This is a genomic window from Microbacterium canaveralium (assembly GCF_047238045.1).
Lineage (GTDB): Bacteria > Actinomycetota > Actinomycetes > Actinomycetales > Microbacteriaceae > Microbacterium.
Genome location: NZ_JBDFMA010000003.1, coordinates 1,247,765 through 1,361,038 on the forward strand (window position 1 = coordinate 1,247,765; position 113,274 = coordinate 1,361,038).

Below are 113,274 nucleotides of genomic sequence, written 5' to 3' on the forward strand. Positions count from 1 at the left end.
CCATCACCATGCCGCCGCCGTGCAGCCACAGCACGGCCGGTGCCGGTGCTCCCGCGTCCCGCGGCGAGATGACGGTCACGGGGAGGGGTTGGGCATCCGGACCGGGAATGACCTCCTCGCGCCGGATGACGTCGCGTTCCGCGAGCAGCGGCTCGACCGGTGCGGTCGCATACGGCCGCATGAGGGGGAGCGTCTCGGCGTCGAGCGGGGGGAGTTCGGGCAGGTCCGCCAGCAGGCCGGCGAGCTCGGGGTCGAGGGGCGGGCGGTTCATGCGAGGAGCGCCTTTCCGCCGACGGGGATGAAGTCGCCGTACACGGAGTCGCCGGCGAGCAGGGTTGAGAAGTGCGCGACGAGGGCTTGCGCCGGCTCCGTCGCGAACAGTCGATGATGGTCTTCTTCTGTCGTCCATCCCTCGGTGAGGTGGATGACATCGGGGTCGGCCGCGGAGCGGCTCACGAGGTACACCAGGCAGAACTTGCTGGAGGCGGGATTGCCCTCGTCGAGACCGGAGAGGGCGAGCTGCACGAGCTCGTCCCCCCGCCCGGGAAGCGCGGTCAGGGTGGCGGAGAATCCGTACTGAGGAAGGGTGTTCGTCATGCCTTCCATCCAGCCACCCGGGGGCGTCGACCCCCTAGAGGATTGCCACTCTCCTCTTGCCTGATCCTCCCGGCCTGGTCGACATCCGGCGTCGTCAGATGACGAACGAGCCGTGGCGGGAGGGTCCTACGGACCGCCGGAGTTGGGCGATGTCGCGGCTGGGCGGAGCACCGAACTGGCGACGGTACTCGCGGCTGAACTGCGAGGGGCTCTCGTAGCCGACCGCGTAGGCGGTCCCGGCGATGTCGGCGGGATTGGCGAGCAGGCGGAGTCGCGCCTCCTGCAGCCGGACGTTCTTCTGGTACTGGATCGGGCTCATCGCGGTGACCGCGTGGAACGCGCGATGGAACGCCGACGGACTCATACGCGCTCGGTGGGCGAGGTCGTCCACGCGCATCGGTTCGGCGTACCTCTCGCGCATCCACCCGACGACGTGGCGCACGCGGCTGAGGCTGCTGTCGGCGAGGCCGAGCTGCCGGACGGTCGCGCCGTTCTCCCCGGACATGATGAGCCACAGGATCTCGCGCTCGATGAGCGGGGCGAGCGCCGGGATGTCCTGCGGTGTGTCGAGCAGGCGGAGCATGCGCACGGTCGCGTCGAGAAGCCGCTCATCGGCGGTGCCGACGGCGACCGCGGGCGGCGATGTCTCGCCGCGTGTCGGGCGGGAGAAGGCCGAGGCGGCGGGATTCAGCATGAGCTCCGCCACGACCTCGGGCCGGAGCTCGAGACCGAAGCCCAGGGCCGGATGCTCCGGCGCGGCATCCAAGAACTGTCCCGACACGGGCAGATCGACGGATGCCACGAGGTAGTTGCCCGGACCGTAGTCGTGGACGGCGCTGCCGACCGACAGACGCTTCGCCCCCTGCGCCACGACGGCGAGGATGGTTCCGCTCGTGGATTCCTCCTGCGGGCCGGCCGCGTCCACCCGCGCCACCACCACTCCGGGGATCCGTGTGGTGGTGACACCCTCGCCGGCATGACGCTCGATGAGAGCGCGGAGTTCGCGCATCGACATGGCTCGATCCAAGCACGCGAGGCGCCGGATCGTGGCGAGATGTGCAGGATCAGGCAACGATCCGGCGGAATCGCCCTCACGCCCGGGGTGGCCGGGACGGTTCAGTCGAAGCATGACAAGCGAGCAGAACAACAGTCCCTCCGTTGCCGTCGTGACAGGCGCCAGCGCAGGCATCGGCCGAAGCGCCGCCGTGGAGATCGCGCGCAGCGGATCCGGGGTCATCGTCACCTACCACTCCCGCCCCGAGGGCGCCGCGGAGACCGTGCAGCTCATCGAGGGCGAGGGCGGGAAAGCTCACGCGCTCCGCCTGGACGTGGGAGACACCGGGAGCTTCCCCGCGTTCCGCGACGAGGTACGGGCCGTCCTGCGGTCCGTATGGGAAACGGACCACATCGACGCGGTCGTCAACAACGGCGGATTCGGTGGAGGCCGCGCTTTCGAGGACATGAGCGAGGAGGCGTTCGACGAATACTTCCGCGTGCTGCTTCGCGGGCCCTACTTCCTCACCCAGGCACTTCTCCCGCTCCTTTCCGACGGCGGCGCGATCCTCAGCGTCTCCAGCAGCTCGGTGCGACCCGGCGAGACGGAGGTCGGCTACTCCGGATACGCGGGAATGAAGGCCGGGCTCGTCACGGCCTCGCGCTACCTCGCCCGCGAGCTCGGCGACCGCGGCGTCCGTGTGAACACCATCGCTCCCGGACCGACCCGGACGCGCATCGGCGGTGACGCCTTCGAGATGTACCCCGAGATCATCCCGGCCATCGCCGCGAAACGGCACTGGGTCGTCTTGGGGAGCCGGATGACATCGGCCGAGTGATCGCCTTCCTCGTGTCACCGCAGGCGGCGTGGATCACCGGACAGGACATCCAGGTCGCGGGTGGGTACGCATTGTGAACGCGGCCGACCGTCGGTTCGGCACCGCGGTCCTCACCGGTGCCACGAGCGGCATCGGTGAGGCCACGGCACGGCTCCTGGCGACCCGCGCGGACACCCTCGTGATCCACGGACCCGAGCCGACCGCCGAGGTCGCCCGGCTGCTCGCCGATCTTCGTGTCCTCGGCGAGGCGCGCGTCCACTACGTCGAGGCCGACTTCACTCGTCTGGATGCCGTCGCCCGGGCGGCGCGGGAGATCCACGACCTCGCGCCGAACGGCATCCACCTGCTCATCAACAATGCCGGGGTGCCGGGCGCCCCCGAGCGGATCGTCACCCCCGACGGCTTCGAACGCACGCTGCAGGTGAACGCCCTCGCGCCCGCGCTCCTCACTCGCCTGCTCGTGCCCGCGCTGGCCCCGGGCGCCCGCATCGTCAACGTCGGGTCGTCGGCGCACCGCGTCGAGCGGTTCCACTTCGATGACATCGACTTGCGCGCGGACTACTCGCCGGTGGCCGCGTACGCGAGGGCAAAGCTCGCGATGGTGACGTGGTCGTCGCTGCTGGCCGAGGAAGAGGCGGCGACCACGACGACCGCCGTGGCGCTCTGCCCGGGGCTCAATGACACACCCCTGAGCGCCGCCATGATGGGCCGCATCGGGGGATCGCCGGCGCACGGTGCCGCTCGTGTGCTCCACGCGGCCACCGCGGCGGTGCCGTCGGGCTCATACCTCGAGTCCGACCGGATCGTCGACCCCAGCCGCGAGGCGTCGAGCGGCCGTAACCGTCAGGCGCTCACGGAGCTCTATTGGAACCGGCTCAGCCTTTTCGCGGCACGGGCTCGGTCCTGAACGGCGGCGCCGGTATCGGCGGAGTCCGTGTCCAGGTCGGCGCCCCCGGCTGCGACTGGTCGTCTCCGGGGGAGTGGCCGAGTCGCTCGCGGATGATCGCGGTGATCTCGGCGAGCGCGTCGAGCTGCGCCGGGCTGAGCGCGTCGACGACGAGACGCCGCGCTGTCTCGATGTGCCCGGGGGTGGCGTGGATGAGCGCTCGACGGCCCTCACCGGTGAGCTGGACGTTGGTCGCGCGCCGGTCTTCCACGCCGGGCGAGCGGTCGACGAGGCCGCGCTTCTGCAACCGGGAGCAGACGTGCGAGAGACGGGGCAGGGTGGATGCCGTCGCCTCGGCGAGCGCGGTCATCCGAAGGGTGCTCTCGGGGGCGAACCGCAGCGCGGTCAGCACGGAGAACTCGAAGTGCGTCATTCGCGAGTCGCGTTGCAACTGCGCGTCGAGTGCGGCGGGGAGGAGCTGGCTCACCGTGACCACTCCGACCCACGCGGCCGACTCTTGCGCGTTCATGCGGGGTGCCTGGAATACCACCCGACCATCCTAGGTTGGTTGTAGCGACAACTAATGAATCGGTTGTCGCGTCGCACGAGACAGAAGGAGCTCATCGTGGATCACGTACCGGCAAGGGACGCGGCAGCGCTCGCATGGACGGCACCCGCCGTACCCACCGCGGGGGCCGCGCCGGACGGCACTCGCATGGACACCGTCGAGCTGCTCGTGAACGACCTCGACGCGATGACCGAGTTCTACCGACGCGCGGTGACTCTCGACGTCCTCGACCAGGCCGGCCCCACCGCGACGCTCGGGCGGGGAGGCGTCGCGTCGATCGTGCTCCGCCAGGAGAAGGACCTCCCCGGTCGCGACAGCCGCGGTGCCGGGCTCTACCACACCGCGATCGTGTTCCAGGATCAGGCCCGGCTCGCCGCCGCGCTGGCATCCATGGCCCAGCACGCCGGGCGGCTGTACGAAGGATCCGCCGACCATCTCGTCAGTGAGGCGTTCTACTTCCGCGACCCCGAGGGCAACGGCCTCGAGCTCTACCGCGACCGGCCCCGCGACCAGTGGACGATCCACCCCGACGGCACGGTACAGATGGGGTCAGAGGTCCTCGACCCGAACCAGTTCCTCCAGCGCTGGTACGACCCGGAGATCGTGGAAAACGGGACGGATGCCACGGCCGCCATCGGGCACGTCCACCTCCAGGTCGGCGACATCCCCACCGCTCGCCGCTTCTACCAGGGCATCCTCGGGTTCGACGTGACCGCGGACCTGGGCTCGGCCCTGTTCCTCTCCGCGGGCGGATACCACCACCACCTCGGCATGAACACGTGGCACAGCGCCGGCGCGGGCCCTCGGGCTGCGACCCTCGGGCTCGGCGACGTGCGCATCCTCGTGCCCGTGCGCGACGACGTGGAGGCGTTCGGGGAGCGTCTGCGCGACCACGGTATCGCCGCGGCCGACGACGGTCGCACCCTGCGTCTCGCTGACCCGTGGGTGACGCGGCTGGCGATCACGCCCGAGCGAGGCTGAGTCGAGGAAGCGAGTATCGCAGTCGTGGATTGATCGGGTGGTCCCGGTGTTACGCCGCGCTACGCCGCCCCGCGCCTGCTCTCGAGGCATCCCGTAGTTTCGTTTCACCGCAACCCCGAAGGCAGGTGAAGCCATGTCCCGCACGATCTCGTCGACAGTCCACCCGATCCAGCGCTGCATGGCGGCAGCCAACTCGTCCGCGTGGTGGGATGGCATCCTCGTGGAGGTCGACGGCGGCGAGGTCACCGTGGCGCTGTTCACCGGTGCGACGATGCGACTGCGCGTGGTCGGCCCGGTCGTGGACTTCACGCCCAACGAGCCGGTTGCCTACCACCCGGTCGCAGAACTCCTGAGCGCGTCGGCCGTCCTCACGACCGCGCGCGTCGCGTAAGCGCCGTCGCGGAGACGCCTCAGGCGGACATCGAGGCCATCATGGCCTCGCACTTCATGACCATGTCGTCGCACGCCATGGCGCAGTAGCGGCACATCTCGTCCATGTCGGCGTGCATGCGGCACTCCTCGGCGCACGCCTTTCCCATGGTCATGCAGGCCATCATCATGGCCTTCATCACGTCCATGTCCATGCCCGCGGGACGCATCATCATGTGCATCGTGGCCTGAGCCATCTCGACCATGTTCGAGCACATGGCGCAGCACTTCGCCGTCTCGGCGCCCTGCATCATGTCGCTGCCGGCGCACATCGCGGCCGCCATCGCGCAGGCGTTGAGGGACTGCAGGCATTCCTGCATGGCATCCATGTCCATGGTCATCTCGCCCATCGGCATGGACTTCATCATCATCGTGGTGTCCATCTGCATCTCCCGTGTCTCGCGGTGAAGGGATCGGTCGGCGCGGAGGAGCGCTCGTGTGACGAAATGTTACGCCTCCGCAGCGACGACCCACAGGACTTCAGCTCATCAGCCGCTCGCGGAGAAACTCGACGACCCGTTCGTTCGCGCGATGGGTCGGGTGACCCGGCGTCGTGGCCGAGGCATCCGTGAGGACGGAGTGCGCGTTCGCCGGTATGCCCTCGGGGTTGCCCGGAGACGAGTCGATCTCGAACGCCCGCCATCCCTCGCCGAGCAGCCGCTCGAACGCCGCGAAACGCTCCTCCGGCACGCTCCGGTCGTGCGTGAATCGCAAGCCGAGCGCGCACAGACCGTCACCGGCGCGGCGGAGGACCGCCGACTCTTCGGCGGGGCTGAGGCCGGTGGCGGAGCGCCCGGCCCCGATCGCCGGCGGCAGCGCGGGCTGGGAGACGACGGGCGCGAGCACGCTGTCATCGGCGGCCGTCGCCAACGCGAACCCGCCGGAGAAGCACATTCCGATGACGCCGACGCCGGGCCCGCCACGGTCAGCGTGCACGTCGCGGGCGAGGGCACGAAGGAATCCGGCGATCGGGCGGTCGGCGCGGCGGGCGAATGCCGCGAACTCGCGCGACACGCACATGCGCAGCGCCGAACCGGCGATGTATCCACCGCTCGCGGGTCGCCCCGGCGTTCCGATGATCGAGGGGAGAGCGACATGGAAGCCCGCGGCGACCAGTCGCTCGCCGAGTGCGATCACCTCGGGTGTCGCACCGGGGATCTCGGGAACGAGGATGACTCCGGGACCCTCTCCGGAACGGTACACGTCATGGGTGATGCCGTCGTACGAGAACGGCGAGACGCTCCAACCAGCCAAAAGCTCCGTGCTCACGGGCTCAGTGAATCACAGCCGCACACCGCGACGGCGGCCGGCGGACTACTCGATCCGGATGCTCCCGGTCGCGGGGTGCTCGTGCGGCATCCGGTCGCGGTCGTACGTGATGTCGGTGTACCCGTGGGGCTTCGGCTTGCCGTCCTCGTCGACGCTGACGAAGACGATCCGCTCGATCGTGAGGATCCGTTTGCGCGTGATCATGTTCCGCACGATCGCGCGCATTTCGAGCGAGGTCCGTCCGAAGCGCGTCGCGGTCAGCCCCATCTCGATCAGGTCTCCCTGAAGGGCGGATGCCTCGAAGTTGATCTCCGAGATGAGCTTGGTGACCACGCGATAGTTTCCGAGCTGGATGATCGCGTAGATCGCTGCTTCCTCGTCGATCCATCGCAGCAGACTGCCCCCGAAGAGGGTGCCGTTCGCGTTGAGGTCCTCGGGCTTGACCCACTTGCGGGTGTGGAAATTGATGCCGTCGTCCGAGGGATGCCACTGCGATGCCGTCACACCGGCAACGCTACTCCGGGGTGCTGTGCGCCGGTCCGGCGACGGCCGCCTTCTGCCAGGGCCAGCGGCCGGTGATCTCGAGCTCGAGCGACCAGCTGAGGAACGTCCGGATGAGGACGATCGCCGCCAGCACCCGACGTTCGCGAGCGTCGGGGTGACGGCGACGGTGCGGATGATGTCGGCGGCGACCAGCAGCTCCAGGCCGAGGAGGATGGAGCGCCCGAGGAACCGGCGGAAGCGGCTGTAGACATCGGGTTCGCGTCTGAGGGTCCGTTGCACAGCGAGCACGACCGCGGCGACGACCCCGATCACGATCGCGGCGACGCCCACGGCATCCAGGGACTTGCCGATGCCTTCGATGATCTCCGAGAACTCCATAAGGCAGTTCTAGCCGGGGTCCGTCGTCGCGGCGAGCGTGAACGACGCGATCACCGCTCGGACGATGTCGTCGGCCGGTGCCTATCGGAAAGTGCTCCGTCCGCGGGAGGAGAGTCGGAGCGCGCTGTCGCGCTGACTTCAGACGGCATCCGGCGCGTACAGCGTCTCGTCGAGCTCGATTGCTCGCCGACAGTTCTCGCGGACCGTCTCGAGAAAGGTCTCGGCGGCACGCGAGAGTCTGCGGGTGTTGGCCCAGGCGGCCGCCGCCGTCCACCGCATGTCGATCCAGGGCGTCGGCAGCGCGACGAGACCCGGGTGGTCGCGCGCGACCGCTTCGGTGACGAAACCGACACCCACGCCCGCGGCGACGTAGCCGCTGACGAGGTCGAGGTGCGGCACCTCCACGATCGTGCGGCGGGCGACACCACGCGCCATGAGCTCGCGGTCGGTCGACTCGCGCAGCGTGAATCCTCGGGGGAACTCCACCATGGCCGCTCCGGACAGATCTTCGGGCTCGACCGGCGAGGAGCGTCCGGCCCACGGGTGGGATGTTCCGCAGGCCAGGACGAACTTCCCGGTCAGCAGGGGCTCGACCGTCAGTTCGGGGGAGTACGCGAACGGCAGCACGACGAAGCACACGTCGAGCACGTTGGCGAGGATGTCGTTCTGCAGGGCTACGCTCCCGCCGAGGGCGGACTTCACCGAGATGCGCAGATCCGGATGCCGTTGGTGAAGCGTCGCGATGGCGGTGGCGATCGAGACGATGTCGGGGGTGGCGAGGACGCCGACGGCGACGTGGCCGCCGATCCCGCCGCCCGCGAGGGCCGCGGCGGAGTCCTTCGCCTCTTCGAGCGCCGCCACGGCAGCCCGCGCCGCGGGAAGGAACGACCGGCCCTCGGGGGTGAGCGTGACGGCGCGGGTGCCACGGTGGAGGAGCTGCAGGCCCGTCGAACTCTCGAGGGCCTTCACCGACGCCGACACCGATGACTGCACGAGGTGCAGGCGTTCCGCTGCCCGGGTGAATCCGCCCTCCTCGGCGACGGCGATGAAGGCCATCAGCATGCGAGGGTCCACGGTTCCTCCCATCGGAAACATCGATCGCTGCGAACGAAATTAGTCGTTGTACATCGATGGGTGGAACCCCGCATCCTTTCTGTCGACCCTGTCATCGACGGAAAGGAAGAAGAACGATGTCCCTCTCTGCTGCGGCCCCCTCGCGTGCTGCCGAAGCGGTTGCGGCTGTGCCGAGCGCGCCGACTCTGGGGCGCGCCGCGCGCGTCTCGAGCGTCGCCGCGTCACTCCTCACGATCGGCGCGATCGGCGTCGCGGTCGGCTCCGTAGCCGCCGCTCCCTCGGCGGGCCCCGCAGTCGCCGACGCGGTCGGCGCCGCGCTCGGGAGCGCCCTCGCCCTCGTCCAGGGCGCGAACGTCTCGGCCCGCCGGGGGCGCCGTCGGTTCGTGCTCGTCGGACTCGTCCTTCTCGGTGCGGCCACCCTCGCCCACGCCGCGGCAATTCCCTTCCTCGCCGGGCTCCTGCTCGGCATCGGGGCGGTCATCGCCGTCATGGCCGCGACCGGATGGATCGCAGACGCGGGACTCCCGACGTTCGCGGCTGCCGCGTCTGCGCTGGCGATCCTCGCGGCGGCCTCCGTCGTCGCCGTGCCCGTCCTGGTCGCCACCGTCGTCCTTCTCGCCGCCGCCGCGGTCGCCGCGATCAGCATCGACACCGTGTCGGGGCCGCGCACACCCGTGTTCCTGCTGCCGGCTCTGCCGCGCCTGTCGGAGCACCCCGTGGCCGCGCTCGTGCTGGCTGCCCTCGTCGCGAGCTTCGCGTGGCGCAGCGGGGGAGTGTTCGCTCTCGTCGTGGTGCTGGCGGTGCTGGCGGCATCCGCGGGAATCGGACGCGCCGCGGGCCGCCGCTCCCTCGCGTCGGCGCCGCTGACCTCGAGCGGGCGCGCCTACCACGCGGCATCCGCGGTGTTCGATGCGACGGTGGCCCTGCGTCCGGCGGCGGCCACCACCGTCCGCTCGGTCGAGGAGGTGCGCGAGGCGATCGACACTGCTCGCGCGCGCGGCCTCGGCGTGGCGATGCACAGCACGGGACACGCCGCCGCGGGTCTGGCCGACCTGAGCGGCAGCGCCCTGCTGAAGGTGGCGATCGACGAGCCCATCACGGTGGATGCCATTCGCCGCACCGTGCGCATTCCGGCAGGGCGCGCGTGGGGAGAGGTCGTCCCCCTCGTGGCGGCGCACGGACTCACGGTGCCCCACGGGTCTTCCGCCCTCGTCGGCGTCGTGGGCTACCTCTCTCGGGGCGGGCTGTCGGCCTACGGGCGGCACACCGGCGTGGCCGCGAACGCGATCGAGTCGATCGAGATCGTGACCGCCGACGGCGAGCACCGCCGTGTCGACCGCGAGAACGATCCTCAGCTCTTCTGGGCGCTGCGCGGCGGGGGCGGCGGCTTCGGGGTCATCACCGCGGTCACGGTGCGTGCCTTTGCGCCCGGCGAGATCGTGACCGGCACGACGGTCTGGGAACTCTCCGACGCCGAGGCGGTCGCCCACGAGTGGGCACACTGGTCGGCCGAAGCGCCGTCGGCGATCACGACCTCGCTTCGTGTGCTCAGTATTCCTCCGCTGCCCGGGATGCCGTTCCCCCTCTCGCGTCGGCCGGTGCTCGTCGTCGACGGCACCGCGGTGAACGGCGACGTCACCGCGCGCGATGCGGCGGGCACGCTGCTGGCTCGTCTCCGGTCGGCCGCGGCCCCGCGCCTGGACACCTGGCGCGTCGCCGACCCGGCCGAGGTCGCGCACACCCACATGGATGCCCCGTTCGCGCCGGCGCACTCCTCGGCCCACGCCCTCGTGGGGGCGGCGGAGTCGACCGACGCGGGTCAGGCGCACGGGGTCGTCGCCGACTTCCTGCGCGCGACCGCCGACTCCGCGGTGCTCATCTCGGAACTGCGTCAGCTGGGTGGCGCCCTCGGGGAGCGTCCCGAGGGGGCCGGCGTCGTGGGCCACTACCGCGGTGCGTTCGGGTGGCTGAATCTCGCTCTGCACGGCAAGCCCGGACGCGAGGTCGCCGAGGCGGCGATCGACGCGCAGTGGGAGCAGATCCGCCGCTGGGAGACCGGGTACACCGCGCCGACGCTGGCGGCGGAACGGCACCGTCCGGCCCGGTCGTTCCCCGAGGCCGACATCGCCGCCGTCGACGCGGTCCGCGTCCGCGTGGATGCCGAGGGCCTCTTCCGTGTCGATGTCGCCCCGGGAGCGCACTCGGGGCTGGTCTGACCGTTGACCGACACGGGAGGCGGGGGAGTGGCATCCCTCGCCTCCCGTCGCGCTCACGCGGCGACGAGCGTGGGCGTGCGGGCGACCGTGCGTCTGCGCCAGAGCAGCCACGCGTACAGCACCCCCTGCGTCATCACGATTCCGCTCACGGTGGAGGCGATGACGCCGGCGGACTGATCGGCCGCGGTGAGCAGGTCGACGCCGGCGTGCCAGATCAACACGGGAACGATGCTCCCCCCGGCGCCGACGGTCATCCACGCCAGCAGGAACGAACCGCAGACGAAGCGGTTCCGGGGTCCGCTGCACCTCCATGGCCCCGCGCGGTGCGGGGGTCAGGTGTCAGTGCGGAGCGCCCGGGCGACAGCCAGCGACGTGGGGATGTGACCCGCGGCCAGCACTCCCGCGGCGAGGACGAGCCAGATCACGCCGAGCCAGGCGCCCGCGGTCGCGAAGACCGCGACCGGCAGCACCGCCATCGGCACGGGCACCGGGCCCCATCGGCGGTAGAGCGTTCCCGGATCCCGCCGTCGCACGTAACGGCCCCACAGCCCCAGGTAAGCGGCGAGGAACACGGCCATCGGCACGGCCCACGCCCACGTCAGCGGCGCGGGCAGCACGATGACGGGGATCACGAGGCACGCCGCCTGTCCGCCGCGTTCGAGCACCGGCAGCACGGGCGAGACGCGCACGGAGGGCAGCGGAGGCCGCGGCGGGAGCACGAGGAGCAGAAGGCTCGGGGCCAAGACGGCCACGGCGATGGCGAGCCCCCACGGCGAGAATCCCACAGCCACAGGCTAGCGGGTGGCTCAGTCGTGGAAGCGCGCGCCCTTGGCGATGCGGTCCACGACGTTGCACGGACCGCGCAGGGCGATGCCCACCGGGTCGAGATCGACCTACGCTTCGCGAGTCCGGACCACCCCCGCGCTACCCGCCCGCGCCCAGCGACCGCGGGGCTTTCCGGCCGGGCCTCAGCGACGCGATGAACTCCAGCTTGTCCAGGACCGGGTCCGGGATGACGAAGGGGTACAGGTCGGCCTTGCCCATCGACCGGTTGATCATGTTGAGCGAGATCGTAAGAGGCATCCACACCCCCGTCGCGAGGTCGCGGAAGCGTGAGAAGGCGTCTACGCCGGCCACCGTGATGAGGCCGTAGGCGGTGGCTGTCTCGAGGGTGTCGGTGATGTGGAGGTAGTGCGCCCAGGTCTCGGCGAAGTCCTCGTACGGATGCATCGTCGCGTACGTCGAGATGTAGTGCCGGGACCAGTCGGCCGGCGGTCCCTCGGAGTAGTGGCGGTCGATCTCGGCCTGGTAGTCGGCGGTCTCGTCGCCGAAGAGCTCGCGCGCCTCGGTGATCCGGTCGGTGCCCTCGACGAGCAGCCACTCGATGTAATGCCCGACCTCGTGGCGGAAGTGTCCGAGCATCGTGCGGTATGGCTCGCCCAGTTGCTTCTGCACCCGGACGCGGTACGCGTCGTCGCTCTCGGCCAGGTCGATCGTGATGACGCCCTCGTCGTGGCCGATGACGACGTTCTCGGCCACGCTCGAGAGGAGGTCGAAACACAGGCCGCGCTCGGGATCCTGCGCCTTGCTCGCGATGACGAATCCCAGGCGGTCGAGCTCGAAGAGCAACCACCGCTTCGCGCGCTCGGCGACGGGGAACTGTCCGAGACCCTCGAGGTCGGAATCGTTGGGGCGCACGCGGGTCAGGTCGCACGCAGAGCACTGACCACCCTCGAAGGGGGCGAGCCACGTGCAGCCCGACAGGTTGAGGTTGCGGCAGACGTGCCAGACGAACCCGGCCGAGTCGATGTAGCGGCCGAGGCCATCGACCGGGACGATCTCGGCCTCGCCGCGCGAGAAGCCGAGGCTCGTTCCGCACGAGACGCACACCGAATTCTCGAAGTACAGGGCATTGCCGCACACGCGGCACCGAAACGACTTCACACCTACAGCCTGGCAGGGCCGCGGCGCCGGCGGGGCGGGGTTGCGCTCCGCCCGCCGTTCGCGACGGCGCTCCGTCCCGCTCGCCAGAGCTGTCTCCCGTCACCCTTCGAAGTACCGCTCGGCGGCACAGGGCGTCCCCCTAGCATCGAGGTCATGACCGCGCGAGAGAACGACGGGCCGCCGACACGGGTGCTGGTCGTCGACGACGACGAAGGCATCCGCGTCCTGCTCGCTTCGGTCCTCGCCGCCCCCGGGTGCACCGTCACCACCGCGGCGACGGGGGTCGACGCCCTGCGAATCGTGCGCGGGGAGGAGTTCGACGCGATCCTCCTCGATCGACTGCTACCGGATGTCGATGCCGTCCAGATCGTGACGGCTCTGCGCGCAGCAGCGCCATCCGCCGCCATCGTCATGCTCAGCGCGGTCGACGATGTCGACGCACGTGTCGCGGGACTTCGGCTCGGTGCCGACGACTTCCTGACGAAGCCATTCCACGTCTCCGAGGTCCTGGCCCGCATCGACGCCGTCCGGCGCCGAGGGATGCCCATCGACGACCCCGATGTCCTGCGTTACGCCGACCTCGAGTTCGACCTCGCCGGGCAGCGCGTCCGTCGCGGCGGAGAGGTCGTGCCGCTGACCCCCACCGAATTGAGGCTGCTGCGATTCCTCCTCGAGAACGCGGAGCGAGTGCTCTCCCGCGGCCAACTGCTGGACCATGTGTGGCGCTATGACTTCGGCGGTAACAGCGAGGTCGTGGAGAAGGCGGTTTCGACCCTCCGGCGCAAAGTCGATGCGGGGCGCCCTCCGCTCATCCAGACCGTCCGCGGTTTCGGCTACTGTCTCCGCGCGGACCCGTCATGACCGATGCCGCGCGGCCCTCGATGGTGCGGACCCTTCGTCGACGCATCCTCGTCGTCGTCGCCGCCGCGGGCATCCTCCTGGCGATCGCGAGCGTCTGGGGTGTCCGGCTGATCACTCTGCGCACGGCGGAGACGCATGTGCGTGTGACAGCGCAGACCGTGACGACCTGGCCGCAGCCCGGACAGGGAGGGCTGGTCATCGACGAGGAGCAGCTGCGCGCAGCGAACGTCGGATCGACCATGGTCGCGCTGCTGGATGCCGACGGGGACATCGTCGCCGCTTCGGCCGCCACCTCCACCCCGTTCGCCGACCTCGGGAGGGTGGCCGCCGCCATCGGCGGAGACGAGACGGCTCGCGCAGAGGTCGCGGGCCGCAGTCTCCTGTTCGCCCGCGTCGAGCTTCCCCCCGGCACGGTGTACGACGACGGCGCGAGAACGCCGGTCGCCACCGCCCTCGTCGGCGTCGGGATGGAGGCGGCCGATCGCCTGGTCACGGCGCTCGCCCTGGCCGCGCTCGCCGTCCTGGCAGCCGTGCTCGTGCTCGCCGGAGTGGTCGTTACCCTCGTCGTCTCGCGGACGACACGGTCGCTGACGGTCCTCGCCGATCGCGTCGAGCAGTCGAACCTGAGCGACCTGGCGGCCTCGCCGGCCGGCGAGTTCGGCGAGACGCAGAGCGTCGCCCGCGCGATCGAACGCCTCGACGGACGAAGGGATGCCACGGAGCGCCGGCTGCGCACTTTCGTCGCGGACGCGTCGCACGAGCTTCGGACGCCCCTCACCAAGATCCAGGGGTGGACGCAGCTGCACTTCCAGCGTCCGGACGATGCCGAGACGACCGAGCGCGCGTTCGGAAGCGTTTCGGAGGAGTCGGAACGGATGCGTGTCCTGGTCGAGCGCCTCGGCTTGCTCGCGCGCAGCGAGGCGACGTCTCCCGTGCGGGAGCGGATCGATCTGCGCGAGGTGTGCCGGGCCGCGGTCGAGGACGCGGAACTTCTCGCGCCCGACGCCGCCGTTTCCCTTGCCGTCGATGCCCCCGTGTTCGTCGACGGCGATCCCCACGCGATCGCTCAACTCGTCCGCAACCTCGTGGGGAACGCGCTGCGCCATGCCGGTCCGGATGCCTCGATCGCGATCGAGGTCCGCGACGCGGGGGAGACCGTCGTCCTCGTCGTCGCCGACGACGGCGTCGGGATGAGCCCCGACCTGCGCGACCGCGCGTTCGAGCGTTTCGTCAGCGGCGACCGAAGTGCCGGCAGCGGTCTGGGACTCGCGATCGTCGAGGCGATCGCGCTCGCTCACGGAGGCGATGTCGCGCTGGAATCGGAACCCGGTACGGGAACGCGCGTGACGGTGCGCCTGCCCAGCGCGCTCTCGACGGCATCCGGCTGATTCGTCAGCCGATCGTCAGAACGTCGTCCGCTTCTCGGGAGGTGTGCCCGCTGCGATAAGGGCGTGATATCGAAACGTACCCGGACCTGGATCGGCGCAGGTGTCGCGCTCGCTCTCGTCGCGACATCCGGTCTCGTCGCCGGTGAGGTCGTCGCGCGGGGGCAGCTGGACGCGCGGGCGGCCTCCTTCAGCGGGTCCCTTCCCGGGGTGTCGGCGGAGGTCGGTGGGGGTCCGGCCTTGTGGCAGCTCGCTTCGGGTGCGGTCGAGGTGCGCCTCACCGTGACCGACGCCGCTCTCGACGCTCTCGCGCGGTGCCGGACGAATCAGGAGGTCCGGGTCCACGCCGTGTCGAGTGGGCTGGTCGTCGAAACGGAGCGCACGCTGCGCGGCGTCCCGGTGACGGTCGATGTGCTGCTCGTCCCGCAGCGCGATGCAGCCGGGTGGCGTCTCGTCGCGGACTCGGTCAGCGCAGCCGGTATCTCGCTCCCGGCCGAGCGTGCCCTGAAAGTGCTCTCGGGCCGCGACGGCGACGGCGCCGGGTTCGCTCAGCGGCTGGCGGACGGTATCCCGCTCCTGCTGCCGGGTGCTCCCGTGCGTGGTGTCGAGTTCCGCGCCGGGGCGGCTGTGCTTTCGGTGGGTCTGCCGGTCGCACGTGACGGTGCGGCCGAGGGCGGAAGTGATCGGTGGGGGTCGCTCCGCGAGTGCCTCGACCCATCGGCATCAACCGATCCCGCTGACCCGGCCGAGCCCTCCGCCCCCGCCGACCCTTCCGCTCCGATCGGCCCTCCCGCGCCCGCTGCCCCTTCCATCCCCTCCGATCAGGACGGTTGAAATGAAACGCTTGGTCTCCTCTCTCGCCCGGGTGTGCGCCCGGCATCGCTGGCTCACGATCGCCGCCTGGGTCATCGCCGTGGGTGCGCTCTTCGGGAGCGCGTACCTCGTCGGTCCGGCTCTGCAAGACGATCTGGAGGTCACCGGCAGCGACAGCCAGGTCGCGGCGGACGTCCTCGAGGCACGCTCGGGGGAGGAGGAGCCGATCGTACCGACGAGCCGCATCGTCGTGGCCGGTGACCTTTCCGGGCATGCCGACGTCGTCCAAGAGGTCGTCCACGGACTCGAGGCCGCGACCGGCGAGACCGTCGAGAACCCTCTCGACGACCCCGCGGCGGCCACACGTACGGGAACTCTCGCGCAGGCGGGGGACGCGCTCGTCCTCACCGTCTCCGGCGACCCCAAGGAAGAGGGGCGGACGTGGCAGCGAGACGTCGATGCGGCGCTCGATCCCGCTCGCTCCGCGGGCCTGGAGGTGGGGATCGGCGCGCCGCTCGGCACGCAGATCGACCGTGCGGGCGGGGTCAACAGCGAACTCGTCGGCGTCGTCGCCGCCCTGATCGTCTTGTTCTTCGCCCTCGGGTCTGCGCTCGCGGCGCTCGCTCCCGTGGCCACCGGCATCATCGCCGTCGCGGGCGGGGTCGGGTCCGTCTGGCTGTTGAGTCACGGATTCACCATCTCGGAGAGCGCCGTGACCCTCGCGATCATGATCGGACTCGGCGTCGGCATCGACTACACGCTCTTCTTGCTGTCCCGCTTCCGCGCTGCGCTGAGGGAGGGGGCGGATCCGGTCGAGGCTGCGGTCACGTCCGGCCACACCGCGGGGGAGGCGGCGACCATGGCGGGCGTGACCGTGGCGATCTGCGCGACGGGCCTCGCGATCTCGGGGGTCGAGTTCGTCGCCTGGCTCGGCTACGCGACGGCGATCGTCGTCATCGTCGCGGTCGCGGCAACCCTGACGCTCACTCCGGCGGTGCTGGCCGCCATCGGATACCGGGCACTCGCGCGCGGCGTGCGCCGGGAAGCGCTCGCCGCGAGGTCGGGCGCGCCGGCGGCGGACGGGGGAGTCCAGGGGGATGCCATGACCCGAGCGTCGCACCGCGGCGCCTGGGACCGGCTCGCGCCGCGGCTCACGCGGCATCCCGTGATCGCGGGCGTCTCGGCGGCCACACTGCTCGTGGTGCTGTCGCTGCCGGCGTTCGCCCTGCAGCTCGGGCAGTCCAGCGCGGGTGACGCGCTCCCCGGCTCGAATCAACGCCAGTCGTTCGATCTCACGGCGGAGTATTGGGGCGCCGGGCAGAACGCGGCCCTCCTGCTCGTGGCCGAGGGTGGGGAGGAGTCGCTCGCGGACTGGCAGGCGCTCGCGGGTGATATCGCCGCCCGCGCGGACGTCGCGGCCGTCTCGCCTCCTCTGGCGCGCGACGGCGTCGTCACGATGCAGGTCACGCCCCTGACGGGGCCGAGCGACGACGCGACGGCGGCGCTGGTCGCGGAGCTGCGGGCCGACGTGATCCCCGGCTCGGGCGTCGATGCGCACGTGGGTGGCGCCGTGGCCACACGCCTGGACCTCAGCGACCGGATCGCCGAACGGCTGCCGTGGCTCATCGGCATCGTCATCGCCGCGTCGATGGTGCTCGTGGCGTTCACGTTCCGCTCGGTTCTGCTGCCGGTCAAGGCGGCGGTCTGCAACCTGCTGTCGATCGCCGCCGCGTTCGGTGTGCTCGTGTGGGTGTTCCAGGAGGGGCACGGGGTCGAGGTGCTCGGCCTCGACGGGCCGATGCCGCTCGATCCTTACGTGCCGATGATGCTCTTCGCCGTGCTCTTCGGTCTGTCCATGGACTACGAGGTGTTCCTGCTCACCTCGATGCGGCAGGCCTGGTTGCGCGACGGGGATGCACGTGTCGCCACGACGCGCGGTCTCGCCGAGACCGGTGGGGTCATCTCCGCGGCCGCGCTCATCATGATCGCCGTCTTCCTGAGCTTCACCTTCAGCACCAACCCGGTGATCAAGGTGTTCGGCGTGGGGCTGGCCGTGGCCGTGCTCGTGGATGCCACCGTCATCCGGCTGCTGCTCGTCCCAGCCGTGATGACGCTCCTCGGGCGCGCGGCCTGGTGGTGGCCCGGCCGTCGGCGGGCGCCGGGGCCGAGGCGTCAGTCGTCCGCGGAGACGAGCGAGGTCAGCACGTGATCGGCGTCGTGGATACGGACCCCCAGCGCCCCCCGCTCGTGCGGGCGGAAGCGCTCCGGCGACGACCCCGAGCACCGCGGCGGGAGCGCCTTGAACCATCTTTCGAAAGGGATCGGTCATGACACGAAGCACCCCACGGCATCCGGATCCGTCCTGGCTCGATCGCACGTCGTATCCGCTCTCCGATGCGTACGTCGACGTCGCCGGGCACGAGGTGCACTACGTGGACACGGGCGCGCCGCCGCTCGCGGCGGGAGCGCCCGGGGAGTCACCTGTACCGACGGTGCTCTTCCTCCACGGCAATCCGACGTGGTCGTTCGTGTATCGCGAGATCATTGCGCGCCTTGCTCTCGTGGCGCGCTGCATCGCGCCCGATCTCCCCGGATTCGGTTTGTCACAGGCGGCCGCGGGGTATCGGGGCACTTTCGTCGAGCACGCCGACGCCGTCGAGCGGTTCGTGTCGACGATGGGTCTGAACGACCTCGTGATCGTCGTGCAGGACTGGGGCGGCCCGATCGGACTGCGCCTGGTCGAGCGGCGCCCCGATCTCTTCCGCGGGGTCGTCATCTGCAATTCCTGGGCGTGGCCCGTCGACGCCGACCCGCACTTCGCCCGGTTCGCGGGGTTCATGGGCGGTCGTGTCGGCAGCGCCCTCATTCGTCGGTTCAACCTCTTCGTCAACGCGCTCGTTCCCCTCGGGCATCGACGTCGTCGACTCGGACGCCGCGAGATGGCCCAGTACCGCAAGCCGCTCGCCACGGGCGCCCGCAGGGAATTCAGCGCCGTGCTCCCGCGCGAGATCGTCGACACCACGCCGCAGCTCGCACAGGTGGCCGAGGGCCTCGGCATCCTGGACTCCCTTCCCGTGCTCATCGTGTGGGGGGATCGCGACATCGCGTTCCGCGAGGCGGAGCTCGCGCGATGGCGCGCGGAGGTTCCGGGTGCCGAGGTGCACGTCGTCTCGGGCGCGGGTCACTTCGTGCAGTCCGACTCGCCGGATGAGGTCGCCGGAGTCCTCCGTGCGTGGCTCGAGGCGGAGGGCCTTCTCGCCGCGGAGAACGCGACAGCGGAGGAGAGCGACACCGGTCGCCTGTGACGGGGCGCGGTCGGCTCCCGTGGTCCGGGGGTCTTTCGTCCTGCCGCCCTGGCGCACGCCCTCCTATCAATGGGGGTGATGACATCGCCCGTCACGATGTGCGGCCACCCATCGGCCGGGAAAGGATCCGCCATGACATCGCCATCGAACGCCCCCGCTCGCGGCGGCGGGATCGCCGTGTTCCTCACCGTCGCGTTCGCCGTGACGTGGGCGGTCTGGACGCCGATCCTCATCCAGGCGCAGACCGACGGGCTCGAGCGGATGCCGTGGACGTTCTTCCTCGCCTCGATCGGACCGCTCTGCGGGGCGGTCGCCGCCGCGGCGTGGGAGGGCGGACGGCGCGGGCTCGTCGAGTGGGCGCGCACGACGTTCTCGGTGCGCTTCCGGTGGGTGTGGTGGGCTGCCGGGATCGGGATGCCACTGGCGTACTTCGTGATCGCGTGGCTCGCCGTGTTCTTCGTGACGGGTGGCTGGCCCGACGCCGCGGGGTTCGGGCTGACCGAGAAGCTCCCGGGCCTCGCATGGCCCGTGGTCGCGGCGGTGTGGGTGCTCACCTTCGGGCTCGGCGAAGAGGCCGGCTGGCGCGGTTGGCTGCTGCCGGCGCTGACGCGACGCGTGTCGGCGTTCTGGGCGGCGCTGATCGTCGCCGCGGTGTGGATCGTGTGGCACGCGCCCGCGTTCTTCTTCAACCCGACGTATACGGCGATGGGCGCGGGCATCGTCGGCTGGATGCTGGCATTGGTGTGCGGGTCGTATCTGCTGGCCTGGATGACGCTCGGGGCGCGGGGGAGCATCGTCCCGGTGCTTCTGTGGCACGCGGGTTTCGACCTGCTCACGGCCGCGGATCAGTCCGCGGGGATCATCGCCTCCACGATCAGCGCGATCGTCATGGTTCAGGGGGTTCTCTGCGCGTGGCTGCTGTGGCGTCGGCGGCACACCGGGCGTCGCTTCGTCGCCACCGTCGCCGAGCGGGGCTCAAGCGTGGAACACCGCTCCCTTCGCGATGCGATCGACGACATTCCGCGGACCCCGTAGGGCGATGCCGACCAGGTCGAGATCCTCGGCCGGTACGGCGGCGACGGCGGCGCGATTGGCCTCGTCGTGCATCGTCGCGAAGAGGTCGCGCGTGTAGATCGCGAGGGCGACGTCCTCGCGCGCCGCGGCCTTCGCGCGGGCACGTGACAGCAGGTCGGCGTTCCCGGTCAGCACGATCACCGGCTGCCGCAGCATCGGCAGATACTCGATGCCGTCGGCGTCGCGGTAGGGCTCGCCGACCAGGTCGGGCGCGCTCGTCGTGATGCCGGCGATGAGGAACGCGGTGACGTTGAGTTCCTGCCAGGCGGCCAGGTCTTCGCGGAGGACGACGACGATCTTCGTGTCGAAGGACGGCGTGGGTGCGGGGGTCGGGTCGGTCATGGGTCCAGCCTCGGCCCGGGGACTCTCCGCCGTCTTGTACGTTTCTTGCATGATCGAACGGGTGCGGGCGTGGCATCCCGACGTCCCGTTCCTTCGCGAGGTGTACCACGCGAGTTTCGATCATGCGTATCCACTGCACACCCACGACGACTGGGCCGTGATGCTGGTGGACCGCGGCGCGGTCGCGTACGACCTCGATGGCGTCGCCCATCGGGCCGCGCCGGGGGCGTTGACGCTTCTTCCGCCGGGGATCGCCCACGACGGACGCTCGGCGGTCGCGGGGGCGGGATACCGCAAGCAGGTGCTCTACCTGCGCCGTGACTGGCTTCCCGACGGCACGGCCGACCGCGTCGCGCGGCGCCCCACCGTGACCCGCGGCACCGCAGAGTCGGCGGCGAGGCGCGTCCACGCTGCGCTGCGGTATCCGGGCGAGGAGATGGCCGCGGAGCACTGGTTGCTCGCGGTGCGCGATGCCGTGCTCGCGTACACCGGGACCGCCTCGGTTCCCGTCCGAGACGTCCCGCTGGCTCGGCGCCTGCGTGCGCTCGTCGATGATCGGTACACCGAGTCGTTCACCATCGCTGCGGCGGCCGACGAGCTCGGTGCCCATCCCAGCCACCTCGTGCGCGAGTTCTCGCGCGCTTACGGAATGGCACCCCACCGCTACCTCGTCGCGCGGAGGGTCGACGCCGCACGACGCCTCCTCGTCGATGGATGCCGCCCCGCGGAGGCCGCGGCGCGCACCGGCTTCCATGATCAGGCGCATCTGACACGGCATTTCCGCCGCGTGTGGGGGGTGACACCCGGGGCCCTCGCGCGTTCGAGCTCGTGAATGATGCTCCCGCTCGAATCGAGTGAGGCCATGTATACGTGGTATACAGGTGGGGGGTCAGAGGATGCCGTGGGGGACGTCATGGACGAGGGTGAAAGTCGAGCAGGGGCGGATGCCGCCGGGGCGCGTCCGGACGATGTGCGCTTCCAGGTCCATACGGCGATGCTGAGCGTGCTCCGTTACATGTCGGGCGATCTCTCGCTGACGGAGGCCGCGGCGCGCGCGGAGCTGCCCCGCAGCGTGATCACCGAATTGAGCAGCGAACTGGCGGGATTCATGATCCCGCGCACGGTGCGCTCGATGCGCTACGTCAAAGCGCTCGTCTCGGCAAGGGGCGTCGATAGTACGCGATAAGCAATCCCCGACATGCCACACTGGCGTGGCAATGTGTACATGGCTTCTTGGCATCCCGGTCCCGTGTTAGCGCCCGGCGCGCCTGATCCGTGGGCGGAGTATTCGCGGATCTTCGGTGCGAACCTTCAGCGTGCGCGTCTTCGGATCGGGCTCACCCAGGAGCGCGTCGCCCACGCCGCCGGATTGTCGACGTTCACCTATCAGAAGCTGGAAAAGGGCGAGTCGAACCCCGGGACGGCGGCGAACCCGCGCATGCAGACCCTCGTCTCCCTCTCGCTCGTCCTGGGGGTATCGGTGGCCGACCTGCTGCCGACGCCCACCGAGGACCTCCTGCCGGGGGCGGGCTGACCCGAGGCGGACCCTCGCGATCCGCACCGCTCACGGTGCCGCTTCGCCGAACACGCGCGTGAGCGTGCGAACGAGACGGTGCGCGCTCTCCTTGCTCAGCACCAGGCCTCGTCTCACGTCGTCTTCCGGCGTGATCCAGATCCACGTGTCGCCCCAGCGCACCTCGACACCCACGGCGAGATCTGTGGCGGCAACCCGGTCGAACGGGGCCGCGCCCGCTCCGGCGCGACGCTCGATGACGGCCACCGGCCACGGATCACTTCGGTGCGAAGCGGACTCGTGCTCGGGGCGATCATGAATGCCGTTGCACCACCTCGGGCACGCGCTATCGGTCGGCCGGGGGTCTGCATCCATGGGACACCAATCTCACGAGGCATCTCCGCCGGGCGGGATCGTGCCCTCTTCGGCGCGCGGCGCGCGATAAGCCCCCCGGCGCCCGGGGGGACATTACCACGCATACATGGTGTTCGTGAGGGCGGATTCCGCGAAGTGCCGTTATTCGTGCACCTCGAGGTGCCACCCGTCGGCGCTCATGAACCACCGCGCCGCGTGCCCGTCGACCGGCTCCATTCCGAGTGTCGCGGCCCACCGCCGCACGATGCGGGTCTTGCGCGGTGATCGCGGATGCGGCGTGCCCACCAGTGTCACCTGGCCGTCCCAGTGCTCGACCGACCAGTGCAGGGAGGGAAGCGAGCGCTTTCGCGCCCACCGGCGGAACGTGCGCTCGATAGCGGCGCGAAGTGCGGCGTCGATCTCGTGCGCGACGAGTTCCGAGGAAACTCCGGGCGCATTCATCACCATGTATGCATGGTAGAACACGCGCCGCGTCCCCGTCTCCGTTATCGAGATCCTGGGGGACCGGCGGCGGAGGCGCTCACATCCGCCTCGTACGATCGAAGCATTCACCCTGCACCCGGAGGTCGGCATGCCCGAATTGAGCAAAGACACGACGTTGTGCATATCGCTGGCCGGTCGGCCCTCGAATATCGGCACCCGATTTCATAATTTCCTCTATGCGGAACTCGGCCTCGATTTCGTCTACAAGGCCTTCACGACGACCGACATCGTCGGCGCGATCAGCGGAGTCCGAGCACTCGGCATCCGAGGGTGTTCGGTCTCGATGCCGTTCAAGGAGGCGGTGATCCCGCTCGTCGACCGCATCGAGCCGTCGGCCGCGGCAATCGGGTCGATCAACACGATCGTCAATGACGGGGGAGTGCTCACGGCCTCGAACACCGACTACGAGGCCATCGCGAGCCTCATCGCGAGCCACCGGCTCGACCCCGCGGCATCCGTCCTCGTGCGTGGATCGGGCGGGATGGCCAAGGCCGTGGTCGCCGCCTTCCGCGACGCGGGCTTCGCCGACGTGACGGTCGTCGCCCGCAACCCCGAGGCCGGCTCCGCGCTCGCCGAGAGCTACGGGTTCCGGTGGGTCGCCGAGGATCCCTCGCCTGGCGCCGACATCATCGTCAACGTCACCCCACTCGGCATGAACGGCGCGGATGCCGAGGCGCTGGCGTTCTCGCGAGAGCACATCGCCGCAGCACGCACCGTCTTCGACGTCGTCGCCTTCCCCGCGGAGACCCCGCTCATCCGTTCCGCGCGGGAGGCGGGGAAGGACGTGATCACCGGCGCCGAGGTGATCGCGCTGCAGGCCGCCGGCCAGTTCGCGCGGTACACCGGTGTCACTCCGACGTCCGATCAGGTCGCGCGCGCGTCGGCGCACTCGCGCGCCTGACGCGGCGAGGCCCCGTGGTCGCGCCCACGGGGCCCCGTACGGGAGGGGATCACTCGTAACGGAGGGATTCCACCGGGTCGGCGCGGGCCGCGCGAGCGGCGGGGAGGCTTCCGGCCAGGAACGCGATCCCCATGATCACCAGCGACGTCACGACGATCGAGACGGGGTCGAACGCGATCAGCTGCAGCCCCGGGAGGTCGCTGAAGAGCGTGCGGGTGAGCCCGGCGCTGACGGGAACGCCCACGGCGATGGCGACGACGGCGCCGAGGACGCTCCCGAGGAGCCCCAAGACGACCGCTTCCAGACTGAACAGCGTGAAGATGCGGCCGCTGCCCATCCCCATCGCCTTCATCAGCCCGATCTCTCGCGTCCGTTCCTGCACCGACATGAGCAGCGTGTTGACGATGCCGAAGCTCGCCGCGAGGAGGGCGATGACCGCGAAGGCGTTGAGGACGAGCACGATGCCGTTGATCACGGCCTGGAATGTCCCGAGCTGGTCGGCGACGGTGCGGCCGGTGTAGCCGGCATCCGACAGGGCTGCTTTGACAGTGTCGACCTGCGCCGGGGTCGCCGATGGTGCCAGCGACACGCTCGCGGTCGCGTACCGGTCGAGCTGGTCCTGCGGAACACCGGTGTTCTGCGCCGTGTACAGGGCGTCCTGGAGCGCGGTGTTGGTGGTCACGGCGGTCGTCGTGGTGAACGCCTCCTCGGTGACGCCCGTGACCGTGGCCTCGATCAGGTGCTGGGTCCGGAGCGGATCGGTCACGGCGATGGTGACGGTCTTCCCGACGGCGTCGGCGGCGTCGGAGAAGCCCAACGGCGACACCAGGGCGGTGGGGAGAGCCACCTGAAGCGCGTCCGCGGAGTTGTCCGGCGCGACGCCCTCCGACAGCTGCGGGGTCTGACCGCCGATGATGCCGCCCGCCGACGCGACGTAGCGGTCGCCGCCGTCGTACTGGACGAAGTCGACCGTCGCGGAGCGGACGGGGGTCACGCTCTCGACACCGTCGATGCCCTCGAGGGTGGTGATGTCGGCGTCGGTGAGCGCCGAGACCTCGCTCCGGGTACCGGGCTGTCCCGGGCTCGTCTGCGCCGAAGCGATGGCGTCCGGGTCGTACTTCTGGGGAGCCGTTCCCGTGCCCGCGTTCGTGGACGTCTTCGACACCGTCAGCACGTTCGACGCGCCGATCGAGGAGACCGTGCTCTCGATGAAGCCGTTGATCCCGGTGCCGAGACCGTTGGTCAGGGTGAGGGTGAAGGCTCCGACGAAGATCGCGAGCACGGTCAGGATCGTGCGCGTCTTGGATCGGAAGGTGTTCGAGAAGGCCGTCGAGATCAGGTCGAGGGTTTTCATGCTGCCTGTCCCTCCTCGGAGACGATGACGCCGTCGCGGATCTGGATGCGACGATCGCAGCGGGACGCCAGGTCTTCGTCGTGGGTCACGACGATGAGCGTGATCCCGTGCTCGCGGTTGAGGCGGAAGAGGATGTCCTCCACCACCGCCCCGGTCGCGGAGTCGAGGTTGCCCGTGGGCTCGTCGGCGAAGATCACCTGGGGGTCGTTCACGAGGGCGCGCGCGATCACGGCGCGCTGCTTCTGCCCGCCCGAGAGGGCCGTCGCCTTGTTCTTCGCCTTGTCCTGCATGTCGAGCTCGGCGAGAGCGGCGAGCCCGCGGCGCTTGCGTTCGGCGCGCCCGACCCCGGCGATCTTCAGCGGAAGGACGACGTTCTCGAGCACGGACACGTTGGGCGTGAGGAAGAACTGCTGGAAGACGAAGCCGAACGTCTTGTTGCGCGTGCTGTTCAGATGACGGCCGCGGAGGGTGCTGGCATCCGTCCCGTCCAGGGCGATGACGCCGCTCGTGGGGGCGTCCATCAGGGCGAGGAGGTGCATGAGCGTGGACTTGCCGGACCCGCTCTTGCCGACGATCGCGACGCTCTCACCGCGCCGGATGTCGAGAGTGACGCCGCGCAGGGCGTCGAAGCGGGCGGAGCCGCGGCCGTACGACTTGTGCAGGTCGACGACGGAGAGGAGCGGGGGAGGGGTATCGGGTGTCATGGTCCCACCCTCGCCGTCGGGGCCGCCCCGCGCGTCCCATGACGGGGGTGGATGCCTACCCCCGTGGGGGGATTCGTTTCTGCCCCCGCACGGTGATGGTCTCGTGCGGCGGGGCGCGTCAGACTAGGACGATGCGACCGTCCACGAGCCTCGACACCGCGCCGAGGCCGGTGCGCCCGGTCCCGCCGTGGGTTCGCGACATCGTTGTCGCGGTGCTGGTCGTCGCGCCGGCGTTCGCGCCCGTGCCGTTCCCGGAATTGCGCCCCGCGAGTCCCCTCGTCTTCCTGCTCGTCGTCCTCCCGGCGGCCGTCCTCCCGCTTCGACGTCGGTTGCCGCGCACGGTGCTGGCCGTCTGCATCGCTCTGTACGTCGCCGCGCTCGCCCTCGGCACCCTCTCACCCGGTGCGGCGCTCGCGGCGGTCATCGCGGCCTACTCGGTCGCGAACCGGTTGGGCCGTCGCGCGGCGGCGCCGGTGAGCATTGCCGCGGTCGTCGTGGTGATCGGGGCGAGCATCGTCGTCACCCTCACGACGGGAATGGACACGCGGTTCCTTCAGGTCGGTCTCGCCGTCGCGCTCGCCGGGGCATTGGGCGATGCCGCCCGGTCCCGACGCGCGTACGTTCAGGCGGTGATCGAGCGGGCCCGGCGTGCCGAGCAGACGCGCGAGGCGGAGGCCCGCCGCCGCGTGACGGAGGAGCGCCTCCGCATCGCACGCGACCTGCACGACGCCGTTGCGCATCAGATCTCCGTGATCAGCCTCAACGCGGGGGTGGCCTCCTCCGCCATGGAGTCGCGCCCGGAGCGTGCCCAAGAAGCGCTCGCGACCATCCGGACCGCCTCACGGGAGGTGCTCGCGGAGATCGGATCGATGCTCTCCGTGCTGCGGACCCCCGACGACGCGGGGCCACGCGATCAACCGGGTCTCGCGCGGCTGCCGGAGATCGTGGAATCGGTGCGCGTCGCGGGTTGGGAGGTCGTCGTCCGCGACGAGCTCGGCGACGAGCCGCTGCCCCTCGGCGTCGACATCGTCGCGTACCGCGTCGTGCAGGAGGGGCTGACCAACGCTCTCAAACACGGCGCCGCTCGCCGCGCGTTCGTTCTTCTGCGGCGCGACGGCGACGATCTGGAGGTGGTCGTGACCAACCCCGTGAGCCATGAGCCGCAGCCCGCCGATTCTCCGGTGTCCGGCTTCGGGCTCGTGGGCCTGCGCGAGCGCGTCGACTCGGTCGGCGGTGTCGTGGAGGCCGGGCCCGCGCCGGGCGGATATCGTCTGGCCGCTCGGCTCCCTCTCGTCGCCTCGAGTTCTGTGCGCCGGTCGACCCCCGGAGGCCTGTCGTGACCACCGTTGTCGTCGTCGACGATCAGGCCCTCATCCGCGCGGCGGTGCGTGACCTCCTCGACTCCGCGCCCGGCATCGACGTCGTCGGCGAAGCCGCGGACGGCGAGGCCGGGGTCGACGCGGTCCGCCACCTGCGACCCGACGTGGTCGTGTGCGACATCCGGATGCCGCGGATGGACGGCATCGAGGCGACCCGCCTCATCTGCCGCGACCCCGACCTGAGCGATACCCGCGTCCTCATCCTCACGACGTTCGAGGAGGACGACTACGTCGTCGCGGCTCTTCGAGCCGGAGCGAGCGGCTTCATCGGGAAGGGCGCCGAACCCGAGGACATCGTCCAGGCGGTCCGCGCCGTCCACGACGGCGGCGCACTGCTGTCGCCCGCGGCCACGCGCGCGATGATCGAGAAGTACGTGCGAGGCGCGGCATCCGAGGCTCCTCTGCCCTCGCCCGCCCTCGACGCCCTCACCGACCGAGAGCGGGAGATCCTCCGGCTGGTGGGACGCGGGCGCTCGAACGACGAGATCGCCGCGGAGCTCTACATCTCACCCCACACCGCCAAGACCCACGTGAAGAACACGATGATCAAGCTGGGCGCGCACGATCGCGCCCAGCTCGTCATCGCGGCCTACGAGAGCGGTCTGGTGCTGCCGGGGCACTGAGCCCTGCGGCCCGTCGTCAGACGATGCCGCCGACCATGGCATCCCGGCGCAGCTGCGCGTGCGTGGCGTGGAACTTCCCATCCGCCGTCCACCATGCCTCGTGGCCCGCGGCGTCGGGGTGCTGCTCGACGACGACGGGCCAGTGCGCCTTGATGTCCTTCAGGTAGTAGCGGATCTCGCCGCCGATCGTGCGCTTCTCGACCTTGTCGGACGCTTCCAACTGCTCTCGCGTGGGCTCGCTCATGGCGCCAGCCTAGGCGTCGCCTCGGTCACGGGGGAGGGCGGAGCCGGACGCCGCGTCAGTCGGCGGCGCGGTCCATGCCGCGGGCGCGGATCTCCTCGATGTCGAGGTCGGCGAGGATACGACGGGCGACGAGGTCGTCGATCGTGCCCTCACGCCGCAGCCGCAGCAGCACCTCGCGCTTGCGGTCGAGGATCGCCAGGCGAAGCCGCGTGGCCTCGCGATGCCGGATGAGCGGCGACCGTTGAGTGATGTCGATGTCGTCGCTCACCGCGATCATCTCCAACTGCCCCACGGGACGCCGGCCGTCGTCGTCGCCGTCGGCGGCGGGTGGGATCGGCCCCATGCGCGACGCCGCATCGTCGCCCCCGGCATCCATCGTGTCGTCGTCGTCGCGGTCGCGCTCCTCGGCGGCGCGCTGGCGCGCCACGGCGCGGGCGTTCGCCAGTTCGAGGCGCTCGTACCCCTCCTGCCGTGCGCGATCCTTCACGGCATCGCTGACGCCGTGCTCGGCGGCGAGGTCGTCGAGGGCCACGAGGGCCGCGCCGGTGATCGCCCGTTGGGCGAGCTCGAACTCCTCGACCGCGGCGTCGTCGGCGGGAAGCTTCGCCCAGCGGATCACGACGGGAAGGAGCGGACCCTGCACGAGCAGGGTCAAGACGATCACGCCGGCGGTGATGAACACGACGGCGTCGCGCCCGGCCACGGGAGTTCCGTCGGCCGTGGTGAGGGGAACCGAGAGCGCGATCGCGAGCGACACGGCGCCGCGGAACCCCGCGACCGTGCTCACCACGCGGGAGCGATGTCGCAGCGAACGGGAGGAGCCGGGACCGGGGCGCGAGAACGGCGAGAAGAGCCACTGGAACAGGTAGCGCACGATCGCGAGCACGATCCATGCCGCCACCGTGATGAGCAGCAGGATGCCGATCTCAGAGGGCGAAATCTCGTGCAGCACGAGCTGTATCTCCAGGCCGATGAGCACGAACAGCGCGCCGTTGAGGAGGTAGACGCCGAAGGGCCAGGTGGCATCCGCGGCTCTCCGCGACATGGCTGTCGTGATGCGCGGGGCGATCCACGCGACGATCAGCCCCGCGAACACGACGGCGAGCACGCCGGAGGCGTGTGCGATCTCGGCGAGGAGGAACGCCACGAACGGCACGAGCGCGAGCGTGAGGTTGATCGTCAGCGTCGACTCCATGCGGCGCAGCGCCAGGTACGCCAGCGCCGCGACAGCGACGCCCGCGGCCGCGCCGCCGAGGTACGACAGGAGCACCATGCCGGTGATCTGCCACGGGGTGACCTGGTCGCCGATGAGGAGCGATACGGCGATCGAGTACAGGACGAGGGCCGTTCCGTCGTTGGTGAGGCTCTCGGCCTTCAGCTTCATGAACGTGCGCTCGGGAAGAAGTCGTCCGAGCGCTGCGACGGCGGTGGCATCCGGGGGAGCGACCGCCGCACCGAGCACCAGTGCCGCCTCCCACGGCACGCCCATCCAGGTCGCCACGCCCGCGACGGCGAAGGCGGATGCCACGACGAGGAGAGTGCTCATCGGCACGATGTACCGCAGAGACCGGCGCACCGAGCGCAACGAGGTCGTCCACGCCTCGCGGAACAGGAGCACGGGGAGGAACAGCAGCAGGACCGTTTCGGGCGGGAGCTCGATCTGCCGCAGCTCCGGCACGAACCCCAGCGCGAGCCCGATCACGAGCAGGACGAGCGGCGTCGCGACGCGCAGCCGCGGGGCCAGCACCGTACCCACGAGCATCGCCAGCCCGAGCAGAACCGTGACCTCGAGTCCTTGCATCCCAACCGCCTTCCGCCGCGCCCTCACCTCACAGCGTAGAGAGCGCGCGGAGAATTCCCGACGTCGCGTTCGCTCAGGGCGTGCGCGGGTAGTCGTCGGTATCAGGGAATCACCGCCGCGCCCGAGGCCGGCACGATGAGGCGGATCCTCTCTGTCGCGCTGTGGGCGACGGAGTCTCGATCTCGCCGGGTCCACGTGGTGCCAAGTGGACCTTTTGCGATGTCGAGGCTGAGCGGCATTCTGGTCCAATGATCCCTGAAAACCGAGGAAGCGACCGGTTTGAAAGTCCAATCGCTCCGGAGTGGACTCTTCTTGATCTGTGCGAGTGGATCGGCGCCGATGACGGTCGATGCCACGACCCGCGCCTGAATGCGCTGCTCGCCGCCGTCGAGCGTGCGCTCGCGCCCGAGCGCACCGGGGCGGTCTCGACGGTCGTCCTCGTCCGATCGATCGCCGCCCGTCTCGTTGCAGAGCCGCACCTGGGTGGACTGCGCCTGGGAAGCGCCCTCGATGTGCCGGCCCCGTCCGCCCGGGAGGTGGACCGAACTCGCGTGCCGAGCGACCGCGCAACGATCGCGGCGTGAGACTGCGCGGATCCGGGTGCGCTGTCCGGCCCGCTACGGTCGGCTGTCCCTGGCGAGGGCGCGATGAGCGGCCGGCGAATGCTGCCACTGCCGACGGAACGCGCGCGTGAACGACGTGGGGTCCGTGAACCCGCAGGCGAGCGCGATTTCGACCACAGGCATCCTCGTCGTCTCCAACAGGCTGCGCGAAAGGTCGAGGCGCGCGCGGCGGATCTCGGCCGCGGGACTGCTGCCCACTTCCGCGAAGGCCGCGTGGATCGTGCGTTCCGACACCCCCGCGGCCTCCGCGAGCGTGCCGACGCGCAGCTCCGCGTCGGCGATGCGGCTCCGGATACGGTCGCGCGCCTCCGCCCGGACGGCCGCGTGCGACCGGGCCCGGGCGCGCACGGGCGCGCCGACCTGTCCCGTGAACACCTCCCGCAGGAGCTCGACGCTCACCCGTGCGGTCTCGGCGGGGGAGGGGAGCAGCCCTCGACCGGCGAGGGACGAACCGAGGATGCGCGCGAGCAAGCCCAACGTGCCGTCCCCGCGCAGTGGGGCGGCGACCGCGTCGCGGAGCCGACCCGCGGACAAGCCCAGTGCGGAGACGGGGGCTTTGACGACCAGGATGTCGCTGTCTCCGGGGAAATCGAGGCGGTACGGCGCGTCCGCGAGATACAGCACGCCGGAAGCGGGACGGGCCACCGTCGCCCGGCCCCGCTGGGTCACCCTGCCGATGCCGCGCAGCTGGAGCGAGAACAGCGCGATCCCGGAGTCCGCCGAATCGATCAGCTCCTCCGCGCGGACGACCTCGCCGCTGGTCGAACGCACCCGCGAGTACGCGACGTCCGAGACGCTCTCGTAGTCGACACGGATGCGCGGTTGCGAAGCGTCGCCGGACACGCGCAACGGCACGAAGATCTCCGAGGCCAGTCGTTGCCATTGCTCGGTCGACGTGGGCTGCGCCGTCACCATCCCTCCATTGTCGCGAGGAACGGTTTCCCGCGTGTTGTCGAACGGCGTCGGAACCACGGACGGGGACGACGCCGACGTAACGGTCGTGTTGCGTGGCCGGCATCCTGCGGAAAATGCCAGCTTTCCCGCGGGCTCGGCCTCCCGGCCGGCTCGGGCGCGGCCGTAGCGTTCCTGTCGCCGGCGGGGACCCGACCCCGGCGGTCCGGAAGGAGACCTCATGACCCGTGTTCGTGCCGCCGCCGTTCAGGCGGAGCCGATCTGGTTCGACCTCGACGCGACGACCACCAAGACCGTGGAGATCATCGCGCAGGCAGCCACCGAGGGTGTCGACCTCGTCGCGTTCCCGGAGACCTGGCTCCCCGGGTACCCCCTTTTCCTGTGGGGGATGCCGCCGGTCGAACAGATCCCCCTCGTGAACGCCTACCGCGCGAACTCGCCGCGGATCGACGGTCCGGAGATCGCGCGCATCCGCGACGCGGCACGGGCACACGGCACCACCGTCGTGCTCGGCCTCAGCGAACGCGACCACGGATCGCTGTACATGGCGCAGCTCATCGTCGGGCCCGACGGCGACGTGCTTCTGCACCGTCGCAAGCTGAAGCCGACGTTCGTCGAACGCACGCTCTTCGGCGAGGGGGACGGATCAGGCCTGCAGGTGATCGACACCCCACTCGGGCGGCTCGGGGCGCTGAACTGCTGGGAGCACCTGCAGCCCCTCCTGAAGTTCAGCATGTACGCCCAGCACGAGCAGATCCACGTGGGCGCATGGCCGCCGTTCGGCGATCAGCTCGCGCAGTTGTCGGCGGAGGCGTCGATCGCGATGAGCCGCACCTACGCGATGGAAGGCAGTGTGTTCGTCGTCATGGCCAACGGCGTCATGAACAACGTCCCCGGTTTCGCCGGCGGAGGTGCGGCGGGGATCTACGGCCCGGACGGGTCGCTCCTGAGCGACCCGCTCGACCCGGCGCACGAGGGTCTGGCCGTCGCCGACCTCGACCTGGATGCCATCGACATCGCGAAGGTGTTCGCCGACCCCGTCGGTCACTACGCGCGGCCGGACGTCTTCACGTTCGCCGTCGACCGGACCGCTCGTCCGGCGGCGACCGTGGGTGCCGTCATCGAGGCAGGATCCACGTCCGGAGGCGCGCCTGCCGCCGTCGAGACGGGCCCGGATGACGGGAGCGCCGAGGCGATCCCGTCGTGACCCGCCCGGGGGGCCTCAGACTTCCGCGGGCAGCGCCACCTTCGCCTTCGCCCACGAGCGGCCGCGGGTGTCCTTGAGGATGTCGTACTCGACGTCGACGTGCGGCTCGATGGCGCTGTACTTGTCGTTCGGCGCGCCGATGACGAGCTGGAACCCGAGGCCGCGCCACGCACCGATCGCGCGCTTGGTGAAGTGCGCGTCGGCCTTGATGAGCGCCTCGTCGAGGAACACCGGGGCATAGCGCGGGCGCTCGGCTCCGGCATCCCCCAGCTGGTAGCGCAGAGCCGCGCCGACGATGAACGCGATGAGCTCCTGCGACTCACCGCCGGACTTCTCGCCGATGTGGTCGTAGAGCGCGACGTGTTCGCCGGTCGCCGCGCGGAAGCGCTCGGCGCTCACGCGCACGTGATTGCGGACGTCGATGAGGTCGGCGAAGTCGGGTGCGGTCGGGCGGATGCGGCCGATGAGCCGTGCCATCCGGCCGTACACCGCCTCGCGTTCCTCGTCGCTTGCGGCCGCGTCGATCGCCGCGCGCACGTCGCGCAGCTCGCGGCGGAACCGGCGCCGCACCTCGGACTGGCTCTCGCGCGGGACGATCTGCAGGCGGTGCTCGTCGTCGTAGAACGGCAGGTCGCGCATGATGTCGTTGATCGGTGCGATGCGGTCGCGGATCTCTCGCAGGGCTCGGGTGAGTGAGGAGTCGAGGTTCGTGAGGTCGTTGCCGGAGAGCCGCAGCAGGCTGTCGCGCCACTCGGCCTCGAGCTCGTGCAGCCCGCTCGCCTCGAGGTCGGCGAGGATCCGCTCGAAATCGCCGAGCGACTCGTCGGGGTCGGCGAGCAGGTTCGGGCTCGGCCACCGGTCGAGGAACGCCGTGAGCGTGCGCCGCAGGCTCTCGCGCTGCTCGCTCCACGTCTCCTGCGCGCTGCGCTGGTCTTCCAGGAGCCGCTTGGACGCGGACTCCAGCGCCGCGTCGAATCGCGCGAGGCGTTGCGACGGGTTCTGGTCCTCGCCGGCGGGCGCCACGAACAGCGCGTCGAGGTAGGCGCTCTCGTCGTCGGTGAGCGTGAGACCCGCGTCCTCGGCATCCTCGAGGCGCACGTGCGCCGCGTCGACCTCGTCGGTGATCTCCGCCCAGCGGGCGGCGAGGCGCTGCTGCTCGGCCTTGGCGCTGCCGATCTCCTCGCGCAGCCGCGCGGCACGGGAACGCGTGCCGGAGATCTGCTCCTGGAGCTCGGCGATGCGGGGGTTGCCGGCCGTGATCTCGGTGAGCGTCTCGGTCCAGCGTTCGATCTCGCGGTCGACGGATGCCGTGTCCACCTGGTCCCAGGTCAGATCGGCGATCTTCTCGAGAGCGCTCCGGCGGTCGTCGAACGCGTCGAGGGCGGCGGCCGCCTCGTCGACGGCGGTCTTCGCCCGATCGAGCTCGCCACGAACGCCGCGGATCTCCTCGCCGAGCTCGGTCAGGCGGACGCGGCTGGAGAACCCGAGGATGCTCTGCCGTGCCGAGCCGCCGTGCGCTCCGCGCGCCCCCTGGCTGCTCTGCCCCGAGATGGTGAGGGCCATCCGGTGCTGCGACAGCTCGCGCGCGGCATCCACGCAGACGAACGCGAACTGCTGCTCCAGGCGGTCCTGCAGCCAGCCCGTGAAGGGCGAGATCCGGTAGTCGAGGCGGCCGGGGAGCGTCGCGGGGTCGAGGCCGGTGCGTTCGGGGAGACCCGTGGTCACGCCCTCGAATCGCAGGCGTTCCGACAGTCGGACGCCGTCGATGGCCGCGCGGAAGGATGCCAGGTGCGCGGCATCCACGAGGAGCGTCGTGGCGAAGCCTCCGAGCGCGAGCGTGAACGCCCCGCGCCACGGTTCGAACTCGGTGCGCACGTCGACGAGCTCGGCGACGAACGGCAGCTCCGCGGCCGTGAGGCCGGCCGCTTCGGCCAGGGCCTCGCGCGCCTCGTGGAGGCGGGGAGGGATGTTGTCGTCGCGCGTCTGCGTGCGACGGTGCTCCGCTTCGAGTGTCGCGAGCTGCTGGCGCAGCGCTGTGTGTCGGCTGCTGGCGGTGACGAAGGCGTCGCGGACGGCGCTCTTGGCATCCGCGTCGGAGAGCGTGCGGCGGGCATCGTCGACGAGCGCCGCGAACTGCTTCGCGTTCGTCGCCTCGGTGTCGAGGACGGCGAGCGCGGCATCGAACCGGTCGCGGTCGCGCTGCATGCCCGAGCGGCGACGTTCGAGTCCGCGCAGTTCGCGCTGCGCGGCCTCGAGCCGGTCGCCGCCGGCCGCGCGCAGCACGTCGCCCAGCCCCTCGCGCTCCGCCTCGGCCGCGTCGGCCAGCGCCTGGCGCTCGCGAACGAGCGCGTCGGTGGCGTGGGTGCGTTCGCGCAGCTCGTCCTCGACGGCGCCGAGCAGGTCGATGCGGCGTTGCGCGCGCCACAGCGACGCGCGCGAGGTCGGTTCGCCGAAGCGACCGAGCCCCTCGATGATCCGCATCCGTTCGGCCGCGTCGTCGATGCGGCTCGTGATGGTGCGGATCGGCTGCAGTGCCCGCACCTGCTGGCGTGCCTCGAGCATGCGTGTGCGGGTGCTCTCCAGCCCGTCGAAGTGCGTGACGACGGCCTCGGCGGTCGCGAGGGTCTCGGGCTCCTCGAGGACCATGCGCTTGTAGAGGTCGTCGACGGTCGTGATCTGCTGGCCGGCCTGGATGCGCGCGAGCAGGCTCATGGCCTTCGCTCCGGCGCCGGCAGCCCCGATGCCGAGCACCGCGTGCAGGCGTGCGGAGAACTCGCGGTCGGTGGCGAGGGTGTCGAGGCCGGTCGCGCGGACCGCGGAGTCGGACAGGTGCTGCGCCGCCGCCCGCTCGAGCGCGCGGAGGTCGAACCCGCCATGGATCGTGCCGCGCACCTTGACGGCATCGTCGAGCACGCGCGCGGCCGCGGGGAAGTACCACGCCCGCACCGCGGTGAACCGGGCGCCGTCGTGGTCGAGCCACGTCATCGCGATGGCCGTCCACGTATCGGTGCCGTCGCCGCGGAGCACCCGCACCTTCGTGCCCTCGTCGGTGCGCGATTCGTCGAGCTTGCCGCGTCCGTACGAGAGGATGTTGCGCTGCTCCTGGCCGCGCGGGCGGCCGACCACCGCGCCGTTGGAGGCGCCGTTGAACGGCGTCGTGTGGGGCATCATGAGCGCGACGTAGGCGTCCATGAGCGTCGACTTGCCCGAACCCGATCCACCGCACAGGAGCGTCGCGGTGGGCGCGAAGCGGACGCGGTGCTCCCCGTCGTATCCGCCCCAGTTGATCAGCTGCAGTTCCTCGGCCACCCACTGCTGCCCGCGTGACGCGGCGGGGATCAGGCCGAACAACGTCTCGAGCATCGTCATGCGTCCTGCTCCTCGTGGATGGTCCCGGATGCCACGGCCTCGACGACGTCGGACGGCGCGGTCGTGGCATCCGCCGTCTGCTCGTCCAGCCACCGCTGGAGATCGCGCAGCACCTCGGCGCTCAGGACGATCTCGATGAGCGGACCGATGCGGTAGCGGCCCTCGGAATCCTCCTCGATGATGCCCTCGCGGTCCAGGCGCGCGATCGCCGTACGCACGGCGCGCTGCTGGCTCGCGCGCGTGCCGTCGGTCTCGGCGAAGTAGGTCAGCACGGTCTGCTCGACCTCTTCCACGTCGACGCGAGCAGACGGCGCACCCGCGGTGGTCTCGCGCTGGAACACGGTCCGCAGGTACACCAGTACGAGCGTCTCGGCCCGCGAGTAGGCCTCGTCCTTCAGCAGGATCGGCACGTCGACCTCGTCGCTGCGGACCTGCTCCTTGTACGCGACGCCGCGATCGTGGTCGACGACGAGTCGCACGAAGAGGTCGTTGAGGCGCGACTCGATCATCTGCTGGTGCTCGAGCAGCAGCTTCCACTCGGCGGGGGAGCTCTCGGCCAGCAGGAACCGCCGCTGGAGGACCCGCACGAGCACCCGTCGCACGTCGGCGTCCAGGATGCCGCGGTCCCCGGCGAACAGGGCGTCGGGGTCGTTCTCCATCGCCACGGGCGCGATGAAGGCGGGGGTGTCGTCGCCCGGCGCGGGCACGGCGGGGGCGGACGTGTCGACGTCAGGCATCGGCATCCGTTTCTGTCGGGCGGACGGCGGTGACCGCCGTGAAGGCGAAGCGGCGGGTGGTCCCGTCGGGGCGGACGGCCTCGACCACCGAGACCTCGTCGCTCTCGGTGAGGCCGCCCCGATGGGCGATCTCGAGGAGTCCGACGAGGTCGACCGGGCGTCGGGTGTGTTCGTCGGCTCCGGCGAAGGCCGCCGCGAGGTCGAAACGCGCGCCGAGGGTCTCGACATAGCGTTCGAGCTCGGCGTAGTGCGGGCCGCCCCAGGCCCGCGTGTCGGCGTCGACGAACTCGACATCGGCGGCGTCGGTCGACAGCGGCTCGGGAGCGCCGGGCGGGCGCACATCGCTCAGCGACCGGCGCAGGTGGCCGATGTCGGCGAGGGGCAGCGTGCGCACCGGCTCGACCCGTCCGGGGGTCTTGGTCTGGCTCCAGCGATGGAGCCCCGCCATCACCGACCGCAGCAGGTCGTCGACCTGGCGGTCGCGGATCGGGTCGTGGGTCTTCACCTGCACGGTGATGACGTGCGACGCCCGCCGCTGAGCGGTGAGCACCTCGAGCACACCCGCCTCGACGCGGCGGGCGATGGCATCCAGCTCTCCGCGCTGCTCGGGGGTCATCAGGCGCGCGAAGGGCTGGGTGAGCACGGCGTGCAGCTGATCGGTGAGGTCGTCGATGTGCTCGGGGTCGCCGATCAGGCGCAGCGCGCCCTGGAAGGCCCGACCCTCGGGCGTGGACTGCATGACGTGGCGCCCGCGTTCGAGGTACTCGCGGAGCACGTCGCCGGTCGGGCGGGCATCACGGCGCAACTCGGCGACGACGTCGCGCTGCATCGACACGATCGACTCCGCGACCCGCGAGAAATCGGCCGGCAGCTCGCGGGCGAGATGGATGACGTTCTCCGCCTCCTCCAGCAGGTGCTCGTCATCGGGCGGCTCGACGACGCCGTCCTCGAGCGCCGCGATCTCGGCATCCAGGGCTGCTCGCTCCGCGAGCAGAGCCTCGCGTCGCCGGTCGGGATCGGTCTCGGCGTCGCGGGCCAGGCGCTCGACGGCATCGAGCAGCGTCCGCACGCGGGACCGTGAGACGCGGGCACGGCCTCCGCCGGCGCGTCCGGCGATCTCGAGCGCGCCCACCGCGTGCGCGGAGAGGCGGTACACCTCGACGTCGTCCTCGATCTGCAGGCTCAGCCACCCGACCCGCACCCAGCCGCGGCAGATGTCGCGCGCCGAGCCGGCGGGGATGCGCCGGTCGTCCTCGGTGTCGTACCCGGCGGCGCGCAGTTCGTCGATCGCCTCGGCGACCTCGACGTGGGCGTCGGCGACCGCGACCGCGGGGCGGTCGGGCGAGAACACGTTCGACAGCACGGCCACGACGAACGGTGCGAACCGCCCGTGCAGCAGGTCGAGCATCGGGTTCTTGAACGCCGTGACCGAGCGCAGGTAAGCGGCTTCGGCGCGGGTGGTGGTCACTGGCTCGAGTTTACCGACGAGCCGGGGCGGGCACCGATCCCGCGGTCGTCACCGCGAGCCCGCGGGCCGACCTCCCCGCGCCGGCCCGCGGGTGGGGCGAGCCGAACTCCGGAGAAAGTCGCTGCCGGTACCCGAAGGCCGCGGCGCGGGCGCCTGTCGGAGCAGGAACTCCGGAGTTCGACCCGGTGCGGGCGGCGGAACGGCGAAGCCGCGGCATCCCTCCCGTGGGGCGAGGGATGCCGCGGCCTCGATGGTGCGGGTCAGACCTCCGAGCGCGGGCCGGGGACGGTCTTGTTGACGCCCGTGACCGGCTGGTTCTCGTCGAACGACGCGATCGGGCGCCGGAAGCCGCGGGTGAGGATGACGAGGTACACCACGCCGAGGCCGGTCCAGATGAGACCGCCGACGAGCGCGTGCGTGTCGAGGTTCACCCACAGCAGGCCCGTGAGCAGCATGCCGATCGCGGGCATCACGATGTACCGGAAGATGTCGCCCGGCGTCTTGCGCAGACCCTTGCGGATCGCGAACCACGCGATCACCGAGATGTTCACGAACGTGAAGGCGATGAGCGCGCCGTAGTTGATGTACGCCGCGATCTGTTCGAGGGTGAAGGCGATCGCGAGCAGGCTCACCACGCCGACGATGATGATGGAGATCGTCGGGGTGTGCGTCTTCGGGTTGATGTAGCCGAAGATGCGGCGGGGGAGCACGCTGTTGCGCCCCATCACCATGAGCATGCGCGAGACCGAGGCGTGCGAGGCGAGCCACGACGCGAGGGTCGCCGCGAAGCCGGCGGCGGTGAGGACCGCCTGGAGCACCGGGCCGCCGACCTGGACGCCGATCTCGGGCAGCGTGCTGTTCTCGATCGCCTCGGGCGGGAAGGCCGCGGAATCGGGGAAGCGCAGCTGTGTGAAGTACGACGCGACGAGGAAGATCACGCCGCCGGCCACGAGCGTCAGCAGGATCGCGCGGGGCATGATCTTCGGCGTCTTGGCCTCCTCGGAGTACATCGACACCGCGTCGAAGCCGATGAAGGAGAAGCACACGATCGTGGCGCCGGCCAGGACCGCGCCGAACTGCACCTCGCTGTGGGCGAAGGGCGCGATCGACACGGCCGTGCCGGCCCCCGCGCCGCCGACGAGCTGCACCACGACCATCACGACGAACACCGCCATGACGAGGATCGAGAACACCAGCAGGACCATGTTGACATTCGAGGTGCCGCGCATCGTCAGGTAGATGACGCCGGTAACTCCGGCCGTGAAGACGACGACCCAGATCCAGCCCGGGACGTCGGGGAAGAGCGCCTCCATGTAGCTGCGGAGGATGAGGGCGTTGACCATCGGCAGGAGCATGTAGTCGATGAGGGCGGTCCACCCGACGACGAAACCGACGCCGGGGTGGATCGACTCGCGGGCGTACGTGTACGCCGACCCCGCGCTCGGGATGACGCGCACCATCTTGCCGTAGCTGATGGCGGTGAAGATCAGCACGACGAGCGCGACCGCGTAAGCGGCAGGCACGACGTTGTTGGTGCCGTCGGCGACGAGACCGAAGGTGTCGAACACGACGGTGGGGGTCATGTAGCCGAGACCCAGACCCACGATGGACCAGAGTCCCAGGGTGCGGGCGAGCTTCGCGCCCGAGGCAGAGGGTGCCGACACGGCGGCACCGATGTTCTCGTTCGTGGCTTCTCCTAGAGGGGCGGGTCGGGATCGGGCGGATCCGACCGGGGCGAGTGATGTCGGGTGGAGCTTCGGGTGCACCGCTCGGGGTGGGAGCGGGGGACGAAGAAGCGGATGCCGCCGGGGTGGGGTGGCATCCGCTTCCGCGTCAGAGGCGCGTCCAGGCTTCGGTGAGCGTCGAGCGCAGGATCTGCTCGATCTCGTCGAACTCGGACGGGCCGATCGTCAGTGGCGGGGCGAGCTGGATGACGGGGTCGCCCCGGTCGTCGGCGCGGCAGTAGAGGCCGGCGTCGAAGAGCGCCTTGGAGAGGAAACCGCGCAGCAGGCGCTCGGACTCGTCGTCGTCGAAGGTCTCCTTGGTGACCTTGTCCTTGACGAGTTCGATCCCGAAGAAGTACCCGTCGCCGCGCACGTCGCCGACGATCGGGAGGTCGAGCAGCTTCTCGAGCGTCGAGCGGAAGACGGGGGAGTTCGCGCGCACGTTCTCCAGCAGCCCCTCCTCCTCGAACACGTCGAGGTTCTCCATCGCCACGGCCGACGAGACCGGGTGGCCGCCGAAGGTGTAACCGTGGGGGAACGAGGCGTCGCCGTGCGCGAACGGCTCGTAGACGCGGTCGCTGACGATGGTGCCGCCGAGCGGCGAATACCCGCTGGTGACGGCCTTGGCGAACGTGATCATGTCGGGCTGGTAGTCGTAGGCCTCGGCGCCGAAGTAGTAGCCGAGGCGGCCGAAGGCGCAGATGACCTCGTCGCTGACGAGCAGCACGTCGTACTTGTCGCAGATCTCACGAACCCGCTGGAAGTAGCCGGCCGGGGCGGGGAAGCAGCCGCCGGCGTTCTGCACGGGCTCGAGGAAGACCGCCGCGACGGTCTCGGGACCCTCGAACTGGATCATCTGCTCGATCCGGTCGGCCGCCCACAGTCCGAACTCCTCGGGGCTTCCGCCGCCGAAGCCGGACTCCTCGGCGCGGTAGTAGTTCGTGTTCGGCACGCGGAAACCGCCCGGGGTGACCGGCTCGAACATGTGCTTCATCACCGGCAGGCCCGTGATGGCGAGCGCACCCTGCGTGGTGCCGTGGTAGGCGATCGCCCGCGAGATCACCTTGTGCTTGCTGGGCTTGCCCTGCGTCTTCCAGTACTGCTTGGCGAGCTTGAACGCCGTCTCGACCGCCTCGCCGCCGCCGGTGGAGAAGAACACGTGGTTGAGGTCGCCGGGGGCGAGGTGCGCGATGCGGTCGGCGAGCTCGATCGCCGCCGGGTGGGCGTAGGACCACAACGGGAAGAACGCCAGCTCCTCGGCCTGCTTCGCCGCGGCCTGCGCGATACGGCGACGTCCGTGGCCGGCGTTGACGACGAAGAGGCCCGAGAGACCGTCGATGTACCGCTTGCCCGCGGCATCCCAGATGTGGTGTCCCTCACCCTTGACGATGATGGGGACGCCCGGACCCTCGGTCATCACGGACTGGCGGGCGAAGTGCATCCAGAGGTGGTCGCGGGCCTTCGCCTGAAGATCGGACTGCAGGTCGATTTCGTGAAGCGTCATCGCGTTCCCCAGTTGTAGAGCTGTCGGTGGAGTTTCAAGTACACGAACGTCTCGGTGGCCACGACGTCGGGCAGCGACCGGATGCGATCGTTGAGCAGGTCGATGAGGTCGTCGTCGCTCTCGCAGACGACCTCGACGAGAAGATCGAACGATCCCGCCGTGGAGACGACGTAGGTCACGCCCGGGAGTTCCGCCATCTCGGCCGCGATCACACGGGTGTCACCCGATACGCGGACGCCGATCATCGCCTGGCGGGCGAAGCCGAGCTGGAGCGGGTCGGTGACCGCCACGATCTGCAGGACACCGGCGTCCTGCAGCTTCTGCACGCGTTGGCGCGTGGCGGTCTCGCTGAGGCCGACCGCCTTGCCGATCTCGGCGTAGGAGCGGCGGCCGTCCTCCTGGAGTTGCTCGACGATGGCTTTCGACACGCTGTCGAGAACCGGACGTCGTTCCGTGGAGATGCTCATGATGGGGCGACGGTATCAGTCGTTCACCAGCCGTTTCAATGGTGGATTTGACATTCACCGACCCGTAACAACGCGGAAACCGTCGTTCTCGCGCGCTTGCGCCCGCGACGGGCTCCAGCCGCCCGCAGCATGTCAAGCTGGGCGGGGCGACGAACGGAAGGGTCGGGCATGACGGACGGCGACATCACGGCGGGTCTGCGCGCGGCCCTGGAACGCACGGATGCCTCCGAGCGTCTGCGCGGGGCGATGGATGCCGGCACCCGCCCGAACGACCTCTTCATCGACGTGCTGGTGGACCGGTGCGCGGTCGAGCCCGATTTCTTCGTCCGCGACATGCTCACGTGGGCGCTGACGCGCCACGACGCCGGGCGCGTCGTCCCGGCTGTGGTGCGGGAGCTGGGATCGCCCTTCCCGCAGGCGCGGAGCCAGGGTCTGCACACGCTGTCGAAGATCGGCGACCCGGACACCTGGTCGGCGATCACCCCGGCGCTCCTCCACGACGAGGAGACCGCCGTCGCGCGCGCCGCCTGGCGGGCGGCGGCGGGACTCGTGCCGGATGCCGAGCGGGCCTCGCTCGCCGTCGCGCTCGCGCACCATCTCGGCCAGGGCGACATCGAGACGCGGCGCAGCCTCAGCCGCGCGCTCGTGATGGTGGGGGACGAGGCGCGTCCCGCCGTCGATGCGGCATCCGAGTCCGACGACGAGGACGTCCGCGTCCACGCGCTGGCGACGCGTGCCCTGATGGACGACCCGGATGCCGGGTTCGAGGGCGCCGTGGACCACGCGCGGCGCGTTGCGGCTCTTCGGGACGCACCGGCAGCCGGGCAGCAGCAGGCGCCGGACGCCCCCGACGAGGCGGGAACGCCCGGCGCCTGAGGAGCGTCAGGCCAGGCTCGACATCACGTGCTTGAGGCGCGTGTAGTCCTCGAAGCCGTAGACCGACAGGTCTTTGCCGTACCCGGAGTGCTTGAACCCGCCGTGCGGCATGTCCGACACGAACGGGATGTGCGCGTTGATCCACACGCACCCGAAGTCGAGGTCGCGGCTGAAGCGCATCGCGCGTCCGTGCTCGCGGGTCCAGACGGATGCCGCGAGGGCGTACGGCACGTCGTTGGCCATGTCCAGGGCCTCCGCGTCGTCGTCGAACGACTGCACCGCCAGGACGGGGCCGAAGACCTCCTGCTGCACGAGCTCGTCGTCCTGCCGCAGCCCGGTGACGATGGTCGGGGCGAAGAAGCAGCCGGTGTCGCCGACGCGCACGCCCCCGGTCGCGACCCGCGCGTGCGCGGGCAGTCGGTCGACGAACCCCTGCACGCGCGCCAGCTGGTCGAGGTTGTTGACCGGACCGAAGAACGCGCCCGGGTCGTCCGGTGCACCCACGCGCACGTGCTCGGCGACGTATGCCACGAGGCGCTCCACGAACTCGTCGTGCAGTGAGGAGTGCACGAGCACGCGGGTCGCGGCCGTGCAGTCCTGCCCGGCGTTGAAGAACGCCGCCTGCGCGATCCCGGACGCCGCGGCATCCAGGTCGGCGTCCGCGAAGACGATCGCCGGTGCCTTGCCGCCGAGTTCGAGGTGGACGCGCTTGACCTGCCGCGCCGCGGACTCTGCGACCTGCATGCCCGCGCGCACCGAGCCCGTGATCGCCACGAGCTGCGGCGTCGGGTGCTCGACGAGCGCGCGCCCGGTCTCGCGGTCGCCCAGGACGACGTTGAGCACTCCCGGCGGCAGGATCCCGGCGGCCAGCTCCGCCAGCCGCACCGTGGTCTGCGGCGTCGTCTCGCTGGGCTTGAGCACCACCGTGTTCCCCGCCGCGATCGCCGGGGCGATCTTCCAGATCGCCATGTTCAGCGGATAGTTCCACGGCGTGACCTGCGCGACGACGCCGATCGGCTCGCGGCGCACGTACGACGTGAATCCCTCGGCGTACTCCGCCGCGGCCCGGCCGTCGAGATCGCGCGCGGCCCCGGCGAAGAACCGCAGCTGGTCGACCGATTGATCGATCTCGTCGGCCACGAGCGACGCGCGCGGCTTGCCCGTGTCCTGCGATTCCAGGTCGGCGAACTCCTCGGCATGCTCGGCGAGGGCGTCGGCGAGCCGGAACAGCGCGAGCTGTCGCGCCGCCGGTGTCGTCAGCCGCCACGACGCAAAGGCCCGGGATGCCGCCTGGAAAGCGGCATCCACCTCCCCGGCGGTCGAGCAGGGCGCCTGGCCGTAGACCTCGCCCGTGACGGGGCTCACCAGATCGAGCATCCGCCCGGTGGACGGGGTCGCCACCCCGTCCACCACATTGCTCAACGTCTTCACGCCGTGGCCGCCTCGTCGGCGACGGTCAGTGCCTCGTCGATGATGTCGAGGCCGCGGACGAGCTCGTCCTCGGTGATGACGAGCGGCGGGGCGACGTGCACACGGTTGAAGTGCGTGAAGGGCCACAGGCCGGCCTTCTTGCACGCCGCGGCGAACGCGGCCATGGGGGCGGCGTCCGCCCCGGCGGCGTTGAACGGCACGAGGGGTTCGCGCGTCTCGCGGTCGCGCACGAGCTCGATCGCCCAGAACAGCCCGCGACCGCGCACCTCGCCGATCGACGGGTGCTTCTCGGTCATCTCCCGCAGACGCGGGCCGACGACGCGCTCGCCGAGGTCGCGCACCCGCTCGAGGATCCCGTCGCGGCGGAACACCTCGAACGTCGCGATCCCGGGGGCGCAGGCCAGCGGGTGGCCCGAGTACGTCAGGCCGCCGGGGAAGGTCACAGTGTCGAAGTGGCTGGCGATGGCATCCGAGATCACCACTCCGCCCAGCGGCACGTAGCCGGAGTTGATGCCCTTGGCGAAGGTGATGAGGTCGGGGACGACGTCGAACGCGTCGACCGCGAACCACTCTCCGATGCGGCCGAAGCCCACCATGACCTCGTCGGCGATGTAGACGATGCCGTACTTGTCGCACAGGGCGCGCACACCCGGCAGATAGCCGGGCGGGGGCACGAGCACGCCGTTGGTGCCGACGACGGTCTCGAGGATGATCGCTCCGATCGTCGAAGCCCCCTCGAGGATGATCGTCTGCTCGAGGTGCTCGAGAGCGCGGGCGGTCTCCTCCTCCTCGGAGGCGGAGTGGAACGCCGAGCGGTAGGCGTACGGGCCGAAGAAGTGCACGACCGAGGCGTCGGCCGGCTCGTTGGCCCAGCGGCGCGGGTCACCGGTGAGGGTGATCGCCGTCGAGGTGTTGCCGTGGTAGCTGCGGTACATCGCCAGTACCTTGCGCTTGCCGGTGACCAGGCGCGCCATACGGACGGCGTTCTCGTTGGCATCCGCCCCGCCGTTGGTGAAGAACACCTTCGACATGCCGGCGGGAGCGACCTCGGAGATGAGGCGGGCCAGTTCGCCCCGCGTGCCGTTGGCCATCGCGGGCTGGATCGTGGCGAGCTCGCCCGCCTGTCGCTGGATCGCCTCGACGAGGTCGGGGTGCTGGTGGCCGAGGTTCAGGTTCACCAGCTGCGATGCGAAGTCGAGGTAGCGGTTGCCGGAGTAGTCCCAGAAGGTCGCGCCCCCGCCGCCGGCGACGGGGAGCGGGTCGATGAGGGCCTGGGCGCTCCAGGAGTGGAAGACGTGCGCGCGATCGTCGGCGCGGACCTGCGCCTCGGCGGCGGGGTCGGTGATGGTCATGGTGTCTCCTTCGGATGCCGCGGACTCAGTGGTTGCTCGGGAAACCGAGGCTGATCTGGCTCTCGCTGGGGTCGGGCCACCGGGTGGTGACGACCTTGCTGCGCGTGTAGAAGTGGATCGACTCGGGGCCGTAGATGTGCGAGTCGCCGAAGAGCGAGTTGCGCCAGCCGCCGAAGGAGAATGCGCCGACGGGGACGGGGATCGGCACGTTCACGCCGACCATACCCACCTCGATGTCGAACTCGAACTGGCGTGCGGTGCCGCCGTCGCGCGTGAACACCGCGGTGCCGTTGGCGAAGGGGCTCGTGTTGATGAGGTCGACGGCCTCGTCGTAGCTCGCCACCCGGACGACCGAGAGGACGGGGCCGAAGATCTCGTCGTCGTACACCTTCATGCCCGGGGCGACGCGGTCCACGAGCGAGACCCCGATGAAGAATCCGTCGCCGTCGAACTGCTGCGTCGTCCCGTCGACGACGACCTCGGCACCCTCGGACGCTGCGCCGGTCACGTACGAGGCCACCTTGTCCCGGTGCGCGCGCGTGATGAGCGGACCCATCTCGCTCGCGGCATCCGTTCCGGGGCCGATCTTGAGGCCCTCGATGCGGGAGGCGACCTTCTCCACAAGCGCGTCGGCCACGTCATCGCCCACCGCGACGAGCACCGAGACGGCCATGCAGCGCTCGCCGGCCGAGCCGTACGCGGCCGAGACGGCGGCGTCGGCGGCCGAGTCGAGGTCGGCGTCGGGCATGACGACCATGTGGTTCTTCGCGCCGCCGAGGGCCTGCACGCGCTTACCGTTCTCGGCCGCACGCGAGTAGATCGACCTCGCGATCGGGGTGGAGCCGACGAAGCTCACCGCGCGGACGTCGGGGGAGTCCAGCAGCGCGTCCACGGCCACCTTGTCGCCGTGCACGACGTTGAGGACACCGGCGGGGAGGCCCGCCTCCTCGAACAGCTTCGCCAGGAAGATCGACGCCGAGGGGTCTTTCTCGCTGGGCTTGAGCACGACCGTGTTGCCACAGGCGATGGCCGAGGCGGTCATCCACAGCGGCACCATCACCGGGAAGTTGAACGGAGTGATCGCAGCGACGACGCCGACGGGCTGCTTGACCGAGTGCACGTCGACGCCGCGGCTGACCTGCTCGGCGTGCTCGCCCTTGAGCAGGTGCACGAGCCCGGCGGCGAACTCGACGTTCTCGATGCCGCGGCTGATCTCGCCCTTGGCATCCGAGAGCACCTTGCCGTGCTCCGCGGTGATGATGGCGGCGAGTTCGTCGGTGCGCTCGACGAGGAGGTGGCGGAGCCGGAAGAACACGTCGGCGCGCTTGATGAGGCTCGTCGCCCGCCACCCGGGCAGCGCCGCCTTCGCGGCGGCGATGGCCTCGTCGACCTCGGCGGTCGAGGCGAAGGCGACCTGGGCCTGCACGCGACCCGTGGAGGGGTCGAAGACATCGCCCGTGCGCTCCGCGGCGCCGTGGGCGGCACCGTTGATGTGGTGGTGGATGACGGTCATGCGGATCCTCCTCGAGATTCTCGGTCGTCCGGACAGATCGACCGGGGGCGCCGTAGGGTGTTCACTGCCGATTCTGCGGCACGGAAGGGGCGAGCGCGCATGGCTGATCGTCGCGAAGATGAGCGCTCCCGGACAGATCGTCCGGATGCCGGGGAGACCCCGGGGGACCGAGGGTTGCCCACCCTCGGCGAGGTGCTGGAGTCTTCCGCGCTCGCCGCCGGGGCGCCCGAGGTCCTCGTCGGCGGCGGGGCGCTGTCGACGCCCGTGCGGTGGGTGCACGTCTCGGACAGCCCGAGCGCGGCGCGCCTCCTCGAGGGCGGGGAGCTGCTCCTGACGACGGCGTCGGCGTGGCCCGCGGAACCGGCGGACCTGCGGACCCTGGTGGCCGAGTTCGTGCGCGCGGGCCTGGTCGGGATCGTCATCGAGCTCGGCGCGCACTACCGCTACGTGCCCGCCGTCGTGGTCGAGGCCGCGGCGGCCGCGGGACTCGCCCTGGTCGCGCTCCATCGCGAGATCAAGTTCGTCGCCGTGACCGAGCAGGTGCATCGGCGCATCATCGACGACCAGACGGCGGCCCTGCGCGCCCGCGACGACGTCCGCACCCTCTTCACCTCCCTCGCCCTGCGCGGCGCCCCCGCCGACTACGTCGTGGAGCGGCTCGCCCACACGCTGCGCGCGCCCGTCGTGTTGGAATCTCTGGCGCACGAAGTGATCGTCGCCGATCTCGCGGGCGCCGAGCCGGCGGTCCTGAGCGACTGGCAGGAGCGATCACGCCGCTTCGGCGACGACGGTGACGACGGCCGCTCGATCGTGCCGGTGGAGGCCCGTGGCATCCGGTGGGCGACGCTCGTCGCTCTCGCGGGCCCGGGGCATCCGGCCGGCCGTCGGGCCGTGCTCGAGCAGGGTGCGACCGCGCTCGCCCTCGGCCGCCTCGCCGATCCCGACGGTGACGACTGGGCGCGGCTCGGCCGCCGCCGTCTGATGGACGCGCTGCTGGGCGGACGCTACGGTTCCGCCGAGGAGGTCGTCGCCCTGCTGGGGGCCGCGCGCGTCGACCTCACCGATACTGCGCTGATCGGCCTCGCGGCCGACGGCTCCACGGCCGCCGCCGTCGAGGCTGCGGCGGCCGACCTCGGCGGGCGTGCGCTGTGCGGGACGCCCCGCGGAGCGAGCGAGCGGGCGGCGGGATGGATGCCGATCCTGCTGGCCGTGCCCGCGTCGGCGACCTTCGCGGGTGCCGCGGCCGAACGCTTCCTCGCACGCCTGCGCGGGGATGGGTCGCCGCCCCGGCTGTCGGTCGGTCCTCGTGTCGACGGCGCGGCGGGCGAGGCGGCCGTGCCCGCCCTGCTCGATTCCCTCGAGCAGGCGCTCGACCTCGCCGAAGTGGGCGATCTCCCCGACGGCGAAGTGCACTGGGTCGTGCGGCATCCGCTCGTCCGGTTCGTGTCGTCGCTGCGGGGGGATCACCGCCTGCTCGAGCACGGCGAGCTCCTCCTCGCCCCCGTGCTGGCGGCCCCGCCCGCCCGGCGTCGCGACCTGCTCGCCGCGCTGTCCGCGATCGTGGCCCACCCCGGCAATCGCACCGCCGCGGCGGCGGCGGCGCACGTTTCGCGCTCGGTGTTCTACCAGCGCCTCGACCTCGCCGAGCGGGTGCTGGGCGTCGATCTCGATGACGGGGAGGTGTTGGCGGCGCTGCACCTCGCCCTCGTCGTGCACCGGGCCCATCGTTCGCCGCGCTCCGCCGACGGGCGATGAGCGTGGGGGCGATGCCCGGCGGCGTTCGCGACCGCTACGATGACCCGAACGGGCAGGGGCAGATGTGGCGGAACAGCGGACGTGGGTGCGGCGCGCGTGGATGCGTGCGGCCGCCGTGGCGTCGGTCGCCGGGCTGCTGATGGTCGGGGCGGTGGCAGCGCCGGCGGCCTCGGCCGCGAGCCTGCCGGGATGGCTGTCCACCCGCGGATCGACCATCATCACGTCCACCGGCAGCCCCTACACGATCAAGGCCGCCGCTTGGTTCGGCATGGAGACGTCGAACTGCGCCCCGCACGGGCTGTGGTCGATCTCACTGGACGAGGGGCTGACGACGATCGCCGGGATGGGCTTCAACACCCTTCGGTTGCCGTTCTCCACGGAGTGCTTGGCGGCGTCCGCGACGACCTCGATCAACGCCTACGTCAACCCGGGGCTCGACAAGCTGACGCCGCTCCAGCTGTTGGACACCGTGATCGCGCGGGCGAAGGCGCGGGGACTTTCGGTCATCCTCGATCGCCACCGTCCCGACTCGGGATCGCAGAGCGAGCTCTGGTACACCGCGCAGTACTCGGAGAAGCGGTGGATCGACGACTGGACGATGCTCGCCGCGCGCTACAAGAACGATTCCACCGTCATCGGCGTCGACCTGCACAACGAACCGCACGGGCCGGCGTGCTGGAACTGCGGCGATCCCGCGCGCGACTGGCGCGCGGCGGCGACGCGGGCGGGGAACGCCGTCCTCGCGGTCAACCCGCGTCTGCTGATCGTCATCGAGGGCGTCGAGCGGCAGAACGACGGCTCGAGCACCTGGTGGGGCGGCGGGCTCAAAGACGTCCGGAACGCACCGGTGACGCTGTCGGTCGCCAACCAGGTCGTGTACTCGCCGCACGACTATCCGGCGTCGGTGCACGCGCAGTCGTGGTTCTCGGATCCGCGCTACCCCGCGAATCTCGAGCCGTTGTGGGATGCCAACTGGGGCTATCTCGCGAAAGAGAACATCGCGCCCGTCCTTCTCGGTGAATTCGGCACGAAGTTGGAGACCCCGAGCGACGCGACCTGGCTGTCGACGCTCGTGGGCTACATCGCCAAACGCGGGATCAGCTACGCCTACTGGTCGTTCAACCCCAACAGCGGCGACACCGGCGGACTCGTGGCAGACGACTGGCGTACCCCGCAGGCGGCGAAGCTGAAGGCTCTCCAGCCCATCCTCACGCCGGTCGCGCAGCCGACCCCCACCCCCTCCGTCACGCCGAAGCCGACCGCGTCGCCGAAGCCGACCGTGACGCCGAAGCCGAAGCCGACGTCGACCGCAACGCCGAAGCCGACCGCGTCGCCGACGCCGAAGCCCACGACCACCCCCAAGCCGACGTTCACGCCGACCCCGAAGCCGACGTCCACGCCGAAGCCGACGTCCACGCCGAAGCCGACCGCGACGCCGAAGCCGACCGTGAGCTCCGCTCCCGCCGCGATCGCGGCCACCTGGATCCCGCAGAGCTCGTGGGGCGAGGGGTACGTCGCCGAGCTGACGGTCACCGCAACGGGTGGCGCGGTGACGGCGTGGACGGTGTCGTGGTCCTCCCCGGGGGCGACGGCGGTGACGAACGCGTGGGGCATGACGTGCGACGTCCGTTCGAGCACCGTGACGTGCCGTGGGGACGGGTGGGCCAGCGCGCTCGCCCCCGGGCAGACCGTACGGGTGGGCGTGCAGATGGCGGCCACGGCGGCGCCCAACGCTCCCCGGCTCAGCGTCACCGCCCGGTGATGCACCGCATCGCGGCATCCATCGCTCGTCCATAGGGAGCGCAGGGCGTCGGTTAGTGGTCGGATGCCTACGATGCGCCGGTGACCGCCGCACTCACCATTCCGCACACCCCGATGGCCCGGACCGCCACGGCCCCGCCGCCGCGTGGCGGTGGTTGGGTGTGGGGCCTCGTCGCCATCGGTACCCTGGCGCTCGTGCTGACCGCCTGGCAGGTGTGGGACGGCGCGCCCTCGGACTATTACGCCTCCATCGCGGTGTCGATGAGCCAGTCCTGGTCGAACTTCTTCTTCGGGGCCATGGACCCGGCGGGCACCGTCACGCTCGACAAGATCCCGGGGTCGTTCTGGATCCCGGCCCTCTTCGTGAAGGTGTTCGGCTACTCGGCGTGGGCGGTGATCCTCCCCAACGCCCTCGCGGCCGTCGGTGCGGCGCTGATCACCGCCGTCACGGCCCGTCGCCTCGCGGGCACGCGGGCGGGTCTGTTCGCGGGCGCGATCGTCGCGGTGACGCCGATCCTCGTCGCGGTCGCACGCTCGAACCAGCCGGAGTCGTTCTTCGTGCTGGGGTTGTCGATCACGGCGTGGGCGGCGGTCCGAGCCGTCCAGGCGCGCAGTCTCGGGTGGTTGGTCGTCGCGGGGGCGGCGGTCGGGCTGTCGTTCCAGTTCTACATGCTCGAAGCATGGGCGGTGTGGCCCGCGCTCGTCGCGGCGTACCTGTGCACCGCGCAGCCGTGGCGGCGTCGGATCGGCCACCTCCTCGCCGCGGGCGCCGTCAGTGCCGTCGCGTCGCTGTGGTGGGTCGTGATCGTGTCGCTGGTCCCGGCGGGGAGCCGCCCCTACATCGGCAGCACCCTCGGCAACGATCCGTGGGAGATGGTGTTCGGGTACAACGGACTCGGCCGCTTCGGTGCGACGGACGACAGCTCCGCGTACGAGTCGTTCACTCCGCCCTTCTCCGGCAGCCCCGGCGTGTTGCGTCTGTTCAACGCGCAGCTGGCGGGTCAGATCGCCTGGCTGATCCCCGCGGCCCTCATCGCGCTCGTCGTGCTGTGGATCCTTCGCTTCCCCCGACCCCTGACCGTGTTGCTGACGGTGTGGACCCTCACCTTCGGAGCGATGTTCTCGACCGTCGCGGGAATGCACCAGTTCTACACGGCCGCCCTCGCCGTTCCCCTCGGACTCGTCGTGGCGACCGCGCTCGCGGCGAGTCGGCGGGCGGGGAAGACCTGGCCCGTCGCGACGATCGTGGCCGTCGCCGCGGTGACCGCGCTCGCCATCGGCTTCTCCGTGGGCGGGTACAGTATCCCCGTTGCGCTCGCGCAGGCCGTCGCGGCGGTCGTCGCCCTCGCGCTGCTGTTCACCCGCCACCGCACGCGGATCGCGACCACCGCGGCGATGCTCGTGGGGCTGCTTCTGACTCCCACGGTGTGGTCGGCCGTGACGATCGCCCACCCGAGCTCGATCAACCCGGTCGCCGGCGGGGTGTCCGAGATGGCGTCGGGGTTCGGCGGCCGCGGGGGCGCCGCGGCGGGCGGGAGTGGCTTCGCCGGCGCGGCGAACGGCGGTCCTGCCGCGGGCGGATTCGCCGGAGCCCCGAACGGTGGACCGGGTGCGAGCGGATACGGCCGTTTCCCCGGGGCGCCCACCGGCGGCGCCGCGCGAGACGGCCGGGGTGGTGGCGGAGCCGACGGCCGCACCGGCGGGCTCGGCGGGTTCGGCGGCGACACCAGCGCGTTGCTGTCGTGGCTCGAGACGAACCGGGGTGGGGCGACCTACCTCGCGGCGACCTTCGGGGCGCAGACTGCGGCGCAGCTCATCGTGGCGTCGGACGGCGAATCCGTCCTCCCGATCGGCGGCTTCAACGGCACGGACGCGGCACCGACCCTCGACCGGTTCATCTCGCTAATCGAGAGCGGGCAGCTGCGGTACGTCATCGGCGGTCAGGACCGCGTCGGCGGTCCGGGCGGGGGAGCCTTCGGTGCGGCGAACGGCAGCGGTGCTGCCACCTCCTCCACGGGCACGACCTCGGCACAGATCCGCGCGTGGGTGGAGCAGAACTGCACGCCCGCGACGGATGCTCCGACCACCGTGTACGTCTGCAGCTCGGGCACCGGCGACGATGGCGCGTGACCCCGCCCGCTCTCCGCGCGGGGTGGGCGCTCAGATGTCGCGGGCGAGGAACGCGACCCCGGCCTCGCGGAAGGCGCGGGCACCGGGGGCGTTGACGTGGTGCCGCCCCGGGATGTCGACGAACTCCCCGTGCGGGAGGAGACCGGCCAGGCGCGTCGACTGGTCGTGGATGGGGTCCTCGGTGCCGGTGGCGATGAGCACCGGCTGCTGCGGCGGCGATGCGGGGTCGGGATCCGTCTGGCCGAGGCGCATTCCCTCGGCGATCGCGACGAGGGCACGAAGGTCGTTGCCCGGCACGCGGTCGGCGAGCGACATGTAGCGCAGGGTGGTGGCATCCTGAACCGGTTCGCCGTGATCGAGGAACGCCCGCGCCTGATCGACCTGGAGCCGCGCGAGCGGCCGGCCGTCCGGGATGCCGCCGAGCACCGCGCGTTCGACGTGCTCGGGCGCGTCGACGGCGAGCTGCCATCCGACTCGGCCGCCGAGCGAGTACCCGAGGTAACGCACCTGGTCGACCAGGTAGGTGTCGAGGACCGCGACGAGGTCGGAGACGAGCGCGCTCATGCGGTAGGCGTCGGCGTCGTGAGGTTTGTCGCTCAGGCCGTGGCCGCGTTGGTCGGCGGCGAGCACCCGGAAGCCCGCGCGCAGAAGATCGCGAACCCAACCGGTGTTGACCCAGTTGTCGCGCGTGCTCGACCCGAAGCCGTGGACGCACAGCACCGGGGGCGCCTCGGGGTCTCCCCACGAGTAGGTCGCGAGGCGGATGTTGTCGCCCACGATGACGAACTGGGCGGGAGGGACCTCGGTCAGAGCCGGAACGACATCCATTCCGCCGATCCTGGCACAACCGCGCATCGGGCGGAGGAATGTGGTCATAGTGGTCTCGTGGGGTATTCACGCGCCGAACTGGAGTCGTACCGGGATGCCACGATCCCCGACCTCGTCGGGCCCGGGCTCCGGTTGCTCTTCGTGGGCATCAACCCCGGTCTGTGGACGGCGGCCACCGGTACGCCGTTCGCCCGGCCGGGCAACCGGTTCTGGCCCGCGCTGGTCGCGGCGGGGATCCTCCCGCGCCTCCCCGCCCATACCGGACCCCTCGACGACGCCGACCGCGCCATGATCCTCGCGGCCGGCATCGGTGTGAGCAACCTCGTCGCCCGGGCGACGGCGCGCGCCGACGAACTCGGCCGCGAGGAACTCCGCGCGGGCGCCGCGGCGCTGGAGACCCGTGTGGCCGCCCTCGCTCCGCGCGCCGTAGCCGTCGTCGGCCTCACCGCCTACCGTCAGGGTTTCGAACGCCCGAAGGCCGTCGCGGGGCGGCAGGACGAGAGCATCGCGGGAGTGCCCACGTGGGTGCTGCCGAACCCGAGTGGTCTCAACGCTCACGACACCGTCGCCTCTCTCGCGCTGGCCTACGCCGACCCGGCGCGTGCCGCGGGGATCCTGCCGGCGTGACGGCTCCTCCCCGGGGGAGAACGGCGTGGGCGGCTCCGGGCGCCGGGGTAGGGTGACGCGATCGGAAGGAGACGCGGGTGATCGTGGAGTTCGAGGGAGAGGTCTTCCGGTGGGCCGCGCGGCTCGACAGCGACTGGTACTTCGTCGCCCTGCCGCTCGATCTCAGCGAAGCCGTCCGCGAGACCCAGACCTACCGTCGTGGCTTCGGGGGTGTCCGCGTGGAGGCCACGATCGGGTCGTCGACCTGGCGGACCTCGGTGTTCCCCCAGTCCGACGGGGCGTACGTCCTGCCGCTGAAACGCGCGGTCCGCGACCGAGAGGGGATCGAGCCCGACGGGATCGTCCTCGTCCATCTGTCGGTCGTCGACGCGTAACCGCGTGCTCGGCGTCGCCCTCGCCTCCTTCGCGGCCCTGAGCGTCGTCCTCGCCGTCGTCGACCTCCGCCACCATCGCCTCCCGCACGTCCTCGTGCTCCCCGGCCTCGCGCTCGCGCTGGGGTTGCTGACCGCCACGGCACTCGCCGACGGCGCATTCGAACGCGTCGCGGGCGTGTGGGGCGGGGCGGCATCCGCGTTCCTCGTCTGCCTCCTGCTGCACGGGGTCCGGCCCGCGGCCTTCGGCGGCGGCGACGTCACGCTCTCCGCGCTCGTCGGCGCCCATCTCGGGTGGTTCGGAGCGGATGCCGTGATCACGGGACTCGTCGCGGGCTTCGCGTGCGGCGGAGCCGCCGCCGCGGGAGCGCTGCTCGCCGGGCTACGGCGCGCCGAGGTCGCCTTCGGGCCGCCGTTGCTGGTGGGGGCGTGGTGGGTGCTCCTGAGGGCGATGACGTGACGGGCTCACCTCCACGCCCCCGCGTTCTCGCCCATCGCCGCCGAGATTCTCCGAGCGTCGCGCGGTTCGGCGATTCCGCTGCTCGGTCAACCCCGAACGGAGAATCCGCGCGCCCCGCTTAGCCTGAGGAAATGGCTGACCTCCTCCGTCGCGTCACCGCGTGGGCGCTGCAGCAGCGTCTGGTGCGCGCCTACCTCGTTTACGCGGGGCGGCGCGGACCCATCCTCGCCGACAGCGTGACCTACCGCACCCTCTTCAGCGTCTTCGCCGGTGTGCTCATCGGATTCTCGTTCGCGGCCCTGTGGCTCGCGGGGAACCCGGACGGGCTCGCCGCTCTCGTGCGCGCCGTGGACAGCGCCATCCCGGGCCTGGTCGGCCCCGACGGTCTCATCGACGTCGCCGATATCAAGGCGCCCGCGGGCTTCACCATCGCGGGCATCCTCGGTTCGCTCGGCCTCGTCGGCGCCGCGATCGGCGCGGTCGGATCGCTCCGGTCGGCGCTCCGACAGATCGCCGACGTCACGACCGAGGACACGTTCATCGTCTGGGTGATCCTGCGCAACCTGGCGCTCGCGATCGGCGTCGGCGTCGCACTCGCGGCGGCCGCGGCCGTGACCTTCCTCGCGACCGCGGGGCTGACGGTCGTGCGTGACTGGCTGGGCATCTCCGCGGATTCGTGGGTCACCGGCATCCTGACCTGGCTGGTCTCGACTCTCGTCGTCCTCGCGCTCGACTCCGCGGTCGTCGCCGCGGCGTTCGCGCTGCTCTCCGGACTGAGGGTGCGGCGGGCGACGCTGCTGCGCGGCGCGCTCCTCGGCGGGATCGGGCTCGTCGTGCTGCAGCAGTTGTCGGGGCTGTTCGTCGGGGGCGCCGGCAGCAATCCGCTGCTCGCGACCTTCGCCGCTCTCATCGCGCTGCTGCTGTGGCTCAATCTCTCCAGCCAGGTGATCCTGCTCGCCGGTGCCTACATCACGGTGGGACACGAGGAGGACGAGGACCGGGTGCGCGCGAAGTACGCGGCCTCGACGCTCGTGCAGTTCCGTGTGCAGCGCGCCGAGCGGGCCGTGCAGGCGGCCGTCGGCGAACTGGATGCCGCCCGCGAGGCGGAGACGAAGGAACGCGAGACGATCGCGAAGAATACCGCCCACGACTGACCTCGCCGCACGCGTCTAGGGTGGGCCACATGACCGAGCGCATCGTCGCTTACACCGCCGACACGATCCGTGCGGCGGAGGCGCCGCTCCTCGCCGCCGGCCGTCCGCTCATGCGTGAGGCCGCCCGCGCGCTCGCCCGGGTCGTCGCCGACGAGCTCGTCCGGACGCCCGGGCCCGTCCTGGTCCTTGCCGGATCGGGGGACAACGGGGGAGACGTGCTCTTCGCCGCCGCGCACATCGCCCGCGAGGGCACCCGCGTGGATGTCGTGCTCACCCGCGACCGCGTTCATCGCGAGGCACTCGACACGGCCCTCGCCGCGGGGGCCCGGCTCCGGGATGCCTCGGAGATCTGCGCCGCCGGGTCGGATCACGTGCTGGTGCTCGACGGCATCCTGGGCATCGGCGCCTCCGCCGATCCACGCTTGCGGGGGACCGCCCGCGCCGTCGTCGAGGCGCTCCTGCCGGCAGTGATCGAGGGACGCGTGCGGGTCGTGGCCGCCGACCTTCCCAGCGGGCTGCACCCCGATTCGGGCGAGGCGGATGCCGCCGTCCTTCCCGCCGACATCACGGTGACGTTCGGGGCGGTGAAAGCGGGGTTGCTGCGCGGACGCGGTCCCGAGCTCTCCGGTCGCCTGGTGCTGGTGGACCTCGGGCTCGAGCCGCAGCTGCGGCTCGTGCACCCCGCGATCACCGCGGTCGTGCCGGTCGTGCGGCGGGCTCCGGCCGAGCGGGCGTAGCGCGCCGCGGGCGCGTCAGGCGGCCACGCGAGCGGTCGGGTGGGTGCGGCGCCGCGTCGAGCGCTGCGCGGACCGGAGCGTGGTCCGGGTCAGCGCGCGTAGCGCTCGACGAACGTGCGGAGGATGCGACCCGTCGCCGTGACGGGCGCGCGCCGGACGGCCGCGAGGGTCAGGTCGAGCTCGTCGGGCGCGAAGTATCCGTACGACGCGTACGCGTGGATGCGTGTGACGATGCCGGCGAGATCGAGTTCGGGATGGAACTGCGTCGCGTAGACGTTCTCGCCGACGCGGAACATCTGGACCGGGCACGTGGGGGAGGATGCCAGCAGCGTCGCCGCCGGGGGAAGCGCGGAGATCGCCTCCTTGTGCCCCACGAACGCGGCGAAGCCTTCGGGCATACCGGCGAGCAGCGGGTCGGCGCGGCCGGCCTCCGACAGCGACACGTCCACCACGCCGATGGATTCGGCGTAGGTGCCGTCGATGGGGGCGCCCAGGTGCGTTCCGAGGGTGCCGACGCCGTAACAGGCGCCGAGGAACGGCGCATCCCGCGCGACGACCTCGTCGACCAGCGCGGCCATCTCGGCCTCGACCCGTCGCTGCACCGCCGACTTCTCCTCCCACGGGTCGGACGCGTTGAACGGGCTCCCTCCGACCAGGATGCCGGCGACCTCATCGAGGTCGATCTCGGGCATCGGATCGCGCTCGAGCCGGACGCGACGCAGCCGCCCGGGAGGCAGGCCGGTGAACCGCAGGAACAGCGCGTATTCCTCGTCCGCGGGAAGGTCTTGCGCGCGCGTCGCGAGGAGCACGAACGGCTTGTCGCCGGGGAGGTCCGCGCTCATCACCCGAGCGAGTCTAGGCGAGGGGTGTCAAGGCGCGGGCCGCGCGCGAGGGCCCGGTCTACGCTGGGCACATGGCTATTGCACGACTGACCGGAGGCCCGCTCGACGGGCAGGTGATCCCGCTCGAGAACGAGTCCGATGACACGCTGATCATGCCCTACAGCGAGGGGCAGCTCGTCTACCGTCGCGAAGGCGGGCTGGAGAACACCGGCGAGTCCGACGGCCCCACGCAGGCGGTCTACGCCTATGTCGAGGAGACCGAGGACATCAACCCGGATGTCGACGGACGCGACGATTGAGTAAAGGCGCGCCGGGGTCTTCGTCGGTCGAGGTCGAGTCGAAGTACGACGTCGAGTCCGACACGCCCCTTCCCGATTGGTCGGCGGTTCCCGGCGTCGCCCGCGTGGGCGAGGCCGAGCCGCGTGTCCTGGACGCGCGCTACGTCGACACCGCCGACGCCGACCTGGCGCGCAACGGCGTCGCCGTGCGTCGCCGCCAGGGTGGACCCGACGCGGGGTGGCACATCAAGGCTCCCGCCGAGGGCGGTCGCTCGGAGACGCAGTGGCCGCTCGGCGACATCGGCGATCCCGACGCCGACCCGGTGGTTCCGGATGAGATCCAGGATGCCGTCGCCGGCTGGGCACGGGGACCCTTCGTCCCGCTCGCACGCGTGCGCAACCATCGCACGGCGTACGCGCTGCTCGACGCGGACGGGGGTATCGTCGCGGAGTTCGTCGACGACCGCGTCCGAGCGCTCGACGAACGCCGCGGCGTGGAATCGGAGTGGCGCGAGTGGGAGGTGGAGCTGGGTCCCGCCGGTCCCGCCGATGACGCCGGTCGCACGGCCCTTTTCGCGGCGGTCGACGCGGCGGTCTTCGCCGCCGGTGGTCGGCCCGCGGCATCCGGTTCGAAGCTGGCCCGCACCCTCGGCCACTGACACGAAGTCGCAGACGACGACGGCCCCCGACCCGCTCTCTCGAGTGGGTCAGGGGCCGTCGGACGTTGCGACCGGTCGGGTCAGAGGTTGATCATGTGGCCGACGAGACCGTGGAAGGCCTCCTGCAGGCCTTCCGACAGCGTCGGGTGCGTGTGCACGTTACGCGCGGCCTCGAGGGCGGTGAGGTCCCACTTCTGCGCGAGCGTCAGCTCGGGGAGCAGCTCGGAGACGTCGGGGCCGATGAGGTGGCCGCCGATGAGCTCGAGCGTCTCGGCGTCGGCGACGAGCTTGACGAAGCCGACGGGCTCGCCCAGGCCGTTGGCCTTGCCGTTGGCCGAGAACGGGAACTTCGCGACCTTGATGTCGTGGCCGGCGTCGCGCGCCTGCTGCTCCGTCAGGCCGAACGAGGCGACCTGCGGGTTGCAGAAGGTGGCGCGGGGCATGTTCCGGTAGTCGCCCAGGGTCTGCGTCTCGGCGCCTCCGATGGTCTCGGCCGCCACGACGCCCTGCGCCTCGGCGACGTGCGCGAGCTGCAGCTTCGCGGTGACGTCGCCGATGGCGTAGATGTGCGGGACGTTGGTGCGCATGTGGTCGTCGATGTCGATCGCGCCGCGCTCGGTGAGCTTCACACCGGTGTTCTCGAGACCGAAGCCGTCGACCTTGGGCGCGAAACCGATCGACATGAGCACGCGGTCGGCGTCGATCGAGCCGGTCGTGCCGTCCTTGCCGGTGTAGGCGACGGTGACCTTGTCGCCGTGGTCGGTGACGGAGTCGACCTTGGTGGAGGTGAGGATGTCGACGCCGTAGCTCTTGTACTGCCGCTGGATCTCCTTCGAGACCTCGGCGTCCTCGTTGGGGAGGGCACGGTCGAGGAACTCGATGATCGTGACCTTGACGCCGTAGTTCGTCAGGACGTAGGCGAACTCCATGCCGATGGCGCCGGCCCCGACGATGACGATGGAGCCGGGCAGTTCGCGGTTGAGGATCTGCTCCTCGTAGGTCACGACGTTCTCGGACAGCGTCACGCCGGGCAGGAGGCGCACGGTCGAGCCGGTGGCGATGATGACGTTGTCGAAGGTGACCTGTTCCTTCGAGCCGTCGGCCTTGGTGACATCCAGGGTGTGGTCGTCGACGAAGTGACCGCGGCCCTCGTACTCGGTGACCTTGTTCTTCTTCATCAGGTAGTGGATGCCCTTGACGTGGCCGGCCGCGACCGACCGGGACCGGTCGAAGGCGGTGCCGAAGTCGAAGTGCACGTCACCCGAGATGCCGAACAGGTCGGCCTTCGCGTGGAACGTGTGCGCGAGGTCGGCGTTGCGCAGCAGAGCCTTGGAGGGGATGCAGCCGACGTTCAGGCACACACCACCCCAGTACTTCTCTTCGATGACCGCGACCGACAGCCCCAGCTGCGCGCCGCGCACGGCTGCGACGTACCCGCCGGGACCCGCACCAAGAATGACCAGATCGTAATGAGGCATGCCCTCAGCCTATCGCCCGGCGCTCCCCGCGGAGCCGCTTCCGGACGAGCCTCCGCGGCCCCGGGCGAGGGCCACCCAGACGAGTGCTCCGACGACGAGGACGGCCGCCACGGCGAGCAGGATCCACGGCAGGGGAGAGGCATCCGAGGTGCTCTCGGCCGGGGCCGGGGTCGCCGTGACCGTGACCGTCGGCTCGGGCGTCGAGGTCGCTGAGGGGGTCTCCGTGGGAGTGGGGGTCGCGGTCGGCGTGGGCGCGGCGGGAACGGTGAAGGAGAACGTGCCGTCGATGGGGTGCCCGTCGCCCGAGACGACGCGCCAGACGACGGTGACGACCCCGGATGCCGGTCCGGCGAGGGCCTGGGTGACGACCGTGCCCGACACCGTTGCCGCGCCGTCGGTGAGGGCGGTGCCCGCGGCATCCGTCACCTGGATGACGGTGGCGCCGTCGGCGTCGAGGATGTCGGCGCTGTAGGTGAGGGTGATCTGCGGGGGGAGCGCGTCCAGCACCGCATCCGCCGAGGGGTCCGACGACACCAGTTCGTCGTGCGCGGAGGCCGGGGCCGCCGGGATCAGGAGCGCCGCCAGCGCGACGGCCGCGGCGGCCAGGAATGCGGGCAGGGTGCGCCGACGAGGCGCGGAGGACGTGATCACCCCATCGACCCTAGCGAGGGAGCCTGAGCCGAGCCGGGGAGGCGTGCCTCGATGGACGACACTCGGGGTCACCCGGACTCGACAGGGTGCACCTGCGCTGGATAGGTTCGAGTGTCCCCCGTCGCACCGAACCGCTTCCCGAACGCGGTCCGTGCTGCCGACGCCGGGAGAAGACCCATATCCCATGGCCTCCGCGAGGCTCATCGGCAGCTCCGGCTCGGAGCCGGTCGGCTATGGTGGAAATGAAGGAGCAGCCGTGGACGAGACCCGCAGATTCGAGCGCGACGATATTCGACGCGCCGCAGACGCTGCCGCGTCCGAGCCGTCGCATGACACCACGCAGACGTTCGGGCACGACGCCGATCTCTCTTTCGTCCCGTTCGGCGCCGACCTCACCGAGGCCGAGGTCGAGGCGATCGGCGCGCTCCCTTCCGGTGCCGCCCTGCTGATCGTCCGTTCCGGGCCCACGACCGGTGCCCGGTACCTGCTCGACACCGACGTGACGACCGTCGGGCGTCACCCCGAAGCAGACATCTTCTTCGACGACGTCACGGTCTCGCGCCGTCACGCGGAGATCACCCGTTCCGGCAGCTCCTTCGAGATCGTCGACCAGCGGTCGCTGAACGGCAGCTACGTCAACGGTGAGCGCGTCGACCGGTCGGCGTTGATCAACGGTGCCGAGGTGCGCATCGGCAAGTTCCGCCTGAACTTCTTCGGCTCACCGGTCGACCTCCCGCCGGTAGAGAACTGATGGCGGCAGCCCCCGCCCGCGGTCGTCCGGCGGCCTCGGGGCTGTTGAGCATCGGACAGGTCCTCGCGCGACTCACGCCCGAGTTCCCCGCGCTCTCCTCCAGCAAGCTGCGTTTCCTCGAGGTGCAGGGCATCGTCTCGCCCACGCGCACCGAATCCGGTTACCGCAAGTTCTCGCCCGGCGACCTCGATCGTCTTCGGCTGGCGTTGTCTTTGCAGCGCGATCACTACCTTCCGCTCGCCGTCATCCGTGACTACCTCGCCGACCTCGACGCAGGGCGCAATCCCGCACCTCCGACCGCGATCGCGTCGATGACGAACGCGCCTCGCCGCTACCGCCGCGACGAGCTCCTGGCTGCCGCGGGCGCCGCGCCTCAGCTGCTGAACGACGCGATCAGCACGGGTGTGATCACGGGCGCCGAAACGTACTCCGAACAGACGGTCACGCTGCTGCGGACCCTCGTCGCGCTCGACCGTCACGGCATCGAGCCGCGACACGTGCGGTCGCTCAGGCAGAGCGCCGAGCGCGAGGCATCCCTCGTCGAGTCCGCCCTGTCGGCCCTGCTGCGACGCCCGGATGCGGCGTCTCGAGCGCGCGCGAGCGAGCTCGCCCCCGAGCTCGCGGCCCGCCTCGATGAGGTCCGCACACTGTTCGTCCGCGAAGCGATCGACCGGATCCTGTCCTGACCGCGACACGCCGACCCCCTCGGCTCGGATGTCATTGCCGGGGGACCCTCGCTGATCTAGCGTGGAACCAACGAGCCGATGAGGAGGGACGCGAGCATGAACGCTGGCGACGTAGTCGGTGAACCCCGGTTCGCCACAGATCTCCTCTTCACCGACGGGCTTCCCGAGATGGATGACGACACGGGCTATCGGGGTGCGGTCGCCGCGCGAGCCGCGGGCATCACGTACCGTCAGCTCGATTACTGGGCTCGCACCGAACTCGTCGTCCCGACCGTGCGGGGTGCGAGCGGATCCGGTTCGCAGCGGCTCTACGGTTTCCGCGACATCCTCGTGCTCAAGCTCGTCAAGCGTCTTCTCGACACCGGCATCTCGCTCCAGCAGATCCGCACCGCCGTCGAACAGCTTCGCGCCGCCGGCATCCGCGATCTGGCCGGAACCACGCTCATGAGCGACGGTGCCTCGGTATACCTGTGCACCTCGAACGACGAGGTCATCGACCTCGTCAGCCGTGGGCAGGGCGTTTTCGGGATCGCGGTCGGCAAGGTCCTCCGCGAGGTGGAGTCGACGCTGGTCGACTTCGAGTCCGCGGCCGAGGCGGTCGACGAACTCGCCGCGCGCCGCGCCGCCCGCACGGCCTGACGCCCCACGTCCTTCCGCATGAGGGGTCAATTTCTGTCGCCTGCCGAGGGCTGAGGCGACAGAAATTGACCCCTCACGCGCGAGAGGGCGGGCAGAGGAAGGGCTACGCCTGCGGGGAGTCCGAGACCGGGATGCGGCCGGTGCGGACGATGCGGTCGAGCAGGGCGTCGAAGTCGGCGGCCAGCTCCTGCGCGGAGTCGCCGGGCCACACGTGCAGCGGCTTCGCGGCGCCCTGGGCCTGCTGCAGCGACGTACGCTCGGGCAGCTGCGGGTTGAGGACGAGCGGGCCGAACATGTCGCGCAATTCCTTGATACGGAACTGGTGCTCGATCGACTGCGGGCGGACGCGGTTGACGACGACGCCCAGCGGCTGGAGACGGGGGGAGAGGCCGCGGCGGATCTCTTCGATGGCGCGGAGCGCGCGGTCGGCGGCGGCGACGGAGAACAATCCGGGCTCCGTGACGACGATGACGCGATCGCTCGCGGCCCATGCGGTACGGGTCAGCGCGTTCAACGACGGGGCGCAGTCGATGAGGACGAGGTCGTAGTCGGACTCGATGGTGGCCAGGGCCTCCTCGAGCTTCCAGACGTCGCGCACGCTGGGGTGCGGGCCGTCGAAGTTGATGGCCGATGGGCTGCCGATGAGCACGTCGATCGTGCCGGGGTGGACCTTGGCCCAGCCGCTGGAGGTGATCGCCTGACGGACGACCTTCTCTTTCGGGTTGGCCAGGACGTCGGCGATGTTCAGTCGACCGGCGACCTGGATGTCCATGCCGGTGGACACATCGGACTGCGGGTCGAGGTCGACGACGAGAGTGCGAACGCCACGTGCGAAGGCGGCGGATGCCAGCCCGAGCGTCACGGTCGTCTTGCCGACCCCGCCTTTCAAAGAGCTGACGGAGAGTACGTGCACGATCGTCTACGTTACCTTCCCCTAGGCTGTGAGCACATTCAGCTCCGCCAGCTTGACGTGAGGGTGTGCATGTTCTCGAAAATCCTGGTCGCCAATCGCGGAGAGATCGCCATTCGGGCGTTTCGCGCCGCCTACGAGGTGGGAGCCCGCACCGTCGCGGTCTACCCCTACGAGGACCGCGCATCCCTCCACCGGCTGAAGGCCGACGAGGCGTACCAGATCGGCGAGCGCGGGCATCCCGTGCGCGCCTACCTCGACGTCGACGAGATCATCCGCGTCGCTCTCGAGTGCGGGGCGGATGCCATCTACCCGGGGTACGGGTTCCTCTCGGAGAACCCCGAGCTCGCCGAGAAGGCCGCCGCGAACGGCATCGCCTTCATCGGGCCGCCCGCCGAGGTGCTGTCCATGGCGGGCAACAAGGTCACGGCGAAGGAGCACGCGATCGCCGCCGGCGTTCCGGTGCTGCGGTCGACGGCCGCCTCCGACGACGTCGATGCTCTCGTGGCTGAGGCGGAGGGGATCGGCTTCCCCCTGTTCGCGAAGGCGGTTGCCGGCGGCGGCGGCCGCGGGATGCGGCGCGTGGAGTCGATCGGCGAGCTGGCTCCCGCGCTCGCGGAGGCGATGCGCGAGGCTCAGAGCGCGTTCGGCGACCCGCGCATGTTCCTCGAGCAGGCCGTGCAGCGACCGCGCCACGTCGAGGTGCAGATCCTGGCCGACGCCACGGGCGAGACCGTCCACCTCTTCGAGCGCGACTGCTCGGTGCAGCGGCGGCACCAGAAGGTCATCGAGATCGCCCCCGCACCGAACCTCGACGACGCCGTGCGGGAGGACCTGCACCGCTACGCCGTCGCCTTCGCCCGTTCGATCGGCTACCAGAACGCCGGGACGGTGGAGTTCCTGCTCGAGACGGCGGGACCGCGGGCGGGCGAGGTCGTGTTCATCGAGATGAACCCGCGCATCCAGGTCGAGCACACCGTGACCGAGGAGGTGACGGACGTCGATCTCGTGCAGTCCCAGATGCGCATCGCCGCGGGAGAGACGCTCGCCCAGCTCCAGCTCACGCAGGGCGAGATCCGTCTGCGCGGTGCGGCCCTCCAGTGCCGCATCACGACCGAGGACCCGACGCAGGGGTTCCGTCCCGACACCGGCAAGATCACGACCTACCGCTCACCGGGTGGTGCCGGCATCCGTCTCGACGGCGGCACGACCGCCGCAGGGTCGCAGATCAGCCCGCACTTCGACTCGATGCTCGCGAAGCTCACGTGCCGCGGCCGCGACTTCGGTGCGGCGGTCGCCCGGGCCCGCCGCGCGCTGGCGGAGTTCCGCATCCGCGGCGTCTCCACCAACATCCCGTTCCTGCAGGCCGTACTCGATGACCCGGCGTTCGTCGCGGGCGACCTCAGCACCTCGTTCATCGACGAGCGGCCCGAGCTGCTCCGGGGGCGCGAATCCAAGGACCGCGGCACCAAGATCCTGTCGTGGCTCGTCGACACCACGGTCAACCGCCCGAACGGCGAGAACCCGCTCTCGGTCGAGCCGGGCAGCAAGCTCCCCGCCGTCGACCTCACGGCTCCCGCGCCCGCCGGGTCGCGCCAGCGGCTGCAGGAGCTCGGCCCCGCCGGATTCGCGAAGGCGCTCCGCGAGCAGACGGCCCTGGCCGTCACCGAGACGACCTTCCGCGACGCCCACCAGTCACTTCTCGCGACGCGTGTCCGCACGCGCGACCTCGCCCGCGTCGCCCCGTACGTCGCGCGGCTCACGCCCGAGCTGCTCTCCGTCGAGGCGTGGGGTGGTGCGACCTACGACGTCGCGCTCCGCTTCCTCGGGGAAGACCCCTGGGAACGCCTCGACGTGCTGCGCGGGGCGCTGCCGAACGTGGCGATCCAGATGCTCCTGCGCGGTCGCAACACCGTCGGATACACCCCGTACCCGACGGAGGTGACGGATGCCTTCGTCGCCGAGGCAGCGGCATCCGGGATCGACATCTTCCGCATCTTCGACGCGCTCAACGACGTTGCGCAGATGCGGCCCGCGATCGACGCGGTCGTGGCAACCGGAACCGCTGTCGCCGAGGTCGCCGTCTGCTACACCGGCGACCTGCTCGACCCCCGCGAGGACCTCTACACGCTCGACTACTACCTGCGCCTGGCCGAGCAGATCGTCGACGCCGGCGCGCACGTGCTCGCCGTGAAGGACATGGCGGGACTCCTCCGACCGGCGGCAGCCGCGCGTCTGGTGTCGGCTCTGCGCGAGCGTTTCGACCTTCCCGTGCACGTCCACACGCACGACACCGCGGGCGGTCAACTCGCGACGCTTCTCGCCGCCTCGGCGGCCGGAGCGGATGCCGTCGACGCGGCGGCCGCGCCGATGTCGGGCACGACGAGCCAGCCGTCGCTGTCGGCCCTGGTCGCGGCGCTCGCGCACACCGAGCGCGACACGGGGCTCGATCTGGCAGCCGTGTCCGACCTCGAGCCGTACTGGGAGGCCGTGCGCCACCTCTATCGCCCCTTCGAGTCGGGGCTGCCCGGGCCCACCGGGCGCGTCTATCACCACGAGATCCCGGGCGGTCAGCTGTCGAACCTGCGTCAGCAGGCGATCGCGCTCGGTCTGGCCGACGACTTCGAGCTCATCGAGGACATGTACGCCGCGGCGAACCGGATCCTCGGACGTGTGCCCAAGGTCACTCCGTCCTCGAAGGTCGTCGGTGACCTGGCCCTCCATCTCGCGGCGGTCAAGGCCGACCCCGACGACTTCGAGCGCAACCCCGAGAAGTACGACGTGCCCGACTCCGTGGTGTCGTTCATGGCGGGCGAGCTCGGCGATCTCCCCGGCGGGTGGCCCGAGCCGTTCCGCACGAAGGTGCTCGCCGGCCGCGACATCAAGACCGGACTCACGCCGCTCACGGCCGACGACCTCGCCGCCCTCGGGGGCGACTCCGAGACGCGGCGTGGACGGCTCAACGCGCTTCTCTTCCCGGCGCCCACCCGCACGTTCCTCGAGACGCGCGCGGCGTACGGCGACCTCAGCGCCCTCGACACCGCCGACTACCTCTACGGCCTGCGCGCCGGCGAGGAGCACACCGTCGAGATCGAGCGCGGTGTGCAGCTGTTCGTCGGCCTCGAGGCCATCGGCGACGCCGACGACAAGGGCATGCGCACCGTCATGACGACGCTCAACGGCCAGTTGCGGCCGGTGTTCGTCCGCGACCTGTCGATCGACGTCGAGGCGCGGCAGGCCGAGAAGGCGGACACCTCCAAGCCCGGTCAGGTCGCGGCGCCCTTCTCGGGTGTCGTCACCTTGAAAGCGGCCGTCGGCGACCGGGTCGCGGCCGGTCAGGCGGTGGCATCCATCGAGGCGATGAAGATGGAGGCCGCCATCACGAGCCCCGTCGACGGCGTCATCGAACGGCTCACGGTGGGGGCGACCCAGCAGGTCGAAGCCGGAGACCTTTTGCTCGTCGTCCGTCCGGCGCAGTAGCCTCAAAGGGGGGCGCTCTTCGCGCCCCCCTTTTTCTTTGGAGACTGCAGTGACCCCCGACCGCACCGACGAGACCCCCGACGACGGCGCCGAACACGGTGTCCTCGACGACAGCGGCTCGCTCGACACGTCCAGCATCCACATCCTCGGCGGACACATCGCACAGGTCAGCGTCGACCTCCCGGTGTCCGACGACGACGACGTCGACGACGACGTGGTCGAGGACGAGATGCCCATCATCGACCCGGAATCCCGCGGCTTCGAGGTCGTCGGGATCGTGCAGTTGCCGGACGCAGACGGGCCGCCGCCGCTCACCCACGTTCCTGACCCCGCGGTCGCGGAAGCGACGGAGGAGCCGGAGTCCGAGGCGACCCGCGCCGGCGACATCATCCTCGAGCCGCACGACGACGCGGACGGGTGGGATGCCGACGGCGGCGAGGTCCACGTCGCCGAACTCGTGCACGAAGACGGCGAGGAGCAGCCCGGGGGTCCCGACGCGGATGCCATGACGGGCGACCCCGAGACCGAGGACGCCGAGCACGTCGACGCTGCGCTCGAGGACGCGGATGTCGAGCCCGACGCCGAGGTCGCGCACGACGCCGAGGGGACCGTCGAGCAAGACCGCGTGTCCGCGGACGCCCACGGGCTCGAGTCGGATCACGATTCCGAGCCGTCCGCCGGCGGGGACGTCGTCGAGACCGCACCGGCCCCGGATGACGCCGAGCCCGCGGACGCGACCGTCGAAGACGCCGAGGCCGCCCCCGCCATCGTCGAGGACACGGCGGAGGAGGAGCCCGAGTCGGTCGCCGACCTCGATGTCCCGACGTTCGAAGAGCACGAGGCCGAGCCCGCCGCAGGCGAAGCCGAGGCCGCCGTCGAGGAGCCCGCGCCCGCCGAGGTGCACGAGACGGCCGCGGAGACCGCCGTCACCCGAGAGCCGAACGTCGCCGCCGCGGAACTGCCCGATGCGGATGCCGCGGAGCCTCCCCCGGCCACCGCGGCCGACGTCCCCGCGGACGCCGCGCCGGCCACCGGTCCCGTCCCGCGCACTCGAGCCGAACGCGCTGCGACCGGCGTGATCGGTACCGTTCCGCTCACGCGCCGCGAGGTGCACCAGGCGGACGAGACGGCGCGGGTCGGTCGCCGCCACGCGACCGAGCGCGTCCGCACGCCGGCCACCGACCTGACGCTCGCGTCCAAGCGGCTGGGAGAGATCGATGACGTCCGCGAGAGCCCGGATCTCCTCACCGCCGACCGCCTGCTCGATCCGCGCCAGATCGCCCGCCCCGAGCCCGAGGGCCTGTGGCAGCAGCTGGTGTACTCCGTGTCGCGGCATCGCATCAACCTCGGTGACGGTCGCCGTGCCCGCGCCCGCAAAGACCTCGATCGTCGGATCGCGGCGCCGCTCTCGGGTGAGGCGCGCTTCGTGCCCGTGGTGTCGCGCAAGGGTGGCGTCGGAAAGACCACCGTCACGTCGCTGCTGGGCATGGCCCTCGCCGACGCCCGCGACGACCGCGTGATCGCCGTCGACGCCAACCCCGACCGGGGGACGCTCGCCGATCGCGTCGGACGCCCCAACGGACGGACCGTGCGCGACCTGGTGCGTGCGCACGACGACGTGGACGGCTTCGGCGACGTGTCCTCGATCGTGGCGCGGGACACCACGCGCCTGGACGTCCTGGCATCCGACTCCGATCCTCGAGTGTCGGAGGCGTTCAGCGACGACGACTACCGTCGGGTCGCCGACATCGCCGCGCACTACTACTCGATCGTCCTCACCGACACCGGGACAGGGATCGTCCACTCCGTCATGGAGGCGACGCTCGAGCTCGCCGATTCGCTCGTCGTGGTCGCGGGACTCTCCGTGGACGAGGCGCGACTGGCGTCCGAGACACTGACCTGGCTGGAGACCAACGGCTACGCCGATCGGGTTCGCGGGGCCGTCGTCGTCCTCAACAACGCTCGCCCCGGCGCGCCCCTCGTGCGCGAGAGCGAGCTGGAGGCGCATTTCCGCAGCCGCGTTCGCGCCGTCATCCGGATGCCGTACGACGCCCACGTCGCCGCCGGCAGCGCGATCGCGTTCCGCGATCTGCAGCCCGGCACGCGCCTGGCAGCACGAGAGCTGGCCGCGGCCGTCGTCGAGGGCCTGCGCACCCCGGCGGCCGTGGCATGACGGTCCGCCCGATCCGCCTCTTCGGCGACCCCGTTCTGCGCGCCCCCAGTGCGCCCATCGAAGAGATCGACGACGGCATCCGCGCCCTCGTGCGCGACCTCGTCGATACGGTCGAGCCGCCGGGTCGTGCGGGTGTGGCCGCGCCCCAGATCGGTGTGGGTTTGCGCGCCTTCAGTTACAACATCGACGGCGACATCGGCTATGTCCTGAACCCCGTCCTGGTCGAGACCCGCGGTGAGCCGGAGCCGGTGGGGGAGGGATGCCTCTCCGTCCCGGGCCTCTGGCACGACGCGCTGCGCTACCCGTGGGCGAAGGTCGTCGGCATCGACCTCGACGGCAACGAGGTCGTTCTCGAGGGCGAGGGCCTGCTCGCGCAGGCGCTGCAGCACGAGACCGACCACCTCGACGGGAAGCTGTACCTCTCGCGCCTCCCCGCGGAGACGCGTCGCGAGGCGATGCGGCAGATCCGCGAGAGCGACTGGTTCTGACCCGAGTCACCGCCTCTCCGAAACAGGGCATGGAACGAGAACAGGCCGATCCGACACGGATCGGCCTGTTCTCGTCTCAGGACCTGTTGTGGCGACGGCTCAGGGCAGCGACACGTTGGTGGTGTTGATCGGCACCGCGTAGATGTCCTCGATCGCGTCGGCGAAGTCGCTGACGATGACGTTGCGCTTGATGCTCATCTTCGGCGTCAGGTGCCCGCTGGCCTCGGTCCATTCCGTGGGAAGGATCGTGAACTTCCGGATCGACTCGGCGCGGGAGACGCGGGTGTTGGCGCGGTCGATCGCGCTTTGGATCTCGGCGCGCACCTTTTCGTTCGTCGCCGCGTCGACCAGCGACATGTCGGCGGGCAGCCCGTTGTTCGCGAGCCACGTGGGCAGCATCTCGGGGTCGAGGGTCACGAGAGCGGCGATGAACGGCTTGTGGTCGCCGACGACGACGACCTGACCGACGATCGGGTTCGCGCGGATCGGGTCTTCGAGCGCCGCGGGGGCGACGTTCTTGCCGCCGGCGGTGACGATGATCTCCTTCTTGCGACCGGTGATCGAGAGGAAGCCGTCGGAGTCGAACGCGCCGATGTCGCCGGTCTTGAACCAGTCGCCGTCGAACGCTTCGGCGGTGGCCTCGGGGTTGCGCCAGTACTCGGAGAAGACGTTGATGCCGCGGACCTGGATCTCGCCGTCGTCGGCCAGGCGCACGCTGACGCCCGGTAGCACGGGCCCGACGGTGCCGATCTTGGACTTCGTCGCGAGATTCACCGTCGCCGGCGCGGTGGTCTCGGTCAGGCCATAGCCCTCGAGGATCACGACACCGAGGCTGCGGAAGAAGTGCCCGAGCCGCGGGCCGAGGGGTGCTGAGCCCGAAACGGCGTACACGATGCGGCCGCCCATGGCCTCGCGCAGCTTCGAGTACACGAGCCGGTCGAACAGGGCGAACTTGATCTTCAGCAGGAGGGGGATCGGCTTGCCCTGCTGTTCGCGTTCGGAGTGCTCGATGGCCGCCGCGGCGGCGGCACGGAAGATCTTGCCCTTGCCGCCGGCCTCGGCCTTCTGCTCGGCCGAGTTGTAGACCTTCTCGAACACGCGCGGAACGGCCAGGAGGAATGTGGGCTGGAACGACCCGAGCGCGGGGAGCAGCTGCTTCGTGTCGGGCTGGTGACCGGTCTTGACGCCGGCGTGCACGTTCAGGAGCGAGATGAAGCGGGCGAAGACGTGCGCGGTCGTGATGAACAGCAGGGTCGACGCGCCGGGGGTCTCCACGACCTCGTGCAGCGCCTTCGCCGAGTTGCGGGCCAGCTCGACGAAGTTCCCGTGGGTGAGGACGCAGCCCTTGGGGCGGCCGGTGGATCCCGACGTGTAGATGAGCGTCGCGATGTCGGAGCTGTTCGCGATCGCGCGGCGTCGGGCGATCTCGGCATCCTCCACTCCCGCCCCGCGGGAGACCAGCGCGTCGAGGTCGCCGGCGTGCATCGCCCACACCTCGCGCACGAGGGGGAGGTCGCTGCGCACCTCGTCGAGGCGCTGGCCGTGCTCGGACGACTCCACAATCGCGGCGATCGCGCCGGAATCGGACAGGATCCACGAGATCTGCGTCGGGGAGCTGGTCTCGTACACGGGCACCATGACCGCTCCGGCGTAGAAGAGCGCGAAGTCGACGAGCGTCCAGTCGTAGGTCGTGCGGGCGATGAAGGCGACCTTCTCACCGGGTTGGATGCCGGCGGCAACGAAGCCTTTCGCCAGGGCGATGACCTGCTGCTCGAAGTTCCGGGCGGACACCTCGCGCCACCCGGAGCCGTCGGGGACGGCGAAGAGCGCCCGATCGGGCGTCGCGGCGACCCGATCGGCGAGCAGGTCGGACGCGTTCGCGGACGGATCGGCGGGAACGACAGGGGCAAGGTCGAACTGGATCACGGTAACTCCTTTGGCACCGGAAGAGCGTTCAGCGGTCCATCGAGTCTAGTCGCAGGTTGCGAGCTCCACCGGGGCGCCACGGGCTGTCCGCGCCGCAGCGCGCCGGTGGCTAGACTGCTGCGGGCCGAGCCGCGGGGCGGGCCGAAAGGGGAACGCGGTGCGCAACATCGGTATCGACATCGGCGGCACGAAGATCGCCGGTGGCGTGGTCGACGAAGACGGCACGATCATCGAGAAGCTCCGGGTGGACACCCCGATCGACCCGATCGCCCTCGTCGATGCCGTCGTCGACATGGCCGACCACTTGCGCCGCAGTCACGACGTGCACGCCATCGGCGTCGCGGCGGCCGGATTCATCAGTCGCGACCGCAGCACCGTCATCTACGCGGCGAACATCGACTGGAGGAACGAGCCGCTCCGCGCTCGCCTCGAGGGCCGTCTCGACACGCCCGTGACCATCGAGAACGACGCGAACGCCGCCGGATGGGGCGAGTACCGCTTCGGTGCCGGGCAGGGCGTCCACGACATGGTCATGCTGACGATGGGCACCGGTGTCGGCGGGGCCGTCGTCACCAACGGCGAGCTGTTCCGCGGGGGTCACGGCATCGGTGCCGAGCTCGGCCACCTGCGGTTCGTCCGGGGCGGGCACCCGTGCGGGTGCGGACAGAACGGATGCCTCGAGCAGTACGCCTCCGGACGCGCCCTGCAGCGGGAGGCCAACGCGATCGCCGACGAGGGCGGCATCGGCGCGGCGCTGGCCGCCGTCCGCGCGGAGAAGGGCGCGATCCCGGGTCCCGCCGTCTCGCGTCTCGTCCTGGCGGGCGATCCGGGTGCCATCGAGGCGCTGCGGCGCGTGGCCACCGCGCTCGGCGAGGCGTGCGGCGGCTTCCAGGCCGTCCTCGACCCCGAACTGTTCGTGATCGGCGGGGGAGTCGCGCAGCTGGGCGCCGATCTCCTCGTACCGGTGAAGCTCGCGTACGAGACGTCCCTTCCGGGGTACGGTGAACGTCCGGTGGCGGAATTCACGATCGCGCGACTGGGCAACGACGCCGGTCTCATCGGGGTCGCAGACCTCGCCGGGAAGGAGCGCTGACGATGTTCTACTGGCTCATGAAGTACGTGGTCATCGGGCCGGTCATCAAGGCCGTGTTCCGTCCGTGGATCGTGGGCCGGCGCAACATCCCCCGCGAGGGGGCGGCCATCCTCGCCAGCAACCACCTGTCGTTCTCCGACTCGATCTTCCTGCCGCTCATGATCGACCGGCGCATGGCGTTCCTGGCCAAGAGCGACTACTTCACGGGCAGAGGCCTCAAGGGGTGGGCGACGCGGCTCTTCTTCACCGCCACCGGCCAGCTGCCGATCGACCGCTCCGGCGGAAAGGCCTCCGAGGCGTCGCTCAACACCGGCCTCGGGGTGCTCGGTCGCGGCGAGTTGCTCGGCATCTACCCTGAGGGCACGCGCAGCCCCGACGGGACGCTCTACCGCGGACGCACGGGCATCGCGCGCATGGCGCTGGAGGCGCGCGTCCCGGTGATCCCCGTCGTGATGGTGGACACCGGCGCCGTCATGCCCATCGGGCAGCGTCTGCCGCGCGTCGGTCGCGTCGGCATCGTCATCGGCGAGCCGCTCGACTTCTCCCGCTTCGAGGGGATGGAGAGCGATCGCTACATCCTCCGTTCGGTCACGGACGAGATCATGGTGGCGCTGCAGCGCCTCGGCGAGCAGCGTTACGAGGACGTGTACGCCTCGACGGTGAAGGACCGTCTGGCCAGCGCTCAGGCGGCGAAGGCCCCCGCGGCCCGCCACTAGACTTCAGGAGTGAATCAGCAGCTCCACGACCTCGACCACTGGCGGACCCTGCCCATCAAGCAGCAGCCCCAGTGGTATGACGAGGCCGCTGTGGCCGCGGCATCCGCCGAACTGGCCACCCTTCCACCGCTCGTCTTCGCGGGCGAGGTCGACAACCTCCGTGACCGCCTGGCCCGTGCCGCCGCGGGGCAGGCCTTCCTGCTCCAGGGCGGAGACTGCGCCGAGACCTTCGCCGGTGCGACGGCCGAGCAGATCCGCAACCGCATCAAGACGGTTCTCCAGATGGCGGTGGTCCTCACCTATGGCGCATCGATGCCCGTGGTGAAGATGGGGCGCATGGCGGGTCAATTCGCCAAGCCCCGCTCCAGCGACACCGAGACGCGCGGCGACGTGACGCTCCCCGCCTACCGCGGCGACATCGTCAACGGCTACGACTTCACCGAGGAGTCGCGCAAGGCCGACCCCGCGCGCCTGCTGAAGGGCTACCACACGGCCGCGTCCACCCTGAACCTTATCCGCGCCTTCACGCAGGGCGGATTCGCCGACCTCCGCGAAGTGCACAGCTGGAACAAGGGGTTCGCGAGCAATCCCGCGAACCAGGCGTACGAGAGCATGGCGGCCGAGATCGACCGCGCGATCAAGTTCATGGAGGCGGCGGGCGCGAACTTCGACGAGCTCACGCGTGTCGAGTTCTACACCGGCCACGAGGGCCTGCTCATGGACTACGAGCGTCCGATGACGCGCATCGACTCGCGCACGGGGCTCGCCTACAACACGTCCTCGCATTTCCAGTGGATCGGCGAGCGCACGCGCGAGCTCGACGGTGCGCACGTCGACTACTTCTCCAAGATCCGCAACCCCATCGGCGTCAAGCTCGGCCCGACGACGACGGCCGAGACGGCGCTCGCCCTCATCGACAAGCTCGACCCCGAGCGCGAGCCCGGGCGACTGACGTTCATCACGCGCATGGGCGCGGGGAAGATCCGCGACGCTCTGCCGCCGCTGCTCGAGGCCGTGCAGGCGTCCGGCGCGACGCCGCTGTGGGTCACCGACCCGATGCACGGCAACGGGATCACGACGCCCACGGGGTACAAGACGCGTCGCTTCGACGACGTCGTCGACGAGGTCCGTGGATTCTTCGAGGCGCACCGCCAGGTGGGCACGCACCCCGGTGGCATCCATGTCGAGCTGACGGGCGACGACGTCACCGAGTGCCTGGGCGGGTCCGAGATGATCGACGAGGCCACGCTCGCGACGCGGTACGAGAGCCTGTGCGACCCGCGTCTGAACCACCGTCAGAGCCTGGAGCTGGCGTTCCTCGTCGCCGAGGAGCTCGAGAACCGCTGACCACGGCCCGCACGACGACGCCCCCGATCCTCGCGGTCGGGGGCGTCGTCTTTCGCGTGGAGCGGGTCCTAGAGCGTCGGGGTCAGCGTGACGGTACTGCCCTGCGGGGCGGTCGTACCCGCCTTCGGGTTGGTCGAGCGCACCTTGTAGATGTCCCAGTACTTGAAGCCGAGGGGGAGGGTGCCGTCGTCGATACCGGCGTTGACCTCGAAGCCGAGGCCCTGCAGCGTGTTGACGGCCTCGCGGATGGTCATGCCGACCACGTTCTCGGGGATGAGGACCGGGCGCGGTCCGATCGACACGTTCAACGTGACGGTGTCGCCGGGGCGCCAATTCCCGCCGCCGTCGCGATCGTTGATGCCGATGACGGTGCCGGAGGGAACCGAGTTGCTGTACTCCTCCGACGTCGTGGTCTGCAGCTGGGCATCGCCCAGGGTCCGTTCGGCCTGCGCGGTGGTGAGGCCCGCGACGTCCGGAATCGGCCCCAGGGAGGTGACGAGCGCGGCGGCGTCGCCCTCGAGGACGGTGCAGCCCTTCGTGCAGTCGATCGCGTCGCCCCCGGCGCGCGGTGTCACGGTGGCACCGAGGACGGTTCCAGCGGCGGCGTCGGTGAACTCCTGCGTCGTCCCGGACACACCGACGAAGGCGGACCCGAGGATGCCGTTGACCTCGTCCGTGCTCTTGCCGGCGAGTTCGGGCAGGTCGTGCGAAGCCGGGCCCACGGAGACGAAGACCGTGACGACCGTGCCCTTGTCGAGGCGCGTGTTCACGCCGGGATCCGAACCGACGGTCGTCCCCGCGGGGATTTCGCGGTCGTTGACCTCCTGCGGCTGCGCGGCGAGCTGCTCCTGCGTCAGCAATGCCTCGGCATCCGCGAAGCTCATGCGCGAGACGTCCGGGACGGCGACGAGGGAGCCCGGGCCCGACCCGAACCACCACCCGGCCGTGGCCGCACCCGCGGCGAGCATCAGGACGAGAGCGAACAGCCAGATCCCGCGGGTGGTGCGCCGCCGCGTGCGCTGACGCAGCCGCGTGGCGTTGTCGACATCCTCGGTCGGGGCGGAGGGCGTCACCGCCGTCTGGGGCAGCACCTTGGTCAGTTCGCGGGAGTCCGCGGAGGTGGACGCCGCCGTCCCGATGGAGACGGCGCGGGCGACCTGCGGCGCCAGTCCGAGCTCTTTCTCGATCTCGCGCAGCCGCGCCAGCATCGTGCCCGCGTCGAGCGGGCGCTCGGACGGCTCGCGCTCCGTGGCCCAGAGGACCAGTTCGTCGAGCTGTTCGGGGACACCGGAGTTCTTCGCGGAGGGGCGCGGAACCGAGTCGGTGGCGTGCTGGTACGCGATCTGCATGGGCTGCTCGCCCTTGTACGGCTGCTCGCCGACGAGCATCTCGTAGAGCATGATGCCGAGCGAGTAGATGTCGCTGCGGGCGTCGGCCGTGCCGCGGGTCACGAGCTCGGGGGCGAGGTACGCGATCGTCCCCATGAGCTGGGCACCGCTCGCGGTGTTGGCGGTCGTGGCGCGGGCGAGACCGAAATCGCCGATCTTGATGCGCCCGTCCTCGGCCAGGAGCACGTTCTCGGGCTTGACGTCGCGGTGGACGATGCCGGCCCGGTGGGCGGCCGCGAGCCCCGAGAGGATGGCATCCATGATGGTCAGGGTCTGATCGACCGTGAGGCGCTTGTGCTCGCGGAGGAGTTCGCGCAGGGTGATGCCCGGCAGGTACTCCATGACGAGGTAGGCCATGTCGCCGTCCTGGCCCTGGTCGAAGACGTTGACGACGTGCGGGTCCGACAGGCGGGCCGCCGAGCGCGCCTCCTGGATGAATCGGCTCTGGAACACGGTGTCGTCGCTGAGGTGGCCGTGCATGACTTTCAGCGCCACCCGGCGCTCGAGCCGCAGATCTGTGGCGACGTACACGGTCGCCATGCCGCCGCGCGCGATGCGCGCGCGTACCCGGTATCGGCCGTCGACGAGACGGCCGATCAGCGGGTCGGCCTGCTGACTCGTGCTCACGGGTCGAGTCTACGGAGCGCCCCCTGGGAGCCCGGGGAGCGGCTCACCTTCGCATCAACCGAGAACGGCGAGCCAGACCGTCGCCGGGGACTCCCACTGTGCGTATCGATCGGGGTAGGCCGAGATCTGCACGGCCTGGGCGGCGTCGGCGTAGGACATGCCTTCCCACCCGGGGATGTCCAGCAGTCCGCGGGTCGCCGAGCCGTTCGGGTCGTCCGCACCGCCGTAGAAGGCGCGGGTCGAGTGCTCGCGGTCGAGGATCTGTTCGGGGCTTCCCCAGCCGCTGCTCGGTCGCTGCTGGAACAGTCCGAGCGAGTCGCGGTCGCCCCAGTCGAGGTTGCGCAGCCACGACTCCTGCATCGCGGTGCCGAGCGCGATCGCGATGCCGCGGTCGGACACGCCCAGCTCGCGACCGATCCGAATGAGGAGCCGGGCGTTGTCGGACTGTTCGGCGTCGAGCCCGGGAGCCGTCGCCGGGCCCGCGGATGCCACGCTCCCGGCCGACGTGTCGGCGCCGGGCGCGGGGATCTGCAACGTCTCGCCGGGGTAGATGATCGATGCGCGTGTCAGGCCGTTCGCGGCCAGAACGGCGTCGGTCGACACGCCGTTGGCAGACGCGATCGCGGAGACCGTGTCGCCCGCGTTCACCACGTGAGCCCGCGCTGGCGCGGGAGCCTCACTCGCCGGGGGAGCCGAGACCGCGGCGGGGGCCAGGACGAGCACCTGGCCCGGGCGGATCACACTGCCCCCGTCCAGGCCGTTCGCAGCGAGCACGGCGGCGGTGTCGAGGCCGTGGGCGCGGGCGATCGCCCACACGGTGTCGCCGGGCTGCACGGTGTACGACACCGGTGCCGACGCGGCCGCGAGGACGGGGCCGCCCACGGTCAGCGGCGCCGGGGGAACGGCAGAGAGCGCGGGCGTGGGCGGGGTGGCGTGCGCGGCGTTCTCGCCCGAGAGGGCGAGGGCGATCGTTCCGGCCACGGCTGCGGGCCAGACCGTCAGGGCGCGCGGGCGCACGGGTGCAGCAGGGAGTCGTCGCATGGTGGGGGATCCGTTCTTCCGACTGCCCGACACGGTCGCACGGCGTGAGACGGATGTCAACGCACGGTGATCGTGTGACTCATGTGACGGGGGCGATCATCGCCGGAGGACGCGGCGGGGATGAGATAGTGGCACGGTGACCGAAACACCCCGCTTCGCAACCGAATGGCTGACTCTTCCCGACCTCGTCGAGGTGCTGGGGGAACCGCTCGGACGCGTGCGCCGCTTCCTCGACGAGAATTACCTGGTCGGTTCCCGCCGGGACGGCGTGCTGCGCGTCCCCGCGGTGTTCATCGTCGACGGCCGCCCGCTCTCCTCGTTGCGCGGCACGATCATGGTTCTGCACGACGCCGGCTTCGACCCCGACGAGACGATCGACTGGTTGCTCACGCCCGAGGAGACGATCGGGGTCGCGCCGATCGAGGCGCTCCTCGCCGGCCGCAAGAGCGAAGTACGCCGCGTGGCGGCCACGCTGGCCTGAGCCAAGCGCTCCGGCGGGTCAGGATGAGCGCCGGGTTGCGGCGCGCGCCAGTACCCGCAGCTCCTCGACGGCCGCGTCCCCCAGGTGCGCCCCGTCGAGGGCGTCCTCTGCCTGACGTTCGTACTCGGCGATGAGTTCTTCGGTCCGCTCGAGCGCACCGGTGGCGACGATGGCGCGCTGGAGCTCGCGGATCTGGGAGGCGTCGAGGGCCCGATCCCCGAGCATGCCGTCGAGATCGGCACGCCGGTCGTCGGGCAGCGCCTCGCGCGCGTAGGCGACCAGCACCGTGCGCTTGCCCTCGCGCAGGTCGTCGCCGGAGGGCTTGCCGGTCACGGCACTGTCACCGAAGACGCCGAGAACGTCGTCGCGCAGCTGGAACGCCATACCGATGTCGTGTCCGAAGCGACCGAGGGCGTCCAGCTGGCTCTCGTCCGCACCCGCGAGAGCGGCTCCGATCTGCAGCGGCTTCTGGATGCTGTACCGCGCCGACTTGTACGAGGCCACCCGCAGGGCCCGCTCGGCGTGGGCGTCGTCGTCGTGCACGGCGTACGCCGATTCCTCGGCGACGTCGAGGAACTGGCCGATCGTGACGTCACGACGCATCTGCGCGTACTGCCGTCGGGTGGGTCCGGCGGTGGGGAGCCCGTCGAGGGACTCTTCGAGAAGGTCGTCGCTCCAGGCGACCAGGAGGTCGCCGAGCAGGATGGCGGCGGAGCGCCCGAAAGCCTCGGCGTCTCCGGACCATCCGGCCTCGAGGTGCGTCGCCTGGAGGGCGCGGTGTGCCGCGGGCTGGCCGCGGCGCGTATCCGAGTTGTCGATCAGATCGTCGTGGACGAGGGCTGCTGCCTGGAAGATCTCGAGGGCCGCGGCGACCCCGATCGCGGCACCGTCGGTGGCGAGGGGCGCGGTGTCGGCCACCTCTTCCACCGCGCGGCGCCCCGTGAGCAGGAATCGTGCCCGGAGGCGCTTGCCGCCGCGCAGGGAAGACGCACCCGCGCGGGCCATTTTTTCCGCCTCTTCACCGAGGCTGGAGGCGTACGATATCTGTTCAGACACGAACTTGTCGAGTCGCTGGGAAACAGCCTCGATCGGTTCCGGGGAGCTCGGCACGGGCCTAGCCTAGTGATCCTCGCCCCACCTAGAATTGAACGTACTGAGCAACAGAGGGGGATGCATGCCACTCTCCGAACAGGAGCAGCGCCTGCTGGACGAGATGGAGCGCCATCTCATGAGTAACGACGCCGACGTCGTCACGGCCCCCAGTCGTGCGCTCAGTTACCGCAACATCGTCCTCGGCTCGATCCTCGTGCTCGCCGGGCTCGGCGCCCTGATCGCGGGTGTCTCGATCGGATTCAACACGGGTGTCCTCGGCATCGCCGTGGGCGTCGTCGGCTTCCTGGTCATGGTCGCCGGCGTCGTGTTCGCGGTCACGCCGACCCGCAACTCTTCTCGTCTTCCGTCGGCCCGCCCGGCCTCGGGCGCGCGGGCCCCGCGTGCGTCGGGCGCCTCCTTCATGGATCGCATGAACGATCGATGGGATCGGCGCAACGAGGGTCACTGATTCCCCACAGCGTTTCAAAGAACACCGGCTCTTCGGAGCCGGTGTTTTTTTGTGCCCTGCTGCGCATCGAGCTACGGCACGGCCGCCCGGCGGGGCATTGTGAGCGCCTCAGGTGAACCCCACGCCCGGGTCGCGTGAGCCCGGGATCGCTCCCTTTTCCTCCACCGCGACGCTCGGACTGCCCCGGCCGCGGCCGAATTTCGCGGAATCTCGCGGATGCCGGACGTGCCGCGCGAGTGATCGACAGACCATACACGTCCCACGATCCCTGGGAAAGCCCGGCATTCTGATAGCAAAGTGGAGGGCGGTGGAGTAAAGTGGGGGAAACTTCGCAGGCCGGACGAAGGGGGTGGACGCCCGAATGCTGCTCGGCACGCATACCCCCAAGCTCGACGACAAAGGGCGCGTCATCCTGCCCGCGAAGTTCCGGGACGATCTCGGCGCCGGAGTGGTGATCACCCGGGGGCAGGACCGCTGCCTCTACGTGTTCAGCACCGAGGAGTTCGAGCGCGTCCATGAGCGGATCCGCGAGGCCCCGCTCAGCAACAAGCAGGCCCGCGACTTCCTGCGCATGTTCCTCTCCGGGGCGAGCGCCGAGAAGCCCGACAGCCAGAACCGCATCACCGTCCCCCCGGCGCTGCGCGCCTATGCCGGACTCGACCGCGAGCTGGTCGTGACCGGCGTCGGCGCTCACGCCGAGATCTGGGATGCCACGGCGTGGAACGCCTACGCCGAAAGCAACGAAGAGACCTACGCAGAGCTGGAGCAGGAGGTGATCCCGGGATTGTTCTGATCGCCGGCTGTGATTCCCAGCCGCACGCCCTGACGCACTTCCCCGGCGCCAGGTCGAGCGGATGGGGATCAGAGCCCGCGACCTCGCCCCGTCATCATGGACATCCGCGACATCCACACCCCGGTCCTGCTCGAGCGCTGCGCCGAGCTGCTCGCCCCCGCGCTGCGCCGCGACGGTGCCGTGTTCGTCGATGCGACGCTCGGCATGGGCGGGCACTCCGAGGCGTTCCTCGAGCGGTTCCCGACGTCGCGGCTCATCGGTCTGGACCGTGACACCGACGCCCTGCGCATCGCGGGGGAGCGTCTGGCCCGGTTCGATGGACGCACGACGTTCGTCCACACCGTCTACGACGGCATCGCGGATGCCGTCGCCTCGGCCGGAGTCGACAAGGTCGACGGCATCCTCTTCGACCTGGGCGTTTCGTCGCTCCAGCTCGACGAGGCATCGCGCGGTTTCGCGTACGCGCAGGACGCTCCGCTGGACATGCGCATGGATCAGACCTCGGGCGTCACGGCCGCCGAGGTGGTCGCCACTTACGGCGAGGGCGACCTGCGCCGCATCTTCGAGCGCTATGGCGAAGAGAAGCTGGCGGCTCGCTACGCCCGCGCGATCATCGCCGCGCGCCAGCAGGCGCCCCTGGAACGTTCGGGACAGCTCGTGGACGTGCTGCAGGCGGCGACGCCCGCCGCGGTGCTGCGCGAACGGCATCCGGCCAAGCGCGTCTTCCAGGCTCTGCGGATCGAGGTCAATGCCGAGCTCGCCGTCCTCGAGCGGGCGATCCCGGCGGCGCTGAGCGTGCTCGGCGTGGGCGGGCGCATCGTCGTGCTCTCGTACCAGTCGCTCGAAGACCGTCTGGTCAAGCGCGTGTTCGCCGAGGCGTCGGCATCCACCGCTCCCCGGGGACTCCCCGTGGAGCTGCCGGAGCACGCGCCGAAGTTCCGGTTGCTCGTGCGGGGAGCCGAGCTCGCCAGTGACGACGAACGCGCGGCCAACCCGCGCGCCACCCCCGTGCGTCTGCGCGCGGCCGAGAGGATCCAGGAGGACGCATGAGCGCTCCCCAGACCATCGACGCGGCGTTCCTGCCGGAGTTCCCCGTCCCGGTGCGCGAGCCCCGGCGCCTGCACGTGGTGGATGCGCCCGCGCGTCGTCGGGTCCCGCGTCGCGCGTTCGGTGTCATCGCCGTGCTCGGGGCGGTCACGATCGCGCTCGTGCAAATGGGACTGTCGATCCTCACGACCCAGAGCTCCTTCGAGATCGCGTCGCTCACGCAGCAGCAGCGCGATCTGACGTACCAGAAGCAGATCCTCTACGACGAGGTGGCGGGGCTGAATTCGCCCCAGTACCTGGCCGCCAACGCCGCGGCACTCGGAATGGTCATCGACGAGACCCCGACGTACCTGCGGCTGAGCGACGGTGCCGTCATCGGGGCGGGCAAGCCCGCCGAGGGCGCTTCCTCCGTGGATGCCATGGGTCGGGGGTCGGTCCGCAACGCCCTGATCTCCGGCGTCCCCCTCGTCACCGACCCGCAGAAGGCCGCGGGGCCGGCGCCGTCCACCGACGCCGCGCCCGCGGACGCGGCCGCTCCGACGGCGAGTTCGGCGACACCCCCACCGATCAGCGACGGTCTCCCGACCCCCGCGACACGATAAGCCCATGACGACGACGCTTTCCCGCTCCCCGCGACGTCGCACGGTGGTGGCTCTCTCGATCGTGCTCATCGTGCTCATCGCCTTCGTCGTCCGGCTGGTCGACATCCAGGTCGTGAACGCGCGCGAACACGTGGACGACTCCCTCGCCATGGGATTGCAGGACTCCCGCACCGTCTACGGTTCGCGCGGCTCGATCGTCGACGAGAACGGTGTGACGCTCGCTGCGAGCGTGCTCCGCTACGACGTGCAGGTCGATCCGATGCTCGCCGCCCAGGGGCTGGTCTCGCGCGAAGACGACGGCTCGACGCGGGTCGAGGCCACATGGTCCGACCTCGCGGCCAAGATCGCCGGCATCCTCGGTCAGGATCCGGCCGCGGTGGAGAAGGTCGTGACGGATGCCGTGGCAGCCGACCCCGACTCGCGCTACGCCATCATCGCGAAGGACGTCTCCACGGAGCAGTACCGCGCGCTCGCGGACCTCGGACTGCCGTTCCTCGTCTTCCCGCCGAAGGCGGGTCGGGTGTACCCGGATGGCGCCGTCGGGGGCAACCTCCTGGGCTTCGTCGGCGGCGACGGGCAAGCGCTCGCGGGCCTCGAGCTCGCCGACAACGACTGCTTGTCGTCGCAGGACGGGAAGGTCGTCTTCCAGCAGGGGCGCGACGGCGTCGTCCTGCCCGGGACGGAGGTGGAGACCGAGCCCGCCGTCGACGGTGGCACCCTGAAACTCACGATCGATCGCGATCTGCAGTGGTACATGGGCCAGCTCATCGCCGAGCAGGTGCAGAACACCGGATCGGTGCGCGGCGCCATCACGGTCGTCGAAGCGAAGACGGGCAAGGTGCGCGCCCTCGCCGAGTACCCGACGGTGGACCCGAACGACCCCACCGCGACCCCTGCCACCGAGCGCGGGAGCTGGGCGTTCACCGACCCCAACGAGCCGGGATCGACCTTCAAGGCCCTCACCGCGGCGATCGGTCTGGACAGCGGCTCCTTCACCAGCGACACCACCGTCACGGCATCGTCGAGCGAGACCCTCCGCGGCGGAGCGCGGGTCACGGACTCGTTCGCGCACGGGGCGAACAACTACACCCTCACCGGCGTGCTGATCGATTCGTCCAACGTCGGCATCTCGAAGTTCGCCGACAAGATCCCCGCTCAGACGCGATTCGACTACCTGCAGAAGTTCGGCATCGGTTCCCCGACGGCCATCGACTTCCCAGGCGAGTCCGACGGCATCCTGCACCCCGTCCAGGACTGGGGTGACCAGACCTTCTACAACACCGCGTTCGGTCAGGGTCTCGCGGTCACCATCCCGCAGCTCGTCGGCGCGTACCAGACGATCGCCAACGGGGGAGTGCGGATGCCTCTTTCTCTGGTGGAGAGCTGCACGGCCGCCGACGGAACCGTCACCGACGTCCCGTCCACCCAGGGCGAGCGCGTCGTCTCGGCGGACACCGCCTCGAAGGTCTCGCAGATGCTCGAGAACGTCGCCACCCAGGGAACGCTCGCCTCGCAGGTGGCCGTCCCGGGGTACCGCGTCGCGATCAAGACCGGAACCGGTGAGAAGACCGACCCGAACACCGGCGCGTACAAGCCCGATGCCTACTTCACTACCATGATCGGCTTCGCCCCCGCGGACGACCCTCAGTACATCGTCGCCGTCAACCTCGACGAACCGCGGACGGTAAAGTCGTCTGCGGCCACGGCTCCCGCCTTCCAGAAGGCGCTCACCCAGGTGCTCAAGAACTACCGGGTGATTCCGTCCGGAACCACTTCCCCCGAACTGCCCAAGTTCGGCTGACACGCCGGATGCCGGTCTCCTCCCGACACGGAAAGGGCGTCCGTACACAGCAATGATCTCCACCAGCCTCTCCCACATCGCCTCCGTGCTCGGGGGCCGCCTCGTCCTCCGCGGCGACGACACGCCGGACACCCTGGTCGCCGGACTCGTCGACACCGACTCGCGCCTCATCGAGCCCGGCGGCATCTTCGTCGCCAAGCCCGGCGAGACCACCGACGGACACCTGTTCGTCCCGGCCGCGATCGAGCGCGGAGCTGTGCTTGCGCTCGTCGAGCGCGAGCTCGACGAACCGGTCAGCCAGGTCGTCGTGCCCGATGTCGTCGCGGCCCTCGCCGAGCTGGCACGCGACGTCGTCGCGCGTGTGCGCGCGAGCGGCGATCTGCGCATCGTCGGCATCACCGGTTCCAACGGCAAGACGACGACGAAGAACCTCCTCGCCCGCATCCTCGAGGACGAAGGCCCCACCGTCGCGCCCCGCGCCTCGTTCAACAACGAGGTCGGCGCGCCGCTGACGATGCTGCGGGTGACGGAGGACACCCGGTTCCTGGTGAGCGAGTTCGGTGCCAGCGCACCCGGCGCGATCGCGCGTCTCGCGGGTCTCGTCACGCCGGACATCGGCGTCGTCCTCATGGTCGGGATGGCCCACGCCGGTGGGTTCGGGGGCATCGAGGCGACCTTCCACGCCAAGAGCGAGCTCGTGCGCGCCACACGCGAGGGCGGACTGGCCGTCCTCAACGCCGACGATCCGCGTGTCGCGGCGATGGAGCCCATCGCCCGCGAACGCGGGCAGGACGTCCGCTGGTTCGGCCGCGGCGATCGCGCGCAGGTGCGTGCCCTCGACGTCGAGGTCTCGGCATCCGGCACGCGCGCACAGCTCGTCGTCGACGGCGAGGAGCACACGTTGACCCTCCGCGTGCTGGGCGAGCATCACGTCATGAACGCCCTCGCGGCTCTCGCCGCGGCGACCGCGCTGGGTGTCACGGCGGCCGACGCCATCGCGCGCCTCGAAACCGTCGAGATCGCGGAGCGCTGGCGCATGCAGCCGCTCGGTTCCGACCGAGTGCGCATCATCAACGACGCGTACAACGCCAGCCCCGACTCCATGGCCGCAGCGCTGCGTACACTCGCGCAGATCACCGGGCCGGAGGAGCGCACCGTGGCCGTCCTCGGGGCGATGAGCGAACTCGGCGAGTACGCCGACGAGGAGCACGATCGGGTCGGGCTGCTGGCCGTGCGCCTGCGCATCCAGCGGATCGTCGTCATCGGTCAGGACGCCCGGCGCATGTACCTCGAGGCCATCGCCCAGGGCTCGTGGGACGGTGAGGCGGTGTTCTTCCCGGATGCCGACTCCGCCTACGACTACCTCCTGGGTGAGCTGCGCGACGGTGACCGTGTGCTGGTGAAGTCGTCCAACTCCGCCGGGCTCAGGTTCCTCGGCGACCGTCTGGGAGAATCGTTCGCGTGAGATCACTTCTGACATCCGCGGGGATCTCTCTGGCCTTCACGCTCTTCCTCACTCCGGTGTTCCTGCGGGGATTCCGGAAGTGGGGCTGGGGACAGGTCATCCGCACGCCCGAGAACGTGCACAACCCGTCGCACGGTGCCAAACGCGGGACGCCGACCATGGGCGGCACGATCTTCATCCTCGGCACGATCATCGGGTACTTCATCGGCGCGTACGCCGGCAACAACCCGCCGACCGTGTCGGGTCTGCTCGTCCTGTGGTTGATGCTGGGTTTCGGTGTCGTCGGGTTCATCGACGACTACATGAAGGTCCGTTTCCAGAACAGCCTCGGACTCTCGGGGTGGCGCAAGATCGCGGGTCAGGTCATCGTCGCGGTGCCGTTCGCCATCGTCGCGCTGAACTTCCCGAACGCGTACGGGCAGACACCCGCGTCCGAATACGTGTCGATCTTCCGCGACATCCAGGTGCTGTCGCTGTTCGCGCTCGGACCGATCCTGGGGTGGCTGCTCTATCTGGCGTGGATCTCCCTGATCGGAACCGCGGCCTCCAACTCCGTCAATGTCGCCGACGGACTCGACGGCCTCGCCGCGGGCTCGGGCATCTTCGTGGTCGGCGCCTACAGCCTCATGGCGTTCTGGCAGAACAAGCAGATGTGCGCCGACGTGCTCGATGCCTCCGTGCAGGCCGGATGCTATGCGGTGCGCGATCCCTTCGACCTGGCGATCGTGTCGGCCTCCTTCGTGGGCGCGCTCGTGGGTTTCCTGTGGTGGAACGCCCCGAAGGCGAAGGTCTTCATGGGCGACTGCGGCTCGATGGCGATCGGCGGCGTGATCGCCGCGATGGCGATCCTGACCCGCACCGAGCTCCTCCTCGTCCTCATCGCCGGCGTCTACGTCATCGCTTCGGGGTCGGTGATCCTGCAGAGGATCTACTTCAAGATCACGCGCGGCAAGCGGCTCTTCCTGATGAGTCCACTGCACCACCACCTCGAGATGCGCGGGTGGCCCGAGGTCACGATCGTCGTGCGCATGTGGATCATCGCCGGGCTCCTGGCCGTCTCGGGTGTCGGATTCTTCTACGTCGAATGGCTGGCTCGGGTATGAGCGCGGAGCGGGTGGCATCCCTGCACAGTTGGTATGCGGAGTGGCGCGGTCTGAGAGTCGCGGTGCTCGGCCTGTCTGTCACGGGCTTCTCCGCCGCGGACACCCTCGCCGAGCTCGGGGCCGAGGTGCTGGTCGTGACGGAGAAGGCCGATCCCGAGTACGCGCGGCTCGTGCCGGTGATCGGAGCGGAGCTGCACATCGGCCCGCTCGGCGCCGTGCCCACCGTCCTCTCCGACTTCGCGCCCGATGTCGTGATCGCGTCCCCCGGCTTCCCGCCGACGCACCCGCTCATCGCCTGGGCTCAGGACAACGGCATCCCGCTGTGGGGGGACGTCGAGCTCGCGTGGCGCGTGCGCGACAAGGTGGTGCGGCCGGACGGACGCCCCGCCGACTGGATCCTCATCACGGGCACGAACGGCAAGACCACCACGACCCGCCTGACCGCCGAGATGCTCGTCGCGGGCGGTCTTCGCGCCGTTCCCGTCGGAAACATCGGCACACCCGTGCTCGATGCGGTCCGCGACCCGAACGGATTCGACGCGCTCGTCGTCGAGCTGTCGAGCCACCAGCTCTGGTACCTCAACCTGCAGACCGGCCCCGACGCGCTCTCTCCCCACGCGGCCGTGTGCCTCAACCTCGCGGACGACCACCTCGAGTGGCACGGCAGCTTCGCCGCCTACCGGGATGCCAAGGCCGGCGTGTACGCCCGGACCCGCGTCGCGTGCGTGTACAACAAGGCCGACGTCGTCACCCGCGAGATGGTCGAAGAAGCGGAGGTCGTCGAGGGCGCCCGCGCCGTCGGGTTCGACCTCGGCGTTCCGGGACCGAGCGACCTCGGCGTGGTGGACGGCATCCTCGTCGATCGCGCGTTCCTCGAGGAGCGGGCGACCTCGGCCCTCGAGCTCACGACCGTCGCCGACCTGGCCGAGCACGGCCTCGCCGCGCCCCACATCGTGTCGAACATCCTGGCCGCCTCCGCGCTCGCCCGATCCCTGGGCGTGGCGCCGGCCGACATCCACGACGCCCTCGACCGCTTCCGTCTCGATCCCCACCGCATCCAGGTGGTCGCCGCCCACCGCGGCGTCACGTGGGTCGACGACTCCAAGGCGACCAACCCGCACGCGGCGGGGTCGTCGCTCGCGGCCTATCCTCAGGCCGTGTGGGTCGTCGGGGGACTCCTGAAGGGCGTCGACGTCACCGAACTCGTGCGTACCCGTGGCTCCGACGCCCGCGCCGCGATCGTCATCGGCACCGAGCGCGGTGACATCGTGGCCGCGTTCGAACGACACGCCCCGGCGGTTCCGCTCTTCGAGGTCGACCACACCGAGACTGAAGACGTCATGGCACGGGTCGTCGAACTGGCGGCCGACGTGGCCCGGGACGGAGACACCGTGCTCCTGGCTCCCGCGGCGGCGTCGTTCGATCAGTTCAGCTCCTACGCCGACCGAGGCGAGCGATTCGCCGAGGCGGTGCGGGCGTGGATCACCGGTCAGGATGACGGCACCGCACGACCGTAGGACGAGGGGAACACCGCGTGACCACCACCGCACCCCCGCCCCGCCAGTCTCCGGATAGCGAGCCGGCCCGTTCCGGCCTCGCGGCCCGCGTCTCCCTCGGCCGCGCGTTCCAGCCCGTCCCGAGCGAGTTCCTGCTGATCGCGTCCGCGGCGCTGCTCCTCACCGGCTTCGGGCTGGTCATGGTGTTGTCGGCGACCTCGGCCGCCGACGGAGGGCAGAACCCCTTCGACCACGTCCTCAAGCAGGGGATCTTCGCGGTGGTCGGCATCCCGCTGATGTTCGTCCTCAGCCGGGCGCCCATGCAGTTCTGGAAAGGCATCGCGTGGCCCGTCCTCATCGCGGCGACACTGTTCCAGCTGCTCGTGTACGTCCCGGGCCTGGGCATCGAGTCGTACGGAAACCGCAACTGGGTGCAGATCGCCGGCTTCCAGTTCCAGCCCGCTGAGTTCCTCAAGCTCGCCCTCGCCCTGTGGATGGCCACGGTCCTCTATCGGAAGCGCCGCCTGCTGACCTCGTGGAAGCACGTGTTCATCCCGGTCGTCCCGGTGGCGGTGCTCGTGATCGGGACGGTGCTCGGCGGTCGCGACCTCGGCACGGTGATGATCCTCGTGCTCGTCGTCCTCGGCGCGCTGTTCTTCGCCGGGATCAAGCTGCGGATGTTCATCGTCCCCGCGGTGCTGTCGATCGCGGTCGTCCTGCTCTCCGCCTTCGGCAGCGAGAACCGCATGGCGCGCATCGCCAGCCTCTTCGACCCCGACGACGCCTCCTGCTACTACACCTCCTGCTACCAGTCGCTGCACGGCGTGTGGGGTCTGGCGAGCGGGGGAGTGCTGGGCCTGGGCCTGGGCAACTCGAAAGAGAAGTACGACTGGCTCCCCGCGGCGGCGAACGACTACATCTTCGCGATCATCGGGGAAGAGCTCGGGCTCATCGGCTGTCTCGTCGTCCTGGTCCTCTTCGCGCTCTTCGCCGTCGGCGCGTTCCACGTCGTCCGTCGCACCGACGACGCGTTCGTGCGCATCGTCGCGGGGGGGATCACGCTGTGGATCGTCGGTCAGGCGCTCGTGAACGTCGGAGTCGTGCTCCGCATCTTCCCGGTTCTGGGCGTGCCGCTGCCGTTCATGTCGCAGGGCGGGACGTCTCTGCTGTCGGTGCTGATCGCGTGCGGCGTCTTGCTGTCGTGCGCCAGGACGCTGCCTGATCGACGCGCCGTCACGGCCACCCCGGTACGGGCGACCAGGCGTCGTCGCACGAGCTCGGCGCAGCCTACCGAGTGACCGCGCGCGGGTGGCCGTGGCATCCGGGGTCCGTCGCTCTCGTTAGGGTCGAAGGGTGACGACCACCCTTCTGGCCGGCGGCGGAACCGCCGGGCACGTGAACCCGCTCCTCGCTGTCGCCGACGGCCTCCGTGCCCGCGCATCCGACGACGACGTGCTCGTTCTCGGGACTCGCGAGGGGCTCGAGGCGCGACTCGTGCCGCTGCGCGGGTACGAGCTCCTGTTCGTCGACAAGGTGCCTTTCCCGCGGCGTCCCGACCGAGCGGCCGCGGCGTTCCCGTCCCGGTTCCGTCGAGCGGTGGCCCAGGTGCGTCGCATCATCCGCGAGCGCGGTGTGGATGTCGTGGTCGGCTTCGGCGGGTACGCCTCGGCGCCGGCGTACGTCGCGGCCCGGTGGGAGCGCGTTCCTTTCGTCGTGCACGAGGCCAACGCCAAGCCGGGGCTGGCGAACGTCCTGGGCGCGCGCGCGGCGGCCGGTGTGGGTGTGGCGTTCGAGGGCACTCCCTTGCGCGGGGCCCGCGTGGTCGGCATGCCGCTGCGCCGCGAGATCGTCGAGCTCGACCGGGACGCCCTGCGTCCCGAGGCCGCCGCGCATTTCGGGCTGGATGCCGCGACCCCCACGCTCCTCGTGTTCGGGGGGTCGCTCGGGGCGCAGCGTCTGAACGAGGCGTTCGGCGGGGCGTGGCGGGACGTGCTCGGTGCCGGGTGGCAGGTGCTGCACGTCACGGGCGAGAAATCCGACCTCCCGGATCCCGGCGTCGCGGGCTACGCCGTCGTCCGGTACGTCGATCGGATGGACCTCGCCTTCGCTCTGGCCGACTTCATCGTGTCGCGTTCGGGTGCGGCCACGGTGAGCGAGATCAGCGCGCTCGGCATCCCCGCGGTCTACGTCCCCTATGCGGTGGGCAACGGCGAGCAGAGCTTGAACGCCGGCTCCGCGGTACGCGCGGGAGCCGCGCGCCTCATCCCGGACGCCGAGTTCACCGCCGACCGCGTGCGGAGCGAGATCGTTCCTCTGCTGGCCGACGCCGACGGGCGGGCGGCGATGCGCGCCGCGGCGGATCGGACCGGAACCCGCGCGGGCACCGAGAACGTCATCGAGCTCGTCGACGCGGCGCTCTCCCGCTGAGAAGGCCGGCCCCTCCGCGCGCGCTGCCGGCCCGGGCGCGGGCGTCGTCGGCACGGGCGCGCCGGGCCCGGGCGGTCGCTCGCGCGACGTAGGATCGCAAGGTCATGATCAGACCCGACCTGAGCCTCCCCATCCCCGAGACCATCACCTCCGCGCACTTCATCGGAGTGGGCGGCTCGGGCATGTCCGGACTCGCGCGCATGTTCCTCGACCGCGGCATCCGGGTCTCGGGTTCCGACCGCTCCGACAGCGCCGCGTTGCGCGATCTCGCCGCCCACGGCGCGACGGTGTACGTCGGTCACGACGCTGCTCACCTCGGCGACGCCGACACCGTTGTGCACACGGGAGCCATCTGGCCCGAGAACCCCGAGTTCGTCACGGCCAAGGAGCGCGGCCTGCACGTGATCCACCGTTCACAGGCTCTGCACTGGCTCATCGGTCAGCGGCGTCTCGTCTCGGTCGCCGGCGCGCACGGCAAGACCACCTCGACCGGCATGATCGTCACGGCGCTGCGCGAGCTCGACGCCGACCCGACGTTCGTCAACGGTGGCGTCATCGCTGACCTCGGAGCATCCAGCGGCACCGGGTCCGACGAGCTGTTCGTGATCGAGGCCGACGAGTCCGACGGCACGTTCCTGCTGTACGACACGTCGGTGGCGCTGATCACCAACGTCGACCCTGACCATCTCGACCATTACGGCTCCCGCGAGGCCTTCGACGCCGCGTTCGCGCGCTTCGCCGACGCCGCTCGTGAGGCCGTCGTCGTCTCGGCCGACGACCCGGGCGCGCGCATCGTGACGGAACGTCTGACGCACACGAACGTCGTCACCTTCGGCGAAGACGCTGCGGCCGACGTACGGCTGAGCGGCATCCGCACCGACGGTCCCGTCTCCTTCACGCTCGCCGCCGACGGCGAGAGCGTCGATGTCCAGCTGCGGGTTCCCGGAGCGCACAACGCGGTCAACGCCGCCGGTGCCGTCGCGGTTCTGCGTGTGCTCGGGTACGGCCTGGCCGAGGCCGCTCGCGCCATCGAGGGGTTCGGCGGCACTGTGCGCCGCTTCGAACTGCACGGCGTCGAGCGCGGCGTGAGCGTGTACGACGACTACGCGCATCACCCGACCGAGGTCGCCGCCGCGCTCTCCGCGGCGCGCACCGTCGTCGGCGACGGGCGCATCATCGCGATCCAGCAGCCGCACACGTACTCGCGCACTCAGGAGATGTACCGCGAGTTCGCCGAGGTCCTGGAGTCGCTCGCCGACCACACGGTGATGCTCGACGTCTATGGCGCGCGTGAAGATCCCATTCCCGGCGTCACGGGCGAGCTCGTGAGCACCGCGTTCGCCGACCCGGCCCACGTCCACTACGTGCCCGACTGGCAGAGCGCCGCGGACTACACCGCGCACATCGCGCGTCCGGGCGACTACGTCATCACGCTCGGCTGCGGAAACGTGTACCAGATCATCCCGCAGGTGCTCGAGGCGCTCTCCCGCACCGAGGCCGCGGCGGTCTGAGCCGTGCGTCGACCCTCGCCCCTCCCTCCGACTCCCGGGTCGTCGCCCGGGGCGTCGCAGGATGCCGAGAAGGTCACGACCGCTCGCTCGTCCCGGGTCGTCCAGGGGGAGGTCCTGCCCCTCCCCTTCCCGGCCGACCCTGGCGAGGCCCCGTCGGATGCCGCCGACCTGGGGCTGCGCGACGTGTGGCGCGCGTCACGGGCGCGGCGGCGTGCGCTGCGGGCCGAGGTTCGGCGCTTCACTGTCCGCCAACGTCGGCGTCGGCGCATCTGGATCGGTGTCGGCATCGCTTTCGTCGTCATGGTGCTCGGCACCGCGGGTGCCGCGTACAGTCCGCTTTTCGCCGTCGAGCGCGTCGATGTCGTGGGGACCTCTCAGCTGGATGCCGGGGCCGTCGCCGATGCGCTGAGCGGTCAGGTGGGCACACCGCTCGCGATGGTGGATGAGAGCGCGGTCAAGGCCGCGCTCGTGCGCTTCCCCCTCGTGGAGTCCTACACGCTGGAGGCCCGCCCGCCCCACGACTTGATCGTGCGCGTCGTGGAGCGGACGCCGGTCGGCGTGGTTCAGACCCCGGCGGGATTCACGCTCGTGGACGCGGCCGGGGTCGTCCTGTCGACCACCCCGACCGCGCCTGGCGGGCAGCCCGTGATCGAGGTGTCGGGTGGCACGAACGGCGAGCCGTTCCACGCGGTCGGCCGCGTCATCCGGGCCCTTCCCGACGGCATCCGTTCGCAGGTGACCGGTGTCACCGCCACGACGCCCGACGACGTGACGCTGACTCTCGGTGCGACGGAGACCAAGGTGGTCTGGGGGAGCGACGACCGGTCGGCCGAGAAGGCCCGCGTCCTCGACCTGCTCATGCAGAAGAGTCCGCCCGATCGCACGCGCGAATACGACGTCACCTCGCCCGAGGCCGGCGTCCTCCGCTGATCGTCTCCGAGATAATCCGACACGCCGCGTGTCGGGCGGGCGTGACGGAGGCGTCCGCATACCTTCGAGCTAAGGAATTGCATACCGGGCAATTCTTTAACCCTCAACATGAGGTTTAGAGTTTCAGGTTCGGGGATAACGGAGGCCGGCATGAGCCAGAATCAGAACTACCTCGCCGTCATCAAGGTGGTCGGTGTGGGCGGAGGTGGCGTCAACGCCGTCAACCGCATGATCGAGCTGGGCTTGCGCGGCGTGGAGTTCATCGCGATCAACACCGACGCCCAGGCATTGCTGATGAGCGATGCCGACGTGAAGCTCGATGTCGGACGCGAACTGACCCGCGGCCTCGGCGCCGGTGCGGATCCCGAGGTCGGGCGTCGCGCGGCCGAGGATCACGCGGAGGAGATCGAGGAGGCGCTGCGCGGCGCGGACATGGTCTTCGTCACCGCCGGCGAGGGAGGCGGAACGGGCACCGGTGGTGCGCCGGTCGTGGCCAAGATCGCCAAGTCGATCGGCGCGTTGACCATCGGCGTCGTGACCAAGCCTTTCTCGTTCGAGGGTCGCCGACGTCAGAGCCAGGCCGAGGCGGGTGTCTCTCGACTGAAGGAAGAGGTCGACACCCTCATCGTCGTCCCCAACGACCGCCTGCTCGAGATCAGCGACCGCGGCATCTCGATGATCGAGGCGTTCGCCACGGCCGACCAGGTGCTCCTGGCCGGTGTGCAGGGCATCACCGACCTCATCACGACGCCGGGTCTCATCAACCTCGACTTCGCCGACGTCAAGTCGGTCATGCAGGGCGCGGGCTCCGCGCTCATGGGAATCGGATCGGCGCGCGGCGCCGATCGTGCCATTAAGGCTGCCGAACTCGCCGTCGAGTCGCCGCTCCTCGAAGCCTCCATCGAAGGAGCGCACGGTGTCCTGCTGTCGATCCAGGGCGGATCGAACCTCGGCATCTTCGAGATCAACGACGCGGCCCAGCTGGTGAAGGAGGCCGCGCACCCCGAGGCCAACATCATCTTCGGAACCGTGATCGACGACACCCTCGGCGACGAGGTACGCGTCACGGTCATCGCGGCGGGCTTCGACGGCGGCGGACCGTCTCTGCGCATCGAGCCGGTGGGCGCGCAGCGACCGGTCTCGGCGCCGGCCGTTCCGGCGATCCCCGCCGACGACGTCGCGCGTGACCTCAACGCCGCCGAGGAGCAGAAGGCGCAGGCGCCCGAGCGCGCGCCCGAGCCCGCCCCCGTGGCTGCACGCGTCCCGGACACGTCCTACGACTCGGGTTTCGCCGATGACGACCTGGACGTGCCCGACTTCCTCAAGTGAGCACGAACGTCTGACGCAGCGGGTCCGGTGACACCGGGCCCGCTGCGTCGTCGAAGGAGAACCCATGGATGCCGCCCTCGCCGACCGGCTCGCCGACGTCGATGCGCGGATCGTCGACGCTGCCCGCGGCGCCGGCCGCGACCCCGACGAGATCACCCGGATCGTGGTGACCAAGTTTCATCCGGTATCCCTCATCTCCGACCTCTACGCGCTCGGCGTCCGCGACGTCGGAGAGAACCGTCAGCAGGAGCTCACCGCGAAGCACCGCGAGGCGGGTGGTCTCGCGGGGCTGCGGTGGCATTTCATCGGTCAGGCCCAGACGAACAAGGCCCGTGCGGTGCGTGCGGCGTCGGACGTGGTCCACTCCCTCGACCGGACGAGACTCGCCGATGCGCTCGACGCTGCGGGTGAAGGTACGGCGCTCGATGTGCTCCTGCAGGTGAATCTGACCGACGATCCCGCTCGTGGGGGCGTCGCCCCGGCGGATGTGGAGGCGTTGGCGACCCACGTGATCTCCCGCGAAACCCTGCGGGTCCGCGGCGTCATGGCGGTGGCCCCGCTCGACGAAGATCCGGCGCGTGCCTTCGAGCGCTTGCGCGCATGCTCCGACGTCGTGAGGCGGGTCGCGCCCGACGCGACCTGGATCTCGGCCGGCATGACGGGAGATTTCCCCGCGGCGATCGCGATGGGCGCGACACACCTGCGGATCGGCTCCGCAATCACGGGTCCGCGCCCCCCTCGCGACTAGCCTCGAAACAGACGAGCGAACGGAGGATGCGATGTCGAACCCGCTCAAGAAGACGATGGTGTACCTGGGCCTCGCCGACGAGGAGGAGACCTATGAGGAGACTGCCCCGCAGCCGGTCGCGCGCAAGCAGTCCGCGCAGCCCGCGCCGGTCGAGAAGGCCGCTCCGGTGACCCCTCTGCACCGGCCCGCCGTGGTGCGGCAGCCGGCCGCCGGCCCCGTGAGCGAGATCCTCACCGTGCACCCCAAGCAGTATCGCGATGCGCAGACGATCGCCGAGAACTTCCGCGAGGGGATCCCGGTCATCATCAACCTGTCGCAGATGAGCGACGCCGACGCGCGCCGCCTGATCGATTTCGCGAGCGGTCTGTCGCTCGGTCTCTACGGACGCATCGAACGGGTCACGAGCAAGGTCTTCCTGCTCTCGCCCGAGAACATCGCCGTCTCCGGCGAGGGTGCGATCGCGCAGGCCGATCCCGAGGCCGCCCCGTTCGCGTCCCAGTAAGCGATCGTGGCCGTCCTGAGCCTGGTCGGCTCCATCCTCAGCGCGCTCCTCTTCATCTACATCGTTCTCCTGTTGGCCCGGTTGGTCCTCGAGTACATCCCGATGTTCAATCGCGAGTGGCGCCCTCGTGGCGCCATGCTGGTGGTGGCCGAGATCGTGTACACGGTCACAGACCCACCCATCCGGCTCCTTCGGCGGGTGATTCCGCCCCTGCGGATCGGCGGGATCGCGATCGATTTCGCGTTCGCGATCACAATGTTCGCGTGCTTCCTGCTGTTGAGCGTCACGCGGTCGCTCGCCGCTCTGTGACCCTGCCATAGCCGTCGCCCTTCGACACCGGAGAAGGGCGGCGGCTATGCTGTTCCGAAGCGGTGTGCCCCGGTGCGACACCCCCCACGTTCCGATTCAGAGCTCTCGAAAGAGGAATCACCATGGCACTGACCCCCGATGATGTCGTCACCAAGCAGTTCCAGCACGTGCGTTTCAAGGAGGGCTTCGACCCCGACGAGGTCGACGACTTCCTCGACGAGATCGTCGTCGAGTGGCGTAAGACGATCGCCGAGAACGAAGAGCTGAAGGCCAAGCTGGCCGCGTACGAGTCCGGCGACGCAGCCCCCGCTGCGCCCGCGGCCGAAGCGCCCCAGGCTGAGGAGCCCGTCGTTTCCGAGGTGCCGGCTCCCGCTCCCGCTCCCGCCGCGGCCCCCGCCGCCGAGTCGGACGTGGCTCCCGCCGCGCAGAGCGCCGGCATCATCGAGCTGGCTCAGCGCCTGCACGACGAGCACGTCGCCGAGGGCAAGGCGCAGCGCGACCAGCTCATCTCCGAGGCTCAGGCTCAGGCGGCATCCATCGTCGCCGAGGCCGAAAAGCAGGGCCGCGATGAGCGCGCCCGTCTCGAGCAGGAGCGCACGACGCTCGAGGGCCGCATCACCGAGCTGCGCAACTTCGAGCGCGACTACCGTTCGCAGCTGCGCACGTACATCGAGGGCCAGCTCCGCGACCTCGACACCGCCGGTTCGTCGTCGGGCTCGACGCCCGTGTCGGCGATCGGTCTGTAGGCCGACTCTTTGCGCAGTCGATCTCCTCTGCGTTCGGCGGCGGCCGGCGCCCTCGTTGCGATCCTCGCGGCGACGGTGCTGGCCGCCGACCAGTTGGCGAAGACGCTGGCCATCGCCAACCTTCCGCCCGAGCGGGTGGTACCGGTCATCGGCGAAGCCCTGCAGCTGTATCTCGTCCGCAATCCGGGGGCGGCGTTCTCGCTCGGCGAGAGCGTCACGTGGATCTTCACGATCGCGCTCGCGGTCGTGGCCGGCATCATCGTGTACCTCGCCGTTGCCCGGGTGCGTTCGCGTCTGTGGGCCGTGGTCCTCGGACTCCTCCTGGGCGGTGTTCTGGGGAATCTGAGCGACCGGCTGTTGCGTGCGCCCGGCTTCCCGGTCGGGCACGTCGTCGACTTCATCTCCACGCCGTGGATGATGCCCGCGATCTACAACGTCGCCGACATCTTCATCGTGTCGATGATGATCTCCGTGGCGCTCCTGGTCCTCTTCGGTCTGCGGCTCGACGGCACGCGAGAGACGCGTGCTACCCGCGCGGCCGCAGACGCCGCGGACGAGCCGGTCGAGACCCCCGGTGAGCAGGGCGCGCGCTGACATGGACTCGCGGAGTCTGCCCGTTCCCGACGGGCTCGAGGGAGCGCGCGTCGACCAGGCCTTGGCCAAGATGCTCGGTTTCTCCCGCACCTTCGCAGCCGAAGTGGCCGATGCCGGCGGGGTGACCGTCGACGGGCGCACGGTCGGTCGTTCCGACCGCCTCCGCGCCGGGACATGGCTCAGCGTCGAGTGGGAGCCCAAACGCGACCCCGAAGTGATTCCGGTCGAGGTCCCCGACCTCGGGATCGTCTGGGATGACGACGACATCGTCGTGGTCGACAAGCCCGCCGGAGTCGCGGCGCACCCGTCCGTGGGGTGGGAGGGACCGACCGTCCTCGGCGCCCTCGCGGCCGCGGGCTTCCGGATCGCCACCAGCGGCGCCGCGGAACGCCGCGGGATCGTGCACCGTCTCGACGTCGGGACGAGCGGCCTGATGGTCGTCGCGAAGACCGAGCGCGCGTACACGCTGTTGAAGGCGGCGTTCAAGGACCGCACGGTCGACAAGATCTACCACGCGGTGGTTCAGGGCCACCCGGACCCGCTCGCGGGCACGATCGACGCGCCCATCGGGCGACACCCCCATCATTCGTGGAAATTCGCCGTCACACCCGACGGCAAGGACTCCGTGACGCATTACGAGACCCTCGAGGCGTTCCCGCGCGCCTCCCTGCTCGAGATCCACCTCGAGACCGGGCGGACGCACCAGATCCGCGTCCACATGGCCGCTCATCGGCATCCCTGCGCGGGGGATCCGCTCTACGGGGCCGACCCCACGCTTTCGGCGCGTCTGGGTCTCACGCGCCAGTGGCTCCACGCTCACCGACTCGCCTTCGCGCATCCGGCGACGGGGGAGTGGGTCACCTTCGAGTCGCCCTACCCGGCGGACCTGCAGCACGCGCTGGACGTGCTGCACGACGGCGTCTGACGCGCCCCGGAGCGGCTCAGCGGCCGCCCTCGAACCGCGTCGGTCCGCTCGCGAGCGCCGCGCGCACGCGCCCCGCCATATCGGCATCCAGGATTCGTTCGATCTCGGCGATCGGATGCCATCCGACCTCGGTCATCTCGCCGTCCACCGGCTCGGGATCGCCGTCGGACCACGTGCACGCGAACGTCAGATCGAGGTAGTCGCTCTGGTCGCCGTTGTCATACGTGACGCGGGGGATCTGGTGCACCCAGGCGAGGCGATCGACCCGGATGCGGACGCCGGCCTCCTCCTCGGCCTCGCGGGCGGCGGCGTCGGCGGGTTCCTCGCCGGGGTCGACGATTCCGGTGATCGGCGTCAGTCGGCCGGTGTCGCTGCGGCGACCGAGCAGCAGATCATCGCCGCGGACGATCACCGCGGTGACACCGACCAGCGGCAGCGGCATCGTGCCGACGTGACGGCGGAGTTCCAGGATGAAGTCGGGAGTGGGCACGCGCCAACGTTAACCCCGACCGATGTCGGAGGGGGAACGTACACTCGACGGGTGGCAGCAGACTCCTTCGTTCACCTTCACGTGCACAGCGAGTACTCGATGCTCGACGGGGCCGCGCGCATCGGCCCGATGGTGCAAGAGGCCGTCAAGCTCGGCATGCCGGCGATCGCCGTGACCGACCACGGCAACACCTTCGCCGCCTACGAGTTCTACAAGACGGCGAAGGATGCCGGCATCAAGCCGATCATCGGCATCGAGGCCTATGTCACTCCCGGAACGCACCGTTCCGACAAGTCGCGCGTCCGGTGGGGAACGCCGGAGCAGCAGAGCGACGACGTGTCCGGGTCGGGTGCCTACACGCACATGACGCTGCTGTCCGAGACGACCGAGGGCATGCACAACCTGTTCCGGCTGTCGTCCAAGGCCAGCATGGAGGGCTACTACTTCAAGCCCCGGATGGACCGCGAGCTGCTCGAGACGTACTCCGCGGGTCTGATCGCGACGACCGGATGTCCGTCGGGCGAGGTCCAGACCCGTCTGCGCCTCGGCCAGTACGACGCCGCCAAGGCGGCCGCCGCCGAGTTCCAGGATATCTTCGGCAAAGACAACTACTTCGCCGAGATCATGGACCACGGGCTGTCGATCGAGCGGCGCGTGATGTCCGATCTGCTCAAGATCGCGAAAGAGCTCGACATCCCGCTGCTCGGCACGAACGACCTGCATTACACGCACCAGCACGACGCCACGAGCCACGCGGCCCTGTTGTGCGTGCAGTCCGGCTCGACTCTCGACGACCCCAAGCGGTTCAAGTTCGACGGGGACGGCTATTACGTCAAGTCGGCGGCCGAGATGCGCCAGGTGTTCCGCGACCACCCCGAGGCGTGCGACAACACGCTGCTCATCGCAGAGCGCTGCGAGGTGGAGTTCAACACCTCCGCCAACTACATGCCGCGCTTCCCCGTTCCCGACGGTGAGACCGAAGACAGCTGGATGATCAAAGAGGTCGAGAACGGTCTGCGCGACCGCTATCCCGACGGCATCCCGGACGCGGTCCGCAAGCAGGCCGAGTACGAGACCGGCGTCATCCTGCAGATGGGATTCCCGGGCTACTTCCTGGTCGTCGCCGACTTCATCAACTGGGCCAAGGACCACGGCATCCGCGTCGGCCCCGGGCGTGGATCCGGTGCCGGCTCGATGGTCGCCTACGCCATGAAGATCACCGATCTCGACCCCCTCCAGCACGGTCTGATCTTCGAGCGCTTCCTCAACCCCGATCGCGTGTCGATGCCCGACTTCGACGTCGACTTCGACGACCGCCGCCGCGGCGAGGTGATCCAGTACGTCACCGAGAAGTACGGCGACGAACGCGTTGCCCAGATCGTCACGTACGGCACGATCAAGGCCAAGCAGGCGCTCAAAGACGCGGGTCGTGTGCTCGGCTTCCCGTTCAGCATGGGCGACAAGCTCACGAAGGCGATGCCGCCGGCGGTCATGGGCAAGGACATGCCGCTCGACGGGATGTTCAACCCCGAGCACCCGCGCTACAAGGAGGCGAGCGAGTTCCGGACGCTCATCGAGACGGATGCCGAGGCCAAGACGGTGTTCGACACCGCTCTCGGTCTCGAGAACCTCAAGCGGCAGTGGGGCGTCCACGCCGCCGGTGTCATCATGTCCAGCGAACCGCTGATCGACATCATCCCGATCATGCGCCGCGAACAGGACGGCCAGATCGTCACGCAGTTCGACTACCCCGCCTGCGAGTCGCTCGGACTGATCAAGATGGACTTCCTGGGGCTTCGCAACCTCACGATCATCAACGACGCGCTCGACAACATCGAGGCCAACCGCGGTCACCCGCTCGTCCTGGAAGACCTCGCGCTCGACGACGTCGCGTCGTACGAGCTGCTGGCGCGCGGCGACACCCTCGGCGTGTTCCAGTTGGACGGCGGGCCGATGCGCTCCCTCCTGCGGCTCATGCGCCCCGACAACTTTGAGGACATCTCGGCGGTCCTGGCGCTGTACCGCCCCGGCCCGATGGGCGTGAACTCGCACATCAACTACGCGCTGCGCAAGAACAAGCAGCAGAAGATCGAGCCGATCCACCCCGAACTCGAGGAGCCTCTCGCAGACATCCTCGACACCACCTACGGCCTGATCGTCTACCAGGAGCAGGTGATGGCCGTCGCGCAGCGCGTGGCCGGTTACACCCTGGGTCAGGCCGACCTGCTGCGCCGCGCGATGGGTAAGAAGAAGAAGTCCGAGCTCGACAAGCAGAAGGAGATCTTCTTCGGCGGTATGACCGAGCGTGGATTCTCGGACGAGGCGCAGCAGACGCTGTGGAAGGTCCTGGAGTCCTTCGCCGATTACGCCTTCAACAAGGCCCACACCGCCGCGTACGGCCTGGTCTCGTACTGGACGGCTTATCTGAAGGCCCACTATCCCGCCGAGTACATGGCCGCGCTGCTCACCAGCGTCGGCGACTCGAAAGACAAGATGGCGGTGTACCTCAACGAGTGCCGCCGCATGGGGATCCGAGTGCTTCCCCCGGACGTCAACGAATCGATCCGCTACTTCGCGGCCGTCGGGGAAGACATCCGCTTCGGTCTCGGAGCCGTGCGCAACGTGGGCGCGAACGTCGTCGACGGGATCGTCGCCGCGCGTGACGCGGCGAAGTACACCTCCTTCCATGACTTCCTGTCGAAGGTGCCTCTGCACGTGGCCAACAAGCGAACGGTGGAGTCCCTGATCAAGGCCGGGGCCTTCGACTCGCTCGGCTCGACGCGCCGCGCACTCGTCGAGATCCACGAAGACGCGTGCGAGGGCGCCGTGCTCGACAAACGGCGGGAGGCCAATGGCGAGGTCGGTTTCGACTTCGACTCGCTGTGGGACGAGCCCCAGCAGGTGACCAAGGTGCCCGATCGGCCCGAATGGACGAAGAAGGACAAGCTCGCGTTCGAGCGCGAGATGCTCGGTCTGTACGTCTCCGACCACCCGCTCGCCGGCCTCGAGGTGCCGCTCGCCAAGCACGCATCCACGTCGATCCACGACCTGCTCGCCTCGGACGACGTCCAGGACGGCGACCAGGTCACTGTTGCCGGACTCCTCACGAGCGTGCAGCATCGGGTCGCCAAACAGAGCGGCAACCCGTATGGAATGGTGACGGTCGAGGACTTCAACGGTGAGGTGACCGTGATGTTCATGGGCAAGACCTACGCCGAATTCGCTCCCGTGCTCCAGGCGGACTCGATCCTCGTCGTGCGCGGCCGAGTGTCGCGGCGCGACGACGGGTTGAACCTGCACGCGCAGTCGGCATTCACACCCGACCTCGAGGGTTTCGACGCGCTCAGCGGGCTCACACTCGTCGTCCCCGAGCAGCGCGCGAACGAGACCCTGGTGGGCGAACTCGCCGAAATGCTGCGTCGGCATGCCGGCGACACGGAGGTGACTCTCAAGCTCCACAAAGGTGGGACCGCGAAGGTCTTCGAGGTGCCGATGCCCGTGCGGGTGACCGCCGACCTCTTCGGAGAACTGAAAGGACTGCTCGGCCCGAACTGCCTGGGCTGATGTACGGGGCAGGTTGTCAACCCCGGGCGACCCCCGCGGCTGCGCGGCCAGTCTCACAATGACGACGGACGCCGGAGGCGTCCGAAGGAAGGACCATCGTGACCGATCGCTACGACGAATCGTCGGCGCAGGGCTTCGATTCGACGCCGGAGGGCGACTCCGAACGCTGGCGGGATGCTCCGCCGCCCGCGGCCGTCTCGGGCGTCACCGAGGGAGTGCGTGACACGCACTCCGACACCGGCGACATCGAGTTCGACGGGCAAGACGATGTCGCCCCGGCACAGCAGGTGGGCGCCCGTACGCACGTCAACGCACGTCGCTCGACGCACACCGAGCTGCCCGACTCCGACGACCACGCGGCGCACCGCGCAGGCGAGACGTCTCTCCCGTCGGACGAGGCGCAACAGTACGGTGTGGGGCCGTTCTCGGTCCGAGAGGTCGTGCTTCTCGGTATCTGGGCAGTGACGTTCCTCGTGTCGTTCTTCCCGCTGAACAACCTTCCGGTGAACGTGCGTGTGCTCGGTGGCGGGGCCAATGTCTGGCTGTCGGGCCTCTGGTGGATCCCCGCCGTCGCACTCCCCACCGTCGCCGTCGGCCTGCTCGTCCTGCGCCGCCTCTCGCCGCAGGGCATTCGTCGGGTCGGATCCCTGGGCATCGACCAGTTCGCCTCGGTCGCCTTCTCCGTTGCGGCTCTCGTCTGGGTCGCCTGGGTCTGGGACACCGTGTCGGTGGTCGCGGAGACCGGGATCTGGACGCGCACCTGGGTCGTGTGGGTCGGTGCCGTCTTCCTGCTGGCCGGCGTCGTGCTGACGGTCTTCGCGCCGATCATCCCGCCGTTCGAGCAGGACTTCCAGGGTCGCCCCGAGACGCCCGCGCACCGGAATGCCCGGCCGGTCCGCGCCGTCGTGAAGCGACCCGCGCGCCCGCGCCCCGTGCGCGCGGCCGCGACGGTCGAGCACGACGGGCCCGATGATGACATCGCGGGGGAGCGCGGTCCGGTTCCCGGGAGCTACACCGGCTCCACCGACCTGCCCCACTCGCCCGAGGCCGAACCTGCGACCTCGGTCTTCCCCACGCACGGCGACGCGCACGACACCGACGTGATCAGCGCGGGATCGTCGGCACCCTCCGCGCACGCCTCCGAGTACTCCGCCGCGGCGGGGCACGACGACGCCCCCCGCCACCCGCAGCCCCAGGCGTTCTGGGCCCTCGCCCCCGAGGAGCGCGACGTCGTCGACGACTACGGCACCCCGATCTTCCGCATCGGACCCACCGCGTGGGCACTGGTGATCGAGGACCGTGGTGAGACCTTCGTCATCCGCCACGACGACGGCCGCATCGGCTACCTGCACGACGTCGCCGGCGTCACGCGCGGCTGAGCACCGCCTGCGAGCCGCCCGCCCCACGGCGGGCGGCTCGTCGCCGACCGGTAGCCTGGAACCATGCTCCGCACCATCGATCTGCGCGGCCGCGTGCTCTCGCCGGCCGAGTTCCTCGCCGTCGTTCCCCGGGCCGATGCGGCTCGGGATGAGGCCCTCGCCACCGCCGCCCGCATCGTCGACGACGTCGCCCGGCGGGGCGAGGAGGCGCTGCGCGAGCAGGCCTCGGCTTTCGATCGCGTGAGCGACCACGACATCGCGGTTCCCGCCGCGCACCTCGACGAAGCTCTGGCCGACATCGATCCCGGCATCCGTGCCGCGCTCGATGAAGCCATCCGTCGGGTGCGCGCCGCGTCCGCGGCCCAGATTCCCGCGCCGTCAGTGACCGAGTTGGGCCCCGGCGCCCGCGTTACGCAGCGCTGGCAGCCCGTGCGCCGCGTCGGGCTCTATGTGCCGGGCGGCAAGGCCGTGTACCCGTCCAGCGTCGTGATGAACGTCGTTCCCGCGCAGGTGGCCGGGGTGCGCGAGGTGGCGCTCGCGTCGCCCCCGCAGGCCGAGTTCGGCGGTCGCGTCCACCCCGTGATCCTCGCCGCCGCGAAGCTCCTCGGTGTGACCGAGGTCTACGCGATGGGGGGTGCCGGCGCGATCGGAGCTTTCGCGTTCGGCGTCTCGTCCCTGCGGCTCGACCCGGTGGACGTCGTCACCGGGCCGGGCAACAACTTCGTCGCGTCCGCGAAGCGGGCCGTCGCGGGACGCGTGGGCACCGACTCCGAGGCCGGCGCGACCGAGATCCTCATCGTCGCCGACGGCGCGGCCGACGCTGCGCTGGTCGCTGCCGACCTCGTCAGCCAGGCCGAGCACGACGAGCAGGCGTCGGCCGTCCTCGTCACGGACGCGCCCGAGCTGGCCGACGCCGTCCGTGTCGCACTCGACACCCGCGTTGCGGCGACCCGCCACTCCGAGCGCGTTCGCGCGGCTTTCGGCGGCCCGCAGTCGGCGATCGTCCTGGTCGACGACGTCGCGCAGGCGACGGCGTTCAGCAACGCGTACGCGCCCGAGCACCTCGAGCTGCACCTCGCCGACCCGCGACCGGAAGACTTCGTCAACGCCGGTGCCGTCTTCGTCGGCCCGTACACCCCGGTGAGTCTGGGCGATTACCTCGCCGGCAGCAATCACGTGCTCCCCACCGGTGGTCAGGCCCGCTACGGTGCCGGTCTGTCCGCCGCGACGTTCCTGCGGCCGCAGCAGGTGGTCGAGTACGACCGCGCCGCATTGGCCGCGGTCCACGAGTCCATCGTCACGCTCGCCGAAGCCGAGGCCCTGCCTGCGCACGGCGAGGCCGTCACGGCGCGATTCGCCGACTGATCGAGGTCTCGTCATGCACTGTCCCTTCTGCCGCAACCCCGACTCCCGGGTCATCGACTCCCGCACGAGCGACGACGGCCTCAGCATCCGTCGTCGCCGACAATGCCCGAAGTGCGGCGGGCGTTTCTCGACCGTGGAGACGGCGAGCTTGAACGTCATCAAGCGCTCCGGGGTCGTGGAGCCCTTCAGCCGTGAGAAGGTCATGTCCGGCGTCCGCAAGGCCTGCCAAGGACGACCCGTGACGGATGCCGATCTCGCCATGCTCGCTCAGCAGGTCGAGGAGACGATCCGTCAGACCGGGTCGTCGCAGATCGAGGCGAATGAGATCGGGCTGTCGATCCTCGGGCCGCTGCGCGACCTGGACGAGGTGGCCTACCTGCGCTTCGCGAGCGTCTACCAGGCCTTCGAGTCGCTCGAGGATTTCGACGCGGCCATCGCGCAGTTGCGCGCCGATCACGCCGCCCGGCCGGTGGGCGAGCCCGTCCCGGTCGACGACGTCCAGTAGCCTGGCGGGGATGTATCCCCTTCTTTTTCGCGCGGTCTTGACCCGCTTCGACCCCGAGTTCGCGCACCACCTGGCGGCCCTCGTCATCCGTGCCGCGGGGGTCTGGCCGGTGGCATCCGTCGTCCGACGCGTGACGGCGCCCGACTCCTCCACGCGGGTGCAGGCACTCGGCCTGACGTTCGACTCTCCCTTCGGCGTGGCCGCAGGGTTCGACAAGAACGTGACCATGGTCCGCGGTTTGGCCGCCCTGGGTTTCGGTCATGTCGAGGTGGGGACGGTCACCTCACTCCCGCAGCCGGGCAACCCCAAGCCCCGACTGTTCCGCCTCATCGCTGACCGCGCGGTGATCAACCGTATGGGGTTCAACAACGAGGGGGCCGAGGTCGCCGCACGGCGGCTTCGCTCCCTGCGTCGATCGCGTCGGCTTCCGGTCGTCGGGGTCAACATCGGGAAGAGCCGGGCGGTCGCCGTCGAGGACGCCACGACCGACTACGTGCGCAGCGCGCGTCTGCTCGCCCCGCTCGCCGATTATCTCGTCGTCAACGTGTCCTCGCCCAACACCCCGGGTCTGCGGGGACTCCAGGCCGTCGAGACGCTCCGTCCTCTTCTGTCCGCCGTCCGGGAAGCCGCCGGTGCGACCCCTCTCCTGGTGAAGATCGCGCCCGACCTCGCCGACGACGAGGTGGGGGACATCGCTGGACTGGCGGTGGACGTGGGTCTCGCCGGGATCATCGCCACCAACACGACCATCGGGCGCGATGGGCTGCGCACCGCCCCGGACACCGTCGAGGCGGCCGGTGCCGGAGGGCTCTCCGGCGCGCCTCTGAAGAAGCGCGCCATCGAGGTGCTCGACCTCGTGCGCGCCGCCGTTCCCGCCGACTTCGTCGTAATCTCGGCGGGGGGAGTGGAGACCGCCGCCGACGTCCGCGAGCGGCTGGCGCACGGGGCAACCCTCGTGCAGGGGTACACCGCGTTCCTCTATCGCGGACCGTTGTGGGCTCGGCAGATCAACCGCGGGCTCGCTGCACGGTCGTGACAGGGCCGGCGGCGAAGCGGTGATCGACCACCGCACGGCCGCACGTCGAGGATGCGCCCGGCCCGGAAACGGCGACGGCGGCGCGTCCCGGGAGACACGCCGCCGCTGAGGCCGGATCCCGCTCAGGCGGGGTGCTGGCCGCGCTTCACCTGCGCCTTGGGCAAGCGCATGAATCGCATCTGCACCGTGCGCATCGCGGCATACCAGCCGAGGCCCTTTTCCAGCCGGCTTTCGCCGAACTTCTCTTTGGCGGCGCGCTTCACGCGGATCGACGTGATGACCATGTCGCCGATGACGAAGAGGATGAAGATCCACAGCGCCACGAACGACCAGTACTGGAAGAACCCGTTCGGGACGAGCGTCAGAACGATCACGAGGACCATGAAGGGCATCACGCCCTCGCCGAGGTGCCAGCCCGCGTCCACGAAGTCGCGCGCGAAACGGCGCTGCGGACCCTTGTCGCGCACGGGCAGGTAACGCTCGTCGCCGGCGGCCATGCCGACGCGGGCCTTCTCGCGCTGGGCGGCGAGATCGGCGCGGGCCCGGGCCTTCGCCTCCTTCGTATCGGCCACGAGGGGACGCTTGCGCGCGGCCTCCTGCTCGGCCCGAGACGGGGTTGCGCGCCCCTTGCCCGTGGCGGTGGCATCCGATTCGACGGGGGTGTCGTTCGGGACGGGGGCGGGGGACTTGGCCACGGATAACCTCGAGAGCTCACTGGATCGGAGACTTAAGATTACCCGCATGACCCCTGACCTGTCCCGGCAGGATGCCGTGCGCGCCACCGCGTCCGACGGCATCCCCGCAGCCCTCGCCGATCTCGGTGCGCTCGTCCGCATCCCCTCCATCGCCTGGCCCGCTTTCGACCAGTCGGCGGTGGCCCGCAGCGCGGACGCCGTCGCCGAGCTGCTGCGAGGCACCGGCGTCTTCGAACGGGTGGATGTGGCGCGCGCCGCGATCGCCGACAGCGACGACCTCGGACAACCCGCCGTGCTGGCATCCCGTCCGGCCCGCAACGGTCGGCCGACCGTGCTGCTGTACGCCCATCACGACGTCCAGCCTCCCGGCGACGACGCCCTGTGGGACTCCCCGCCGTTCGAGCCCACGGTCCGCGATGGTCGTCTCTACGGCCGCGGGGCCGCCGACGACAAGGCCGGAGTCATGGTGCACGTCGGGGCGATCCGAGCCCTGAGCCAGGCGCTCGGCGATGATCTCGACCTCGGCATCGCGGTGTTCATCGAGGGCGAGGAGGAGTACGGCTCCCGCTCCTTCGCGCAGTTCCTCGTCGATCACGCGGACGTCCTCCGGTCCGACGTCATCGTCGTGGCCGACTCCGGCAACTGGGACGAGCGGACCCCCGGCCTGACGGTGTCGCTCCGCGGGAACGCGCGTTTCACGCTCACCGTGCGCACTCTCGCCCACGCGTCCCACTCGGGGATGATGGGTGGCGCGGTCCCGGATGCCATGCTCGCCACCGTCAAGCTGCTCGCGACGCTCTGGGACGACGACGGCGCTGTGGCGGTGGACGGACTCGCCGTCCGCGACGCCGAGACGCCCGAGTACGACGAGGCCACCCTTCGCGCCGAGTCGGGACTCCTCGACGGCGTGTCGCCGATCGGGCGCGACAGCATCCTGAGCCGGCTCTGGAACAAGCCGTCCGTGACCATCACCGGGTGGGATGCCACCCCGGTCGAGTCCGCGTCCAACACCCTGGCCCCGCAGACCCGCGTCGTCATCAGCGCCCGTGTCGCTCCGGGGCAGTCGGCCGAGGAGGCCTTCTCCGCCATCGAGTCGCACCTGCGCGCCCACGCACCCTTCGGTGCGCAGCTGGAGTTCAGCGATGTCGACTGCGGCGATGCCTTCCTCGTCGACACCGGCGGCTGGGCGGTCGAGGACGCCCGCGCGTCGTTCGCGGAGGGGTACGGGGTGGATGCCGTCGACGTCGGCGTCGGTGGCTCGATCCCGTTCATCGCCGACCTCGTGCGGGAGTTCCCCGGCGCCCAGATCCTCGTCACCGGTGTCGAAGACCCGCACGCCCGGGCGCACAGCCCGAACGAGTCGTTGCATCTCGAAACGTTCCGCAACGCCCTCGTCTCGGAGGCGCTCCTCCTGGAACGCCTGAACCGCCGTACCGTCTGATCGGGTCCACGGGGACGAGGCGGGCGTAGAATCGTCTCGTCCCCGCGACCGAACGACCCGAAGGGCCACGCCATGACCGACACGACACTGTCGCCCCACGCCGTCACCCGCGAGCACGGAGTCGCCCTGACCGACGCCGCTGCCGACAAGGTGAAGAGCTTGCTGTCCCAGGAGGGCCGCGACGACCTGCGCCTGCGCGTCGCCGTGCAGCCGGGTGGCTGCTCGGGCCTGATCTACCAGCTCTACTTCGACGAGCGGTACCTCGACGGCGACAAGGTCGCCGACTTCGACGGTGTCGAGGTCATCGTCGACGACATGAGCGTGCCCTACCTCGACGGTGCGAGCATCGACTTCAAGGACACCATCTCGGAGCAGGGCTTCACGATCGACAACCCCAACGCGCAGGGCTCATGCGCGTGCGGCGACAGCTTCCACTGACGCCCGACAGGACGCTCCGGCGCCGAATCTCTCGGCCCCCGGGAATCGCGGATCACACCGCGAATCCCGGGGGTTTTCGATGCTTCGGTACTGGACGATTGGCCAGAGAACCGTAAGAGCTTGCTCTAGACTGTCGAGAGCAACATCCACGACCCGGAAAGGTGCACTGTGCCCTCCAAACGTCGCCTTCGTTGGGCAGCCGTCCCCGTCGGGATCGCTTCCGTCGCACTTCTCGCCGGATGCAGCACATCGCAGCTGCACGGGTTCCTCCCCGGCTTCGTGGACGACGGAACGCCTGCGACGAACCACACCGACATGGTCGCCGGTCTGTGGGTCAACTCGTGGATCGTGCTGCTCGCGGTCGGTGTCATCACGTGGGGCCTCATGCTCTGGGCCGTCATCGCGTACCGCCGCCGCAAGGGCCAGGCCGGTCTTCCGGTGCAGTTGCGGTACAACATGCCCGTCGAGATCTTCTACACGGTCGTCCCGCTGATCCTGGTCGTCGGTTTCTTCGCTTTCACCGCGCGTGATCAGAACACGCTCGAGACGCAGTACGAGAACCCCGATGTATCGATCACGGCATACGGCAAGCAGTGGGCATGGGACTTCCAGTACAACGGCACGCGCGAGGACAACTCCGACGCGGTGTACTCGATGGGGGTCCAGGCCAAGGCGACCGGCGAAGGTTACGACCTGCAGGACGTTCCCACGCTGTACCTCCCCGTCAACAAGACGGTGAAGATCGACCTCCGCTCGCGCGATGTCATCCACTCCTTCTGGATCATCGACTTCCTGTACAAGAAGGACATGTACATCGGTCGCGACAACGAATGGTCGTTCACGCCCACTCGTGAGGGCACGTACGAAGGCAAGTGCGCCGAGCTCTGCGGTGAGTACCACTCCGCAATGCTCTTCAACGTCAAGGTCGTCAGCGAGGCCGAGTACGAGTCGTACCTCGACTCGCTGCGCGAAGCCGGTGACGTGGGCGACATCACTGATCTGTCCCGCCTGCAGAACCTCAGCACGGCCGGCGGCACCGAAGGGAACGAGTGATCATGGCCACGACTCTTCCGCTCCAGGGCACGGGGCCCTCGCGCCCGACGACCCTGCCGCCGCGCCAGGCAGCGCTGCTGAGCAGCACGCGCGTCGAACAGAAAGGCAACCTGGTCGTCAAGTGGATCACCTCCACCGACCACAAGACGATCGGGTACATGTACCTGATCGCCTCGGTGCTCTTCTTCATGCTCGGCGGTGTGATGGCGCTCATCATCCGTGCGGAGCTGTTCGAGCCCGGGATGCAGATCATCCCCACGAAAGAGCAGTACAACCAGCTCTTCACAATGCACGGCACGATCATGCTGCTCATGTTCGCGACGCCGTTGTTCGCCGGCTTCGCCAACGCGCTGCTGCCCCTGCAGATCGGTGCGCCTGACGTGGCGTTCCCGCGCCTGAACGCTTTCGCCTTCTGGCTCTTCCTCTTCGGCTCGACGATCGCCGTGTCCGGCTTCCTCACCCCTCAGGGTGCGGCGGGCTTCGGCTGGTTCGCGTATCAACCGTTGGCCAACGCGAGCTTCTCTCCGGGCGTCGGAGGAAACCTCTGGATGCTCGGTCTCGGCATCAGCGGTTTCGGCACCATCCTCGGTGCGGTGAACTTCATCACGACCGTCCTGACGATGCGAGCTCCGGGCATGACGATGTGGCGCATGCCGATCTTCTCGTGGAACACGCTCATCACGAGCATCCTGATCCTGCTCGCGTTCCCCGTCCTGGCCGCGGCGATCTTCGCCGCCGCCGCCGACCGCGTGTTGGGCGCCCAGATCTACAACCCCGAGAACGGCGGCGTGCTGCTGTGGCAGCACCTGTTCTGGTTCTTCGGCCACCCCGAGGTCTACATCATCGCGCTGCCGTTCTTCGGCATCGTTTCGGAGATCTTCCCGGTGTTCAGCCGTAAGCCGATCTTCGGGTACAAGACCCTCGTCTACGCCACGATCGCGATCGCGGCGCTGTCGGTGGCGGTGTGGGCACACCACATGTACGTCACCGGTGGTGTGCTCCTCCCGTTCTTCGCGCTCATGACGATGCTCATCGCGGTGCCGACCGGCGTGAAGATCTTCAACTGGATCGGCACGCTGTGGCGCGGCTCGGTGACCTTCGAGACGCCGATGGTGTTCGCGCTCGGCTTCCTCGTGTCGTTCGTCTTCGGTGGTCTCACCGGCGTCATCCTGGCGTCGCCGCCGCTGGACTTCCACCTGTCGGACTCGTACTTCGTCGTGGCCCACTTCCACTACGTGGTCTTCGGAACCGTCGTGTTCGCGATGTTCGCCGGCTTCTACTTCTGGTGGCCGAAGTGGACGGGCAAGATGCTCAACGAGCGTCTCGGCATGGTCCACTTCTGGATGCTGTTCGTCGGCTTCCACATGACCTTCCTCATCCAGCACTGGCTGGGCGTGGACGGCATGGTGCGCCGCTACGCGGACTACGCCGCCGCCGATGGATTCACGTGGGGCAACCAGCTCTCCACCGTCGGATCGATGATCCTCGGCGCCTCGATGATCCCGTTCCTGCTGAACGTCTGGATCACGGCACGCAAGGCACCGCGTGTGACCGTCGATGACCCGTGGGGTTACGGAGCGTCGCTCGAGTGGGCGACCTCGTGCCCCCCGCCGCGTCACAACTTCACGTCCATCCCGCGCATTCGCAGTGAACGTCCCGCCTTCGACCTGAACCACCCCGAGGCTGGCGTTCCTGTCGGTGTCGGTCCGGCCAAGGACGCCCCCGATGCGCCCGTCGTCGACGCCGCGGCCGGAGAGGTCAAGTAACCCAATGCGTACCAATGTCGGACTCTGGTGGCTCCTCGCCGCCTTCGGTTTCTTCATCGCCGCCGTGTACACGGTGTGGAGCCTCATTCAGCACGGTGGTGTCGAGTGGGTCGGCACCGTCGCCCTCGTCTTCCTCGGGCTGATGTCGTCGATGATCGCGTTCTACATCGGGCGCGTGGTCAAGGCGCAGCGTGGAGAGCTTCCCGAGGACTCGCTGACGGCCGACATCGATGACGGCGACCCCGAGATGGGCGAGTTCAGCCCCTGGTCGTGGTGGCCCATCGTCCTGGCGGGTTCGGCGGCCATCGCCGCGATCGGCCTGGCGGTCGGCAGCTGGCTGGTGCCGGTGGCCTTCTGCATCTTCGCCATCGCCATCGTCGGCTGGGTCTACGAGTACTACCGCGGGTACTTCGCGCGCTGATCCTGTGCCCCTTCGGTTGAATACGGCCGCCGTCTCTGACGCCGGCGCCCACCGTCCGACCAACCAGGACGCCGCGTTCGCGGCGTCCTGGGGTGCGGCGGTGGCCGATGGCGTCGGCGGTGGCCCCTCCGGCGATCTGGCGTCTGCCGCTCTCGTGCATCGTCTGGTCGCCACTCGCGGTGCCGGACTCGATGCCGACGGGCTCCTCGTGCGCATCCGCGAGGCGAACTGGGACATCCGCGCTCACGTCGAACGCAACCCGGCCCTGGAGGGCATGGCGACGACTTTCACGGGGGTCTTCCTCGGTGCGGGTTCCGAGCTGCTCCTCGCGCACGCGGGCGACTCTCGGGCCTATCTCCTTCGGGACGGAGAGTTCTCGCGTCAGACGCGCGACGACTCCTACGTGCAGGCCCTCGTCGATCATGGGATCATCTCGCCGGAGGCCGCGGCCGCGCACCCGCGACGCAACATCATCACCGCGTCGCTCGCGGGCTCTGAGGGAGACGTGGTGTCGGTCGCGACGCACGAGCCCCGGCTCGGCGATCGATGGGTGCTCTGCAGCGACGGACTCACCGACTATGTGCCCGAAGCGGATGTCGCACGCCTCGTCTCGGAAGCCGGCGACCCCCGTGCGGCGGCCGCCTCGTCCGTCGAGCTCGCTCTGGAAGCCGGCACTCGTGACAACGTCACGGTCGTCGTCTGCGATGTCGTCGACGATGAAGACCCGGATTCAGCGC

The 113,274-nt window shown here is 70.2% G+C and carries 110 protein-coding genes and 1 pseudogene (2 of these 111 only partly in view); 71 read left to right on the plus strand and 40 right to left on the minus strand.

From position 1 onward, the window contains the following. From ABC271_RS06830 to ABC271_RS06840, 3 genes are all read right to left on the minus strand, one after another. On the minus strand, nt 1-271 hold the start of the coding sequence (locus tag ABC271_RS06830) for an alpha/beta hydrolase (RefSeq protein ID WP_412924140.1). Its footprint begins 674 nt before the window's first position; only the first 271 of its 945 coding nucleotides appear in the window; it begins with the start codon at nt 269-271; the stop codon falls past the left edge of the window. Further along, complete coding sequence (locus ABC271_RS06835; protein WP_412924141.1) at nt 268-597, minus strand: putative quinol monooxygenase; 330 nt, start codon at nt 595-597, stop codon at nt 268-270. The genes ABC271_RS06830 and ABC271_RS06835 overlap by 4 nt, the downstream gene beginning before the upstream one ends. Nucleotides 598-691: 94 nt before the next feature. After that, nucleotides 692-1,612, minus strand: a complete 921-nt coding sequence (locus ABC271_RS06840; RefSeq protein ID WP_412924142.1) for an AraC family transcriptional regulator — start codon at nt 1,610-1,612, stop codon at nt 692-694. A 112-nt stretch (nt 1,613-1,724) separates the two neighbouring features. Between ABC271_RS06840 and ABC271_RS06845 the strand changes: the two genes are divergently transcribed. From ABC271_RS06845 to ABC271_RS06855, 3 genes are read left to right on the plus strand one after another with little or no spacing between them, the layout of a single operon-like run. Continuing rightward, nucleotides 1,725-2,429 carry an SDR family NAD(P)-dependent oxidoreductase gene (locus tag ABC271_RS06845; RefSeq protein ID WP_412924143.1) on the plus strand — a complete coding sequence of 235 codons (705 nt, stop codon included), beginning with the start codon at nt 1,725-1,727 and terminating at the stop codon, nt 2,427-2,429. Then, nucleotides 2,426-2,506, plus strand: a complete 81-nt coding sequence (locus ABC271_RS06850; protein ID WP_412926115.1) for a hypothetical protein — start codon at nt 2,426-2,428, stop codon at nt 2,504-2,506. The genes ABC271_RS06845 and ABC271_RS06850 overlap by 4 nt, the downstream gene beginning before the upstream one ends. Then, nucleotides 2,503-3,336, plus strand: coding sequence for an SDR family NAD(P)-dependent oxidoreductase (locus tag ABC271_RS06855; RefSeq protein ID WP_412924144.1), 834 nt, complete (start codon nt 2,503-2,505; stop codon nt 3,334-3,336). The genes ABC271_RS06850 and ABC271_RS06855 overlap by 4 nt, the downstream gene beginning before the upstream one ends. Here the strand turns inward: ABC271_RS06855 and ABC271_RS06860 are convergent. Then, nucleotides 3,305-3,865 carry a MarR family winged helix-turn-helix transcriptional regulator gene (locus tag ABC271_RS06860; RefSeq protein WP_412924145.1) on the minus strand — a complete coding sequence of 187 codons (561 nt, stop codon included), beginning with the start codon at nt 3,863-3,865 and terminating at the stop codon, nt 3,305-3,307. The two genes, ABC271_RS06855 and ABC271_RS06860, sit on opposite strands and share 32 nt — an antisense overlap. A gap of 75 nt (nt 3,866-3,940) precedes the next feature. Between ABC271_RS06860 and ABC271_RS06865 the strand changes: the two genes are divergently transcribed. Together ABC271_RS06865 and ABC271_RS06870 are read left to right on the plus strand one after the other, a co-directional pair. Then, complete coding sequence (locus ABC271_RS06865; protein WP_412924146.1) at nt 3,941-4,864, plus strand: VOC family protein; 924 nt, start codon at nt 3,941-3,943, stop codon at nt 4,862-4,864. Between the two features lie 133 nt (nt 4,865-4,997). Next, the gene (locus tag ABC271_RS06870; RefSeq protein ID WP_412924147.1) at nt 4,998-5,255 is read left to right on the plus strand and encodes a nuclease; all 258 of its coding nucleotides are present in this window, start codon (nt 4,998-5,000) and stop codon (nt 5,253-5,255) included. Nucleotides 5,256-5,274: 19 nt separating this feature from the next. Here ABC271_RS06870 and ABC271_RS06875 read toward each other — a convergent pair whose 3' ends face one another. The 5 genes and pseudogenes from ABC271_RS06875 to ABC271_RS06895 all read right to left on the minus strand — a co-directional run bounded on the left by ABC271_RS06875 (nt 5,275) and on the right by ABC271_RS06895 (nt 8,506). Further along, nucleotides 5,275-5,682 carry a four-helix bundle copper-binding protein gene (locus tag ABC271_RS06875; RefSeq protein ID WP_412924148.1) on the minus strand — a complete coding sequence of 136 codons (408 nt, stop codon included), beginning with the start codon at nt 5,680-5,682 and terminating at the stop codon, nt 5,275-5,277. Nucleotides 5,683-5,773: 91 nt separating this feature from the next. Next, nucleotides 5,774-6,562: a dienelactone hydrolase family protein gene (locus tag ABC271_RS06880; RefSeq protein ID WP_412924149.1), complete on the minus strand. Its 789-nt coding sequence runs from the start codon at nt 6,560-6,562 to the stop codon at nt 5,774-5,776. A gap of 45 nt (nt 6,563-6,607) precedes the next feature. Then, nucleotides 6,608-7,066: an acyl-CoA thioesterase gene (locus ABC271_RS06885; RefSeq protein WP_412924150.1), complete on the minus strand. Its 459-nt coding sequence runs from the start codon at nt 7,064-7,066 to the stop codon at nt 6,608-6,610. 10 nt (nt 7,067-7,076) lie between these two features. Then, nucleotides 7,077-7,444, minus strand: a pseudogene (locus ABC271_RS06890) (DUF1622 domain-containing protein). Between the two features lie 138 nt (nt 7,445-7,582). Next, the gene (locus ABC271_RS06895; protein WP_412924151.1) at nt 7,583-8,506 is read right to left on the minus strand and encodes a LysR family transcriptional regulator; all 924 of its coding nucleotides are present in this window, start codon (nt 8,504-8,506) and stop codon (nt 7,583-7,585) included. Between the two features lie 128 nt (nt 8,507-8,634). Here ABC271_RS06895 and ABC271_RS06900 point away from each other — a divergent pair, with 128 nt between their 5' ends. After that, entirely contained in the window at nt 8,635-10,734 is a 2,100-nt protein-coding gene (locus tag ABC271_RS06900; RefSeq protein WP_412924152.1) for an FAD-binding oxidoreductase, read from the plus strand. Between the two features lie 53 nt (nt 10,735-10,787). Here the strand turns inward: ABC271_RS06900 and ABC271_RS06905 are convergent, their stop codons facing one another. From ABC271_RS06905 to ABC271_RS06915, 3 genes are all read right to left on the minus strand, one after another. Continuing rightward, nucleotides 10,788-10,955: a hypothetical protein gene (locus ABC271_RS06905; RefSeq protein ID WP_412924153.1), complete on the minus strand. Its 168-nt coding sequence runs from the start codon at nt 10,953-10,955 to the stop codon at nt 10,788-10,790. A gap of 111 nt (nt 10,956-11,066) precedes the next feature. After that, entirely contained in the window at nt 11,067-11,519 is a 453-nt protein-coding gene (locus ABC271_RS06910; protein WP_412924154.1) for a hypothetical protein, read from the minus strand. A gap of 139 nt (nt 11,520-11,658) precedes the next feature. Beyond that, nucleotides 11,659-12,678 carry a zinc-binding metallopeptidase family protein gene (locus ABC271_RS06915; RefSeq protein ID WP_412924155.1) on the minus strand — a complete coding sequence of 340 codons (1,020 nt, stop codon included), beginning with the start codon at nt 12,676-12,678 and terminating at the stop codon, nt 11,659-11,661. A 153-nt stretch (nt 12,679-12,831) separates the two neighbouring features. Between ABC271_RS06915 and ABC271_RS06920 the strand changes: the two genes are divergently transcribed. From ABC271_RS06920 to ABC271_RS06945, 6 genes are all read left to right on the plus strand, one after another. Next, nucleotides 12,832-13,539 (plus strand): response regulator transcription factor, encoded by a 708-nt coding sequence (locus ABC271_RS06920; RefSeq protein WP_412924156.1) that lies wholly within the window; start codon nt 12,832-12,834, stop codon nt 13,537-13,539. Continuing rightward, nucleotides 13,536-14,927, plus strand: a complete 1,392-nt coding sequence (locus ABC271_RS06925; protein WP_412924157.1) for a sensor histidine kinase — start codon at nt 13,536-13,538, stop codon at nt 14,925-14,927. The genes ABC271_RS06920 and ABC271_RS06925 overlap by 4 nt, the downstream gene beginning before the upstream one ends. A 63-nt stretch (nt 14,928-14,990) precedes the next feature. Next, nucleotides 14,991-15,758, plus strand: a complete 768-nt coding sequence (locus ABC271_RS06930) for a hypothetical protein (protein ID WP_412924158.1) — start codon at nt 14,991-14,993, stop codon at nt 15,756-15,758. A 1-nt stretch (nt 15,759) separates the two neighbouring features. Continuing rightward, nucleotides 15,760-17,946: an MMPL family transporter gene (locus tag ABC271_RS06935; protein ID WP_412924160.1), complete on the plus strand. Its 2,187-nt coding sequence runs from the start codon at nt 15,760-15,762 to the stop codon at nt 17,944-17,946. 118 nt (nt 17,947-18,064) lie between these two features. Next, nucleotides 18,065-19,042, plus strand: a complete 978-nt coding sequence (locus ABC271_RS06940) for an alpha/beta fold hydrolase (RefSeq protein WP_412924161.1) — start codon at nt 18,065-18,067, stop codon at nt 19,040-19,042. A gap of 132 nt (nt 19,043-19,174) precedes the next feature. Continuing rightward, on the plus strand, nt 19,175-20,077 hold the full coding sequence (locus tag ABC271_RS06945) for a CPBP family intramembrane glutamic endopeptidase (RefSeq protein ID WP_412924162.1): 903 nt from the start codon (nt 19,175-19,177) through the stop codon (nt 20,075-20,077). Here ABC271_RS06945 and ABC271_RS06950 read toward each other — a convergent pair. Beyond that, nucleotides 20,018-20,458 carry a DUF2000 family protein gene (locus ABC271_RS06950; RefSeq protein WP_412924163.1) on the minus strand — a complete coding sequence of 147 codons (441 nt, stop codon included), beginning with the start codon at nt 20,456-20,458 and terminating at the stop codon, nt 20,018-20,020. The two genes, ABC271_RS06945 and ABC271_RS06950, sit on opposite strands and share 60 nt — an antisense overlap. A 49-nt stretch (nt 20,459-20,507) precedes the next feature. Between ABC271_RS06950 and ABC271_RS06955 the strand changes: the two genes are divergently transcribed. The 3 genes from ABC271_RS06955 to ABC271_RS06965 all read left to right on the plus strand — a co-directional run bounded on the left by ABC271_RS06955 (nt 20,508) and on the right by ABC271_RS06965 (nt 21,992). Beyond that, nucleotides 20,508-21,290, plus strand: coding sequence for a helix-turn-helix transcriptional regulator (locus tag ABC271_RS06955; RefSeq protein WP_412924164.1), 783 nt, complete (start codon nt 20,508-20,510; stop codon nt 21,288-21,290). Between the two features lie 69 nt (nt 21,291-21,359). Next, on the plus strand, nt 21,360-21,644 hold the full coding sequence (locus ABC271_RS06960) for a hypothetical protein (RefSeq protein ID WP_412924165.1): 285 nt from the start codon (nt 21,360-21,362) through the stop codon (nt 21,642-21,644). A 39-nt stretch (nt 21,645-21,683) separates the two neighbouring features. Then, entirely contained in the window at nt 21,684-21,992 is a 309-nt protein-coding gene (locus ABC271_RS06965; RefSeq protein WP_412924166.1) for a helix-turn-helix domain-containing protein, read from the plus strand. Between the two features lie 30 nt (nt 21,993-22,022). Here ABC271_RS06965 and ABC271_RS06970 read toward each other — a convergent pair whose 3' ends face one another. Continuing rightward, entirely contained in the window at nt 22,023-22,238 is a 216-nt protein-coding gene (locus ABC271_RS06970) for a hypothetical protein (protein WP_412924167.1), read from the minus strand. Between the two features lie 249 nt (nt 22,239-22,487). After that, nucleotides 22,488-22,793: a hypothetical protein gene (locus tag ABC271_RS06975; RefSeq protein WP_412924168.1), complete on the minus strand. Its 306-nt coding sequence runs from the start codon at nt 22,791-22,793 to the stop codon at nt 22,488-22,490. 124 nt (nt 22,794-22,917) lie between these two features. Here ABC271_RS06975 and ABC271_RS06980 point away from each other — a divergent pair, with 124 nt between their 5' ends. Next, nucleotides 22,918-23,730 carry a shikimate 5-dehydrogenase gene (locus ABC271_RS06980; RefSeq protein WP_412924169.1) on the plus strand — a complete coding sequence of 271 codons (813 nt, stop codon included), beginning with the start codon at nt 22,918-22,920 and terminating at the stop codon, nt 23,728-23,730. Nucleotides 23,731-23,779: 49 nt separating this feature from the next. On the opposite strand, the gene ABC271_RS06985 is transcribed toward ABC271_RS06980, so the two are convergent. Next, the gene (locus ABC271_RS06985; protein ID WP_412924170.1) at nt 23,780-25,084 is read right to left on the minus strand and encodes an ABC transporter permease; all 1,305 of its coding nucleotides are present in this window, start codon (nt 25,082-25,084) and stop codon (nt 23,780-23,782) included. Beyond that, nucleotides 25,081-25,788, minus strand: a complete 708-nt coding sequence (locus tag ABC271_RS06990) for an ABC transporter ATP-binding protein (RefSeq protein ID WP_412924171.1) — start codon at nt 25,786-25,788, stop codon at nt 25,081-25,083. Before ABC271_RS06990 ends, ABC271_RS06985 begins: the two co-directional genes overlap by 4 nt. Before the next feature lie 131 nt (nt 25,789-25,919). Between ABC271_RS06990 and ABC271_RS06995 the strand changes: the two genes are divergently transcribed. After that, entirely contained in the window at nt 25,920-27,128 is a 1,209-nt protein-coding gene (locus ABC271_RS06995; protein ID WP_412924172.1) for a sensor histidine kinase, read from the plus strand. Then, on the plus strand, nt 27,125-27,790 hold the full coding sequence (locus ABC271_RS07000; RefSeq protein ID WP_412924173.1) for a response regulator transcription factor: 666 nt from the start codon (nt 27,125-27,127) through the stop codon (nt 27,788-27,790). Before ABC271_RS06995 ends, ABC271_RS07000 begins: the two co-directional genes overlap by 4 nt. Before the next feature lie 16 nt (nt 27,791-27,806). Here the strand turns inward: ABC271_RS07000 and ABC271_RS07005 are convergent, their stop codons facing one another. Together ABC271_RS07005 and ABC271_RS07010 are read right to left on the minus strand one after the other, a co-directional pair. Further along, nucleotides 27,807-28,034, minus strand: a complete 228-nt coding sequence (locus ABC271_RS07005) for a hypothetical protein (protein ID WP_412924174.1) — start codon at nt 28,032-28,034, stop codon at nt 27,807-27,809. Between the two features lie 55 nt (nt 28,035-28,089). Beyond that, a complete protein-coding gene (locus ABC271_RS07010; RefSeq protein ID WP_412924175.1) occupies nt 28,090-29,835 on the minus strand; it encodes a Na+/H+ antiporter in 1,746 nt (581 codons plus the stop codon). Between the two features lie 248 nt (nt 29,836-30,083). Here ABC271_RS07010 and ABC271_RS07015 point away from each other — a divergent pair, with 248 nt between their 5' ends. Further along, on the plus strand, nt 30,084-30,419 hold the full coding sequence (locus tag ABC271_RS07015; RefSeq protein ID WP_412924176.1) for a hypothetical protein: 336 nt from the start codon (nt 30,084-30,086) through the stop codon (nt 30,417-30,419). A 33-nt stretch (nt 30,420-30,452) separates the two neighbouring features. Here the strand turns inward: ABC271_RS07015 and ABC271_RS07020 are convergent, their stop codons facing one another. After that, a complete protein-coding gene (locus ABC271_RS07020) occupies nt 30,453-31,373 on the minus strand; it encodes a helix-turn-helix domain-containing protein (protein WP_412924177.1) in 921 nt (306 codons plus the stop codon). Between the two features lie 217 nt (nt 31,374-31,590). Between ABC271_RS07020 and ABC271_RS07025 the strand changes: the two genes are divergently transcribed. Further along, entirely contained in the window at nt 31,591-32,577 is a 987-nt protein-coding gene (locus ABC271_RS07025; RefSeq protein WP_412924178.1) for a carbon-nitrogen hydrolase family protein, read from the plus strand. Nucleotides 32,578-32,592: 15 nt separating this feature from the next. Here ABC271_RS07025 and ABC271_RS07030 read toward each other — a convergent pair whose 3' ends face one another. From ABC271_RS07030 to ABC271_RS07055, 6 genes are all read right to left on the minus strand, one after another. After that, nucleotides 32,593-35,946, minus strand: coding sequence for an ATP-binding protein (locus ABC271_RS07030; protein WP_412924179.1), 3,354 nt, complete (start codon nt 35,944-35,946; stop codon nt 32,593-32,595). Continuing rightward, entirely contained in the window at nt 35,943-36,683 is a 741-nt protein-coding gene (locus ABC271_RS07035) for a DUF4194 domain-containing protein (protein ID WP_412924180.1), read from the minus strand. Before ABC271_RS07035 ends, ABC271_RS07030 begins: the two co-directional genes overlap by 4 nt. Then, the gene (locus ABC271_RS07040; RefSeq protein WP_412924181.1) at nt 36,676-38,151 is read right to left on the minus strand and encodes a DUF3375 domain-containing protein; all 1,476 of its coding nucleotides are present in this window, start codon (nt 38,149-38,151) and stop codon (nt 36,676-36,678) included. The genes ABC271_RS07035 and ABC271_RS07040 overlap by 8 nt, the downstream gene beginning before the upstream one ends. Nucleotides 38,152-38,411: 260 nt before the next feature. Next, a complete protein-coding gene (locus ABC271_RS07045) occupies nt 38,412-39,815 on the minus strand; it encodes an APC family permease (RefSeq protein WP_412924182.1) in 1,404 nt (467 codons plus the stop codon). A 169-nt stretch (nt 39,816-39,984) separates the two neighbouring features. Beyond that, nucleotides 39,985-41,379: an aspartate aminotransferase family protein gene (locus ABC271_RS07050; protein WP_412924184.1), complete on the minus strand. Its 1,395-nt coding sequence runs from the start codon at nt 41,377-41,379 to the stop codon at nt 39,985-39,987. Continuing rightward, complete coding sequence (locus tag ABC271_RS07055; RefSeq protein WP_412924185.1) at nt 41,376-41,846, minus strand: Lrp/AsnC family transcriptional regulator; 471 nt, start codon at nt 41,844-41,846, stop codon at nt 41,376-41,378. Before ABC271_RS07055 ends, ABC271_RS07050 begins: the two co-directional genes overlap by 4 nt. A 168-nt stretch (nt 41,847-42,014) precedes the next feature. Between ABC271_RS07055 and ABC271_RS07060 the strand changes: the two genes are divergently transcribed. Beyond that, a complete protein-coding gene (locus ABC271_RS07060) occupies nt 42,015-42,722 on the plus strand; it encodes a HEAT repeat domain-containing protein (RefSeq protein WP_412924186.1) in 708 nt (235 codons plus the stop codon). A gap of 6 nt (nt 42,723-42,728) precedes the next feature. Here the strand turns inward: ABC271_RS07060 and ABC271_RS07065 are convergent, their stop codons facing one another. From ABC271_RS07065 to ABC271_RS07075, 3 genes are read right to left on the minus strand one after another with little or no spacing between them, the layout of a single operon-like run. After that, entirely contained in the window at nt 42,729-44,153 is a 1,425-nt protein-coding gene (locus ABC271_RS07065; protein ID WP_412924187.1) for a gamma-aminobutyraldehyde dehydrogenase, read from the minus strand. After that, nucleotides 44,150-45,505 carry an aspartate aminotransferase family protein gene (locus ABC271_RS07070; protein WP_412924188.1) on the minus strand — a complete coding sequence of 452 codons (1,356 nt, stop codon included), beginning with the start codon at nt 45,503-45,505 and terminating at the stop codon, nt 44,150-44,152. Before ABC271_RS07070 ends, ABC271_RS07065 begins: the two co-directional genes overlap by 4 nt. A gap of 25 nt (nt 45,506-45,530) precedes the next feature. After that, nucleotides 45,531-47,018, minus strand: coding sequence for a CoA-acylating methylmalonate-semialdehyde dehydrogenase (locus ABC271_RS07075; protein WP_412924189.1), 1,488 nt, complete (start codon nt 47,016-47,018; stop codon nt 45,531-45,533). Between the two features lie 99 nt (nt 47,019-47,117). Between ABC271_RS07075 and ABC271_RS07080 the strand changes: the two genes are divergently transcribed. The 3 genes from ABC271_RS07080 (at nt 47,118) to ABC271_RS07090 (ending at nt 52,664) form a co-directional block, all read left to right on the plus strand. Next, a complete protein-coding gene (locus tag ABC271_RS07080; protein ID WP_412924190.1) occupies nt 47,118-48,773 on the plus strand; it encodes a PucR family transcriptional regulator ligand-binding domain-containing protein in 1,656 nt (551 codons plus the stop codon). A gap of 64 nt (nt 48,774-48,837) precedes the next feature. Further along, the gene (locus ABC271_RS07085; RefSeq protein ID WP_412924191.1) at nt 48,838-50,535 is read left to right on the plus strand and encodes a cellulase family glycosylhydrolase; all 1,698 of its coding nucleotides are present in this window, start codon (nt 48,838-48,840) and stop codon (nt 50,533-50,535) included. A gap of 80 nt (nt 50,536-50,615) precedes the next feature. Then, nucleotides 50,616-52,664 carry an ArnT family glycosyltransferase gene (locus tag ABC271_RS07090; RefSeq protein WP_412924192.1) on the plus strand — a complete coding sequence of 683 codons (2,049 nt, stop codon included), beginning with the start codon at nt 50,616-50,618 and terminating at the stop codon, nt 52,662-52,664. A gap of 30 nt (nt 52,665-52,694) precedes the next feature. Here the strand turns inward: ABC271_RS07090 and ABC271_RS07095 are convergent, their stop codons facing one another. Beyond that, entirely contained in the window at nt 52,695-53,492 is a 798-nt protein-coding gene (locus tag ABC271_RS07095) for an alpha/beta fold hydrolase (RefSeq protein ID WP_412924193.1), read from the minus strand. Nucleotides 53,493-53,549: 57 nt separating this feature from the next. Here ABC271_RS07095 and ABC271_RS07100 point away from each other — a divergent pair, with 57 nt between their 5' ends. The 5 genes from ABC271_RS07100 (at nt 53,550) to ABC271_RS07120 (ending at nt 56,841) form a co-directional block, all read left to right on the plus strand. Beyond that, nucleotides 53,550-54,119 carry a mismatch-specific DNA-glycosylase gene (locus ABC271_RS07100; protein WP_412924194.1) on the plus strand — a complete coding sequence of 190 codons (570 nt, stop codon included), beginning with the start codon at nt 53,550-53,552 and terminating at the stop codon, nt 54,117-54,119. Between the two features lie 77 nt (nt 54,120-54,196). Then, nucleotides 54,197-54,493, plus strand: a complete 297-nt coding sequence (locus tag ABC271_RS07105; RefSeq protein ID WP_412924195.1) for a DUF1905 domain-containing protein — start codon at nt 54,197-54,199, stop codon at nt 54,491-54,493. A gap of 4 nt (nt 54,494-54,497) precedes the next feature. After that, entirely contained in the window at nt 54,498-54,950 is a 453-nt protein-coding gene (locus tag ABC271_RS07110) for a prepilin peptidase (protein ID WP_412924196.1), read from the plus strand. 131 nt (nt 54,951-55,081) lie between these two features. Further along, entirely contained in the window at nt 55,082-56,104 is a 1,023-nt protein-coding gene (locus ABC271_RS07115) for a YhjD/YihY/BrkB family envelope integrity protein (protein ID WP_412924197.1), read from the plus strand. 29 nt (nt 56,105-56,133) lie between these two features. Further along, nucleotides 56,134-56,841 (plus strand): NAD(P)H-hydrate epimerase, encoded by a 708-nt coding sequence (locus ABC271_RS07120; RefSeq protein WP_412924198.1) that lies wholly within the window; start codon nt 56,134-56,136, stop codon nt 56,839-56,841. An 89-nt stretch (nt 56,842-56,930) separates the two neighbouring features. On the opposite strand, the gene ABC271_RS07125 is transcribed toward ABC271_RS07120, so the two are convergent. Beyond that, entirely contained in the window at nt 56,931-57,683 is a 753-nt protein-coding gene (locus ABC271_RS07125; RefSeq protein WP_412924199.1) for a glutamine amidotransferase, read from the minus strand. A gap of 71 nt (nt 57,684-57,754) precedes the next feature. Here ABC271_RS07125 and ABC271_RS07130 point away from each other — a divergent pair, with 71 nt between their 5' ends. After that, complete coding sequence (locus ABC271_RS07130) at nt 57,755-57,982, plus strand: response regulator (RefSeq protein ID WP_412924200.1); 228 nt, start codon at nt 57,755-57,757, stop codon at nt 57,980-57,982. After that, on the plus strand, nt 57,979-58,620 hold the full coding sequence (locus ABC271_RS07135; protein WP_412924201.1) for a CYTH domain-containing protein: 642 nt from the start codon (nt 57,979-57,981) through the stop codon (nt 58,618-58,620). The genes ABC271_RS07130 and ABC271_RS07135 overlap by 4 nt, the downstream gene beginning before the upstream one ends. A gap of 80 nt (nt 58,621-58,700) precedes the next feature. Here ABC271_RS07135 and lpdA read toward each other — a convergent pair whose 3' ends face one another. Both lpdA and ABC271_RS07145 read right to left on the minus strand, forming a co-directional pair. After that, a complete protein-coding gene (gene lpdA / locus ABC271_RS07140) occupies nt 58,701-60,098 on the minus strand; it encodes a dihydrolipoyl dehydrogenase (RefSeq protein ID WP_412924203.1) in 1,398 nt (465 codons plus the stop codon). Nucleotides 60,099-60,107: 9 nt separating this feature from the next. Beyond that, nucleotides 60,108-60,749: a copper resistance CopC family protein gene (locus ABC271_RS07145; protein ID WP_412924204.1), complete on the minus strand. Its 642-nt coding sequence runs from the start codon at nt 60,747-60,749 to the stop codon at nt 60,108-60,110. Nucleotides 60,750-61,005: 256 nt separating this feature from the next. On the opposite strand from ABC271_RS07145, the gene ABC271_RS07150 reads away from it, so the two are divergent. The 3 genes from ABC271_RS07150 to ABC271_RS07160 all read left to right on the plus strand — a co-directional run bounded on the left by ABC271_RS07150 (nt 61,006) and on the right by ABC271_RS07160 (nt 62,825). Next, a complete protein-coding gene (locus tag ABC271_RS07150; RefSeq protein ID WP_412924205.1) occupies nt 61,006-61,500 on the plus strand; it encodes an FHA domain-containing protein in 495 nt (164 codons plus the stop codon). Further along, complete coding sequence (ftsR, locus tag ABC271_RS07155) at nt 61,500-62,186, plus strand: transcriptional regulator FtsR (protein WP_412924206.1); 687 nt, start codon at nt 61,500-61,502, stop codon at nt 62,184-62,186. Before ABC271_RS07150 ends, ftsR begins: the two co-directional genes overlap by 1 nt. A 96-nt stretch (nt 62,187-62,282) precedes the next feature. Beyond that, the gene (locus ABC271_RS07160) at nt 62,283-62,825 is read left to right on the plus strand and encodes a MerR family transcriptional regulator (RefSeq protein WP_412924207.1); all 543 of its coding nucleotides are present in this window, start codon (nt 62,283-62,285) and stop codon (nt 62,823-62,825) included. A gap of 103 nt (nt 62,826-62,928) precedes the next feature. On the opposite strand, the gene ABC271_RS07165 is transcribed toward ABC271_RS07160, so the two are convergent. Continuing rightward, nucleotides 62,929-63,738 carry a ParA family protein gene (locus ABC271_RS07165; protein WP_412924208.1) on the minus strand — a complete coding sequence of 270 codons (810 nt, stop codon included), beginning with the start codon at nt 63,736-63,738 and terminating at the stop codon, nt 62,929-62,931. A 69-nt stretch (nt 63,739-63,807) separates the two neighbouring features. Between ABC271_RS07165 and ABC271_RS07170 the strand changes: the two genes are divergently transcribed. From ABC271_RS07170 to ABC271_RS07180, 3 genes are read left to right on the plus strand one after another with little or no spacing between them, the layout of a single operon-like run. Beyond that, nucleotides 63,808-67,215, plus strand: a complete 3,408-nt coding sequence (locus ABC271_RS07170; protein ID WP_412924209.1) for a pyruvate carboxylase — start codon at nt 63,808-63,810, stop codon at nt 67,213-67,215. A 49-nt stretch (nt 67,216-67,264) separates the two neighbouring features. Then, nucleotides 67,265-69,388 (plus strand): MinD/ParA family ATP-binding protein, encoded by a 2,124-nt coding sequence (locus ABC271_RS07175; RefSeq protein WP_412924210.1) that lies wholly within the window; start codon nt 67,265-67,267, stop codon nt 69,386-69,388. Further along, the gene (locus ABC271_RS07180) at nt 69,385-69,876 is read left to right on the plus strand and encodes a peptide deformylase (protein ID WP_412924211.1); all 492 of its coding nucleotides are present in this window, start codon (nt 69,385-69,387) and stop codon (nt 69,874-69,876) included. The genes ABC271_RS07175 and ABC271_RS07180 overlap by 4 nt, the downstream gene beginning before the upstream one ends. Nucleotides 69,877-69,975: 99 nt before the next feature. Here the strand turns inward: ABC271_RS07180 and ABC271_RS07185 are convergent, their stop codons facing one another. Then, the gene (locus ABC271_RS07185) at nt 69,976-71,802 is read right to left on the minus strand and encodes an AMP-dependent synthetase/ligase (RefSeq protein WP_412924212.1); all 1,827 of its coding nucleotides are present in this window, start codon (nt 71,800-71,802) and stop codon (nt 69,976-69,978) included. Between the two features lie 157 nt (nt 71,803-71,959). On the opposite strand from ABC271_RS07185, the gene ABC271_RS07190 reads away from it, so the two are divergent. From ABC271_RS07190 to ABC271_RS07200, 3 genes are read left to right on the plus strand one after another with little or no spacing between them, the layout of a single operon-like run. Continuing rightward, the gene (locus ABC271_RS07190) at nt 71,960-72,895 is read left to right on the plus strand and encodes an ROK family glucokinase (protein WP_412924213.1); all 936 of its coding nucleotides are present in this window, start codon (nt 71,960-71,962) and stop codon (nt 72,893-72,895) included. Nucleotides 72,896-72,897: 2 nt separating this feature from the next. Then, complete coding sequence (locus tag ABC271_RS07195) at nt 72,898-73,611, plus strand: lysophospholipid acyltransferase family protein (protein ID WP_412924214.1); 714 nt, start codon at nt 72,898-72,900, stop codon at nt 73,609-73,611. A gap of 9 nt (nt 73,612-73,620) precedes the next feature. Beyond that, the gene (locus tag ABC271_RS07200; RefSeq protein ID WP_412924215.1) at nt 73,621-74,958 is read left to right on the plus strand and encodes a class II 3-deoxy-7-phosphoheptulonate synthase; all 1,338 of its coding nucleotides are present in this window, start codon (nt 73,621-73,623) and stop codon (nt 74,956-74,958) included. Between the two features lie 68 nt (nt 74,959-75,026). Here ABC271_RS07200 and pknB read toward each other — a convergent pair whose 3' ends face one another. Together pknB and ABC271_RS07210 are read right to left on the minus strand one after the other, a co-directional pair. Continuing rightward, the gene (pknB, locus tag ABC271_RS07205) at nt 75,027-76,973 is read right to left on the minus strand and encodes a Stk1 family PASTA domain-containing Ser/Thr kinase (RefSeq protein ID WP_412924216.1); all 1,947 of its coding nucleotides are present in this window, start codon (nt 76,971-76,973) and stop codon (nt 75,027-75,029) included. Between the two features lie 54 nt (nt 76,974-77,027). Continuing rightward, the gene (locus tag ABC271_RS07210) at nt 77,028-78,014 is read right to left on the minus strand and encodes a LysM peptidoglycan-binding domain-containing protein (protein WP_412924217.1); all 987 of its coding nucleotides are present in this window, start codon (nt 78,012-78,014) and stop codon (nt 77,028-77,030) included. Between the two features lie 136 nt (nt 78,015-78,150). Between ABC271_RS07210 and ABC271_RS07215 the strand changes: the two genes are divergently transcribed. Beyond that, nucleotides 78,151-78,495: an Rv2175c family DNA-binding protein gene (locus ABC271_RS07215; protein WP_412924218.1), complete on the plus strand. Its 345-nt coding sequence runs from the start codon at nt 78,151-78,153 to the stop codon at nt 78,493-78,495. An 18-nt stretch (nt 78,496-78,513) separates the two neighbouring features. Here ABC271_RS07215 and ABC271_RS07220 read toward each other — a convergent pair whose 3' ends face one another. After that, entirely contained in the window at nt 78,514-79,605 is a 1,092-nt protein-coding gene (locus tag ABC271_RS07220) for a polyprenyl synthetase family protein (protein ID WP_412924219.1), read from the minus strand. Nucleotides 79,606-79,669: 64 nt separating this feature from the next. Here ABC271_RS07220 and ABC271_RS07225 point away from each other — a divergent pair, with 64 nt between their 5' ends. The 19 genes from ABC271_RS07225 to ABC271_RS07315 all read left to right on the plus strand — a co-directional run bounded on the left by ABC271_RS07225 (nt 79,670) and on the right by ABC271_RS07315 (nt 98,384). Next, a complete protein-coding gene (locus tag ABC271_RS07225) occupies nt 79,670-80,056 on the plus strand; it encodes a DUF3040 domain-containing protein (RefSeq protein WP_412924220.1) in 387 nt (128 codons plus the stop codon). A 361-nt stretch (nt 80,057-80,417) separates the two neighbouring features. Continuing rightward, entirely contained in the window at nt 80,418-80,849 is a 432-nt protein-coding gene (gene mraZ / locus ABC271_RS07230) for a division/cell wall cluster transcriptional repressor MraZ (protein ID WP_412924221.1), read from the plus strand. Between the two features lie 96 nt (nt 80,850-80,945). Further along, a complete protein-coding gene (gene rsmH / locus ABC271_RS07235) occupies nt 80,946-81,899 on the plus strand; it encodes a 16S rRNA (cytosine(1402)-N(4))-methyltransferase RsmH (protein WP_412924222.1) in 954 nt (317 codons plus the stop codon). Further along, nucleotides 81,896-82,498 carry a cell division protein FtsL gene (ftsL, locus tag ABC271_RS07240; protein ID WP_412924223.1) on the plus strand — a complete coding sequence of 201 codons (603 nt, stop codon included), beginning with the start codon at nt 81,896-81,898 and terminating at the stop codon, nt 82,496-82,498. The genes rsmH and ftsL overlap by 4 nt, the downstream gene beginning before the upstream one ends. 4 nt (nt 82,499-82,502) lie before the next feature. Then, complete coding sequence (locus ABC271_RS07245) at nt 82,503-84,299, plus strand: peptidoglycan D,D-transpeptidase FtsI family protein (RefSeq protein ID WP_412924224.1); 1,797 nt, start codon at nt 82,503-82,505, stop codon at nt 84,297-84,299. Nucleotides 84,300-84,351: 52 nt separating this feature from the next. Further along, entirely contained in the window at nt 84,352-85,764 is a 1,413-nt protein-coding gene (locus ABC271_RS07250) for a UDP-N-acetylmuramoyl-tripeptide--D-alanyl-D-alanine ligase (protein ID WP_412924225.1), read from the plus strand. Next, nucleotides 85,761-86,867 (plus strand): phospho-N-acetylmuramoyl-pentapeptide-transferase, encoded by a 1,107-nt coding sequence (mraY, locus tag ABC271_RS07255; protein ID WP_412924226.1) that lies wholly within the window; start codon nt 85,761-85,763, stop codon nt 86,865-86,867. Before ABC271_RS07250 ends, mraY begins: the two co-directional genes overlap by 4 nt. Continuing rightward, the gene (gene murD, locus ABC271_RS07260; RefSeq protein ID WP_412924227.1) at nt 86,849-88,384 is read left to right on the plus strand and encodes a UDP-N-acetylmuramoyl-L-alanine--D-glutamate ligase; all 1,536 of its coding nucleotides are present in this window, start codon (nt 86,849-86,851) and stop codon (nt 88,382-88,384) included. Before mraY ends, murD begins: the two co-directional genes overlap by 19 nt. A gap of 17 nt (nt 88,385-88,401) precedes the next feature. Continuing rightward, nucleotides 88,402-89,661, plus strand: a complete 1,260-nt coding sequence (gene ftsW / locus ABC271_RS07265) for a putative lipid II flippase FtsW (protein WP_412924228.1) — start codon at nt 88,402-88,404, stop codon at nt 89,659-89,661. Nucleotides 89,662-89,716: 55 nt separating this feature from the next. Further along, nucleotides 89,717-90,790, plus strand: coding sequence for a UDP-N-acetylglucosamine--N-acetylmuramyl-(pentapeptide) pyrophosphoryl-undecaprenol N-acetylglucosamine transferase (locus ABC271_RS07270; protein WP_412924229.1), 1,074 nt, complete (start codon nt 89,717-89,719; stop codon nt 90,788-90,790). A 104-nt stretch (nt 90,791-90,894) separates the two neighbouring features. After that, on the plus strand, nt 90,895-92,301 hold the full coding sequence (gene murC, locus ABC271_RS07275; protein WP_412924230.1) for a UDP-N-acetylmuramate--L-alanine ligase: 1,407 nt from the start codon (nt 90,895-90,897) through the stop codon (nt 92,299-92,301). Nucleotides 92,302-92,304: 3 nt separating this feature from the next. Then, nucleotides 92,305-93,231 carry a cell division protein FtsQ/DivIB gene (locus tag ABC271_RS07280; protein WP_412924231.1) on the plus strand — a complete coding sequence of 309 codons (927 nt, stop codon included), beginning with the start codon at nt 92,305-92,307 and terminating at the stop codon, nt 93,229-93,231. Between the two features lie 150 nt (nt 93,232-93,381). After that, entirely contained in the window at nt 93,382-94,560 is a 1,179-nt protein-coding gene (gene ftsZ / locus ABC271_RS07285) for a cell division protein FtsZ (protein ID WP_412924232.1), read from the plus strand. 64 nt (nt 94,561-94,624) lie between these two features. Beyond that, nucleotides 94,625-95,308 (plus strand): YggS family pyridoxal phosphate-dependent enzyme, encoded by a 684-nt coding sequence (locus tag ABC271_RS07290; protein WP_412924233.1) that lies wholly within the window; start codon nt 94,625-94,627, stop codon nt 95,306-95,308. Nucleotides 95,309-95,339: 31 nt separating this feature from the next. Beyond that, entirely contained in the window at nt 95,340-95,810 is a 471-nt protein-coding gene (locus ABC271_RS07295) for a cell division protein SepF (RefSeq protein WP_412924234.1), read from the plus strand. A gap of 6 nt (nt 95,811-95,816) precedes the next feature. After that, complete coding sequence (locus tag ABC271_RS07300; RefSeq protein WP_022877736.1) at nt 95,817-96,119, plus strand: YggT family protein; 303 nt, start codon at nt 95,817-95,819, stop codon at nt 96,117-96,119. A 122-nt stretch (nt 96,120-96,241) separates the two neighbouring features. Then, nucleotides 96,242-96,865, plus strand: coding sequence for a DivIVA domain-containing protein (locus ABC271_RS07305; RefSeq protein WP_412924235.1), 624 nt, complete (start codon nt 96,242-96,244; stop codon nt 96,863-96,865). A gap of 9 nt (nt 96,866-96,874) precedes the next feature. After that, complete coding sequence (lspA, locus tag ABC271_RS07310) at nt 96,875-97,459, plus strand: signal peptidase II (protein ID WP_412924236.1); 585 nt, start codon at nt 96,875-96,877, stop codon at nt 97,457-97,459. Nucleotide 97,460: 1 nt separating this feature from the next. Beyond that, nucleotides 97,461-98,384, plus strand: coding sequence for an RluA family pseudouridine synthase (locus ABC271_RS07315; RefSeq protein ID WP_412926116.1), 924 nt, complete (start codon nt 97,461-97,463; stop codon nt 98,382-98,384). A 16-nt stretch (nt 98,385-98,400) separates the two neighbouring features. On the opposite strand, the gene ABC271_RS07320 is transcribed toward ABC271_RS07315, so the two are convergent. Then, nucleotides 98,401-98,874: an NUDIX domain-containing protein gene (locus tag ABC271_RS07320; RefSeq protein WP_412924237.1), complete on the minus strand. Its 474-nt coding sequence runs from the start codon at nt 98,872-98,874 to the stop codon at nt 98,401-98,403. A gap of 99 nt (nt 98,875-98,973) precedes the next feature. Between ABC271_RS07320 and dnaE the strand changes: the two genes are divergently transcribed. From dnaE to ABC271_RS07345, 5 genes are all read left to right on the plus strand, one after another. Further along, a complete protein-coding gene (gene dnaE / locus ABC271_RS07325; RefSeq protein WP_412926117.1) occupies nt 98,974-102,438 on the plus strand; it encodes a DNA polymerase III subunit alpha in 3,465 nt (1,154 codons plus the stop codon). A gap of 98 nt (nt 102,439-102,536) precedes the next feature. Next, complete coding sequence (locus tag ABC271_RS07330) at nt 102,537-103,817, plus strand: hypothetical protein (protein ID WP_412924238.1); 1,281 nt, start codon at nt 102,537-102,539, stop codon at nt 103,815-103,817. Nucleotides 103,818-103,880: 63 nt separating this feature from the next. Continuing rightward, nucleotides 103,881-105,182 carry a histidinol dehydrogenase gene (gene hisD / locus ABC271_RS07335; RefSeq protein WP_412924239.1) on the plus strand — a complete coding sequence of 434 codons (1,302 nt, stop codon included), beginning with the start codon at nt 103,881-103,883 and terminating at the stop codon, nt 105,180-105,182. A gap of 13 nt (nt 105,183-105,195) precedes the next feature. Continuing rightward, the gene (gene nrdR / locus ABC271_RS07340) at nt 105,196-105,687 is read left to right on the plus strand and encodes a transcriptional regulator NrdR (RefSeq protein WP_412924240.1); all 492 of its coding nucleotides are present in this window, start codon (nt 105,196-105,198) and stop codon (nt 105,685-105,687) included. Nucleotides 105,688-105,697: 10 nt separating this feature from the next. Next, nucleotides 105,698-106,723 (plus strand): quinone-dependent dihydroorotate dehydrogenase, encoded by a 1,026-nt coding sequence (locus ABC271_RS07345; RefSeq protein WP_412924241.1) that lies wholly within the window; start codon nt 105,698-105,700, stop codon nt 106,721-106,723. A 122-nt stretch (nt 106,724-106,845) separates the two neighbouring features. Here the strand turns inward: ABC271_RS07345 and ABC271_RS07350 are convergent, their stop codons facing one another. Next, entirely contained in the window at nt 106,846-107,418 is a 573-nt protein-coding gene (locus ABC271_RS07350) for a DUF3043 domain-containing protein (RefSeq protein ID WP_412924242.1), read from the minus strand. A gap of 46 nt (nt 107,419-107,464) precedes the next feature. Between ABC271_RS07350 and ABC271_RS07355 the strand changes: the two genes are divergently transcribed. From ABC271_RS07355 to ABC271_RS07380, 6 genes are all read left to right on the plus strand, one after another. After that, a complete protein-coding gene (locus tag ABC271_RS07355; protein WP_412924243.1) occupies nt 107,465-108,859 on the plus strand; it encodes a dipeptidase in 1,395 nt (464 codons plus the stop codon). 72 nt (nt 108,860-108,931) lie between these two features. Next, nucleotides 108,932-109,297 carry an iron-sulfur cluster insertion protein ErpA gene (erpA, locus tag ABC271_RS07360; RefSeq protein ID WP_412924244.1) on the plus strand — a complete coding sequence of 122 codons (366 nt, stop codon included), beginning with the start codon at nt 108,932-108,934 and terminating at the stop codon, nt 109,295-109,297. Between the two features lie 168 nt (nt 109,298-109,465). Further along, nucleotides 109,466-110,350, plus strand: coding sequence for an aa3-type cytochrome oxidase subunit II (gene ctaC, locus ABC271_RS07365; protein WP_412924245.1), 885 nt, complete (start codon nt 109,466-109,468; stop codon nt 110,348-110,350). Between the two features lie 2 nt (nt 110,351-110,352). Continuing rightward, nucleotides 110,353-112,116 carry an aa3-type cytochrome oxidase subunit I gene (gene ctaD, locus ABC271_RS07370; RefSeq protein ID WP_412924246.1) on the plus strand — a complete coding sequence of 588 codons (1,764 nt, stop codon included), beginning with the start codon at nt 110,353-110,355 and terminating at the stop codon, nt 112,114-112,116. A 4-nt stretch (nt 112,117-112,120) separates the two neighbouring features. Beyond that, nucleotides 112,121-112,537, plus strand: coding sequence for a cytochrome c oxidase subunit 4 (locus ABC271_RS07375; protein WP_412924247.1), 417 nt, complete (start codon nt 112,121-112,123; stop codon nt 112,535-112,537). A gap of 4 nt (nt 112,538-112,541) precedes the next feature. Further along, nucleotides 112,542-113,274, plus strand: the 5' portion of a protein-coding gene (locus tag ABC271_RS07380; protein ID WP_412924248.1) for a PP2C family protein-serine/threonine phosphatase. Its footprint extends 56 nt past the window's final position; 733 of the gene's 789 nt are visible here — the first part of the coding sequence; its start codon is at nt 112,542-112,544; its stop codon lies beyond the right edge, outside the window.

Excerpts from the sequence above, each read along its gene's own strand:
- ABC271_RS06835 (WP_412924141.1), bottom strand. The coding sequence starts at position 597 with ATGACGAACACCCTTCCTCAGTACGGATTCTCCGCCACCCTGACCGCG.
- ABC271_RS06840 (WP_412924142.1), bottom strand. The coding sequence starts at position 1,612 with ATGTCGATGCGCGAACTCCGCGCTCTCATCGAGCGTCATGCCGGCGAG.
- ABC271_RS06845 (WP_412924143.1), top strand. The coding sequence starts at position 1,725 with ATGACAAGCGAGCAGAACAACAGTCCCTCCGTTGCCGTCGTGACAGGC.
- ABC271_RS06870 (WP_412924147.1), top strand. The coding sequence starts at position 4,998 with ATGTCCCGCACGATCTCGTCGACAGTCCACCCGATCCAGCGCTGCATG.
- ABC271_RS06875 (WP_412924148.1), bottom strand. The coding sequence starts at position 5,682 with ATGCAGATGGACACCACGATGATGATGAAGTCCATGCCGATGGGCGAG.
- ABC271_RS06895 (WP_412924151.1), bottom strand. The coding sequence starts at position 8,506 with ATGCTGATGGCCTTCATCGCCGTCGCCGAGGAGGGCGGATTCACCCGG.
- ABC271_RS06900 (WP_412924152.1), top strand. The coding sequence starts at position 8,635 with ATGTCCCTCTCTGCTGCGGCCCCCTCGCGTGCTGCCGAAGCGGTTGCG.
- ABC271_RS06920 (WP_412924156.1), top strand. The coding sequence starts at position 12,832 with ATGACCGCGCGAGAGAACGACGGGCCGCCGACACGGGTGCTGGTCGTC.
- ABC271_RS06925 (WP_412924157.1), top strand. The coding sequence starts at position 13,536 with ATGACCGATGCCGCGCGGCCCTCGATGGTGCGGACCCTTCGTCGACGC.
- ABC271_RS06935 (WP_412924160.1), top strand. The coding sequence starts at position 15,760 with ATGAAACGCTTGGTCTCCTCTCTCGCCCGGGTGTGCGCCCGGCATCGC.
- ABC271_RS06940 (WP_412924161.1), top strand. The coding sequence starts at position 18,065 with ATGACACGAAGCACCCCACGGCATCCGGATCCGTCCTGGCTCGATCGC.
- ABC271_RS06945 (WP_412924162.1), top strand. The coding sequence starts at position 19,175 with ATGACATCGCCATCGAACGCCCCCGCTCGCGGCGGCGGGATCGCCGTG.
- ABC271_RS06950 (WP_412924163.1), bottom strand. The coding sequence starts at position 20,458 with ATGACCGACCCGACCCCCGCACCCACGCCGTCCTTCGACACGAAGATC.
- ABC271_RS06955 (WP_412924164.1), top strand. The coding sequence starts at position 20,508 with ATGATCGAACGGGTGCGGGCGTGGCATCCCGACGTCCCGTTCCTTCGC.
- ABC271_RS06965 (WP_412924166.1), top strand. The coding sequence starts at position 21,684 with ATGGCTTCTTGGCATCCCGGTCCCGTGTTAGCGCCCGGCGCGCCTGAT.
- ABC271_RS06975 (WP_412924168.1), bottom strand. The coding sequence starts at position 22,793 with ATGGTGATGAATGCGCCCGGAGTTTCCTCGGAACTCGTCGCGCACGAG.
- ABC271_RS06980 (WP_412924169.1), top strand. The coding sequence starts at position 22,918 with ATGCCCGAATTGAGCAAAGACACGACGTTGTGCATATCGCTGGCCGGT.
- ABC271_RS06985 (WP_412924170.1), bottom strand. The coding sequence starts at position 25,084 with ATGAAAACCCTCGACCTGATCTCGACGGCCTTCTCGAACACCTTCCGA.
- ABC271_RS06990 (WP_412924171.1), bottom strand. The coding sequence starts at position 25,788 with ATGACACCCGATACCCCTCCCCCGCTCCTCTCCGTCGTCGACCTGCAC.
- ABC271_RS06995 (WP_412924172.1), top strand. The coding sequence starts at position 25,920 with ATGCGACCGTCCACGAGCCTCGACACCGCGCCGAGGCCGGTGCGCCCG.
- ABC271_RS07005 (WP_412924174.1), bottom strand. The coding sequence starts at position 28,034 with ATGAGCGAGCCCACGCGAGAGCAGTTGGAAGCGTCCGACAAGGTCGAG.
- ABC271_RS07010 (WP_412924175.1), bottom strand. The coding sequence starts at position 29,835 with ATGCAAGGACTCGAGGTCACGGTTCTGCTCGGGCTGGCGATGCTCGTG.
- ABC271_RS07015 (WP_412924176.1), top strand. The coding sequence starts at position 30,084 with ATGATCCCTGAAAACCGAGGAAGCGACCGGTTTGAAAGTCCAATCGCT.
- ABC271_RS07020 (WP_412924177.1), bottom strand. The coding sequence starts at position 31,373 with ATGGTGACGGCGCAGCCCACGTCGACCGAGCAATGGCAACGACTGGCC.
- ABC271_RS07025 (WP_412924178.1), top strand. The coding sequence starts at position 31,591 with ATGACCCGTGTTCGTGCCGCCGCCGTTCAGGCGGAGCCGATCTGGTTC.
- ABC271_RS07030 (WP_412924179.1), bottom strand. The coding sequence starts at position 35,946 with ATGACGATGCTCGAGACGTTGTTCGGCCTGATCCCCGCCGCGTCACGC.
- ABC271_RS07035 (WP_412924180.1), bottom strand. The coding sequence starts at position 36,683 with ATGCCTGACGTCGACACGTCCGCCCCCGCCGTGCCCGCGCCGGGCGAC.
- ABC271_RS07050 (WP_412924184.1), bottom strand. The coding sequence starts at position 41,379 with ATGACGCTTCACGAAATCGACCTGCAGTCCGATCTTCAGGCGAAGGCC.
- ABC271_RS07055 (WP_412924185.1), bottom strand. The coding sequence starts at position 41,846 with ATGAGCATCTCCACGGAACGACGTCCGGTTCTCGACAGCGTGTCGAAA.
- ABC271_RS07060 (WP_412924186.1), top strand. The coding sequence starts at position 42,015 with ATGACGGACGGCGACATCACGGCGGGTCTGCGCGCGGCCCTGGAACGC.
- ABC271_RS07070 (WP_412924188.1), bottom strand. The coding sequence starts at position 45,505 with ATGACCATCACCGACCCCGCCGCCGAGGCGCAGGTCCGCGCCGACGAT.
- ABC271_RS07075 (WP_412924189.1), bottom strand. The coding sequence starts at position 47,018 with ATGACCGTCATCCACCACCACATCAACGGTGCCGCCCACGGCGCCGCG.
- ABC271_RS07080 (WP_412924190.1), top strand. The coding sequence starts at position 47,118 with ATGGCTGATCGTCGCGAAGATGAGCGCTCCCGGACAGATCGTCCGGAT.
- ABC271_RS07095 (WP_412924193.1), bottom strand. The coding sequence starts at position 53,492 with ATGGATGTCGTTCCGGCTCTGACCGAGGTCCCTCCCGCCCAGTTCGTC.
- ABC271_RS07115 (WP_412924197.1), top strand. The coding sequence starts at position 55,082 with ATGGCTGACCTCCTCCGTCGCGTCACCGCGTGGGCGCTGCAGCAGCGT.
- ABC271_RS07120 (WP_412924198.1), top strand. The coding sequence starts at position 56,134 with ATGACCGAGCGCATCGTCGCTTACACCGCCGACACGATCCGTGCGGCG.
- ABC271_RS07125 (WP_412924199.1), bottom strand. The coding sequence starts at position 57,683 with ATGAGCGCGGACCTCCCCGGCGACAAGCCGTTCGTGCTCCTCGCGACG.
- ABC271_RS07130 (WP_412924200.1), top strand. The coding sequence starts at position 57,755 with ATGGCTATTGCACGACTGACCGGAGGCCCGCTCGACGGGCAGGTGATC.
- lpdA (WP_412924203.1), bottom strand. The coding sequence starts at position 60,098 with ATGCCTCATTACGATCTGGTCATTCTTGGTGCGGGTCCCGGCGGGTAC.
- ftsR (WP_412924206.1), top strand. The coding sequence starts at position 61,500 with ATGGCGGCAGCCCCCGCCCGCGGTCGTCCGGCGGCCTCGGGGCTGTTG.
- ABC271_RS07160 (WP_412924207.1), top strand. The coding sequence starts at position 62,283 with ATGAACGCTGGCGACGTAGTCGGTGAACCCCGGTTCGCCACAGATCTC.
- ABC271_RS07170 (WP_412924209.1), top strand. The coding sequence starts at position 63,808 with ATGTTCTCGAAAATCCTGGTCGCCAATCGCGGAGAGATCGCCATTCGG.
- ABC271_RS07180 (WP_412924211.1), top strand. The coding sequence starts at position 69,385 with ATGACGGTCCGCCCGATCCGCCTCTTCGGCGACCCCGTTCTGCGCGCC.
- ABC271_RS07195 (WP_412924214.1), top strand. The coding sequence starts at position 72,898 with ATGTTCTACTGGCTCATGAAGTACGTGGTCATCGGGCCGGTCATCAAG.
- ABC271_RS07210 (WP_412924217.1), bottom strand. The coding sequence starts at position 78,014 with ATGCGACGACTCCCTGCTGCACCCGTGCGCCCGCGCGCCCTGACGGTC.
- ABC271_RS07225 (WP_412924220.1), top strand. The coding sequence starts at position 79,670 with ATGCCACTCTCCGAACAGGAGCAGCGCCTGCTGGACGAGATGGAGCGC.
- mraZ (WP_412924221.1), top strand. The coding sequence starts at position 80,418 with ATGCTGCTCGGCACGCATACCCCCAAGCTCGACGACAAAGGGCGCGTC.
- rsmH (WP_412924222.1), top strand. The coding sequence starts at position 80,946 with ATGGACATCCGCGACATCCACACCCCGGTCCTGCTCGAGCGCTGCGCC.
- ftsL (WP_412924223.1), top strand. The coding sequence starts at position 81,896 with ATGAGCGCTCCCCAGACCATCGACGCGGCGTTCCTGCCGGAGTTCCCC.
- ABC271_RS07245 (WP_412924224.1), top strand. The coding sequence starts at position 82,503 with ATGACGACGACGCTTTCCCGCTCCCCGCGACGTCGCACGGTGGTGGCT.
- ABC271_RS07250 (WP_412924225.1), top strand. The coding sequence starts at position 84,352 with ATGATCTCCACCAGCCTCTCCCACATCGCCTCCGTGCTCGGGGGCCGC.
- murD (WP_412924227.1), top strand. The coding sequence starts at position 86,849 with ATGGCTGGCTCGGGTATGAGCGCGGAGCGGGTGGCATCCCTGCACAGT.
- murC (WP_412924230.1), top strand. The coding sequence starts at position 90,895 with ATGATCAGACCCGACCTGAGCCTCCCCATCCCCGAGACCATCACCTCC.
- ftsZ (WP_412924232.1), top strand. The coding sequence starts at position 93,382 with ATGAGCCAGAATCAGAACTACCTCGCCGTCATCAAGGTGGTCGGTGTG.
- ABC271_RS07290 (WP_412924233.1), top strand. The coding sequence starts at position 94,625 with ATGGATGCCGCCCTCGCCGACCGGCTCGCCGACGTCGATGCGCGGATC.
- ABC271_RS07295 (WP_412924234.1), top strand. The coding sequence starts at position 95,340 with ATGTCGAACCCGCTCAAGAAGACGATGGTGTACCTGGGCCTCGCCGAC.
- ABC271_RS07305 (WP_412924235.1), top strand. The coding sequence starts at position 96,242 with ATGGCACTGACCCCCGATGATGTCGTCACCAAGCAGTTCCAGCACGTG.
- ABC271_RS07315 (WP_412926116.1), top strand. The coding sequence starts at position 97,461 with ATGGACTCGCGGAGTCTGCCCGTTCCCGACGGGCTCGAGGGAGCGCGC.
- dnaE (WP_412926117.1), top strand. The coding sequence starts at position 98,974 with ATGCTCGACGGGGCCGCGCGCATCGGCCCGATGGTGCAAGAGGCCGTC.
- hisD (WP_412924239.1), top strand. The coding sequence starts at position 103,881 with ATGCTCCGCACCATCGATCTGCGCGGCCGCGTGCTCTCGCCGGCCGAG.
- nrdR (WP_412924240.1), top strand. The coding sequence starts at position 105,196 with ATGCACTGTCCCTTCTGCCGCAACCCCGACTCCCGGGTCATCGACTCC.
- ABC271_RS07345 (WP_412924241.1), top strand. The coding sequence starts at position 105,698 with ATGTATCCCCTTCTTTTTCGCGCGGTCTTGACCCGCTTCGACCCCGAG.
- ABC271_RS07355 (WP_412924243.1), top strand. The coding sequence starts at position 107,465 with ATGACCCCTGACCTGTCCCGGCAGGATGCCGTGCGCGCCACCGCGTCC.
- erpA (WP_412924244.1), top strand. The coding sequence starts at position 108,932 with ATGACCGACACGACACTGTCGCCCCACGCCGTCACCCGCGAGCACGGA.
- ctaD (WP_412924246.1), top strand. The coding sequence starts at position 110,353 with ATGGCCACGACTCTTCCGCTCCAGGGCACGGGGCCCTCGCGCCCGACG.
- ABC271_RS07375 (WP_412924247.1), top strand. The coding sequence starts at position 112,121 with ATGCGTACCAATGTCGGACTCTGGTGGCTCCTCGCCGCCTTCGGTTTC.